Origin of the sequence: Streptomyces humidus, from assembly GCF_014649655.1 — a bacterium.
GTDB classification, from domain to species: Bacteria; Actinomycetota; Actinomycetes; order Streptomycetales; family Streptomycetaceae; genus Streptomyces; species Streptomyces humidus.
The window spans coordinates 57,672-170,537 of the sequence record NZ_BMTL01000023.1 but is presented as its reverse complement, the minus strand read 5'-3'; the positions used below and the strand labels follow the sequence as shown (position 1 = coordinate 170,537).

The window sequence follows — 112,866 nt, the reverse complement described above, 5'->3', positions numbered from 1 at the left end:
GGATCACCCGCTGCTGCGACGGACCGTTCGGCGCCGTCAGCCCGTTCGACGCCCCGTCGGAGTTCACCGCACTGCCCCGGATCACCGCCAGCACCGGGTGCCCGAGCCGCTGGGCGTCGGAGAGCCGCGCCAGCACGAGCATGCCCACGCCCTCGGACCAGCCGGTGCCGTCCGCCGCGGCGGCGAACGCCTTGCAGCGGCCGTCCGGAGCGAGTCCACGCTGCCGCGAGAACTCCACGAAGCCGTCCGGCACGGGGATCGCCATCGCGCCGCCGGCCAGGGCAAGCCCGCACTCGCCGCCCCGCAGCGCGGTCACCGCGTTGTGGATCGACACCAGCGAGGACGAGCAGGCCGTGTCGATGCTGACGGTGGGCCCCTCCAGCCCGAGGACGTAGGAGATCCGGCCGGAGGCGACACTGGTCAGCATCCCGGTCATGGCGTAGCCCTCGGTGCCCGTCGCCGTGGCGTCGACCATGGAGGCGTAGCCGGTGTAGGGCACGCCGACGAAGACCCCGGTGTCGCTGCCCTTCAGCGAGCGCGGGTCCATGCGGGCCCGTTCGACGGCCTCCCACGTGGTCTCCAGCAGCAGCCGCTGCTCCGGGGCCATCGCCAGCGCCTCGCGTGGCGAGATCCCGAAGAACGCCGGGTCGAAGCCCTTGACGTCGCTGAGGAACCCGCCTTCGCGGGCGGAGAACTTGCCCGCCGCGTCCGGGTCCGGGTCGTACATGCCCTCCACGTCCCAGCCGCGGTCGGTGGGGAAGGCGCCGATCGCGTCGACGCCGTCGGCCGCCAGCCGCCACAGGTCCTCGGGCGAGGAAACGTCGCCGGGGTAGCGGCAGCCCATGCCCAGGATCGCGATGGGCTCGGACCGGCTCGACTCCAGCTCGTCGACCCGGGCCCGCGCCTTCTGCAGGTCGGCCGTGACCCACTTGAGGTAGTCGAGGAGTTTCTCGTCCTTGTTCATTTGGCCACCGCTCACTTGGACACCGCCCGAATCGAGTTCTCCAGTCCTGCGGCGGGGTCCGGCTCGGCCAGCACCGCTGAGCCGAGCCGTCCCGCCAGGTACAGCGCGAGATGCAGGCGCAGGTGGTCCTCCCGCAGGGACCGCCCGAGCAGTTGCTCCGCCTTCTTCACCCGGTAGACCACGGTGTTCTTCGCGATGTGCAGGTGCTTGGCCGTCACGGCCACACCGCGCTCGTTGTCCAGCAGACACCGCACGGTCTCGCGCAGCGCGGCCATCGTCCGGGTGTCGGCGGCGAGCGGACCGAGCTCGCGGCGTACGAAGTCGGCGGTGGCCTCGGCGTCGTCGCCGAGCAGTATCACGAGCTCCAGGTCGCCGTAGTCGCACAGCCCGGACGGGCCGGACCGGGCGATGCGGCCGACGCGCTCCGCGGTGACCGCCTGCTCGTGGGAGCGTCGGAAGCCGTCCAGGCCGTCGCCCGGCAGCCCGGACGCCACGTGGATGTGCGCGGGCAGTTCCACGGGCTTGCCGGAGCGCCGCAGTTCCACCGGGCGGTCACTGGCGCGGCCGCCCCAGGCCCACAGCCGTCCCGGGCCCGCCGGGAGCAGGAGCATGGAGGAGCAGCCGGCCTGGTCCAGCAGGCGCAGCGCCGTGGTGTCCAGCTCGTGTCCGCCGTCCGGGGTGATCTCGTCCTGCCACAGGACCAGCGCGATGTGGTGCAGCGTCAGCTCGTAGCGCAGCTGGAGCATCGCCTTCCGCGGATCGACGGGCTTGCCCTTCAACATCGCCGACACCAGTTCGAAGCGTTCGCCCACCGGCCCGGCGAACCAGCGGTTGCGTTCCGCGGCGAACTTCTCGGTGACCGCGGCGGAGAGGGTCTCCATTCCTTCGAACAGGTCGGCCGAGATGGACCGCATCATGGCCGGCTGGTCCTCGGTCGGGACGGCCTCCTCGCAGAATTCGAATAACTCGCTGGTGAAACTCGCGTGGGTCGCCCGGACATACCGCAGAAGATGGTCCACGGTCGTGCTGTCCGCGATGCGCTCGCGAATGGCGTTGGTGAGCTCGGCGGAAAGGAGTCCGCTGATGGCCCGCACGCCGCTGAGCCGCAGGACGACCCACAGGGCTATCGACTCGACGAGCCGCGTCTCACTGCCGGATCTCGGGTCCAGGCGGGCGAAAGGCTCTCCCGCCAGTTCGGCGAGCAGCAGTCGGCTGTTCTCGATGGCCCAGCCCGTCGCGCCCGATCCGACCCTGCGGACGACCTCGTCGACCAACTGCGGATTCGTCGCCGGTAAATGCATTAACGAATCGTCGGCGGGGCGCAGTAGGTGCAGCAGAGAATAGGTGGAGGTGATGTGCGGTTGTGAGGGGACCATAGCCTGTGATATCGGGTAGCCTGACAACGAGAAGCCTCCCGGAAATCGAACGCGACCGGACGTCGGCAGCCTTACACGGAGCACCTCGCGGCGGGTAATCCTCCGGTAATTGAAACCTTGTTGCGTAATTACCGGGCAGTGGGCGGGGACTGTCGCGCGGCGCGCTACCTTGCGGTGCGCGGTCCACTGATCGACAGTGACTGAGGAGTTCTCGTGAGCAAGCCGGCCACACAAGACGTCCGGATCGACGCGGCAGCGGGCCCGGTGCCCTGGGTGCTGTCCGCGCGCAGCGCGGCAGGCCTGCGCGGCCAGGCGGCCCGGCTGCTGGGCAGGCTCGAGTCCGACCCGGCGTCCGACGCCGTCGGCCATGCCGTCGAGGTGGGCCGGTCGCTGGTGGCGGCCGGCGCCGCCTTCGAACACCGGGCCGTCGTGCTGGGACGCGACCGTGCGGAGCTGCTCGCGGGGGTGCGGGCGCTCGCCGAGGAGCGGAGCGCGCCGAACGTGGTCAGCGGGCGGGCCGCTCGACAGGCCGACGCCCGGCCGGTGTTCGTGTTCCCCGGCCAGGGCACCCAGTGGGCCGGCATGGCCGTGGAACTGCTGGACGCCTCGCCCGCCTTCGCCCGGGAGATCCGCGCCTGCGAGCAGGCGCTCTCGCCGTATCTGGAGTGGTCCCTCGAAGACGTGCTGCGTGCGGCGCCGGGAACCCCGCCGCTGGACCGGGTCGACGTCGTCCAGCCCGTGCTGTTCTCGATGATGCTGTCGCTGGCCCGCCTGTGGCGCGGCTTCGGCGTCGAACCCGGCGCGGCGGTCGGTCATTCGCAGGGCGAGATCGTGGCCGCGCACGTCGCCGGCGCGTTGTCCCTTGAGGACGCGGCACGGATCGTCGCGCTGCGCAGCCAGGCCCTGACGAAGATCCGCGGCCGGGGCGAGATGCTGACCGTGCTGGCCCCCAACGACCGGACGCGAGCGCTGCTCGCCGACTGGGAGGGCGTGCTGTCGGTGGCCGCGGTGAACGGTCCGGCCACCATGACGGTCTCGGGCGACGCCGGCGCGATGGCCGAGTTCGGCGCCGCGCTCTCCGCGGCCCGGATGATGCGCTGGCGGGTGCCGGGGGTGGACTTCGCCGCGCACTCGGCGCACGTCGAGGACCTGCGCCCGATCCTGCTCGACCTGGCGGCCGACGTCGTCCCCGTGCGCGGCGAGGTGCCGTTCTACTCGACGGTGACCGGCGGGCGCGTCGACACCGACGGGCTGGACGCCGAGTACTGGTACCGCAACCTGCGCCAGACGGTCAGGTTCGACGACGCCGTCCGCTCCCTGGTCGCCGACGGTCACACGCTCTTCGTCGAGTGCAGTGCCCAGCCGGTGCTCAGCGTCGGCATGCAGGACACCGTCGAGGAACTCGGCGGCTCCGCCGTGCTGCTGGCGACGCTGCGCAACGAGGACGGTGGCATGGGCCGCTTCCTGGCAGCGCTCGCGGAGGCGTACGTGCAGGGCGTCGCGGTGAACTGGACGGCCGCCTTCGCGTGAGGTCCCCTTCCCGCGGGCCGGCCGACGGGGGAGCGAAGTGACGGCAGTGGTCCTGCCACGCCGAAGCCGTCCGCGATCCGGTGCCCGGCCCCCGCGTGCCGCGCCCCCGGGCGCCGCGCCCGGGGTTTCGACGTCCCTTTGCCAGGCGCGAGTTCATCCGGCGCGGGGCGCGTGAGCCGGTCGCGGGTCGCGGGTCGCCGAGGGCCCTTGAGTCGGTCTTCGTCCGTCGGTCGCCGCGGGAGGCGTGAGCCGGCCGACGGTCGCGGGGCGCGTGGGTTCTCCGGTCACCTGCCGCTCGCCGCGCCCACGCCCGCCCCGGCGTACGCCGTCTGAATTCCTCCGGCCGGACAGGCGGTCGGCCCCGCCGTCGCCGTCCCCCGCCTGTACGCCGGTGCCTCCGGCGTGCCGGACCCCGCCGCCCGGTCCCCTGCTGTGCGGCAGGCGACCGGGCGGCGGGGCCGGGGTGATGTGCCCTACTCGGGCACCCGGCGTGGTCCGTCCGTGGTCAACGGCGCCGTGGCCGCGGTCGGCGGAGCGCTCGCCCGGCCCGCGTTCAGGCGATGCCGCCCGAAGCGGCGCACCAGGGGCCGCTCCACGCACAGGTACAGCACCGTGGAGCACGCCACGGCCGTCAGCAGCAGCAGGAGCGCCAACAGCGAGCCGGCCGTCAGGGAGAACGTGCGTGTGGGGCCGAGGAGTTCGGAGGCCGTCATGACGACGATCCAGTGGACCATGTAGAAGGCGAAGGAGATCTCGCCCAGGAACACCATCGTCGGCCTGCGGAACACCGAGGCGGCGCCCCGCAGGTCCGCGACGGCCGCGGCGGCGATGAGCGGCGCGGTCCAGACGGTCGCCACGCCCGCGGTGCCCGCCAGATACGGTTCGTACTGGGCGATCACGTATCCGGCGACGGCGAGGGCGAAAGCCGGTACGAGACCGATGCGCGGCCACCGTCCCGATGCCACGATCCTGGCCAGAAGAATGCCGAGGACGAATTCGAGGGCGCGGGCCGGCGGGAAGAAGTACACGAACCACACCTGGTCGAAGGAGACTTCACCCGACACCGAGAAGGCCATGAGCCGCGGCTGGTCGTTCACCACGTAGGTGGCGACGAGGAAGACCCCCACGATCAGCACGAGCACCGCGGCGAGCGCCGGCCACAGCCATTCCTCCCGAATGCGACGCAGAACGGGCAGCAGTGCCGGAAAAGCCAGATAGAAGAAGAATTCACAGGACAGCGACCAGGCCACCCCGTTGACGGCGGAACTGGTCCGGATGTCCGGGAACCAGGACTGCTGCATGGTGAGCGACGCGAGCCAGTCGACCGTGCGGGTGGGACGGTCCGTGCTGACCACGAGGACGGCGGCCAGGCCGAAGGTGACCAGATGCATGGGGCCGATCTTCACCAGGCGGCGGCGCCAGAATGACGTGGTCGTGTCGTCCGACCGTGCGGTCCAGGTCAGGACGAAGCCGCTCAGGATGAAGAAGAAGCCGACGCCGTAGGAGCCGGAGAGCGTGAACTTCTCTCTGAGGTCCGCGCCGGTGTCGCCCGTGAAGAGCTGTGGGGTGTACCAGAGCACGTGCGTGGCGAAGACCAGCAGGGCCGCCACGAACCGCAGTCCGGTCAGGGAGGGCAGCCGGGAGGCTCCGGCCTGCGCGGGCGCGAGCGTACGGGCCGTGCGGCTCGGGCCCGTTCCCCGGGTCACCATGTCATCGCCGAGGACCGGAGTCCACGGAGTGCGGACTCGCCGGCGGAATGCGACAGGGATGTACGGGGAGAACGGGGAGAGGTGATCTGCGTTCGGACGGAATGAGCGGACCGGGATATCGGGTAGCCTGACAACGAGTAGCCTCCGTACCGGAAAAGCGGACGCGACTGGGAGTCGGCAGGCTATATGCGCTGTCCTCCACGGTCGGTAATCAGCCGGTAATCGCCCCATTCTGTACGGGCCGGGACCGCCCACTTTCCGGTAATCGCGGATATCGGCGTGACAGACGCCCCCGCTCCCGCCCCGCCCCGCACCGTGGGGCCCCGGACGCTCACCGTGCCACGGCTCTACGGCTCTACGGTCCGCAGGGCCGGCCGCCCCCCCCGGTCGCCCGGCGCGCACCGGCCCTGCGCCCGCGGCCCTCCCTCCCGCGGACGCACGTCCCGATCCCGCGGCGCACACCCCGTTCCCGCGCTGTACCCCCCGCTCCCCGTTCCCCGCGCCGCACATCCCGCACAGAGCTTCGCTCCGGCAACTACCCACGCACGCGCCGCGGTTATATCCTGCGATCCCGTTCTGGGAGCGCTCCCACGCGATGCTGACCGGACCTCGCGCGGAGCGGCCCGCACCTCACCGAGGAGCCTGGACGTGAAACGACGCAGAACCGCCCTGCTCTCCCTCGCGACCCTGCTGGGCGCGGCGCTCACCACGCTGCCCGCGCAGAGCGCCGGCGCCGACGAGGTCGAACAGGTGAGGAACGGCGGCTTCGACACGACCGCCGACCCCTGGTGGACCAGCAACGTCACCGCCGGACTCACCGGGGGCCAGTTGTGCGCGGACGTGCCCGGGGGCACCGCGAACCGCTGGGACTCCTCCATCGGCCAGAACGACATCACCCTGGTGAAGGGCACGACGTACCGCTTCTCGTTCCGTGCGTCCGGGGTGCCCGAGGGGCACGCGGTGCGGGCGATCGTGGGGCTCGCCGTCTCCCCGTACGACACCTGGCAGGAAGCGACGCCGGTGCTGGACGCGGCGGGCGACTCGTACTCCTACACGTTCACCTCGCCGGTCGACAGCGCCCAGGCGCAGGTCGCCTTCCAGGTGGGCGGAAGCGCCGATCCGTGGCGGTTCTGCCTGGACGACGTCTCGCTGCTGGGCGGCGTGCCGCCGGTGGTGTACGAGCCCGACACCGGGCCACGGGTACGCGTCAACCAGGTCGCCTATCTGCCCGCCGGACCGAAGAACGCCACCCTCGTCACCGACGCCGCGGCGAAGCTGCCCTGGCAGCTGAAGAACAGCGCGGGGGACACGGTCGCGCACGGCTGGAGCGTGCCGCGCGGACTCGACGCCTCCTCCGGGCAGAACGTCCACACCATCGACTTCGGCGCCTACCGCAAGCGCGGCGCCGGATTCACGCTGGTCGCCGACGGCGAGACCAGCCGGCCCTTCGACATCGGTGCCGCCGCCTACGAGCAGTTGGGCCTGGACGCCGTGAAGTACTACTACACCCAGCGCAGCGGCATCGCGATCCGCGACGACCTGCGGCCCGGCTACGGCAGGGCGGCCGGCCATGCGGGCGTCGCCCCCAACCTGGGCGACACGAGCGTGCCCTGCCGGCCGGGCGAGTGCGACTACCGTCTCGACGTCTCCGGCGGCTGGTACGACGCCGGAGACCACGGCAAGTACGTCGTCAACGGCGGGATCGCCGCCTGGGAGGTCCTCAGCACCTACGAACGCTCCCTCGTCGCCCGCACCGGCCACCCGTCGCGACTGGGCGACGGCACGCTCGCCCTCCCCGAGAGCGGCAACCACGTGCCCGACGTCCTCGACGAGGCCCGCTGGGAGCTGGACTTCCTGCTGAAGATGCAGGTTCCGGACGGACAGCCGCTCGCCGGCATGGCCCACCACAAGATCCACGACGCGCAGTGGACCGGCTTGCCCCTGCTGCCCTCCGACGACCCGCAGCAGCGTGAACTGCATCTGCCGACCACCGCGGCCACCCTCAACCTGGCCGCGACGGCCGCGCAGGCGGCCCGTCTCTACCGGCCCTACGACAAGGCCTTCGCCGCGAAGGCGCTGTCGGCGGCGCGCAAGGCCTGGACGGCGGCTCTCGCTCATCCGGACGTGTACGCGGACGCGGCCGACGGCACCGGCGGCGGCGCCTACAACGACGACAACGTGACCGACGAGTTCTACTGGGCGGCGGCCGAGTTGTATCTCACCACGGGCGAGCAGCGGTTCGCCGACCACGTGCTCAACTCACCGTTGCACACCGCCGATGTATTCGGCTCCAACGGTTTCGACTGGTCCCGCACGGCCGCCGCCGGCCGCCTCGACCTCGCCCTCGTCCCGAGCAAGCTCCCCGGCCGGGACGACGTCCGCCGCTCGGTGGTGCGGGGCGCCGACAAGTACCTCGCCGCCCTGGCCTCGCAGCCGTACGGCATGCCCTACGCGCCGGAGGGCAACCGCTACGACTGGGGCTCCAGCCATCAGGTCCTCAACAACGCCGTCGTCCTGGCGACCGCCTACGACGTCACCGGCGCCTCGAAGTACCGCGACGCGGCCGTCCAGAGCATGGACTACATCCTCGGCCGCAACGCGCTGAACATCTCCTACGTCACCGGCTACGGTGAGGCCAACGCTCAGCACCAGCACAGCCGTTGGTACGCCCACCAGCTCGACCCGAAGCTGCCGTCCCCGCCGGCGGGAACACTGGCGGGCGGCGCGAACTCGAGCATCCAGGACCCCTATGCGCAGTCCAAACTCCAGGGCTGCGTCGGCCAGTTCTGCTACATCGACGACATCCAGTCCTGGTCGACCAACGAGACCGCGATCAACTGGAACGCGGCCCTGACCCGGATGGCGTCCTTCGTGGCGGATCAGGGATAGTCCCGTCCCGATCGGGAACGAGCCGGGACGGACAGCTTGCGGTACCGTGCGGTCATCATCGTGGCCCTAGGATGACCTGGGGATATTTACGAGTGAGTACCCGCGCGGTACCGTGAACGGCATGCCAGCCCTCAATGTGGAGTTCAGCGATCGCGAGCTGGAGGACCTGCGGCAGATCGCCAAGGAACGCGGCACGTCGATGAAGGCACTCGTGCGGGAGGCGGCCGCGGCCGACATCGCGCGGCATCGGGCGCTCAAGGAGGGCGCGGAGACCTTCCGCAGCTTCTTCGCCTCCCACGCCGAGGAATTCGCCGCCGCTTTCCCGGACGACGAACGCCCCGCCCGCGGTGAAGGGCGGGTCGCCTGACCGATGACGTCCGCAATCCACATCGACGTGCCCTGGCTGCTCCAGCGCCATGAAGAGGTGCTGCCCGGGCATCGCGCCGTCAGCGACTTCTCCGCGCTGGTCGCCGCCGTGGCCCGGCACCGCGTCGACCCGCCCGGGCCGGGCGCGGAATCCGACCCGGCCTGGCGGGCCGCCGCCCTGCTGCACACGCTCACCCTGCTCAGGCCGCTGCCCTCGGCCAACGCCCGCTTCGCCTGTGCGGCGGCGGTGGCGTACATGTGCACCAGCGGCGTCGGCATCGACCCGCCGTACGGCGCGCTCGTCGGCCTCGCCCGTGACCTGCTCGACGGCAAGACCGACGTCCAGGGAGCGGCCGACCGGTTGAGGTCCTGGCAGATAACGGAGCGGCCGACCGATTGAGGTCCTGGCAGATAACGGAGCGGCCGACCGATTGAGGTCCTGGCAGATATAGGGGAGCAAACGGTCTCCGGCCGCCGGAAGCGCGAAGTGCCTCGGGCCGCCGGCCGAGGGCGGGAGGAGCAAGGCCGGCGGCCGTTTCGCGCAGGAGAGCCGCCGTCCTGCGCGGGGCCTCCGAGGAAGTGGCCGGTTCCAGCCAACTACGCGGACCGGTGTGCCGGGAGCGTGCGCGATGCTTCGCTGGGTGTGCGCGTTTCACACGGGGCGCATGAGCGGAATTCGGCCGAGGCGGCAAGGCGCGCCCAAAGGCGCACGGCGCAGCGGGAGTAGGTTTCCGTTATCGACATTCCATCAATAAGCGCGGCTTCGGTCGCCGCCTTGTTGTGCCCGACTTAGTTGTGCAAAGGTGAACCACCCGTGCGGGGGGTCATGGCCGGGTCCCCTGCGTTCGTCGGCGGAGGCGAATTCCCGCTCCCTGCCGCACCGAACAGGTACGTACCAAAGGAATTCGCTCAGTGCCTTCCCCTCAGCCTCCTCTTCCGCCCTACCCCCCGCCCGGCGGGGGGCCCGGAGAATCCGACGAGTTGCTCGCCGCCGGGACCCGCGGCGGCGCGGACAGCGAGGTCGACCGGTCCACCGCCATGCTGATCGCCCGGCACTGGCGGCCGGTGCACGAGTACGCGGTCATCTGCCTCGCCTCCTCCGGAACCGCCGCGTCCATGCTGACCACGGCCGTCTTCCATCAGGTCTTCGACCGGCTCAAGCTGGGCGAACCGGGCACCGCGCTGCGCCCCCGGCTGCTGGTGACGGTGCGGGACACGGCCCGGCTGTGGTCGGCCGACGAGGGGCTGTCCGGGGTGCTGCCCGTGCTGCGCAAGCCGGCCGGCGCCCGGGGGATGCGCAGCGCCAAGTCCATGACCCCGGACAACCGGGTGCTCACGGAACGCTCGTTCCAGGGACTTCCCGCGGTGGCCCGCTGCGTCCTGTGGCATGTGGAGGTCGAGGCCGAACCGGTCACGGTCGCCGCCGGTCTGCTCGGCATGGACACCGAGACGGTGTCCGGCGTCCTCGAACAGGCGCGGGACAAGCTCCGCGAGGGCGTCGTGCGCGCCCATCGGGAACTCGCCCCGAGCAAGGGCTGCCGCTTCCACAACCGGCTCCTCGACGTCCCCATCCGCCGCGGCGGCGACCTGCTGCCGGACGTGCGGCAGCACCTGGACGAGTGCCGCTACTGCCGCTCCGCCGCCGAGCAGCTCGGCCACTTCGACAGCGGCCTGGGCGTGTTGCTCGCCGAGTCGGTGCTCGGCTGGGGCGCCCGCCGCTACCACGACACCCGTCCCGGCCGCGCCAAGCAGCAGACCGTCCGCCTCAAGGGTTCGGCGCGCCACCGCGGCGGCGGCACGCGCGGCCGGGGCGGCAACCTGCTCGCGCGTATTCCCTCGCCCCGCCGACGGGCGTCCGGGACGGCACGGTCGCCGCGTGCGCTGTTCACCGGCGTCGGCCTGGCCTCGGCCGGACTGCTGACGACCCTGCTCGCCACCGGCATGTGGTCGGACGACAGCGGCGCCGACCCGGCCGCCTCCACCAGCGGCAGCGCCCCCGGCGCCGACTCGCAGGCGGCCACTGCCTCGCCGACGGCCCCCGGCACCGCCCGACTGCCCAACCCGCCGGCGCGGACCAGGCTGCGCAACGCGGCCGCCGACCTGTGCCTGGACATCCGGGGCGAGGCGACGGCCGGTGCCGCCGTCCAGCTGGCGGCCTGCTCGTCCGAGGGGACGCAGGAGTGGTCGTACGGCGACGACGGGCAGCTGCGCAGCGCGGCCCGTCCCGACCTGTGCGTGGACTCGCACGCGGACGCCGGCGTGGTCATCCTCGGCGCGTGCGCCGACGCCGCCGACGCCCGCGGCGAGGACATCCGCTACGACCTCACCGTGCAGGGCGAGTTGCTGCCCCGCTGGGACGACGCGCTGGCGCTCGCGACGGCCGGCGAGGGCGTGGGCGCCGACGTCGTCGTCAAGGTTCGTGACCACTCCACCGGCCAGCGCTGGCTCACCGACGTCGCCTCGGCGACCCCCGGCTCCCTCGCGGTCACCGGCACGGACGCGCCGCCCCCGGCCCAGCCGGTCGGTCTCTCGGACGGCACGGCCTGACCCACGGCTCACGGCACGGCGGTGACGCCTCGTCGGCAGGGGTACGGCGTCGCACGGGGCGGGCCGACGTCGCACGGGGTGGGCCAGGGGTCAGGCGGGGTCCTCGACGAGGTCCGCGGGGCCGACCGTGGCCGGGCCGGCGTGGCCGGACAGGGCCAGGGTCAGGTCGAACTCGGCGAGCAGGCAGCGGATCACGTGCTCGACGCCTGCCTGTCCGTCCAGGCCGAGCCCGTAGGCGTACGGACGGCCCAGCAGCACCGCCCGCGCGCCGAGCGCGAGCGCCTTGAAAACGTCCGCGCCGGTGCGCACCCCGCTGTCGAACAGCACGGCCAGCCGGTCGCCGACCGCCCGCACGACCCCCGGCAGCGCGTCGGCGGCCGCGATCGAACCGGCCACCTGGCGGCCGCCGTGGTTGGAGACGACGACGCCGTCCATTCCGGCGTCGGCGGCCAGCCGGGCGTCGTCCGGATGCAGCACGCCCTTGAGGACGATCGGACCGTCCCAGTTCTCCCGCAGGAACGCCAGGTCCGGCCAGGTCTTGCCGGGGTCCGCGAACAACCCGACGAAGCGCATGACGGCCGCGTTCGGGTCCTCGTGCACGGGCTTGGCCAGGCCCGCCCGGAAGGCCGGGTCGGTGAAGTAGTTGGCCGTGCCCACGCCGTGCAGGAACGGCAGATACGCCTGGTCCAGGTCGCGCGGCCGCCAGGCCAGCAGCGGGGTGTCCAGGGTGACGACGAGCACGCTGAACCCGCCCGACTTCGCCCGGCCGAGGAAGCTCCGGGTCACCTCGAGGTCCTTGGACCAGTACAGCTGGAACCAGCGCTCGGCGTCACCCATGACCTCGGCCACCCGCTCGATCGGCGTGCTCGACGCCGACGACAGGATGAACGGCACCCCCTGAGCGGCGGCCGCGCGGGCCGCGGCGGACTCCGCCTCCGGATGCATGATCGACAGCACGCCGACCGGCGCGAGGGCCAGCGGCGCGGGCAGGGCACGGCCCAGCACCTCGACCGACAGGTCCCGCTCCTGGACGTCCCGGAGCATGCGCGGCACGATCCGGCGGCGCTCCAGGGCGGCGCGGTTCGCCCGCGCCGTGCTGCCGTCCCCGGCGCTGCCCGCCACATAACCGACCGGGCCCGGTCCGAGCCGCTGCTCGGTGAGCTCCTCCAACCGGGTCAGGTCGGTGGGCAGCCGGGGTACCGCGCCCGTCATCCCGTTCAGATAGATCTCGTACTGGAAGTCCGCCCAGTGCCTGGCCATCCGTCCGCCCCGCCTCTCGCCGTCCCGTGTCCGCCCTGCGTCGCACTCGCAGGGCGACGATACCGGCGGGTAGCCGTGCGACGGGCCGGGTCCCCGGCGGTCATGCCGGGTCAGAGGCGCCGCCGGACGGTTCCACGGCCTCCACGGGGCCCAAGGCCGCGTCCGGGCCCTGGGCCCGCACGCGCTGGACGTGCTCGAGCGACTCCCGCAGTTCGGTGAGCCAGCCGTCGGTGTGGCGCTGGACCAGTCGCACGCACCAGGCGAGCGCGTCACTGCGGCTGCGGGCCACGCCCGCGGCGATCAGGGTGTCGAGCACCTGGCGCTCGGGCTGCCGCAGCCGGGTCATGACCGGCGCGGCGACATGGGTGAACAAGGTCCGCTCCCCGTCGCACACCACACCCCAGGACACCTTGTGCCGGAACCGGTGCTCGGCGTCGCGGGCCACGGCCATCCGGGTCTCGCGGGTGCGTTCGCGGAACTCCTGGATCCGGGCCTCGACGGCCGCCTTCCGCTCGGCGGCCGGGGCGTCCTCGGCCAGCCGCGGAGCGGTGATGCGGCCGATCACGGTGATCTCCTCGCGATCGGCCGTGACGTCGGTCAGTTCCTCGAAGAGGCCGTCGGGCAGCCGGCCCGCGAACCAGCCTCTCAGCTTCTCGGTCTGTTCTGTCGTAATCATGTAATCACCATTACTCCGCTGGTCGGTGAACGCAAGGGGACGGGAAGGAGTCCGCCGGAAGCGGAAAGGGAGGGCGCGGCGCGGGCCGGAGAGCGACGAGCGGAATGTTTCAGGCCGATTAACGAAGCTATGAGAACCGGTCACGGAGAGGCCCGAAGGGATCATGAAGCGCTTGCTTCCGGCGTTGGAACGTTCGAATCCCGTGACTTCACGCCACTGATTCAATACGCAAGGTTACTGAAACCCATGGGGTCGATGTGAGATTCGGCGGCGGACTCGGCAGACTCGCGCTCGCCGCGTCCGGCACTGATCGGGCCGGGCCGGCACACCCCCGAATCGAGCGGAAGGATGCACACAATGCGGAACACCGCGCGCTGGGCAGCGACCCTCGGCCTGACGGCCGTCACCGTCTGCGGATCCCTCACCGGACCCGCGCTCGCCGCCCCGGCCGCAGCGCCCACCTCCCTCTACGCCCCGTCGGCATTCGTGCTGACCGTGGGCCACGGAGACAGCGCCGCCACCGTCGACGCGGCCCGGGCCGTGACCCTGAACTGCGCCCCCACCCCCTCCGGCACCCATCCCTCCCCGGCTCTGGCCTGCGCCGAGCTGCGTGCCGCCGGCGGCGACCTCGAGGCCTTGGCGGGCCCGAGCGGCGCGGTGTGCACCAGGCAGTACGACCCGGTGGTCGTCACCGTGGACGGCGTGTGGCGGGGCAAGCGCGTCGCCTTCGAGCGTGCCTTCGCCAACGAATGCGTGAGGAACGCTGCCGTGAGCAGCCTCTTCGCGTTCTGAGACCGGGATCACGCGGTCCCCGTGGATGCTGAGAGAGGCTCGTGAAGTGGGGAGTGCGAGCCCCTTGAGCGAGGGACCGTAGTGATCCCGCACCCGGAGGCCGGACGGGCGGAGTGGGGCCCCCGGCCGGCCTCCGGGAACAACGCTTCACCGGAAAGATCCTGAAGGCCGGACCCTGAAGACCGGATCCTGAGCGCGAGCCCCTGAAGGCGGGATCCTGACGAGGGGCTTCAGGACGGTTTGCGCTCCCGGTCGCGGTGGCTCGTGTCGCACCAGGGATAGCGGCGGCTGCGCCGGCAGGTGCACAGGGCCACCCGGAAGCGGTCGGAGGCGACCGTGGTGCCGTCCTCCAGTTCCACCTCGACCGGGCCCTCGACGAGCAGGGGGCCCCGGCGCTGGACGCGGATCCGGCAGGGCCTGTCGGCAGGGGAGTTCGGCACGGACGACCACTTCCTCGTTCTCGTCGGCTGTGGACAACAGGCCCGGCTGAGGCGGGCGGAGCGCTCGGCCCGCCGCAGTACGTCGGCCGGGGCGCCTCGCGAGCCGGGGCGGGCCGCCGGTCCGCCGGCGCCGGTCCCGGCGTCGAGGACGTCGGCGCTCGGCGTCAGCGGTACCCCGGCAGCACCCCTGAAGCAGGTCGGCTTCCTCGGCGGGGCGTGCACGCCAGGGAGCGCCGGGCGATCCGTGCCGCCGGCGTACCCGCGAGTTCACGAGGCATGTGCTTTCCCGCGCTCCTGACGCACGGCGGCCCCGCCGCCCTCGGACTCGTGCGGCGCGGGCCGCAGCGAGGACTCGCCCTTGCGCCAGGCGGCGAGCAGACGGCCGGCGAGGCGGTCCTCCAGGAACCCGGTGACGTCGAGACCGAAGACGACGTCGCCGGCCAGCTGCGGTTCGTCGGCGAGCAGGCCGCCGATCACCTCGTGGCGTACGACCTGCTCGTGCACCGCGTCGGCCTCCACGTGCTCGTCGTAGAAGTGCTCGGAGGCCGGACCCGCGTCCGTACGGCGCATCGCCTCGGCGAGCCGTCGGGAGCCGGGCGAGGAGGTGATCTCCACTGCCGCGAAGTGGCCCACGAGAGCGCCACGGAGGGAGCGGTGCAGCCCGAGGAGGGACATCAGGTTGACCGTGGCCAGCGTCTCGGCGCAGGCGGCGTCCACATAGCGGCCGTACGCGGTGTCCAGTCCCAGGTCCGTCATGAGGTTCGCGAACAGTTGAGCGTGGACGCGGTCGGGGCGGCCGCCGCCCCACTCGTCGAACTCCACCGCCGCCATCGCCGCCTTGGCCCGGCCCGACAGCCGCGGCAGCACCCAGGCGTGCGGGTCGGCCTCCTTGAGGTGGTACAGCGAGCGTTGCATCGCGTACTCGCGCACCTGCCACCGCTCGCCCTCGCCGGACAGGAAGTGGCTGACGCCCGTGCCGTCGACGGGCTCGACGAGCAGGTCCGCGAGGGCGTCGTCGACGCAGGCGTGCACGGGGGTGTCCTCGCGCAGGGCGGTCAGGAACAGATGCTCCAGCGCGGCGCGCACCCGCAGCAGGTCCGGATCCCACTCGCGGTCCGGGGACACGTCCGCGAAACCGCGGTAGTGGAGCTCGTAACAGAGGTACAGAGCCAGCTGGAGGTCGTCGCCGTACGGGGACGCGGCGGCGACGGTCCCGGCCGCCGGGAGCGGCCCCGTGCCCGGGAGATACGCGCGGACCGCTGCGGAGACCGGGCCGCGCGCGGCCGGCAGCCTCGGTCCTCGGGGGTCGTGTGCCATGCGGGCCGGGTACCCCGTGCCCGCACGGCCATCCCCGCGACGTGCGGCGCACCGCCGCCGCCGGCCGTACGGGGCGCCCCCGCCGGGCTCAGTCGCCCTCGGACTCCTCCTGGGCCTGGGCCCGCCGGTCGGTGGTGAGGGCGTCGGCCGCCTCGCCCCTGCGCCGGCGGCGCTCGCCCTCCGGGTCGTCGACGCGCCTCTCGGCGTCCTCTATCTCGCGCAGGACCTCCTCCAGTGAGGTTCGTCGACGGTCCTTGCCGGTGTCGGGCTGCTCTTCGTGGTCGGACACGGCGGGGGTTTCCTTTCGTCGGGGGTGTGGCCGGCCGCGCTGTGCGGCGGACGGACCGCGGGACGGTCAGGGGACGGATGTGCACGCGGGAGCGGCGGCCGGGGCGGCCGCCCCGCTCACCGGCCGCCGGCCGCCGTGCCGGGCGAGACGCAGGGGCACCGGCTCCGCGGGCGTGTCCGGCTCCTCGTCGGCGAGCCGGGCCACCTCGGTCCACCAGGCCGGCCCGTCCTCCATATGGCGCAGCATGACGCCCTCGCGGATCGCCCACGGGCAGACGGTGACCGATCTCAGCCCGGTCAGCTTCATCGCCGTGTGTCCGACCAACGCACCGGCCAGGCTCTGCGCCGCGCGGGGTGCGGAGATGCCGGGCAGCCGGGCGCGCTCGGCCGCGGGCAGGGCGGCCAGCGTGCCGATGGCCTCGCGCAGGTCGCGGCGGTGCAGGGTGCGGTCCACGAAGGGGCCGTGCCGGCCGGGCGCGGCCCCGCACAGCCGCCCGAGCTGCTGGAAGGTGCGTGAGGTGGCCACCGCCGTACGCGGCCCCTCCCAGCGGATCCGGGCGGCCACGTCTCTGAGCTGGTGGCGGATCCGGCGGCGGGCCGCACGCAGCAGTTCCGGGGTCGGCGGGTCGGTCCCGGCGAAGAAGTCGTGGGTGAGCCGGCCCGCCCCGAGCGGCAGCGATGCCACGAAGTCGGGCAGCCGACCCCGGCCGAACGCCACCTCGAACGAGCCGCCCCCGATGTCCAGCAGGGCGAGCGGACCGGAGCGCCAGCCCATCCACCGGCGGGCCCCGAGAAAGGTCAGTTCGGCCTCCACCTCGCCGGGCAGGGTGCACAGGGCGACTCCGGTCCGGGCGCGGACCGTGCGCAGCACCTCGCGCCGGTTGGGGGCCGCGCGCACCACGGCGGTCGCGAAGGCCGGCGGGCCGGTCGCGCCCCAGCGGTCCGCCGTGCGGGCGGCCGCGGCGACCGCGTCGACGAGCCGCTGCACGGCTTCGTCCGGAATCGGGTCACCCGGGGCGACCTGCTCGGACAGCCGCAGCCGCCATTTCGCCGTGTGCACCGGCAGCGGCACGCCGCCCGCCGCGTCCGCCACCACGAGCCGGACGGTGTTCGACCCGACATCCAGAACGCTGATTCTCATGGCCCGCGAGTACCCAGGCGTAAACCTCCGCACCCCGCGTGTGCGCCCTCGACGCGGACCAGCTCCGGCGGCCCCGTCCCTGCCGCCCTCTCAGCATCCGCCGGGAGACGACGCGGTGGGGCCGCCGTCGTGGACGGCGGCCCCTTTCCCGGTGCGGCTCCCGATCCGATGACCCGTCACATGTGGATCACCGGAGCCGCGTCGGCGTCCTGCTGGGGGACGCCGCGGCGGAAGAGCAGGAACGCGATGACCGCGCCCGCCGCGAAGAAGCCCGACGACCACAGGAAGGCGGTGGTGTAGCTCTCGATGGCGGCGTGCGCCTGGACCAGCTTGTTCGTCGGGTCCTTGCCGGCCAGGTAGTCGGTCGCGGCGCTCGCGGCGAGGGTGTTCAGCAGCGCCGTGCCGATCGAACCGCCCACCTGCTGCATGGCGTTGACGGCGGCGGACGCCACTCCCGCGTCCTCGGCGGCCACTCCGCCGGTCGCCATCTGCATGGCCGGCGGCATGATGAGGCCGAGGCCGAGGCCGGTGACGATCAGCTGCGGCAGCACCGCGCCCAGGTAGTGCGAGCCCACGCCGATCGCGGTCAGCCAGGCCATGCCGCCCCCGGCGATCGCGAAGCCCAGCGGGACGACTGTCCGCGGACCCAGGCGCGGCACCAGAACCGTCGTGCCGACCTGCGCCGCAACCATCAGCGCGCCGACCATCGGCAGAAACGCGACACCCGTCTTCGTCGGGCTGAAGCCGAGGTTGAGCTGCAGGTAGTAGGTGAGGAAGAGGAACACGCCGAACATGCCGGCGCCGGAGATCAGCACGGCCAGGAAGGAGGCGGCGCGGTTGCGGTCGGACAGGATGCGCAGCGGCAGCAGCGGGTGCGCCGCCCGCGTCTGCCACCAGGAGAAGGCCGCGAGCAGCAGTCCGCCGACGATCAGGAAGCCCCAGGTCTGCGGCGAACCCCAGTCGTGCGTCTCGGCGTTGGAGAAGCCGTAGACGAGGGCGAAGAGTCCGGAGGCGACCAGGACGGTGCCGGGCACGTCGAGCTTGGAGTTCGCGGCGTCACGGTGGTTGGAGAGCAGGATCCAGCCGCCCGCGAAGGCGACGACGGCGATGGCCACGTTCACGTAGAGCGTCCAGCGCCAGTCGAGCGCGTCGGTCAGGACGCCGCCGAGGAGCAGACCCACCGCGCCTCCGGCGCCGGCGATGGCGCCGTACACGCTGAACGCCCTGGCCCGCTCCCTGGCGTCGGTGAACGTGGTGTTGAGCAGGGAGAGGGCGGCCGGTGCGAGGAGCGCGCCGAAGGCGCCCTGGAGCGCGCGGGCGGTGACCAGCATCTCGAAGCCGTTGGCCGCGCCGCCGAGCGCGGAGACGGCCGCGAAGCCGACGACGCCGATCAGGAAGGCCGTCTTGCGGCCGAAGAGGTCGGCTATCCGGCCGCCGAGCAGCAGCAGGGAGGCGAACGCCAGCGCGTACGCGGTGACGATCCACTGCCGGTTGCCGTCGGAGAAGCCGAGGTCGGCCTGGGCGGAGGGCAGCGCGATGTTCACGATGGTGGCGTCCAGCACCACCATCAGCTGGGCGAGGGCGACGACCGCGAGGATCCACCACTTCCTGGCGGATGCCGCGGACGGCTCCTGTTCGGCGCCCGTGCGGGTGCCGTCCGTCAAGGTCTTCGAAGGCATGGGGAACCACTCCAGGAACGAAGGGCAAAGAACACGTAAACGAAACGGTTTCGTACACATAGAGGCTAGACCAGTTTCAGCGAAACGGCAAAGTTTCGTTAGCGCGCCCCGGCCGGACAGGTCCGGGACGGGGCGGCCGGCACGGCAGGGCACGGCACGGCAGGCGGAGGGGGCTGGCGGGCGGAGGGCACGGCGGGCGGAGGGGGCGGCCGGGGGCCGGAGCCGACTCGGGCGGCCCTCAGGCCAGCTGCCGCCGCACCAGCTCGTGCAGCCGCCCGCCGGTGTCGGCGAGGAGCTGGGCGGGCGGCCCCTGCTGGGCGACCTTGCCGTTCTCCATGACGATCACCCGGTCGGCGTCCAGCACCGTCGACAGCCGGTGCGCGATGACCACCCGCGTGGCGTTCAGCTTGCGGGTGCTCTCGATCACCGTGCGCTGCGTCTCGTTGTCCAGGGCGCTGGTCGCCTCGTCGAAGAACAGGATCCGCGGCCGGCGGATCAGCGCCTGGGCGATCATCAGGCGCTGGCGCTGACCGCCCGAGACCGACCCGCTGCCCGAGACGATCGTGTGCAGCCCCATCGGCATCCGCGCGATGTCCTCCGCGAGGCCCGCCATCTCGGCGGCCGCCATCGCCTCCTCGGGCGTATAGGCCTCCGTGCCGCAGATGACGTCCAGCAGGGAGCCCGTGAACGGCTGGGCGTGCTGGAGCACCACCCCGCACTGACGGCGCACCGCCGACCGGTCGAGCGCGGCCAGGTCCTGGCCGTCGAACAACACGCTGCCGGAGAGCGGCTCGTCGAAGCCGATGAGAAGCCGCAGCAGCGTCGACTTGCCGCAGCCGCTCGGGCCGACGACCGCCACGAACTCGCCCGGCCGCACCTCGAAGGAGACGTCGTCGAGGACCAGGGGACCGTCGTCGGAGTACCGGAACGACAGACGGCGTGCCTCGAGCGCACCGGTCAGCCGGCCCGGGCGGGTGTTCGCCGTGCGGACCTCGGGGGTCGCCTCCAGCACCGGCCGGATCTCCTCGAACAGCGGCAGCGCGGCCACCGCCGACACGAACGCCCCGGTCAGTGAGGTCACCGAGGTCAGCAGCATCGTCATCGACGTGTTGAAGGTGAGGAAGTCCGCCGCGGACAGCGCGCCGCGGGCCGGACCGGCCAGCAGCATGAACATCAGCAGCGAGCAGAGCGGCAGATAGACCGCGCCCAGCACCGTGTTGAGGTTCTTGATCCGGCCGAGCCGCTGCTGCAGCTCACGGCTGCGCGCGAACTGCGCCGCCCAGGCCGCGTAGGCGTAGTTCTCGGCCGCCGCCACCCGCAGCTTCGGCAGCCCGCGCAGCGTCTGGAACGCCTGGTTGTCGAGCTTGTTGGAGAGCACCACGAGCCGCCGCTGCCAGCGCACCTGCCACAGCCCGAGCCCCAGGAACACCGCGGCGACCACCGTGAGCATCCCGACCGCGGCCAGCGCCATCGGCACGCTGTACCAGAGCAGCAGCCCCAGGTTCATGGCGCCGACGGTGACGGACTGCGCCACCGACGGGCCGAGTCCCGCCAGCAGCCGCCGGATCGCGCTGATGCCCATGGCGGCGCTCGCCAGCTCGCCTGTGGAACGCTCGGTGAAGAACTTCGTCGGCAGCCTCAGCAGCCGGTCCCACACGGCGGGTTGGAGCGTCGCCTCGATCCGGCCCTCCATGCGCAGGATGGTCAGGTTCTGCAGCAGCATGAACGCCGCCGCCACCACGCTGCTGATCATCACCGCCAGGCACACCTGCACGATCGGCCCCTGCTGGGCCCTCGGCACGTACTGGCCCAGCACCTTGCCGGTGGCGATCGGCACCAGCGCCCCGATCGCCACCGTCACCAACCCGCTGAGCAGCAGGTTCGTCAGGTCCGGGCCGGTGCCCCGCATGCTGAACCGCAGCAGGCCGAGCGGGCCCGGGCTCCGCTCCGGCAGCGGCCGGTAGAACATGACGGCCCGCGGCTCGAACTCCTCCGCGTTGGCCTTCTCGACCGGAGTCTCCCGTCCGGTGGCGGGATGGACGGCGACATAGCCCCCGCGTCGCCACAGCAGCGCGACCGGAGCCCCGGACAGCGCCCGGCGCCCGACCAGCGGACCCACGTCGTCCCGCCACCAGCGGCCGTCGAGACGGACGGCCCGGGCGCGCACCCGGGACGCCAGGGCGACCCGCTCGACCGGGTCGAGCCGGTCGCTGTCGGCGGCGCCCGTCCGGGCCGGCTCGGTCAGGGTGATCCCGGCGGCCCGGGCGACCAGCCGGCAGGCGGCGAAGGTGGCGTCGGCGTCGGCGGACGTCGAGCGCCGGTCCGGCTTCCCGCCGATCGACGCCAGCAGCGTCCGGTCGGCCTGGGCGCGGACCGCCTCACCCGCCTTGATCCCGGCGGCCGTCCGCGTCTCGTGGCTGCGCTCCAGCTGCTCGATCCAGCGGTCCAGCGCCGTCAGCAGCCGGAACTGCTGGTCGACCACGGACTGCCACAGGGCAGGGTCCATCAGCAGGTCGGCGGCCGCCTCCGCCCCGTACAGCGAGCCGTACCGCACACTGCCCGGCGGCACCTGCATCCAGAACACGTCGTCGTCGTCCCCCGCGCCCGCCCGGCCGCGCACGGGGGAGCCCCCGTCCTCGGCGGCCCCCTCGGCGGCCATCGGCGCCTGGAACAGGATCGACAGGCCGCGGCCCACGCCGAGGGCGAGCGCGTACTCCAGAGGGCTCGAGGCCGGCGGCACGTACCGGGCGTTGCCGTACTCGTCGTAGGACCAGGTCCGGGTGTCCGCGGGCTGGTACAGCTCACGCAGCCCGACCCGGTTCACCACGCAGTCGCGCGACGGCCGGGCGACGAGCGTGTGCCGGGGCCCGGCCACCGGGCCCAGCAGCAGGGCCCCGGCCTCCAGACGGCCCAGATGATGCCAGTGGCCCTGCTGTCCGGCGTCCACCGCGAACAGGTCGAGCGCGCCCGACACGACCAGCCACAGCACCTGCGGACCCTCCAGGTCCAGGCGGCCGAGACCGGCGCAGTCGATCCGCGACCCCAGCTGTCCCAGCGCGGTGAGAACCACGTCGTCCCCGGCTACGGCCGTCATCTCATCGCTCCCTGACCAGGGCCGCGTACGCACCGCCGCGCGCCACCAGTTCCTCGTGCCGACCGCGTTCCACGACCGTGCCGTGCTGGAGCACGACGATCTCGTCGCTGTCGCGCACCGTGCTGAGCCGGTGGGCGATCACCACGCATGCACAGCCGCGTCGGCGCAGGTTGTCCATCACCGTCTGCTCGGTCTCCGCGTCCAGCGCGCTGGTCACCTCGTCCAGCACGAGGACGCTCGGGCGGCGCACCAGCGCCCGGGCGATCTCCAGACGCTGGCGCTGTCCGCCGGAGAAGTTGCGGCCGTCCTGCTCGACCCTGCTGTGGACGCCGCCGGGCCGGCGCAGGACGACGTCGAGGAGCGCGGCGTCCCGGAGCGCGTCGAGGACGGCGTCGTCGGGGATCGACGGGTCCCACAGCGCCACGTTGTCGCGGACCGAGCCCTCGAAGAGGAAGACCTCCTGGTCCACGAAGGAGACGGAGGAGGCCAGCGCCCCGCGCGCGATGTCCTCCAGGCGCCGCCCGTCGATGCGGATCACACCCTCCCAGGGCGTGTACAGGCCCGAGATCAGCCGGGACACCGTCGACTTGCCGCTGCCCGAGCCGCCGACCAGCGCCACCTGCTGCCCCGGCCCCACGGTCAGGTCGAAGCCGCTCAACAGGGGCTTGTCCAGCGGGCTGTAGCCGAAGGCGATGTTCTCCAGCTCGACGTGCCCCCGCAGCCGCCGGGTGGAGTCGGCGCCCGCGCGGCGGTCGTAGAGCGGATCGGAGCGGAAGTTCTCGACGTCCTTCAGCCGGGCCACGTCCGCCGCGAAGTCCTGGATCCGGCCCGCGACGCCGTTCAGCCGGGTCAGCGGGGCGGTGAAGCGGGTGACCAGGGCCTGGAAGGCGACCAGCAGGCCCACCGAGATGTGGCCCTCGATCGCCCGCATGCCGCCGATCCACAGGATCAGCGCGCTGTTCAGCGTGGCGAGGGTCGGCGCGACCACGCCCAGCCAGGCACTCGGCACCCCGAGGCGCTGCTGCTCCTCCAGCGTCGTGGCGTGCTGTCCGGCCCACTTGCGGAAGTAGCCGTCCTCGCCGCCGGTCGCCTTCATCGTCTCGATCAACTGCAGCCCGGTGTAAGCCGTGTTGGTCAGCCGTGCGTTGTCCGCGCGCAGCTTCGCCGTCCGTGTCGCCCGCATGCGGATGACGATCCGCATGGCGACGACGTTGAGCAGCGCCACCCCGATGCCCACGTACGTCAGCTGGGGGTCGTAGGTGTAGAGGAGGAGCGCGTAGAGGACGACCACCACCGCGTCCACCCCGGCCGAGGCGAGGTCGCGGGCCAGGGTCTCGGCGACCGCGTCGTTCGACTGCAGGCGCTGGACCAGGTCGGCCGGACTGCGCTGGGAGAAGAAGGTCACCGGCAGCCGCAGCAGATGGCGCAGGAAACGGGCGCTGGACAGGGTCGAGGAGATGATCCGGCCGTGGTGCAGATTGGCCTGCTGGAGCCAGGTGAGGGCGACCGTGAGCGCCACGCAGGCGCCCATCGACGCGAACAGCACCGTCAGCAGGGACGTTTGGCCGCCGATCAGGAACGTGTCGATGTAGGTCCGGCTGAGCGCCGGCACCGCCGCGCCCACCAGCACCAGCAGCAGGCTCGCCAGCACGGCCGCCGGCATCGTCCCCGCGGTCCCGCGCAGCCGGGCCGGCATCGCGCCCAGCACGCCGGGCCTGCGTCCGCCGCGCTCGAACCCCTCGCCCGGCTCCAGGACCAGCACGACCCCGGTGAAGCTGCCGTCGAAGTCCTCCATCGGCACGAACCGGCGTCCCTTGCCGGGGTCGTTGACGAACACGCCGCGGCGGCCGAAGCGCCGGCCGAGCCCCTCGTAGACGACGTAGTGGTTGAACTCCCAGAAGAGGATCGCAGGCGACTGCACCTGGGCGAGGGCAGCGAGGTCCATCTGCATGCCCTTGGCCGTCAGGCCGTAACCGCGGGCCGCCTTGAGCAGGTTGCTGGCGCGCGAGCCGTCGCGGGAGACGCCGCACGCGATCCGCAGCTCCTCCAGCGGGACGTGCCGGCCGTAGTGGCCGAGGACCATGGCGAGCGAGGCCGCCCCGCACTCCACGGCCTCCATCTGGAGCACGGTGGGCGTACGGACCGTCTTCGCCGAGGACTTGGGGACCGTGCGCCGGGGCGGGGCGGCCCGGCGCCGGCCGCGGGTCTGCTCGGCGGTGCTCACGGCAGCAGCCAGTCGACGGGGCGCTGGTCGGCCAGCCGGATCGAGCCCGTGGCCATGGTCATGGAGGTGAGGGCGTACGGCGGGCCCTGGGCCGAGGACCACTTGTAGCCGCTCTTCGTCGCGGCGGACCTGTCGAGGCGCACCAGCACCGCCACCGGGCGGCCGTCCTCGGTGAACTGCTCGCCCAGCTGGCTGTCGCCGAGGAACGCGGAGATCTGCCGCGCCGACCGGGCGGTGCGGTCCACCGACTTCACATGGCCGCGCAGCACGCCGTACTCCTGGGCGGGCACGGTCTGCACGGTGAGGTCGACGGGCGCGCCGACCGGGACGGAGGCCGCGTTCTGCGCGGGGACGTACACCGTCGCGTACAGCGGGTCGTCGGCCCCGGCCACCTTCTCCACGGCGGCGACGTTCGCGCCGGTGGAGATGATCTGCCCGACGGCGGCGGCGAGCGCGGTGACCCGTCCGGCGGCGACCGTCCGCACCACGGTGTCGCCGTCGGCCGTGCGTACCTTCAGCACGGGGGCGTCGGCGGGCAGTCGCCCGCCCTCCCGCGCGAGCACCGCGGTGACCTGTCCGGCCACCGGGCTCTGCAGGACGTAGCTGCCCTCGCCGTGGGTGAGGACGGCGGGCGCGCTCACCGTGGAGGCGACCGAGCCGGTCACGGCCCACACGGACGCGGCCACGACGACCACCACGGTCACGGTCAGCACCAGCCAGCCCTGAGGGCGCGCGAAACGCACCGGGAGGTCGAGATCCTCCGGTGACTGGAGCTTGGCGAGGGCCTGTTGGCGGAACTGCACGGGACTTCCCCCGGGAGGGTCGGGACGCCGACGAGCCCCGGAGCCGGGTGAGGGCTCCGGGACTCGCAGGGGTCACACGGGGTGCGATCAGAGACCGGCGACCAGGTTGGTGACCGGGGCCGTGCTGAGGCCGGTGACACCCTCGACGGTGCCGACGGCCGTGTTGACCAGGCCGGAGACCGGGGCGATGCCGTCCACCAGGCCGGTGACGGTGCCGACGGCGTTCAGGGACAGACCGCCGGAGACGTTGTCCAGCTCGGCGTCGGAGATCTCGACGGTCTCAACCTGGGGGGTGGAGTTCATGGGGGAACTTCCCTTCACATGGATATCTCATCAGGGGGGAGCGGCCCCCTCTGGGGACAGATGACGGCCGCGACCGCGGGGCCCGGGCTTCCCGTTTCCGGGAGGCCGCTGCGGCCCTGCGATGCGATGGATCAAAGCAGGTCCACGGCCGACGCATCCAATCAATCCCCTGTCCCACCTGGGCACTTGCGTCACAGGAGCGGGAAACCGTGCAGGTGCGCCCACGCCTTGTCGGTCACTTCTTCACACCTCGGGCCGAGATCGCTCGGATGAGCGCCGGGCGCTCTCGCGGCGAATCGGACACTCCTGCCCCTATGGCGCGGCGGCCGCGGCCGAGTTGTGCAGAACCCCCTCTCGCGGTGACCTGGTTGGGCATTCGCTGTGCAGATTCCCTGAAGCGGGGATTCCGGCCCCGATCGTCGACGCGCCGTGTCCGATCGAGTGCATAGGGTCAGTACGGGGAGTGGGTGCGGGGTGGGCGCGAGGGGTGGGGTGCGGGGGCGAGCGCGGGGAGCGGGTGCGGGCGAGGCTCCGGTTCGCGGCCGTCCCCGCCCGCGGAAGGGCGGCCACCGCTCGGATCAGGACATCGCCGTCGTCGTCGCGCGCCGCGGCGGGGCCGGCCGTTTCGTCGCCGTCGATCCGTCCGCACCCCTTTTCGGACCCTCCCGGCCCCGGACTCCCGGACGGCCCGGAGGGCGAGCGCGGCTCCGGCGCCCGCGGTCGCCGCCGTCCCCTCCCGTCGCCCTCGCCGGTCGTCGTCGCCGGTCGTCGTCGCCGGTCGTCGTCGGCCGGGAGGTGACCGCTCCCCGACGGCAGGTCGGCCGCATGCCGTGGCCGATTCAGCGTTGTGCAAAGGAAGTTGGCAAACGCGATTGAACGCCCCGCGCATCGGCTGCGTACTGATGGCCAACCAGGCGCCGCTGTACGGAGCTGCCGAACCCCCGGCAGCCAGACCCCGTCCCCCAGGAGGTCGAGTTTTTTGAGTCACAAGCGAGTTACGAAGCGCAAGGCCATCTTCGCCGCAGGCGGTGTGGCAGCGCTCGGAGCGGCGGCCATCCTGCTTCCCCAGGCCAACGCCTCTCAGGACGGCGGTTCCGGCGACACCGCCTCGGTGAAGACCCTGAAGGCGGGCAACGCCTCGGACCTCGCCTCGCAGTTGCAGAAGATGCTCGGTGACAGCTTCGCCGGCTCCTACTACGACACCGCCGGCAAGCAGCTGGTCGTCAACGTGGCGAACGTCTCCGGTGACCAGGGCAACGTCATCGCGCAGGCGGAGAGGGCGGGCGCCAAGGTCCGTGAAGTGGAGAACAGCGCGGCCGAACTCAAGGCGGCCGCACAGACGCTGAAGACCAGGGCGACCATCGCGGGCACCTCCTGGGCCGTCGACCCGAAGACCAACAAGATCCGCGTCACCGCCGACTCGACGGTCACCGGCGGCAAGTGGAACCGGATCGAGTCGACCGTGAAGAGCCTCGGCTCCGGCATGGCGACGATCCAGAAGTCGGCCGGCGTCCTCAAGCCCCTCGTCTCCGGCGGCGACGCGATATTCGGCGGCGGAGCGCGCTGCTCCCTCGGCTTCAACGTGACGGCGGGCGACGGCTCTCCGGCGTTCCTGACGGCCGGTCACTGCGGGGTCGCGGCCAAGCAGTGGTCCGACACCCAGAACGGCCAGCCCATCGCCACGGTCGACCAGGCGACCTTCCCCGGCGACGGCGACTTCGCGCTTGTGAAGTACGACGACGCGAACACCAAGGCGCCCAGCGACGTCAACACCGGCCAGCAGACCGTCGCGATCAGCCAGGCCGCCGACGCCACGGTCGGCACGCAGGTCTTCCGGATGGGCAGCACCACCGGTCTGCACGACGGCCAGGTCCTCGGCCTCGACGCCACGGTCAACTACCCCGAGGGCACCGTCACGGGCCTCATCCAGACGAACGTCTGCGCCGAGCCCGGTGACAGCGGCGGCTCGCTCTTCACCCAGGACGGCCAGGCCGTCGGCCTGACCTCGGGCGGCAGCGGCGACTGCACCGCGGGCGGCGAGACCTTCTTCCAGCCGGTGACCACCGCGCTGGCCGCGGTCGGCGCGACCCTCGGCGACGGCGGCGCCGGTAACGCCGGTGGTGCGGGCGCGGGTGCCGGTGCCGGTGGCGGTGCCGTGGACGCGAACGGTGACGGCATCGACGACCAGACGGGTGAGCCCGTCCAGGGCGCCGGCGGTGCGGGTGCCGGCGCGGGTGGCGGTGCTGTGGACGCGAACGGTGACGGCATCGACGACCAGACGGGTGAGCCCGTCCAGGGCGCCGGCGGGGCGGCGGGCAACGGCGCCGACGGCGGCCAGAACCAGTCGGGCAGTGGCAACAACCAGTCGGGCGACGGCAGCAACCAGTCCGGCGGCGGTCAGAACCAGTCCGGCAACGGTCAGGCGGACGGCTCGGGTGTGACGGAGTCGCGCTGACACGGAGTCATCCGAACGGTCCGGCCCTCCGACGGGGGCCGGACCGTTCGTGTGCGTGCCCGCCCGCGGCCCGTCATTCGTCCTCCCGCGGCCGCAGCAACAGCAGCGCCACGTCGTCGATCCGTTCCTCCGCCGTCGCGTAGTGCCCCACCAGCTCGTCGGCCAGCTCCTCCAGCGGCCGGTCCCCGGCCGCGCCGAGCCGCCCTCCCAGGTCCGCGACGGCGTCCTCGATGTCCACCCCCGGCCTCTCGATGAGCCCGTCCGTGTAGAGGGCGAGGACACAGCCGCCGCCCAGCTCGACCTCCGTCGTCGGATACGTCGCCGTCCCGTCGATGCCCAGCAGCGGGCCGCCCGCGAGGTCCAGCACGCGCACCCGGCCGTCCGGCCGGCGCAACAGCGGCGGGGGATGGCCGGCCCGGGCCATGACCGCCCGTCCGCGGGCCGGGTCCAGGCGCAGGTACAGACAGCTGGCGAGCAGCTCGGAACCGAGGTCGATCAGCAGCCGGTTGGTGCTGCGCATCACCTCTCCGGGTGCCTGCCCGACCGTCGTGTACGCGCGCACGGCGGTGCGGATCTGCCCCATCAGCCCGGCCGCGGTCACGTTGTGCCCCTGCACGTCCCCGATCACCGCCGCGGGAAGCGGCGCCGAGGGCACCAGGTCGTAGAAGTCGCCGCCTATCTCCATGCCCCGGGTGGCGGGCAGATAGCGGGCGGTCGCCTCCAGGCCGGCCAGGGACGGCAGCGAGGGCGGCAGCAGCGCCGCCTGCAGCCCGTGGGCGAGCTGGTGCTTGACGTCGTACAGCAGGGCCCGGTCCAGAGCCTGGGCGATCAGACCCGCCAGGCTGGCCAGCACCGCACGCTCGTGCGTGGAGAACCGGCGCGCTTCGGCGTAGGCCAGCACACAGGCGCCGACCGGGCGGCCGGAGGCGATCAACGGCAGATAGGCCCAGGCGGCGAAGCCGTCAGGGGAGACGTGCCGCGCCGGATACAGGCGTTCGAGCTGCTCCCGGGAGTCGAAGAACGCCGGGACCCCGTGGGCGACGGCATGCGTGCCCGGGGTCGGGGCGCTGAGCGGCAGTCCGTCGAACCGTTCCACGCTGTGCGGGTCGGGATACCCGTGGTGGCCGAGCACGCGCAGCCGTCCGGCCCGCGTGCCGAGCAGGGCCAGGGCCTGGCAGCCCACCGCGGGCGCGATCTCGTCCGCGATCAGCCCCAGCACGTCCCGCACGCTCACCGTCTCGGTGAGCGCCCCGGCCATGCTCAGCGCCTGCGACATCGACACGAGCCGGGTCGGAGCGTCCCCCGGCCGGGGAGCGGCGGGCCGCATCTCCGACACGGCCCGGGCCCGGCTGATGCGGACGCTGATCCCCGTGGTGCTGGGGTACAGCCGGAACGACAGCCACTCGGAGGGCGGTCGCAGTGCCACGAACGAGGTGGCGTCCTGACTGATCAGCGCGGCCCGGTAACGCTCCTCGTACATGGGGTCGTTGAGCCACGGCACGCTCGCCCACAGCTGCGAGCCGAGCAGTTCGCCCACCGGGACGCCCAGCAGCTCGGACGCGGCGGCGTTGGCGAAGCCCACCCGGCCGCTCAGATCCAGCGAGCACATCCCGTACGGCAGCCTGGCCACCATCCGGGCCGCCTCCAGCGAGCCCAGCGTGTCCGAGACGCCGCCCAGCGGCCCCGCCTCCAGCAGATCCGACTCGGCGAGCACCGCGTGGTTGCGCGCCGCCGCGCGCTCCAGCCGCAGGGCCAGCCGCTCGCAGGCCGACGTCAGCTCCCGGCGCTCGCGGTCGGACAGCTCCGAGGGGTGGGAGCCGGGCCAGGTGAGGAAGACGGCGCCGTACACCCGGGAGGCCGTCGCCACCGGCAGCGCGACCAGCGCGAACGGATACGGCAGCACGACGGCGATCCGCGGATAGCGCCGGGCCATGTCCTCCTGCCCGCCCACCCACACCAGGCGCCGCTCGCGCACCGCCTCGGCCACCGGGATCGGCGCGCTCAGTCCCACCCGCTCCCAGGGCGCGGCGAAGGACCGCGGCAGGCCCGCCATCACCGCCATCTCCAGCACCGGTGCGTCGCCCGGACGCAGGTACACCGCGCCGGAGTGCGCTCCGACGGCGTCCATCATCGACGTCAGCGCCAGTGACAGCAGCGGCCGGCCGACCGGGGCCCATGCGGCGGCCGGCGCCTGGCCGGACGTCTGCTCGGGCACGGCGACCACCTCCTCGCCCGGCGCCGTGCGGGGTCACGCTCAAATCTGCCCCCCGGCGACGCGACGCGCACGGCGAGCGCCGCGTCCGCCGGATGCCCTCTCGTACCCCGTCGGCCCGTTGTCATGCCCCCCGGGTCGAAGCGCGCGGCGATGTGCGCCCGCCCCGCGTGCGCCCCCGCGCACCCCGATGGCCGGATCTTCGCGCTCAGGAACGGTCCGGGAGGCCGAACAATGGGCACGCGCTGAACACCGAGAAACCGTGAGTACGGCTAGTCGAAGGGGCGGCAGTGATCCGGGTACTTCTGGTGCACGACGCATGTCTGGTCAGATCGGTCCTCGCACAGTGGCTCTCCAGGGAGCCGGACCTGCGGGTGGACGACGTCCCGTGGCGCAGCGCGGCCGGGCGTGTCAGGGCGGTGCGGCCGGACGTGTGCGCGGCGGACCTCGACTGCTCCGACACCTACGGCATCCCGCCCCTGGGCGATCTGCGTCCGCGGGGTGTCGGCCTGGCGCCTCCGCGGCTCCTCGTGCTTGCCGGCGCGAACAGGCCGGGCCTGCTGAAACGGGCGCTGGAGGCGGGGGCGCTCGGCTACGTCGACAAGGCCGGCACACCGGAACAACTGCTGCGAGGCATCCGGAGAGTCGCTCAGGGGGAACGTTTCGTCACCGACTCGCTGGGCTTCGGTTTCCTGAAGGCGGCGGAGATGCCGCTGACCCGCCGGGAACTGAGCGTGTTAACCCTCGCCGCCGAGGGCGCCTCCGTCGCGGAGATCGCGGGGAGCCTGCACCTGTCCCACGGGACCGTGCGCAACTACATGGCGGCGATCACCCGCAAGACCGGCGCCCGCAACCGTGTGGACGCCATCCGCATCTCCCAGGGGCAGGGCTGGCTGTGAGCCGGGCCCGGCCTCTCCGGGCTCCCCGGGCTCCCCGGCCTCCCTGGGCTCTCCGGCCTCTCCGGGCTCCCCGGGCTTTGCTGTCTTCCCGGGCTTCCCAGGCTTCCCGGACGTCCGGGACCCCTGAGACCCTCCCGGTTCCCCGGCCTCCCCGCTGCTCTCGGTGTTCCCGCTGCGCTCGGCGTTCTCAGGGGCGTCGGGGTCGTCGGTCTCCTCGGTCGTCCACGAGCCGACGAGGTCGCGGTAGAGGGCGGAGCGGCGCACCATCTCCTCGTGCGTCCCGCACATCGTGCGGGGCCCGTCCATGACCAGCACCCGCCCCGCGCGCCGGGCGGAGCTGACGCGGTGCGCCACGACGACCAGGGTGCCGCCCGGGCGGGCCGCGAACGCCCGCTCGGCGCGCGCCTCCGCCTCCGGGTCCAGGTGGCAGGTCGCCTCGTCCAGCAGGGCCAGCGGGGCGGACGACAGATACGCGCGCGTCAGGGCGATCAGCTGACGCTCGCCCGCCGACAGCGCCGCCGGGTCCACGGCCGCCTCCGGGCCGCCCAGCGCGTGGACCAGGGGAGCCGACCCGACGGCCTCGGCGGCGGCGAGCAGCTCCTTCTCGGGCACGGGGTCCGGCCGCAGGTGCGTGAGGTTCTCGCGGAGGGAACCGCTGAACACGTACGCCTCCTGCGGGATGAGCACGCGCCGGGCGGCGGCCTCGCCTCCCGGCACCGGCCGGCCGCAGATCCGGATCTCCCCGCGCACGGGCTCCAGCAGTCCGGCGACCAGCCCGGTCAGGGTGGACTTCCCGACCCCGCTCGGGCCCACCACGGCCAGGTGGCCCCCGGCGGGCAGCGTGAGCGTGAGGTCGTCGACGACGGGCGCGGACGCAGGGCCGTAGGCGAACGACAGCGCGGTCACGGAGAGGGCGGGGGGTTTGCGCGGCGTGGCCGGGCCCGGGGGGTGCGGGTCCCTGAGGCCCGCGCCGTCGCCCGGCCGGGACGCCGTCGTCCCGCGCGGTGCCAGCCGGCGCAGCACCACCGTCAGACGGGATCCGCTGGTGCCCAGGCCGTGGATGAGGCCGGTCAGGGCCGGGAGCAGGGCCTGGGTGACATAGGCGAGGGCGCCGACCAGCGCACCGGGGGTGACCCCGTGCGCCAGGAACCAGGGGGCGCCGGCCAGCAGCAGCACCAGCGGCAGGTGACCGCCCAGCGCGAGGCACGCCACCCGGGCCACGCCCCAGCGGGCCAGGGCACGCGCCGCCTGCAGCTCGGCGTCGACGAGGACCCCGGTGTCCGCGGCGATCCGGTCCTCCGCGCCGGCCGCCGTGACGTCCCGCAGTCCGGGGCAGACCGTGCCCAGGTCCTCCGCCAGCGCCTCGTCGGCGGCGAGGAACGCCTCCTGCCGCCCGGCCAGCGGACGCAGGGTCGCCGCGAACAGCGCCACCCCCGCGGCGAGCGGAGGCGCGACGGCGAGAAGCAGCGGCGGGGCGAGCGAGCACAGGCCTGCCAGCGCGCCGGCGGACGTGAACACGAACGAGCGCGAGACCATCACCAGCCCCGCGAAGGTGTCCCGGGCGATCTCCACCTGCTGGGTGAGCCCGGACAGCGACCCGCCGTCCGCCTCGCGCACCCCGCGCTCCACCACCCGCACGACCAGCCGGTCCCGCAGCGGTTCCACCAGCGCGGCCACCGCCCCGTAGACCCGCCCGGTCCCGTAGGCGCCCAGCAGCACCCCGAGCGCGGCCGGCACGAGCCATCCGAGTCCCGTCGCCGCCCGACCGGCCAGGAAGCCGTCGTCCAGGGCCCGCGCCAAGGCGTACCCGAGGAGAAAGGTCTGCCCGGACTCCAGCACCGACCAGCCCGCCAGCCGCGTCAGAGCCCGCCGGTGGGCCGTGAGGAACCTCAGCCCCCGCGTCCTGAGCCCCTCCGGACCGTCGCCGCGCCTCATCGCGGCCCCTCGCCCGCCGGGGCCGCGCCGAACACCGCCCGGTAGCCGGGCGTCCGCCACAGCTCCCGGTGCGTCCCCACCGCCCGCACGCGCCCTCCGTCCAGCCAGGCCACCGCGTCGGCGCGGGCGGCCGTGGCGGCGCGGTGGGCCACGACGAGGCGGGTGGCGGTCGTCGTGCTGCCGAACACCACGTCGGTGACCTGGCGCTCGGTGACCGTGTCGAGGCTGGAGAGGGCGTCGTCGAGGATGAGCAGCCGGCCGCCGTGGGCGAACGCGCGTGCCAGGCCCAGACGTTGGGCTTCGCCGCCGGAGTGGGGGGCGTGCGCGCACGGGGTGGCGTAGCCCTGCGGCAGACGGCGGACGAAGTCGTCGGCGCGTGCGGTGCGGGCGGCTTCCCGGACCCGCCTCGCGGACGGGGTTCGGCCCGGCGGTCCGAGGGCGATCGTGGCCTCGACGGTGCCGCCCAGCAGGGCGGGCCGGTCGAAGGCCTGGGCGACCGCCGCGCGCAGTTCGTCCCGGGGGAGCGCGGCCAGCGGCACGCCGTCCAGCAGCACCTCCCCGGCGTCCGGATCGGCGAGCCGGCCGGCCAGCGCGGCCAGCAGCGACTTCCCGGCGCCCGAGCGGCCCACCAGGGCCAGCGTCCGTCCGCCGGGCACGACCAGGTCGACGCCGTCCAGCACCGTGCGCCCGCCCCGCCGGGCGGTGACCCCGCGAAGCTCCAGCCGCCCCGTGCCGTCCGCCGGCAGCCGCCGTTCGCCGTGGGCGGGGACCGGCTGGTCCAGGACCTCGCCCAGGCGGGCGGCGGCGGTCCGGGAGCGGACCAGGCCCGAGAGCCGCCCGACCAGCACCCCGACGCCGGTCGCGAGCACCGCGTAACGCGACGCGGCGAGGACGTCGCCCGCCGACAGCCGGTGCCGGGTGAGCAGCACGCCCGCGACGGCGACGACCCCGAGGTGCAGCAGCGGCGCCACGGCGACCGCCTGCGCGGCGGCCCGGCCCTGGACCCGCCACATGCGCAGTCCCGCGCGGGACAGCTCGGGCAGCGGACGCAGGACGCGGGCGGTGTCCCGGTCGGCCGTGCCCGCGGCGCGGATCGTGCGGGCCCCGGCGACCGCCTCCGCGAGCGCGGCCGCGATCCGTCCCTGCGACCGCTGGTAGTCCGCCACGCAGGCCGAGGTGTCGCGGGCGAGGGTGCGCAGCAGGAGGGTGAGGACCGGCGCCCCGGCCAGGAAGACGGCCGCGAGCCACGGGTCCACGAGGGCCAGTGCCACCACGGCGCCGAGGGGCCCGGCGAGCGCGGCCAGCAGCGCGGCGCGGGCGCCGGGCGCCGTGCCGGCCTGGGCCGCGTTGCCGACGATGCGTGCCACCAGGTCCCCGGCGCCGAAGCGGTCGGCGGCGCGCGGGCCCACGGCCAGGACATGGCGGGTGACGCGGCGGCGCAGAAAGGCTGCGGTCCGGGCGTCCAGGGTGCCGGCGAGCACGGTCTCACAGGCGTCCAGCAGGGTGAGCAGCGCGACGAGGGCGGCGCAGTACAGCACCCAGCGGGCCGCCGGGGCGTGGGCGATCAGCAGGTCGAGGGTCCGGCCCAGGGCGGCGGGCAGCAGCAGGCCGGCGCCCGTCGCCGTCACGCTCACCAGACACAGGGCCACGCAGCGTCCGGCGCTGTGCCGGGTGGCCGCGCCCAGCAGTTCACCGGTCGTCCGGTCCATCGGCATCCTGCTCCCGCGCTTCCTTCGAGGTTCCGGGGGCGGCCGGACCCCGGGCGGCCCTCTCCCTGAGGAGCGGACCGCCCGGGGCCTTCAGCACGACGTGCGGGTCACAGGCAGAGAATGACGCTCGCCGCGCTGACACAGGACAGCAGGCTGACGGTGCTGTTGCCGCCGCCGCCGTTGTACTCGTCGGATTCCATCGTCTGCAGGTCGAGAAGGGCCATGGTGTGTCCTTTCGTCGGTTGGATGTCTCGTCCCGTGGGGACGGGTTGCGTCACGGCCGCGCCGGTGTGGCGCGACCGCGTATCAGGGCCGCCGGTGCGGCGGCGGAAGGAACGGCAGATGGGCGTCGGCGCCCGTGCCGTCGGGTGCGAGGGCGGCGGCCAGGGCGAGCAGACAGCCCGCGGTGCCGGTGCCGAGGTCCATGGACAGCCGCATCATCTGGTGTCCGGGGAAGGCGAGTTGGCCCTGGTAGGGCATCGAGAACCAGCCCAGCGCGTCGATCTGCTCGTCGAGCCGGGCGCGTGTCGCGCCTTCGGCGGTGGTCCGGGCCAGGTGCAGGATCATCCCGGCGCGGCCCTGGAAGAGGCCGGGCTGTGCGTAGAAACGGGACGTGGCGGCGGTCAGCACACCGGCCCTGGCCCGTTCGAACTGCCCGCCCGGGTCCGGGAGATGGACCAGCCCGTCGTCGAGCACCGCTCCGACGCCCACGCTGCCGTCCCCGAGGTAGGGCAGCGTGCGCCATCCCTCGTCGACCTCCAGCGAACCCCCCTCGCGCTGCACGCAGGCCGCCAGGTCCCGGCGCAGGGCGACGTCCGCCGCCGTCAGCAGCGCGCGGTCGCCGGTCGCCTCGTACTGGCGCAGCAGGAACAGCGCGGGCCCGCTGGCTCCCCGCAGCAGCCCCGCCCGCCGCCGGGGCGCGTCCGGCACGGGTTCGGCCAGTCGCCGTACGACGATGTCGGCGGCCTCGGCGGCCCGCGCGCGCAGCTCCGGCTCGCCCGTCCGGCGCGCCAGGTCGGCGAGGACGAGGCCCAGTCCGGCCAGCCCCCCGTGCAGGTCCGAGGACAGGTTCTGCCACCGCTCGCGCAGGATGCCGTCGACCAGGTCGAGCGCGCGCTGCCGGTGACCGAGCAGGTCCAGCACGTGGGCGACGCCGGCCAGGCCGTCGTAGAGCCCGAGCGGGGTGCCCGTCGGGGGCGGGGCGGTGCGGTCCAGAAGCCAGCGCTCGCCCTCGTCGTGGCGTTCGGCGCCGGTGGCCCTGAGCGCGTACAGCACCCCGGCCGCGCCGTGCGCCAGGCCCAGCCCGCCGCCGTCGGAGAACTGGGCGACGTCTCCGGGGTAGAGCCGGTCGTCGCGCTCCGGGGTGGCCGAGGCGAGGATCGCCTTGACCATCGAGTCACGGCTGTGCGGCCAGTCGGCGGGTTCCACCCGCAAGGCGGGCGCCGAGGCCACGCGCGCGGAGCGCGGCGACCTCACGGGCGCGCCCTCGTGCGGCTCCGGCGCCGCCTCGCCGACGTTTCGGGTGATCTCCGCGACCGCCTCGTCGAGGAACGCGCCCGGCACGTCGGGGAACTGCTCGGCGATCACCTCGGCCAGATGGGCCGCCTTGCCCCGGTCGACCACGAACAGCGTGGTGACGGGCAGGAACAGGGCGAGCCGTAAGCACGCCAGCGCGTACCGGTCGACGTCGGCGCCCCGGCGGTCGGGCGGGGCGAAGAAGCCCGGGTGCGCCACGACCTGGCGGCCGTTCTCCTCGGCCGGGGCGGCCGCCTCGAAGTCGATCAGATGCACCGACTCCTCGTCGGGCGCGACCATGATGTTGAAGACGTGCAGGTCGTTGAAGACGATCCCGCGCGCGTGCACCCGCTCCACCGCCTGCTCCACCGCCCGGTGGATGCGCACGGCCCACGCGGTGTACGCGGCGACGGCCGCCGGATCCGGGTCCGGGGACAGCAGCGGGTGCCGCTCGGCGAAGAACGAGTTCAGCGGTCGTCCCGGGACGAGGTCCATCACCAGGAAGCGGTGGTCGCCGAGCAGGAACCAGTCGCGCACCTCAGGCACCACCCCGGTGCCGGACACCGCCTCCAGCGCCCGCTTCTCGCGCTCCAGCCGGACGATCGCGTCCGCCCCGTCCGAGGCCAGCCCCGCGTGCGGTCTGCCCTCCTTCAGCACCACCTTGCGCCCGTCGCGGGTGTCGGTTCCCGCGTACACCCCGCCGCCGTTGGAGAAGTGCAGCGCCTTCTCGATGCGGTACGGCAGTTCGCCCACCGTGGTGGTGTTGCGGGCCGCCAGGTGCGGCTCCAGGAACGCCGGCAGCGTCACCCACGGCGGCACCTGGAAGGACGGCGCCCGCCGGTCCGGCACCAGGTTCCCGCCGCCGTCGCGGACCGCCGGCGCCAGCGAGCCCCGGTCGTCCACGACGAACATCCGCGCGAACGCGCCGTAGCGGACGTAGAGCGGGCCCTCGTGCCAGCGCAGGTCGGTGAGGATGTAAGGACCCTCGAAGCCCTCCAGCGAAGCGCCCAGTTCGCGCAGGACCGTGTGCAGCTGCTCCTCGTCCGCCGGGTAGACGGTGACGAACTTGCCGCTCGTGTCGCGGCCCGCGTACTTGGTGTTGCGCAGATGCAGCAGGTGCGGCCCCGGGACGAACTTGAAGGGGACACGGTGCGCGACGCAGTAGTCCCACACGATCGCGGCGATCCGCTCCGCGTTCGCCCGGGTGGCCGAGGCGTGGATCTTCCACCCCTGGGCCGGCCCCGGCGCCGGGGACCCGTCCGCGTCCAGCGGCGTCAGCGTCAGCCAGTCGCCGATCCGCGCCGACGTCCAGCCCTCGGGGACCGGCCGGCGCGCCGTGTCGTACAGCGGAGCGGGCCCGGCCCCGCCGGCGTTCAGCCGGTCGGGCGTCTCGTAGAAGTGCGTGTCCGCCAGCGCGTACACCTCGTACCGCTTGTCCATGCGTCCCCCTCCGTCGGCCCGCCAAGAGCCTCGCAAGCCGCGCGGGGACGCGGACAGTCACGCCTGTCACGAGCTCACCGTGCGAAACGCACGCGTCAACACCTGTTCGGGTTCGTTCGACGGAGGTCCCTGCGGAGCCCTCCCCGCGGGCCCCTCATCTCCCTCAACGACGCTTCCGCCGCGTTCGTCGGCCCGAAAACGGACGCAGGGGCTGCGCACGGACTCCGATGGCGCTGTAATGGCGATCGTGGTCAGTGAGGGTGCCGCGGAGCGCAGAACGGGACCTTCGCGCGCCGAAATCGCCCTCAAGACGATCACGGCCGATCTCACCGCACCGGAACGGGTCCGACGCATCCTCGAACAGGCGCTCGTCTTCGCGGGCGCGTCCGTCGCCGCCGTCTACACGTCCGGGGGCGGCGGCGACCTGCTCTGTCTGGCGGAGTCGGCAGGCGTCCCGCGGACCCTGTACGGGCTGCGCGAGAGCTATCCGCTGGACGGCCGCTCGCCGGCCGCGGACGCCCACCGCACCGGACGGCCGGTGTGGCTCGGCCCGGGGGAGCTCGCCGACTGCCCGGAGGCACGGCGGATGCCCGCCCGTGACGTCCATCTGGCCGCCCTGCCCCTGCGCGACGGCGCGGGCTGTCTTCTCGCCCTCAGCGAGCGTCCCGGCGGCTTCGACGCCGACGACCGGGTCTGCCTGGCGCTGGTCGCCGAGGTCGTCGCCTTCCCCGCCGCGGCCGTTCCCGTCGCGGGCGAGGAACTGCGTGCCGGCGACTTCAGCCTGGCCATGGACACCGGCCGGGTCGAGGTCGGCGACGAGATCCTGGAGCTGTTCCGGATGGACCGGGCCGCATTCGACGGCCGGGTGGAGACCCTCCTCGGGCGCGCGGTCCCGGAGGACCTGCCCTCGCTGATGTCCGTCGTCGAGGCCGACCACATGTCGATCGGCGACCGCGAACTGGAGTTCCGCGTGCTCCAGCCCCCCGGGCCGCCGAAGTGGCTGCGCCTGCGCGGCCGGCTGCTGCCCGGCGGCGACGGCCGGCCGGCGCGGCTGGTGGGCACCGTCGCCGACGCCTCGGCCCTGCGCGACGAGGTCACCGACGTGGCCCGGGTGCAGCGGCTGGCCGCCGCGCTCGCCACCGCCGGCACCGTCCGCGACGTGAGCCAGGCCGTGGTCGCCGCCCTGCGCAAACCGCTGCGCGCCGACCGGATCGCTCTCGCCGAGCTCGAGGGCGAGCGGCTCGTGGTCACCGTCCTGGACCCGCCCGAACCGCAGTCCTGGCCCGCGCTGTGGCGGCTGGAATGGCGCACCGAGTGGCCGGACGCGTCCCTGCGCGCCATGCCGACCCTCGCCGCCGCCCTGAAGGAGGGCCGCGCCCGGATCTGGCCCGCGGCCACCGACCTGGAACCGGCCCTGGCCGGGATCGGCCCCGGCGGTCTCGCCCTCCTGCCGCTGACCGCCGGCGGTCGCACGACCGGCGCCTGTCTCATCGGCTGGGACCGGCCGCACCACTTCGGGCCCGACGAACGCGCCCTGCTCACCGCCTCCGCCGGCCTCGCCGGGCAGGCCCTGATGCGGGCCCACGCCTTCGACGCCGAGCACGAACTCGTCGCCATGCTGCAGCGCCAGCTGCTGCCGCGCAGGCTGCCCGAGCTGCCCGGCGCCGTCGCCGTCGCCCGCTATCTCCCCGCCACCGCGGGCCTGGAGGTCGGCGGCGACTGGTACGACGTCATCCCGCTGCCCGACCACCATGTCGCCCTCGTCATCGGCGACGTCCAGGGCCACAGCGCGGCCGCCGCCACCCTCATGGGACAGATGCGCACGGCCCTGCGCGCCTACGCCGCCGAGGGCCATCCGCCGGACGTGGTCGTCTCCCACGCCAACCGGCTCCTGCTGGAACTGGAGACCGACCTCTTCGTCACCTGCTGCTACGTCGACGTCGGCATGGAGGACGGCACCGCCTGGTGCGTGCGGGCCGGGCATCCGCCGCCCGTCGTGCGCCACCCGGACGGCTCGACCGACATCGCCGAGACCGACGGCGGTCCGCCCCTGGGCGTCCTGCTGCGGGCCGAGTTCCCGATGACCCCGCTGCGGCTGTCGCCGGGCGCCGTCATCGCCCTGACCACGGACGGGCTCGTGGAGTCCGCCGAGCTGGACATCGACACCGGCCTGGCACGGCTCGCCCGCCGACTGTCCGCGTCCGACCCCGCTCACCTCGGGCTCGTCGCCGACGCCCTGCTCGGCGACGCCCACCGCGGCGACGACGTGGCCCTGCTCCTCATGCGCTACGACGGGATGGCCGTCAAACCCCTGCGCGAGGGCTGGACGGTGTGGCGGGTGCCCGAGGCGTCCCGGCACGCACGCCGGTTCACCCGGCGCACCCTGCGCGCCTGGGGCGTCACCGAGACCGCGATGGACGCAGCCCTGCTCGTCGTCTCCGAGCTGGTCACCAACGCCCTGGTGCACACCGGCGGCCCGGTCCGCCTGGACATCACCCTGATCGGCAGCCGGCTGCGCGTCGCCGTCACCGACGCCTCGGCCCGCACGCCCGTCAAACCGACCGACCCGGGCTGGGAGGCCACCGGCGGCCGCGGCATCCTTCTCGTCGAGGCGATGTCCGACGCCTGGGGGACCGTGCCGGTCAGCGGCGGCAAGCAGGTGTGGAGCGAGCTGGTGCTGCGCGACTGAGCCACCGGACAGCGCCGGACCGCGCGCCGGACCCTCAGGTGTCCGCGGGCCCGGGCCGGGTACCCGGCGGCCATGGACAACTTCGCCTCCGCCCTCCTCGCGGCATCCGGAAGGTCCGCCCTGGCCACCGTGGCCTTCATCGTCGTCGGGCTCGTGCTCGTGGGCGGACTGGTCTGGGCCTTCCGGCTCGGTCACAAGATCCGCCAGAGCGAGCCCGCACCGCCGGCGCCGCACGAACAGCCTCGGATGCCCGCGTCCGGCCGGACCCACGAGAGCCGTACCCGCGAGCCGAACGAGATGCCTCGGGCGACCGACGGGGGCGAACGTCTCACGCCCCACGAGCTGCGGACCACCGGCAGCAGGGAGAGCGCCGACCAGAGCCGCCCCCGCTGGCAGGAAGGCTCCGGCGGCTCGTTCCGCAGCGGCGGCCCGGGAGCGGGCTGAACCGCTGCACCGCTGCACCGGCCCTGTCGCCGACAGGGCCTCGAAGGAACAGAAGGGTGTTGACATGCCGTGACCGCTCAGACCGAGGAGAAACCCGCGACCCGCCGACCTGAGACGGGGTGGGCCACGGCCCGCCGGGTGCGCCGCGCACCCGCCGCGCCCCGCACCTGCCTGGCGGCGGTGGCGACGCCCGGCACGCCCGACGCGCAGCCCGGCCCGGAGGGCAACATCATCCGGGGCGAGGACTGAGGGACCGGCGACGCGCGTGTCGGTTTCGTATCCTGGCGCCGTGCACCTGCTGTTGACGTCCGACACCCACCTCCCCAAGCGCGCCCGCACGCTCCCCGCCGCGCTGCTGGAGGAGCTTGCGCGGGCGGACGCGGTGGTCCACGCCGGCGACTGGGTCGACACGGCCACCCTCGACCTGCTGGAGAGCCGCAGCCGCGCGGTGGTCGGCGTCTACGGCAACAACGACGGGCCGGACCTGCGCGCGCGGCTGCCCGAGGTGGCCCGTGCCGAACTGGGCGGGGTGCGCTTCGGGGTCGTCCACGACACGGGCCCGGCCCGGGGCCGCGAGGCCCGCTGCGCCGACCGCTTCCCGGACCTGGACGTCCTGGTCTTCGGTCACAGCCACATCCCCTGGGACACCACCGCCCCCGGCGGCCTGCGTCTGCTCAACCCGGGTTCGCCGACCGACCGGCGCCGTCAGCCGTACTGCACCTGGCTCACCGCGACCGCGGCGGACGGCCGCCTCACGGACGTCGTCCTGCACCGGCTGCCACCGCGCTGACACGTCCGTCCCTCGCCGACGGCCGGAAGGCGGGACGGGCCGCACTGTTCGGACGCGCCGGACGGTGCGTACGGGACCGCGGGATGTACGGGACGGACGGATCGGATTCACCGGACGGGTCGGATCGACCGGTCAGAGAGTCCGACCGGTCGGACCGGAGGTCGGGCCGCTCCCGGCCGGGAAGGTCGGGGGCGGCCCGGTACTTGCGGGTGTGCGTTCCTTCAACGGACCTCCTTCCTTCACCGGACGAGGGCAGAGCACGTGCATCCCTGTCCGTGCCGGTCGCGTACCCACCCGCGGCCGTTTCATAACGGACGAATCACCTTTTTCTCGCCGGACGTACGTGTGCACAAGCCCGAACGGACCGCCGCCGACCGCCGACCGCCGACCGCCGGGCGGACCGCGGCTCACGCCATGGCCGTCAGTGAGCCTCCGCCAACCTGAAAATAGCTGGTCAGTAGGGATGGTGTGACCGTGTTCCGGGGTGCCTGTGCTGGTCGTGGGAGGGAGTCTGCGCTGCAGATCGTCCGTCAGCGGGCGGCTTGCCGGTTCCTGCGCGCGGCGGGCGGACGGCCTTCTGTGATCCGGTGTATGGATCCCGAGCTGCTGGAACGGATCACCGCGCGGCGTGCGGAACTGGACGAACTCGAAGAACAGCTGGCCAAGCAGCTGGCGGAGGTCCGGGCCGAGCGCGACGAACTCGCCGTCGCCGAGAAGGTTCTTGAGAGGATGAGCGAGCAGCTTGCCGAGGAGCGGGCCTCGGCAGGGCCGGCGCCCGGGCAGGTGGGCGGCCGGGCGGTGATGACGATCCCGCACCGCGCGTCCGGCGTGGAGGAGACGATGCTCCCGCCGGACTACCAGCGCATCCCGGCCGTCGTGCGGGAGGCTGCCGGGCCGGTCATGGCTCGGCAGGTCGGCGAGGTGCTGGGGGTGGATGTCAGCGTGCGGGCCAGACTGGAGCCGTTGCGCGGGAAGCTGGTCAGGCTGGCCGACCGCAGCCGGCTTCGGAAACTGCCCGACGACCGGTTCACCACTCGCCTGTGACCAGGGACGGTGCCGCCCTGATAGCACTCATTGACTGATTCCCCACCCTTGTTCTGTTCCCAAGTCTGCTCATCCGGGACGTTTTCTCTGCCCGTGCAGCGATCCGTACGACCCCTCGACGGTGCGGGAGCGCGGGGCGAGCCCGCGGCAGCGGGGTTTGCATGTGCCGTAGCGGCACGTGGTCCAGTAGGCGGCAAGTACGACATCGAGAGGTTCCCTCGCATGCACCTTCCTGCGATTCCCCGCCAGGTCAAGATCGGCGATGCCGCCGCGTTCGCCGGGACCACACCCCGCGCCATCCGCCACTACCACGCCATCGGGCTCCTGGCCGAACCGGAACGCGGCAGTGACAACCGCCGCCGCTACGGATACGACGACATGGTCCGCCTGCTGTGGATCCGCAAGATGGCTGATGCGGGTATCTCCCTGGACGACATCCGGGCCGGCTTCGAGGGCACCACCGGCATCGAGCAGTCCCTGGCCCGACTGGAGGAATCCCTCGCCTCCAAGGCGGCCGCCATCGAAGCCCAGCAAGCCGCCGTGCACCGCCTCCGCGAGTCGGGCAGCCCCCTGGGCCTGCTCTCACCGCTGGTCAGTGGCCGCCTGCATGATCTGCCGCCCGGGTCCCTGCGCCCGGCCGATCTCGATACCCTCCTGGTCACGGAGCGTATCTTCGGCCCCCAGGGGGCCGCCGCCCAGGCCAGCCGGTTCACCGTCCTGGTGACCTACCCCGAGCTGCGGGCCGAGGAAGACCGCCTGGCCGAGGCCGAGGGGGCCCTGGACGACACCATGTCCCCCGACGACCCCAGCATCGAAGACCTGGCTGCCCAGCGGTGTGCTCATGAGACCGCTTTGGGAGCCACCATCGACAGATCCTGCCTGGACGAGGCCCTCGACGACCTCCTGGACCAGGACGACGAGCACGCTGGTGAGGAGGAAGGCGAGGCGAGGATGAGCGTGGTGGAGGCCATCGGCAAGATGCCGTACGACTTCTCCCCGGCCCGCGTCCGGTACGAGGAACGTGTCATCGAGCTGCTTTACTCGGCCGATCAGGACGGCGATACCCCACGGACCTGCTGACTGGCATCGGCGCTCGGGGCGAGCCCGACAAGAGCAGCCTGGAACGGTGCAGCACGAACGTAACCACGGTGCTCCTGGCGGCCGTTGGGCTCTGTGTGAAGAGAGCCGAAGAGCACGCCGAGGGCACCTGCCCGCTTGTCCACCAGTGCCGTCTGCCGCTGTCCACGCGCACCGTCAACCACCTCGCCGGTCTGCTGCGGCGACATCTGAAGGCTATCCGGTCCCGGTGGCGGATCCTGCCGCCCGGGAAGATCGCGGTGATCGTCCTGGCCGTACTGCGCCACGACCAGCGCCTGGCCGACATGGCCGGCGGCAACAACCTCTCCGAGTCCACCGTCCGACGCCGGCGCGACGAGGCGATCGGACTGCTCGCCGCACAGGCCCCGCGCCTGGACCGAGCGTGCAAGAAGATCGTCCGGCAGGGTGGGGAGGTGGTCCTGATTGACGGCACCCTCATCCCCACCCAGCGCCGCACTGGGAAGGCCGACCGCAAGAACTACTCCGGCAAACATCGCCACCACGGCCTGCACTTCCCCGCCCTCACCGACGAGAGGGGCCGCCTGATCTGGATATCCGCCGCCCGGCCCGGGCGCACGCACGACAACACCGCCGCCCGCCACGACCACATCCTGGCCCACCTGCGCGCCGTCGGCCTCGGGGCCCTCGCGGACCTCGGCTTCCGCGGCCTGGACACTCGAAGTCAACCGCTGACGGACGATCTTCTCCGCAGACTCCCGCCCACGACCAGCACGAGCACTCCGGAACACGGTCACACCAGCCCTGCTGACCAGCGATTTTCAGGTTGGCGGAGGCTCAGTGATGGATCGGCCCCCGTGCGAGCGTCAGCGGAGCGCCGCTGCCGCCCCAGCGCAGCGCGACGACCTCGGCGGCCACCGACACGGCCACCTCCTCGGGTGTCCGGGCCCCCAGGTCGAGCCCGATCGGTGAGCGCAGCCGGGACAGCTCGCGCTCGGTGAGCCCGGCCGCCACGAGACGGGCGCGGCGTTCCTCGTGCGTACGGCGACTGCCCATGGCCCCGATGTACGCGGCGGGCCGGCGCAGCGCCGTCTCGAGCAGCGGCACGTCGAACTTCGGGTCGTGGGTCAGGACGCAGATCACCGTGCGCGCGTCGGTGTCCGTGCCGCGCAGATACCGGTGCGGCCACTGCACGACCACCTCGACGCCCGGCGGGAGGCGCCGTGCGGTCGCGAAGGCCGCGCGGGCGTCGCACACCGTGACGCGGTAGCCGAGGAAGTCCCCGATGCGGGCCACGGCGGCTCCGTGGTCCACGGCGCCGAACACCAGCATGCGCGGCGGCGGAGCGAAGGAGTGCAGGAACACCGAGACGGCGTCCTCGCGCCGTCGGCCCCGCGGACCGTAGTGCCGCATCGTGGTGGCGCCCGGCGCGGACTCCCCGCGCGCGTCGGCCGTGACGGCCGCGTCCAGCCCGCCCGTGCCCAGGGAGCCGAGAACGCGGTCGGGCCAGACGGCGAGGACGGCCCCTCGGGGCGCGGGGCCGTCGACCACCGAGGCCACGGTCACCGGCTCGCCCCCGGCCACCGACTCCGCGACCCTGCCGAACGACGGGTCGAGGCGGGGCGAGACGGCCCGCACCAGTACCGAGATCTCTCCGCCGCAGGTCAGGCCGACGGCGAAGGCGTCCTCGTCGCTGTACCCGAAGACCTCCAGCCGGGCCGCCCCGTCGGCGACGACCTCCTTGGCCAGCTCGAACACCGCGCCCTCCACGCAGCCCCCGGACACGCTGCCCACGACCTCGTCGCCGGGCCCCACCGCCATCGCCGCGCCCGGTTCGCGCGGCGCGCTGCCGGCGACGGCGACCACCGTGGCGAGGCCGAACGGCGCACCGGCGGCGTACCACCCCTTCAGTACCGGAAGAATGTCGCGCATGTCCGCACGCTAGTCCGGCGCGGCCCCGCGCGCGATCGACCGGCGGTCAGTTGATCTGATGGGCCGTCAACTTACTTGAGGGTCAGAAGGTATTGACGGTGTCCTGAAACCACCGGACTGTAGTGGACATGCCGAAAATTCGGGCTCGTCTCCTCGCTGTTCTGGTGGTCCTCTGTGGACTCTGCGGTTTCCTGACGGCGGCGGGCTCCACGGCCGCCACCGCCGCTGCCGCGATCCCCGACTCCCTCCCCTTCGACGGCACGGCGCTCACCGTGTCGGGCGGCCGCTTCGTCGACGGCAACGGCCGCGAGGTCGTGCTGCGCGGCTACAACGTCTCCGGCGAGACCAAGCTCGCCGAGAACAAGGGCCTGCCCTTCGCCTCCGTCGCCGACGCCAGAAAGTCGGCGACGGCCCTGCGCGCCCTCGGCGGCGGCAACTCCGTGCGCTTCCTGCTCTCCTGGGCCTACGCCGAGCCGGTGCGCGGCCAGGTCGACGCCGGCTATCTGGCCGCCGCCACCGACCAGATGCGCGCCTTCCTCGACGCCGGCATCCGGGTCTACCCCGATTTCCACCAGGACCTCTACTCCCGCTGGCTGTTCAACCAGGGAAGCTGGTACACCGGCGACGGCGCGCCCGAATGGGCCGTGCAACTGGGCGGTTACCCGAGCGAGTCCTGCGGCATCTGCCTGCTCTGGGGGCAGAACATCACCCAGAACCGCGCGGTGAAGGCCGCGCAGCACGACTTCTGGCACAACGATCACGGCCTCCAGGACTCCTTTCTGGCCATGGCCGAGAAGACCATGGCGCACATCAGGACACACCTCACCGCCGAGCAGTTCGCCGGCGTCCTCGGCTTCGACCCGTACAACGAGCCCTACGCCGGCGCCTACGACTCCGGCCAGAACAGCCGCACCTGGGAACGCGACCTGCTGTGGCCCTTCTACGTGAAGTTCCGGGCCCGCATGGACGCGGCGGGCTGGACCGACAAGCCCGCCCTCGTCGAGCCGAACCTCTTCTGGAACGGCAACGTCAGCAAGGAGGAGGGCGGACTCCTGGACGCGGGCACGCTCGGCTCCCGCTACGTCTTCAACACCCATTTCTACGACCAGAAGGCCATCTCCGGCATCCTGATGTGGGGCAACGCGGCGGACGGCCAGTACGTGAGCGACCTGGGCACGGTCCGTGACCGCGCCCTCGCGGCCGGGACGACGGCGCTCGTCAGCGAGTTCGGCCACCCGCTGAACGGCAGCACCGCCGGCAAGGCGCCGACCGTCCTGAAAGCGATGTACCAGGGCCTCGACTCGCGGGTGAAGGGTGCCAACTGGTGGGCCAACCCGGCGACTTCGGGGCCGGTCCTGTCCGGCTCGCAGTGGCAGTGGGACATCTACCAGGGCCGGCACCACGAGCTGATGAACGACAACCCCGGCAAGGTGCTCACGACCGGCGACGCCTGGAACGACGAGGACCTCTCCGCCGTACGCCTCGACGACGCAGGGACGGTGACGCTGCGTCAGGACGCCCGGCTGCTGGACCGGATCTACCCGAGCGCCACCTCGGGCACGACCGTCGCCTTCACCTACGAGGACCGCTCCCGCGACGGCTCCACCACGCTGACCTGGAACCCGGTCCCCGCTTCCCTGCCCGCCACGAAGCAACTCGTCGGCTCCGGCCAGTACGGGCTGCTGGTATGGCGTTCGAACGGCGGTGCGGCGCCCACCGAACTGCATCTGCCGGCCTCCTTCCCGACTGCCACGACCACGGTCGTCTCCGATCTCGGCACGGTGTACGCCCCGCCCGCGTACACGGCGGACACGAAGATCGCCGTGGCCGCCGAACCGGGGGGCACGGGCAGTCGCCGCCTGCTGCTCGGCGCGCCGGACTCGGGCGTCCTGCACTACGCCCTGGTGACCAACGGGGCCGGCGCGCCGTCCGCGACGCAGCTGGCCGCCGCCCGTACGGAACTGTCCGCGTGGGCGGCCCAGAAGGCGGGGTGAGCGAGGCGGGCACGACGAAGGGGTGGGCGGCGGTCACCGTTGCCCACCCCTTCATCGTGCCGGAGGAGACCGTCAGCTGCCGGTTCCGGTCCAGTTCGCCGCCACATGGCCGAGCCGGACCCGCTGCGGGTGGTCGCCCACCGGCACCGAGACGACCTTCTGGCCGGTGGCGAAGTCGATCGCGGTGATCTGGTCGGCGCCGCTCTCGGAGATGACGCAGGCCTTGCCGTCGCCGCTGACCGTGGCCCAGTAGGGCTTGGAGGCGCTGACCAGCGGACCCTCCTGGAGAGTGGCGCGGTCGACGACCGTCGCGTAGTCGTCCATCGTGCCGGCCACGCACAGCTTGCCGCCGTCGGGACTCATCGAGAGGCCGTGATGGCGCGAGTCGTTGACGAACGTGGTGCGGTCGTCGCTGGTCGCCGGGTTCTTCGGCAGGGTCTTCGTCCGGGTGATCCGGTCCGAGGCGAGGTCGTACTCGAAGAAGCCGTTGAAGTACGAGACCTGGAAGTACAGCTTGGACTCGTCCGGCGAGAACACCGCCGGGCGCACGGCGTCGGAGTAGTCCTTGAGTCCGATCGCGTCCAGCCGCTGCCGCATGTCGATGACCTTGACCTGCTGGTACGTGGTCGCGTCGACGACGGTGATGCGGCGGTCACCCTTGGTGAAGTCCTGCCACGGCGCGTCGAGCGAGGTGTTCACGTCGCCGATCGACATGTTGTAGATGTACTTGCCGTCCTTGGTGAAGATGTTCTCGTGCGGCTTGTCGCCGGTCTTGAACGAACCGAGCTGCTTGCCGGTGACGATGTCCAGGACGTGCACGGTGTTCGAGATCGACGCGGACACCGCGACCCGCTTGCCGTCGGGTGAGACGGCCATGTGGTCCGAGCGGTAACCGGACACGGGGAAACGCCAGTTGATCTTCCCGGTGGCCAGGTCGATGGAGACGACGTCGGCGAAGCTCGGCCGGGAGGCGACCACGGACGCGCCGTCCGGGGTGGTGTACATGTCGTCGACGAACTGGTCGTGTCCCTCGCCGACGCCGTTGCGGATGGCCTGGAAGTAGATCCACTTGATCGGGTCGGCGTTGATCTCCGCCATCCGGGCGTCCTTGTCGGGGATCACGTTGATCCGGCCGATCCTGGCGAAGTCGCCGCTGGACTTGACGACGTCCGCGGTGCCCTCCCAGTTGTTGCCCACGAAGAGCACCTCGCGCAGGGCGGCGGCGGTCGAGGCGTCGGAAGCGGCGGTGGCGGTCGCGGTGGCGGCGGTCGCCGGGGCGGCGACGGTCAGGACGAGGGCGGCGGCTACGGAGCAAAGGTGCCTGGATCTGAAGGCAGGCATGCTGCTCTCTCCTCTGGGTGGCTGGCGGCGTGGGGGCAGGGCGGAAGGCCGCCCGAATCTGAACACAGATGCGTTCAGAGTTGACTTACTGGAAAGTAAGGAAGGGGGGGCCTTCGCCACAAGACTCCGTGCACGACAAAATTGGCGGCGGGGGAGCACGGAACGACGAGGGAGGGCCAGTGGCGGGCAGGCTCAGAGCGCCGACCGGCCGTTACGGCGGAAAATCCGCCGAGGAGCGGCAGGCCGAACGCCGGGGAAGATTTCTGGAGGCGGCACTGCGGCTGTTCGGCGGCAGCCCCGGCTACCGCGGCACCACGGTCGCGTCGCTCAGCGAGGCGGCCGGGCTGTCCACGCGCCAGTTCTACGAGGAGTTCCGCACCCTCGAGGACGTCCTGGCAGCGCTGCATCTGCAGGTCAACGACTGGGCCGAGGAAGCGGTCCTCGCCGCATTCGTCGACGCGCAGGGCCTGCCGCTCACCGAGCGCGTCACCGCGATCTTCCGAGCCTACGCGGCCGACGTCACCACGGACCCGCACCGGATCCGGATCACCTTCGTCGAGATCGTCGGCGTGAGCCCCCGCCTGGAGGAGCAGCGCCTGGCCCGGCGCGCCCGCTGGGTCGAGCTGATCTGCGCCGAGGCGACGGCAGCGGCCGAGCGCGGCGAAGCGGCCCCCCGCGACTACCGTCTCGCGGCCGCCGCCTTCATCGGCAGCGTCAACGGCCTCCTGCACGACTGGAGCGCGGGCTGGGTGGACGCGACGCTGGACGAGGTGGTCGACGAACTGGTGCGCCAACTGCTGGGAATACTGAGACCGCCGGGGTGGACCCCGACGCCCGCCTTGTAATCCAGCCGGCATTCGCTGTCTGACCTGGTCATTCGCCGGGTGGCGGGAGTGTGCCGGGGCTTCGGCCGCGCGGCGGCGGTCGCGACGAGGTTCTCTGGGGTGAACGTCAGGGGTTCTTCCGTGGGGGCGGGAAGAAGCCCGGCTGCCCTGTCAGAGCCGCGTGGTCCGACAGAGCCGGGGCATCATGAGCTTGGTCGATCATGGCTCTTCACCAGGCGGTCCAGCGATTCCGGGTCACGCAGCAGTCCGCCGAGGATGAACGCGGCTCCTGCCAAGGCCAGTTCGTCGGGGTCACCGCCGGTGTGCTCGGCGGCGTAGTCGATGTGGGAGAGGGTCACTCCGGCCACCATGGCCTGGCCGAGACCGGGGCTCATGGGGCGGAACTCCCCGCTGCGGACCCCCTGGTCGATCAGGCTGCGCAGGTTGGCGTAGAGCGCTTCGAGCTTGGTGCTCCAGGGGGCCAGGGCAGGATCCTGGAGCACGTCGTGGGCGTAGATCCCGGACAGCGCGAAGGGCAGCCGGTGCAGGGTGGCGAGGTCCCAGAGAACGTAGTCGTACAGCCGCCGCGCCACCGGGCCCGACGCGCTCGCCGCGCGCTGGGCCCGGGCGAGGGAGTCGTCGAGGCTGATCGCCAGCAACTCCTCCAGGATCGCCTGCTTGTTCGGGAAGTGGTGGAACAGGGAGGGCTGTTTGATGCCCACCGCCTCGGCGATCTGACGGGTGGAGGTACCACGGTAGCCGTGGCGGCGGAACAACAACGCGGCCTCCGCGAGGATGCGTTGGCGCGTGCTGTTGGTGATCTTGTCGGTACGGGACATTCGCTCAGCGTATCCGCGCGTCCTGGACCGACCACCGGAGCAGGTCGGGCCGGTCGTAGTGACCGGTGACATCGAGGTCGTGCTTGTAGGCGACGGTGTCCGTGAGGTCGATGTCCGCCACGACCATGGCCGGGCCGAGGACCGGCTCGGTACGCCATTCACCGTCGGGGCCCACCACGCCTGAACCGCCGGGGAAGAACGCCTCACTGTCGGCGTCCGCGCCGACCCCGAGGGCGTACGCTGCCCTGATCTCCTGCGGAACGTCGGTCACCGGCAGCCAGGTCGCTGCGCTGACCACGAAACAGCGGCCCTCGAAGGCGTACGAGCGGGATGCCAGCCGGTGGGCTTCGGGCATGTCGGGCCAGAGGGCCACATGGATCTGCTCGTCGCTGTGATGCAGCGCGTGCCGGGCAATGGGGTGCCAGTGCTCCCAGCAGACCAGACTGCCGACCCGGCCGGCCGAGGTGTCGTACGCGCGCAGGCCGTGGGCGTCGCCCGGGGTCCACACCAGGCGTTCGGTGTGGGTGGGGAGCAGCTTGCGGTGCACGCCCAGGAGTTCTCCGCCGGAGCTGATGGTGGCGGCGCTGTTGTACAGGGTGGCCGAGTGGGGTCCGCTGCGTTCGTTGAAGCCGATGACCACGTTGACGCCGTGGGTGGCTGCGGCCTGGCGCAGGGCCCGCATGTGGTCGCCGTCGGCGGTGGCACTGGCGGTGACCAGCCGCTGGAACCAGTGGCGGGCCTCGGCGTCGTTCCAGCCCGCGAGCCCGAACACCCAGGCCGGGTAGCCGCCGAGCCAGGTTTCCGGGAAGACGGCCAGGTCCGCGCCGAGCGCCGCCGCTTCGGCGATGTGCCCTACGGCTGCCTCGGTGCCGGCGTCGAGGTCGAGGAGGTGCGGGGGCTTCTGGACGACACAGATACGGGTCATGGGAAGTGGCTCCTTACCAGCCGGCGATGGCGCACACCGCTACCCAGGTCCAGGCGGCGGCGAAAGCGGTGAGGCAACTGACATCGAGGCGTGAGACCCAGCGGTTGCGCTGGGGGAAGTCCGGCCACCAGGCGAGTGCACCGGTGGAGATCGCCGTGTAGTAGCCGGACACCAGCAGCGCGGCGGAGGTGACGGGCCCGGCGGTGATCAGCGCGTCGGCGGATATGAGCACGGCGCCGATGATCAGAGCGTCGACATGGCCTTGCCGCAGCCGCTGCCACTCCTTGATACGGGCCCAGCCCTTCGGCTTGCCCAGCGAGACATAGAGGAGGAGCCCCGACCAGCCGCCGATGACGAGCAGGATCAGGCCGCCTGCCCCGAGGACGCCGATGTCCTTCACGATGCCCTTCCTGTCTCCGCGCCGAGGTGCGGGCGGACGACCGCCAGATAGAGGCCCGCGAGGCCGGCGAGAGCCGCGAAGACCCAGACGACCGCCCAGACCTGCCAGGCCGGTGCGCCGGGTGGGGCGAGGATCGTGCGAGGCCAGGCGATGTTGACGGTCTCGAACGCGAGCCAGCAGAACGCCAGCGCATTGACGACCACGCCTTTGCGGCCGAGTTGCAGGGTTCCCCCGGGGAGCCAGCGCCCGGTGAGCCGGGCGAACAGTGCCGCGGTGACGACGAGGAGGAAGGTGATGTACAGCCCGCCCGTACCGAAAGTGATCATGGTGCCGATCGCGCCGTCGTTCAGGCCGAGCAGCAGCCCGGCCGCGGCGGCGGCGCTGGTGGCCGCCATCGCTGCCAGCGGCACGCGGCCACGGCCGGTGACCGAGGCGAGCTTCTTCGACGCGGGCAGCATGCCGTCCCGGGCCAGGCCGAAGGAGACACGGCCCAGATAGGCCTGCATCGAGACCAGACACGCGAGGAACGTCACCACGATGACGGCGAGGAACGGCTTCTCCGACCAGGATCCGAACGAGCCGATGACCGTCGGTGTGACGGGGTCGGCCACCTCGCCGTGCACGACGGCCGCCAGATCCCGGGTGGCGAGCATGACCGCGACGGCGACCAGCACCACCGCGCCGCCCACGACCGCGGTGGCCCTGACGATCGCGCGCGGTACGTTTGCGTCGGCGCCCTTGGTCTCCTCGGCGACCGAGGCACTGGAGTCGAAGCCGACGAAGGCCCATCCGCAGACGGCGAGCGTGGCCAGGAGCGCCCCGCCGGTGGAGTTGCCCGAGGATGCCGGGGCCCCGAACGTCTCGAACAGCACGGAGAAGTCGTGCACCCGGAAGAAGAGCAGCAGGACCAGCCCGACGACGATGGAACCGACGATCTCCGCTCCGAGGCCCGCGATCACGACGACACGCATGATCTTCACGCCTGACCCGTTGAGGGCCAGAGCGAGGACCAGCAGGCCGGCCGAGATGAGGTAGCGGGTCATTCCGTGCGGCTCGCTGCCGGTGAACAGCAGACCCACCCAGGGCGCAGCGAGATATGCCACCGTGGTGAGCGCGGCGGTCACCGCCGAGATGTAGACGACGCCGGTGAACCAGGCCGCACGCGGCCCGATCAGTCGCCGCACCCACTGGTACGGCCCGCCGGCCACCGGAAACTCCGAAGCCAGTTCCGCGTACACGACGGCCACGAGCAACTGCGCGGCGAGGCTGGCGAGCAGCATCCACAGCCATGCGGGACCGCTCAGCAAAGAGCCGAGCGAAAAGATCGCGTAGAGCCCGACGACGGGCGCGACGGTCGTCACGCCGACGGAGAAGGTGGACCAGATGCCCAGTCCCCGGCGCAGCTGCTGGCGGTAACCGAGCTCCTCCAGCCGGGTGTCGTTCTGGCCCGCGTGTTCTGTCATTGACCCACTCCCTATCGATCGATAGGGAGACTATGAGGTGGACAGGCTTCCTTGTCAACGGTCCTGTGCGGGCGGTCCTCGAAGGAGTCGCCGGAGGTCCGGCCGAGGCCGGGAACCGGATCGTCACAGCGGTGGACGCGACCCGGGCCTGCGGCCGGATGGTCCGGCCGCAGACTCAAGCAGCCGGAACACACCGTCGCCGATCAGGCTGACGGTGGTCTCGTGGTGGCCTGTCCGGCCGACTGCACGACGGTCGCCCGGAACACGACTCGCGCGGGGACGGCGGTGTGGTCCGCCGGGCTGTCGCACGCGGCGGACCACACTCCGGGTCGGGGGCCGGCGTCAGGGGCGCAGGTCGCCGGCCAGGACAGACGAACCTGCCCCGCCCGGTCCACGGCGATGGTCCCGGGCACCAGAACGGGTCGGCCCGCCGCGCCCTTGAGCCGTTCGTCCAGGCAGGCCGGACAAGTCCTGGGCGGCACCCCGGTGCTTCCTTCGGTCAGGTCAGGTCAGGCCAGGTCAGGTCAGGCCGACCGGAGCGACGGAGCCCCGGGACCTCCGGCGGGATCCGGGAACGGGGTCCCGCGGGTCGTTCCGGCAGGTCTGTCGCAGCTGCTGACTTCACCCTCCGACGGCCCTGGCTTCGGCACGCACCGACCTGGCGCGGCGGCCCGTCTCCACCGGGGCAGGCCCGTCGCACCCGTCGCCGGCCCCGCCGTTCTCCGCCGCCCCGGCCCGGGCCGATACCGAGGTCCCCCGGGGGCCGGGGCGCCGCTCAACGGCGGCGGACGCGGCGCGATCGCACGGTGCCGGTGCTGCCGGTGCTGCCGGTGCTGCCGGTGCTGCCGGTGCTGCCGGTGCGGGCGCGTGAGGACGGGAGAGCGGGACGGGGGCGCGCCGCTCGCAGCGCGGTCCGCAGCAGGACCAGGCCGACGCGTCGGCCTGCCGACGAAGCCGGCGCGGGCAGCCGGGAGCGGGTCGCCGCGCGCGACCGTCCCAGCCGTGTCGTAGCCGAGAAGGTCCAGGTCAGCCGGGAGGTGACCTGGACCCTGGCGGTCCTCCTCCCTACTCGTCCCATGCCTGGATCATCGTCTGCTCGACGATCTTGCCGTCCCGCAGCGTGATCATCGACTCGGACAGCACGCGCACCCCGTCCGGGTACCGGCAGGACTCGCTGTAGGCGGCGCGGTCGCCCTGGATGACGCACTCCTCCAGCTTGTGGGTCATGTCCCTGCTGTAGACGTCGTCGAGCATCCGGGCGATCTCGTCCCGGCCGTGCAGCGTCCTGGGGTGGCTGGGTTGTGCCTGGTGGTCGACGACGCGCAGTTCCGCGTCGTCGGCGTAGAGCGACAGCAGTGCCGTCGGGGTCCGTCCTTCGATGCCCCTGCGCAGGGTCTCGGTGTCGAAGGCGGAGCCTGCCGCGGTGCCCATGGTGACCTCCTCCGAGGGCCGTGGCCCCGGGTGGAAGGGCGGGCCGCCGACCCCTCACCTTCGAGGCTCCTCCCGCCTGCCGGGCTCGGCAAGCCGGGCCGGGTCCCTCCACCCCTCGGCCGGGCGCGTGCTCCCGCGCGTCTCCTCGCGTTCCCGGGCGCACCCGCCCGGCAGGTTCAGTCGACCGTCGCGAGGAACTGGGTCGCCGCGAGTTCCGCGTAGAGCGGGTCGGCTGCCACGAGTTCGCGGTGCGTGCCCACCGCGCGGACCCGGCCCGCGTCCATGACGACGATCCGGTCGGCCATCGTGACGGTCGACAGGCGGTGGGCCACCACCAGAACGGTCGTCGTACGGGCGACGTCGGCGACCGTGTCGCGCAGCGCCGCCTCGTTCACCGCGTCCAGCTGGGAGGTCGCCTCGTCCAGCAACAGCAGCCGAGGGCGGCGCAGCAGAGCGCGGGCGATCGCCACCCGCTGCCGTTCACCGCCGGACAGCTTGGTCCCGCGGTGCCCCACCAGCGTCTCCAGCCCCTGGGGCAGCCCGGCGACGAGGTCGTCGAGCCGGGTCGTCTTCAGCACGCCCCGCACGGCGTCGTCGTCCGCCTCGGCGTTCCCCAGCAACAGGTTGTCGCGGAGCGAGCCCGACAGGACGGGCGCGTCCTGCTCCACATAGCCGATGGAGGAGCGCAGTTCCGACAGGTCCCAGTCGGCGAGTTCGCGGCCGTCCAGGGCGATGGTGCCGGACTCGGGATCGTAGAACCGCTCGATGAGCGAGAACACCGTGGTCTTGCCGGCGCCCGACGGCCCGACGAACGCGGTCATGCCCCGGGCCGGCACGGCGAACGTCACGCCGTGGTGGACGGGGGGCAGGTCGTCGGCGTACCGGAAACGGACGTCGGAGAAGGCCAGCGAGGCCGGTGCGGCGGCGGGCGCGGGGAGCGTCGCGGGCCGGGACACCGGCTCGGCGGGCAGCCCCAGCGCCTCCTGGATGCGGCTCAGGGCCGCGGAACCGGTCTGGTACTGGGTCACGGCCCCCACCACCTGCTGGATCGGCGACATCAGATAGAACACGTACAGCAGGAACGCCACCAGCGTGCCTATCTGGATCGCACCGGTCGCCACCCGCGCCCCGCCGACCGCGAGGACGGTGATGAACGCCGTCTGCATCGCCAGCCCCGCCGTGTTCCCGGCCGCGGCCGACCACTTGGCGGCCCGCACGCTCTGCCGCCAGGACTCCTCGGCGGCCGCGTGCAGCGTCGCCTCCTCACGCTCCTCGGCGCCCGACGCCTTCACCGTGCGCAACGCGCCCAGCACCCGCTCCAGCGAGGCCCCCATCACCCCCACGGCGTCCTGCGCACGCCGGCTCGCCCGGTTGATGCGCGGCACGATCACCCCGAGGACCGTTCCCGCGCACAGGATCACGGCCAGCGTGACCCCGAGCAGCACCGGATCGACCAGGCCCATCATCACGACCGTGGCGGCCAGCGTCAGCCCGCCGGTGCCGAGGCCCACCAGGGAGTCCGTGGTGACCTCGCGCAGCAGGGTAGTGTCGGAGGTGATGCGGGCCATCAGATCACCGGGCTCGCTGCGGTCGACCGCCGTGATCCGCAGCCGCAGCAGATACGACGACAGCGCCCGCCGCGCACCGAGCACCACCGACTCGGCCGTCCGCCGCAGCACGTACGAACCCAGGGCTCCCACCGCCGAGTTGGCGACGACCAGTGCCGTCAGGGCGAGCAACGCACCCGTGATCTCCCGGTCATGGCCCAGGTCGTCGATCAACTCCCTTGCCACGAGCGGCAGCAGCAGCCCGGTGGCGCCGGTCACGAGCGACAGGACGGCGCCGGTGAGCAGGGCCCCGCGGTGCGGTCGCACGTAGTCGAGCAGCAGCCGCCACGGGGGCCGGTCGCCGGCGGTCGGGGCGATGGTCACGAGGCTCCTCGGGGGTTCGGCGGAAGCACCAGGCTACGACGGCGGCCACCGCGCGTGGCCCCGGGTACGGGTTCGCGGCGCCGGTCGGCCCCGTCGCCCGTGCCCTTACCGATCAGTCACGCGTAGGGTCGGCCTCGGGACGGACGACCGACGAGGAAAGGGGCTGCAATGCCGCAGGAAGTGCGCGGAGTGATCGCGCCGGGCCGAGACGAGCCGGTGCGCGTGGAGACGATCGTGATCCCGGACCCCGGCCCGGGCGAAGCAGTGGTGAAGATCCAGGCCTGCGGGGTCTGCCACACCGACCTGCACTACAAGCAGGGCGGCATCAACGACGAGTTCCCGTTCCTGCTCGGCCACGAGGCGGCCGGCGTGGTGGAGTCGGTCGGGGAGGGCGTCGCGGACGTCGCGCCGGGTGACTTCGTCATCCTGAACTGGCGGGCCGTGTGCGGCCGGTGCCGTGCCTGTCTGCGCGGGCGCCCCTGGTATTGCTTCGACACCCACAACGCCGAGCAGCGGATGACCCTCACCGACGGCACCGAGCTCTCCCCGGCCCTGGGCATCGGCGCGTTCGCGGAGAAGACGCTGGTCGCGGCCGGACAGTGCACGAAGGTCGACGCGTCGGTGTCGCCGGCGGTGGCGGGTCTGCTGGGCTGCGGGGTCATGGCGGGCATCGGCGCCGCGATCAACACCGGCGCCGTCGGCCGCGGTGACTCGGTCGCGGTCATCGGCTGCGGCGGCGTCGGCGACGCGGCGATCGCGGGATCGAGGCTGGCCGGCGCGGCGAAGATCATCGCCGTCGACGTCGACGACCGCAAGCTGGACACGGCGCGCGGCATGGGCGCCACGCACACCGTGAACTCCAGGACGACGGACGCGGTCGAGGCGATCCGCGAACTCACCGGCGGGTTCGGCGCGGACGTGGTGATCGAGGCGGTCGGCCGGCCGGAGACGTACCGGCAGGCGTTCTACGCCCGCGACCTCGCCGGCACGGTCGTCCTCGTCGGCGTGCCCACGCCGGAGATGAAACTCGAACTCCCCCTGCTGGACGTGTTCGGACGCGGTGGCGCGCTGAAGTCCTCCTGGTACGGCGACTGTCTGCCCTCCCGCGACTTCCCGATGCTGATCGACCTGCATCTGCAAGGGCGGCTGGATCTCGGCGCGTTCGTGACCGAGACGATCCGGCTGGACGAGGTGGAGAAGGCGTTCGAGCGGATGCACCACGGGGACGTCCTGCGTTCGGTGGTGGTGCTGTGATGGCCGCGCGTATCGAACGACTCGTCACCTCGGGCCAGTTCAGCCTCGACGGCGGCACCTGGGACGTGGACAACAACGTGTGGATCGTCGGCGACGACCACGAGGCCGTCGTCATCGACGCCGCCCACGACGCCGCCGCCATCGCCGAGGCCGTCGGCGACCGGCGGCTGACCGCCATCGTCTGCACCCACGCCCACAACGACCACATCGGCGCCGCCCCCGCCCTCGCGGACCTCACGGGCGCGACCATCTGGCTGCACCCCGACGACCTCCCGCTGTGGAGGCTCACCCACCCCGACCGCGAACCGGACGCCCACCTCGTCGACGGCCAGGTCATCGAGGCCGCGGGCGCCGACCTGACCGTCCTGCACACTCCCGGGCACGCGCCCGGCGCGGTGTGCCTGTACGACGAGGGACTGGGAGTGCTGTTCACCGGCGACACCCTCTTCCAGGGCGGCCCCGGCGCGACCGGCCGCTCCTACTCCCACTTCCCGACGATCATCACCTCCATCAGGGACCGGCTGCTCGCCCTCCCGCCCGGGACGCGGGTGCTGACCGGACACGGGGACGAGACCACCATCGGGGACGAGGCGCCGCACCTGGAGGAGTGGATCGCCCGGGGGCACTGATCCATAGCGCAGGAGGCGGCTCGACACCCGGCCGGGTGAGAGCCGCCGAAAGGCGACAGAAGACGTCCGGTTTTCCCTGGACCATCGAGGCGAACACCACTGCCGCGAGGACACAGGAACAGGGAGGCCGGACATGTCTGGGCCGCTGGAAGGCAAGGTCGCACTGGTGGCGGGGGCCACCCGGGGTGCGGGACGGGGCATCGCCGTGGAGCTGGGGGCGGCCGGCGCCACCGTCTACGTGACCGGACGCAGCACCCGAGAGGGGCGCTCGGAGTACGACCGCCCCGAGACGATCGAGGACACCGCCGACCTGGTCACCGAGGCGGGGGGCCGCGGCATCGCCGTCCCCACCGACCACCTCGACCCCGCGCGGGTCCGCGCCCTCGTCGACCGCATCGCACGCGAACAGGACCGCCTCGACGTCCTCGTCAACGACGTCTGGGGCGGCGAGAAGCTCTTCGAGTGGGACACCCCGGTCTGGGAGCACGACCTCGACAACGGGCTGCGGCTGCTCCGGCTCGCCGTCGAGACCCACGCCGTCACCAGCCACCACGCCCTTCCGCTGCTGCTGCGCCGGCCGGGCGGCCTCGTCGTCGAGATGACCGACGGCACCGCCGAGTACAACCGCGACACCTACCGTGTGAACCTCTTCTACGACCTCGCCAAGACGTCCGTCCTGCGCATGGCGTTCGCCCTCGCCCACGAGATCGGGCCACGCGGGGCCACCGCCGTCGCGCTCACCCCGGGCTGGATGCGCTCGGAGCTGATGCTCGACCAGTTCGGCGTCCGCGAGGACAACTGGCGTGACGCCCTCGACCGCGTCCCGCACTTCGCGATCTCCGAGACGCCCCGCTTCGTCGGCCGGGCCGTCGCCGCCCTCGCCGCCGACCCCGGCGTCGCCCGGTTCAACGGGCAGTCCCTCTCCAGCGGCGGCCTCGCCCGGGAGTTCGGCTTCACCGACCTCGACGGGAGCCGGCCGGACGCCTGGCGCTATCTGGTCGAGGTCCAGGACGCGGGAAAGCCGGCGGACACCACCGGCTACCGCTGAGCCGCCGCCCTCCCGGCGTTCGCTCCCGCCCGGCGTCCGTCGGCCGTGGTCGGCCCGGCGGGCGCGGGCAGCGCCGGGCCGACCGGGCGGACGGCGAACTTCACTGTTTCGTCACAGCATGCGTCGTCGTACAACCGCCGCCCGCGCAGAGCGGTCTACCACTGCGAGAACGACACACCATGCCAGGGAGAGGGCAGCCATGGGGGACATACGCAGACGAGGGGTCGTCGCGCTGGGGGTCACGGGACTCGTGGCACCGCTGACGCTCGCGCTGGGCGCGGCGCCGGCGCAGGCCGCGAGCTGTACGACGCAGGCCGGGCCGTACCAGAAGCAGGTGGAGAAGTTCCTCGGCCGGCCTGTCGACGGAAAGCAGTCCGCCGCCGACTGCAGCGCCGTCCGCGCCTTCCAGAACAAGCACGGCATCACGCCCAGCATCGGCTACGCCGGGCCCGTCACCTGGGGCGTGATGGACCTGATGAACAAGCAGAAGGCGGTCGGCAACAAGCCCAACAAGGCCGGCAAGTGCCCGACCAACAAGGGCCGTATCGCCTGCGTGAACCTCACCCTGCAGATCAGCTGGATCCAGGACGGCAGCAGGCTCGTCTACGGGCCCGTCCCGGTCCGCACCGGGCGGGACGGGTACGAGACCCGCACCGGTCTGAAGAAGATCTACTGGCGTCACCTCAACCACGTCTCGACCATCTACAACGTGCCCATGCCGTACAGCCAGTTCTTCGACGGCGGGCAGGCCTTTCACTCGGTCGGCCTGAGCATGTGGAACCCGCCGGGCTCCCACGGCTGCGTCAACATGACGTCGACGACCGCCAAGAAGTACTGGTCCCTGCTGAAGACCGGCGACGACGTCTTCGTGTACGGCCGCAAGCCGGGCACCTGAGACCGCGCACGCTCCTGAGGCGGCCCGGGTCCCCGGCGACCCGGGCCGCCTCAGGAGCGTCCCCGAAGTCCGGTGTGTCCAGCCGTATGCCGCCTTGCCGCGCGGACTTCGCCCGAAGGCGCCCTCGGCGATCTGGTTGCGCGCGTGCACGGTCGCCGGGTTGTACCGGCTCGTCTCACCCGTCATGCACGTGAGCCCGGTCACCTCGACGGCGTCGATGTCGCCGCGATCTGCGCCGAAGGGGTTGACAGAGGACGTGATCAGCAACACGTCCGGTATGTCCGCTTTATTGGGTATGACTCACGCGGCCTTCACGCCGGACGCCCTAAGATTCACATCATGTCCACCACTGTTGAAACCCGCTCCGAGCGATCGGCGGCCGAGGTCAACGAGGAGATCCGGGCCCTGTGGTTCCGGTCCGGCGGGACACTGAGCGTCGAGCAGCGCGAGGAGTACCAGCGGCTCGTCCTGGAGTGGGCCGCCGCTCCACAGCCCGGCGAGGCGGCTTGAAGGTCGGCCCGGCGGGTCGGCCCGGCGTTCCACCGGCCCCGGGGCCGCGCCTCGGGGCCCTCGTCTGAAGAGCCCCCGGGCGCACGGGCTCCTCTTCCTCTCCCTTTGTACCGGCCTCGTCCGCCGCGCCTGCCCGCCGCCCGAGGCCCGTCCGCCCCCCGGTTCACCGCCCCGGGCGGCACTCGGGCGGGGTCACCCCCAGGTCGCCGAGTAGTAGCGCTGGTAGGCCTTACGGTCCTGTTCGGCGCGGAAGTACCGGGTCGCGACCAGGGCGACCATGCTGCCCGCGATGACCAGCAGCCCGGGGCCGATGTTCCTCGGGTCGGTGAGCCGCGCGGCCAGGGACACGTTGCCGCCGCCCGTCACCGGCGTCGTCGTGCCGGGGGAGGCGGAGCCCGGGGCGATCGCCGCCTGGGTGGGGGAGGAGGCCGGCGCGGGACCGGCCGAGGAGCCCTGCGTGGCGCCCTGGGCGCCGGCGGAGGGGGCGGCCACGATCAACTGGACGCCGCCGAGCTGGGCCAGTGCGTCGGTGACCGGCTGGAAGAACGTCGTGCCCCCGGTCTTGCAGTCGCCGCTGCCGCCGGAGGTGACGCCGAGGGCGATGCCGTCGGAGAACATCGGGCCGCCGCTGTCGCCCGGCTCGGCGCACACGTTCGTCTCGATGAGCCCGCTGACCGTGCCCTCGGGGTAGTTCACCGTCGCGTCCAGACCGGTGACCTGGCCGTCGTGCAGCCCGCTGGTGCTGCCGCTGCGGAACACCCGCTGGCCCACGGCCGCGTCACCGGCGCCCGTGATGCGCACCCCGTTGCCGTTGCCGATCGCCACCACGTCGGCGCCGTCGCCGGCCTTGCCGTTCGCGTACTGCACCAGCGAGAAGTCGCTGCCGGGGAAGTTGGAGTTCACCGTCTGGCCCACCTGCTGCTCGGCCTGGTTGTCGGAGAACCAGGCCGAACCGGTCGGGCCGCAGTGCCCGGCGGTGAGGATGAAGTCGCTCTTGCCGTTCGTCACGTTGAAGCCGGCCGAGCAGCGTCCGCCGGTCGACAGGATGGGCTGCGCGCCGTTGATCCGGGTGGTGAACGCGCCGGCGGTGCGCTCCATGCGCACGAAGCTGCCGATGCCGGCGGCCGTGTCCGTCAGCCGCGACCAGTCGGCGGCCGACACCGTCTTGTCGGCCTGCACGACGACCTGGTTGGTCCGGTAGTCCATCACCCAGGCCGTGCCGGGCACCTTGGGCGCCGACCGCAGGGTCGCCGTGGCCGACTTCAGCTCGTTCATGCTGTGCGAGACGACCTTCGCCTCGACGCCCGACGCCCGGACGGCGTCGGCCGTCTCCTCGTCGGTGACCGCGACCACCGGCCGTCCGTCGTCGTTGATCCAGGTGCCCGCGGTGCGCGCGGCGCCGAGCTTCTTGACGAGGGCCGCCCCCGGATTGCTGACGACGGGCGCGGCGGCGCTGCGCACCGTCGCCGTCGCGGCGGGCGGCTCGCTCGCCATCGCCGCCTGCGTGACCATGGCCCCTCCCAGGAGGAGTCCGCCGACCGCCGCCAGCCGGGTCATTCGCCGGACGGTCCGTCGTCGTACGTGCCTCATGCATGGCTCCCGAAACCCTGAACGCGCGGCCTGAACACCGCGGGGCTCTCCGGTCGTTGAGCGCCCTCACCCTGGATACGTGCATGGGTGCTCCGGCGTTCAGCCCGGAAGTGATCACCTCGCAGTCCGCGGCCCGCCCGGCCCCGGCCCCCTCCGCTGCCTACACTGCGGACATGGCAGAGAAGGCGATCGACCGGCTGGCCGCGGGCAAGTACCTGCTGATCACCAGCTACCGGAAGAACGGGACCGGGGTGGCCACCCCCGTGTGGGTGGTGCGCGACGGCGACGCGCTCGGGGCCTGGTCGGCCGCCGACGCCTGGAAGGTCAAGCGGATCCGGGCCCGCGGCGACGTCCTCGTCGGCCCGTGCGACGTCCGCGGGAAGCCCACCGGCGCACAGGTCCCGGCGACGGCGGAGATCTGCGACGCGCAGACCACCGCCCGCTATCGGACCCTGCTGGCCCGCAAGTACGGCCTCGTGGGGCGGCTCACGCTGCTCGGCAGCAGACTGCGCCGCGGCCCGGACGGGACCGTGGGGATCCGCATCACGCTGTGACGCACGCGGAGGGGGCACGGACCGCGCGGTCCGTGCCCCCTCCCCTCTCTCCGGCTCCCTCTGTCCCGGCGCGCCATGGCGCGCCCACGACCGGGGCGGCCGCCCTCGGGGCGTCCGGCAGCGGCAGGAAGGGCCGGCAGACCGGACCGGTGCCGTGGAACCTAGTGCCAGGCCCGGTACGGCTCGTCGAGGAGCCGGAAGACCGGCTCGCCCCGCACCGGGTCCTTGACGGTGGACAGGCGGACGCGGTCGCCGCTGTGGATGCCGATCAGCGGGCCCATGACCCGGCCGCGGACGACGAACCCCTCGGCCATCTCGACGAGCGACACGTTGCGCGCGGAAGGGGTGTTGCGGTGCACCACGGTGGCGTGGCGCACCGTCCCGGCGCCCTCGCTGCGCTCCGTGCGCAGGTCGCTGCCCTGGCAGACCGGACACAGCAGACGGTGGTACATGGCGGTGCCGCACCAGGTGCAGCGCTGGAAGAGGATCGCGTCGCCGTCGGCGCTCACGCGGTCGAGGAGGCCCGCCGCGGAGCCGGCGGCCTGCTGGACGACGTTTCCTGAGTGGTGGTACACGCGGGTCAACTCCCTGCACTCGGCCGGAATCCACGTGCGCGGTTCACCCGTGCACGGACGTGCCCGGTCGACCGTGCCGCCGTGCACGCCCACAGGGTATGGCACTCAGTGCCACTCGTAAAGGCACTGCGTACCCCTGAAATGGAGGGTTCTTCCGGTGGTCAGTCGCGCCCCAGGGCCGTCTCGATCTCCTGCACCACCCGCCACAGGGGGGTCCCGCGCCGGGAGACGATGACGACGACGTCCTCGGGACGTGCGACGGCGGCGCGCGGCGGTTCCCCGGCAGGCGTCGGCCGCTCGTCGGGGGACGGCTCCGGATGCGGGCCGAACGCGGACCGCACGTACTCCAGCGCGCGGTCCACGGTCGCGGTCGCCTCGCCCCGCCCGTCCGAACGCAGCCAGGAGCGCAGCGCGTTGTTGTGGGCGGCGACCACCGCGGCCGCGATCACGTCGGCCCGGAGGTGGCCGTCGCGCCGGCCGGTGAAGCGGCCCCGCAGATACTCGGCGAGGGCGCGCTCGTACCGCCACACCACCGACACCTCGTACGCGCGTAGTCCGGGCACCTGCTTGGTGAGCCGGTAGCGCTGTACGGAGAAGGAGGGGTTCTCCGCGTACATGAGCAGGACCAGCCGGGCGGCTTCGCAGACGCGGCGCACCGGCTCGTGCTCCGTCCCGCTCGCGGCGAGGAAGGCGGTCATGTCGGCCAGACACCGCTCGTGGTCGGGGAAGACCACGTCCTCCTTGGAGGGGAAGTAGCGGAAGAAGGACCGCCGGCCGACCCCCGCGAGCGTCACGATGTCGTCGACGGTGGTCTGTTCGTAGCCCCGCTCCAGGAACAGCCGGAAGGCCGCCGCGACCAGGGCGTCCCGCATGGGCGGCCTGGCCTCCGCCTTGTCAGTGGCGCTCATGCACGGAACGTAACACCTGTGCCGACGTGCGGCACTCGGTTCCCTCTCAAGGGGAACGGAGTGCCACACGTCGGCGTCCGGGGCGCCGTGCCCGGCCTCCTGCGTCCGGCGTCAGATCCGCTCCGCGGCCTCGACGATGTTGGTCAGCAGCATCGCCCGGGTCATCGGCCCGACGCCGCCGACCGGCGGCGCGAAGGACCCTGCGACGTCGCTCACGTCCGGGTGCACGTCGCCGAGGATGCCCTCGACGGTGCGGGTCAGGCCCACGGAGAGCACGGTCGCGCCCGGCTTGATCCAGTCGGGCCTGACCATGTGCGCGACCCCGGCGGCGGCGACCACCACGTCCGCCTCCCGGGCGTGCGCGGCCGTGTCCTGGGTGGCCTCGTGGCACAGCGTGACCGTGGCGTGCTCGGTGCTGCGGGTCAGCATCAGCCCCAGCGGCCGGCCCACGGTGACCCCGCAGCCGATGACGCAGAACTGCTGGCCCGTGATCGGCACGTGATTGCGGCGCAGCAGGTCGATGATGCCCCGCGGGGTGCAGGGCAGCGGGCCGGGGATGCCCAGCACCAGCCGGCCCAGGTTCGTCGGGTGGAGACCGTCGGCGTCCTTGACCGGGTCGATCAGCTCCAGCACGGCGTGCGTGTCGATCGGCGCGGGCAGCGGCAGTTGCACGATGAAGCCGGTGCACGCCGGGTCGGCGTTCAGCCGCAGCACGGCGGCTTCCACGTCGGCCTGGGAGGCGTCGGCGGGCAGCTCGATCCTGATCGAGGCGATGCCGACCTGCGCGCAGTCGCGGTGTTTGCCGCCGACGTAGGAACGGCTGCCCGCGTCGTCGCCGACGAGGATGGTGCCGAGCCCCGGGGTGACCCCGCGCTCCTTCAACGCCTGGACGCGCAGGGCGAGTTCGCTCTTGATGTCGGCCGCGGCGGCCTTGCCGTCGAGAAGTGTTGCGGTGGTCACGGGAGTCGGCGGGCCCTTCAGGAGAAGACGACGGTCCTTTCATCGTACGACCCGTTCGCCCACTGCCTGCCAGGAGTCCCGCCCGCCGCAGCCGTCCCGCCCGCCGCAGCCGTGCCGCCGTCCCGGCCGCCCCGCCCGGGTCGGCGTCGCCCTCTGACGTAACCTTTCCGCACCGTTTCGCAGCCCTCCGGGAGACCCGCATGCCCGCCGCTCGCCCCCGTCTCCTCTACGTCACCGACCTGGCCTATCCGGCGCGCGGTCGCCGCTACGGCGACGAGGACGTCTTCCTCGCCTCCCGCCTGCGTGCGGACTTCGACCTCGCCCTGTGCCATCCGCTGGACGCGGCCGCCCTGATGCACGCCTTCGACGGCGTGGTCGTCCGCAACAGCGGCCCGGTCCTCGGCTACCAGAAGGAGTACGAGGCGTTCCGGGAGCGCGCGCTGCGTGAGGGCGTACGCGTCTACAACCCGCTCACCGGCCGCGCCGACATGGTCGGCAAGCAGTACCTCGTCGACCTGAGCGCCGAGGGCTACCCCGTGATCCCGACCGTCGACCGCCCCGAGCACCTGCACCTGCTGCCCGCGGCCGACCGCTACGTCGTCAAGCCCAGGCTCGGCGCCGACTCCCTGGGCCTGCGGATCGTCGGCCCCGACGCCCTGCCCGAGTCGGCCGACGGCTCCACACTCGTCCAGCCGTGCGTCGACTTCCGCTACGAGGTCTCCTTCACCTACGTCGACCACGACTTCCAGTACGCCCTGTACGCCCCGCACCCGGACCGCCGCTGGCAGCTCGAACCGTACGAGCCGACCGTGCGCGACCTGGAGTTCGCCCGTCGCTTCGTCGACTGGAACGACCTCGCGCACGGCATCCAGCGCGTGGACGCCTGCCGCGCCCCGGACGGGGAACTGCTGCTGGTGGAACTGGAGGACCTCAACCCGTACCTGTCGCTGGACGCCCTCGACGACGCCGGGCGGGACGCCTTCGTCGCCGCGACGACCCGTTCGCTGCGCCGCTTCCTCGCGGGGTGAGGGCGCCGGGTCGGGGAGCGGGCCCGGACATGCACGGCGCCGGGTGAACCCCGCGGCCCGCACGCCCGTATCTCTCCCGGGGGACCCACGGGAGGGAGATGAGCGTGCCGACGCCGGAGGAACCCGGAAAGCCGCACGAGCGCCCGGTCCTGGAACCCATCCGGGTCCTGCGACCGCGCAACACCGACGCCCTCGCGGAGCTGATCCGCGAGATCCGCGAGATGACCGAGCCGACCCGGGACGCCGACGCCTATGAGGCGATCCAGCTGCCGCCGGAGCCGTCCCGCGGCGAGGCGGAGACGGAGGAGCTCCCGCCGGTGACCACGCGCACGGCGACCGCGACGGCGCCCCGCGGCGGCTCGGACTGGGCGAGTGAACGCGGCGGCTTCCGCCCGGCGCCCGGTCGCGACCGGACGGGGCCCGGCGTCCCGACCGGCCGCCCACCCGCGCCCGGCTCCCGGTCCGCGCCCGGCTCCCGGTCCGCGCCCGCGCCCGGCGGTCGGACCAGCGGCGCGACGGCGCGGGGGCGGGGCGGGCCGGGAGCCGCGCCTGCGGCGGGCGGCGGACGCGCGCGCTCCCGCGCCGACTCCGGAACGGGCCTGCGACGCGCCGCGATCACGGTGGGCGTGTGCGCGGCGGCCCTGATCGGTTTCGCGTGCGCGCTCCTGCTGCCGGGCCGGGGCGGCGAGGCCGCCGCGGAGACGCCCCCGCCGGTGGCGGCGGCCCTTCCGTCCACCGCCCCGTCCGCCGCCGCGACCGTGTCCGCCGACCCCGACGGCACCGGAACCCTGCGCGAGGGAGACAGCGGTCCGGAGGTGACCGACCTCCAACGGCGACTGCTGCGCATCCCGAACGTGTACGACCACGGCCCCACCGACGGGCGTTACGACAGCGTTCTCACCGACGCCGTGGCGCGTTTCCAGCTCTGGTACGGCATCCGCGGCGACGAGAGCGGCGTCTACGGGGACGACACGCGCCGCGATCTGGAGTCGCGCACCGCCTCGCACGCCGGATGACCGCCGACCGCCGCTGTCTGACGGGCTGACGGGCTGACGGCACGGCATACGCCGGACCGGGGCCGGGCGGACCAGGGGAAGCCCGACCGGGCCCGGCAGGGGAGGAGCGAGCGCCGGGGACCGGCCGGCTGGACCCCGGCGAGCCGGACCGGGCCCGGTGGGGGACGGGCGCCGGACCGGTCGGCGGTTCCTACCGCTCGCCGTCGAGGGGGACCTGGATGTCGCACACGCACACGTCGTCGCGGCTCTCCGGGTCCAGCAGCGCGCCCAGCAGCCGCTCCAGCGGGGCCGGGGCCCCCGCGCCGCTCGGTCCGGCAGCGTCGGCGAGCCGTTCAAGGCCCCGGTCGATGCTCTCCCCGGGCCGTTCGACCAGGCCGTCGGTGTAGAGCAGCAGCCGGTCGCCGGGCCGCAGGTCGACCGCGGCCTCCTCGTAGCGGGGCGCGTCCGTCGCGCCGAGCAGCATCCCGAAGGGCCGCTCGAGGTAACGTGCCTCGCCGTCGCGCACCAGCAGCGGTGGCGGGTGCCCGGCCTGCGCCCACACCAGCCGGTGCTCGCGCGGACTGTAGCGGGCCATGACCATGGTCGCCGAGCAGTGCGGGTCGCGGGAGTGCAGCAGCAGGGCGTTGAGCCGGGAGAGCGCCCCGGTCAGTGAGGACCCGGTGATGATCATGCCCTTGGCGGTGAAGCGCAGCAGGGCCATCGCGGCGACGGCGCCCATGCCGTGCCCGGCCACGTCGCCCACCACGAACAGGGCGTCGCCGTCGGGCAGTTCGATGGCGCTGAACCAGTCGCCGCCGACGTTGAGGCCCGCCTGCGCCGGCAGATAGGCGATGTCCACGCGCAGTCCGGCCAGCTCGACGGGCTGCTCCGGCAGGGGCAGCAGCGCGTCCTGCAGCCGGGCGGCCACGGTGCGTTCGGCCTGGAGCACCCCGTGCTGGGTGAGCATCGCCCGTTCGCTGGCCACCAGCGCGAGTTCGGCGTTGCGCTGCACGGTGAGGTCCTGTACGAACCCGTGCACCTCGACGGGCGCGCCCTGAGTGTCCGGCATCGCCTCGGCGACCATCCGCAGATGGCGGACGCCGTCCTGGGTGACGATGCGGAACGGCACGTCACAGGGCCGGCCCCGGCGCACCAGCTCGCCGACGGCGCGGGCCAGCACGGGCACGTCCTCGGCCAGGCCGAGGCCGGGGAGCGCGTGCAGCGGGACGACGCCCAGGGCGGGATCGCGATCGAAGATGGCGAAGACCTGGGAGGACCAGTTGCCCTCGCCGGTGACCAGGTTCCAGTTCGCCCAGCCCAGGTTGCCCAGCCGCTGCACGTCGGCCAGTCGTTGTTCCTGCCGGTCGGAGGGGTCGTGGCGCACCCAGCTGACGACCAGGCCGTCGCCCAGCCGCGCCGCCCGGGCCGTGTAGGTGGCCAGCTCGCTGGATCCGGCCACCAGCTGCTGCCGGGCGAACGGCTCGCTCTCGTAGGGCTCCTCGGTGCTCAGCGCCCGCAGGCAGCCCTCCCACAGCGGTTCGTCGGCGATCTCCGGCCAGCACTCGAGGAAGCGCAGGCCGACCAGGTCGCGCCCGCTGCGGCCCAGGGCGTCGAAGGCCCCGCCGGTCGCGGCGTCGACGCGGAAGTCCGCCACCCGCCCACCGTCGGAGGCCAGCGGGGCGAGCAGCACCGCGGCGACGGGGAGCCGGTCGAACACCGTCTGCACGGCGTCGGCGACGGCCCCCAGGTCCGGCGGCTTGCGGGCCACGAAGGTGCGCAGCGGGCCCGCGCAGAGCTGGGCGACGGCCAGCAGGTGTTCCCGCACCCGGGCGGTGAAGGGGCCCGGGGACCGGCGCAGGATGCCGAGCGCGACGTCGGCGGACCCGCCCGTCGTCACGGGCAGCCAGGCGCGCGACCGCCAGCGCCGCGGCTGGTCCCCGATCAGCAGGTACTGTTCGGCGTCCTTGGCCGGGTCCTCCAGCCAGCGCGGCTCGTCGGCGCGCAGGGCGTCCAGCGCGGCGATCCCGCTCACGGGCGGCACCCGGCTCCACTGGTCGGCAAGGGGGGCGTCGACGCCGGCGTGCGCGAGGAGCTCCAGCCCTCCGCCGGGCGTGCGGGCGTAGATCATCACGGCGTCTGCGCCCACGTCCGAGGCGAGGTGGTCCAGCAGGCGGTGGGCGAGATCCTGCGGGGTGCCGACCCGGACCAGGGCGCGGCTCAGAAGGCCCAGGGCGGTGGCGTCCACCTCGTCGGCGAAGGGCGGCGGCGCCGGGTCCGGCGTGACGGCCTGGACCGGATCGGGCGCAGGTTCGCCGCCGGGCGCAGGTTCGCCGCCGGGCGCAGGCTCGGACCCGGGCGCAGGTTCGGAGCCGGGCGTGCAGACGAGGGTTCCGAGGGTGATCCAGCACTCCTCCAGCAGCGACCGCAGGCCTGCCTTCGCCCGCCGCTGCAGTTCCGCCTGGGCGGCGTCCGGCGAGCAGCCGCGCTGCGCCATCAGCGCGCCCTTGGCCCGCTCCAGCACGGCCGAGGCGGCCGCCAGTTCCTGGAGGCGGTCCATCTCCGCGCGCTGGAGTGCCACCACCCGGGTCAGCGCGGCCATGTCGGGCACCCCGCCGGACTCCGCGGGCAGGGCGGGTTCGCTCGTCACGCCTCGAGCATGGCACACGGACGTGGATTCGATCGCGGTCTTGCGGCAACGCCCCCGCCAGGGGCGATACACCCCGGGCGGGGGAGCGGACCGTCCTGCTCAGCGGCCGTTCTGGTCCACCAGCGCCTGGGTGACGGCGCGGACGCTGCGGGCGATGTGCTGCAACTGCATCACCTCGGCGGCGTACATCTTGATGGTGTGCTCGATCACCGACTCGGGCATCCCCAGCCGGGGCAGGTCGGCGCGCGCCGTCTGGAGAGCGGTGCGGGCCACCCGGACCTCGTTCTGGACCTGGATCTGCGCATGGCGGGCGAGCAGCACCGGGTGGCGCAGCAGCGCGGGATAGCTCGCGTAGCGGGCGGGCACCAGCTCGCGCAGCCACTTGGCGGCCGACCGTTCCCAGTCGTAGCTGCCGGGGGTCTTCACCTGGCACGGCCAGTCCGAGCCGATGCGCGTCGTCGTCAGGGTCATGATCATCGCTTCCGGGTGTGTGGCGTCGTGACGGTGGTCCGACGGTTCGGGGCGGCCCCGGTCCAGGGGAAGACCGGGGCCGCCACGGGCGCTCGCGCAAGCGATGCCCCGAACACCCTGGGCGCCGACGCGGGTAGGGGACGGCGGCTTTCGGGTGCCCGTACAGGAGCCCTTGGCGGGCGGGTGCGGCCGTGAGCAGTATTTATATATGCCGTCTTCTTTGCAAGACGTATGAAAACATTCATGCGCGAAATGGCCGCAATGATCCCTTTGGTGCTTTTCGTCGGAGGGGGGTGGGTGGGGGAGGAGCAGGGGCGGTGCGGGGATGGAGCAGGGCGGTCCGGGACGACCGGTCATTCCCTCAGGAAGAACTGGTGCTGCTCGGCGATCTGCTCGTACTCCTCCAGCCGGGCCTGGGTGCGCTCGGGTCCCGCGTCCGTCATGGCCTGGAGCAGGGCCGCGGCCATCACGCCGGGCGCCGCGTAGGAGTCGAAGACCAGCCGGGACCCGGTCCCGGAGACGAACGTGGCGTCGGCCTCGTCGGCCAACGGCCCCAGCGCCAGGTCGGTGATCAGGGCGACCTTGAGACCGGCGCTGCGCGCGACCCGTACGGCGGTCAGCGTCTCCTGCGCGTGCCGGGGCATCGAGAACGCCAGCACCCAGGTCCCGCCCGCCTCCCGGGACTGCAGCAGCGCGTCGTAGGCGACGCTGCCCCCGCGGGTCACCAGCCGGACGTCCGGGTGGACCCGGCGGGCGGCGTAGGCGAAGTACTCGGCGAGCGAGGCCGAGATGCGCAGACCCAGGACCGTCAGCGGCGTCGACCGGGACAACTGCCGGCCCACGTCGATGACCCGGTCCGGGTCGGCGAAGTCGCGCCGCAGGTTCTCCAGGTTCTCGATCTCGGCTTCCACCGCCGCCTGGAGCTCGTTGCTGCGGTTCATCTCGGCCGCCGCCGGGCCGCCGGCCAGGGCGCCCAGCGCGATCGCCTGGAGCCGCTCCCGCAGCGCGGGGTATCCGCTGAAGCCGACCGCGGCGGCGAACCGGGTCACCGAGGGCTGGCTGACGCCGACCCGTTCCGCGAGGTCGGTGATCGACAGGAACGCCGCCTCGGTGATGTTCTCGATCAGGTACTGGGCGATCCGCCGTTGTCCCGGAGACAGCCGGGGACCGTCGAAGAGGGCCCTGAGCCGGGAGGTCGGGGACACCTCCGTCTCCGGACCGGTTCTGCCCGAGGTGATCGCTGATGCCTGTGCGCGTGCCTGCTGCGGCGATGGCACCGGTGCGCCTCCTTTGTCTTCCACGAGGCTCAACATAGCTCAGCGGCCGGTCCCGGAAGGGAGCACCGAGTCGGCCCTTCGCACCCCTGCTGATCGTGGTTTACCGCCGGTACGGCGGGCTCGGGCGGCCGACCTCGTCGAAGGACCGGCCGGAACGCGGCGGCTCCCCGGGCCGGTCCCCTCGCCGTGGTGCGGCGGCGGAGTCCGACCCGACCGGCGGCCCGTGCGCCCTCGCACACCGACGCACCGACGCACCGACGCATCGAGGAAGCGGGCAGCGGGAAGCGGGCACGTCCGGCGTCGACGGCGAGCCGCGGGCGACGACGCCGAGGGACAGGGTGTAGAGGGCGAGCGCCCTCAGGGCCGCGGCGGGGCCGACCGGGCCGCGGGCGAAGGCGGGCACCGCCACGCCGGACAGCGGGGTCGTCGCGAACACCGGCAGTCAGGCCCCCGGCGTCGGCCGCCGGGGATCGCCGCCGGACCCGCACGGAGGATGTCGGCCCGCGTCCTCCTGGGCGCCGGTGCGGGGGCTGCGCACGTGCGGGCGGGCGAAGGCGACGCCGGAGGCCACGACGCGCTTGCCGAGCGGGGCCGCTCCGGGGTGTGGCGCACCCGGTGCTCGTGCGGATGCTCGGCCGCGGCGGCGACGTGCGCGGGCTCGTCGCCGGCCGGCGCCTGCTCCGCCGAGACGGTGAACCTCGCGAAGGCCGTGCGGGCCGGCAGGACGACCGCCGGGAACGGCGACGAGCAGTTGCGGGCGGCCCCGGTGCGGGCGGTGCCGCCCCCGCGCCGGGGTGTTCGGTCCGCCCGCAACACGCGCCCGCCCTCGTCCGTCCCGCGGTCGCAGTGCGGGACGGACGAGGGACGGACGCGGGACGGACGAGGTGTGCGAGAGGGGAGCGAGACGCAGGGGCCGCAGGGGTCGCCCGGGCCCCCGCGTCGGCTCCCGACCCGCGGGGTGTTACCGCTTCAGAAGTCGTACCGACAGACCCGCTGCCGTGTACACGGGCACCGCACGCAGACGGTCGGAGTTCAGCTCGACCCGGTCGAACTGACCGCGCAACGCCGATGCGCCGATCACCGGGACGACCGTCCCCGCCGCGGGGGGCCGCTCCTCGTCCAGGCGCAGCGACAGCACCGAGCCCCGGTCGAGCCGCACCCGCCCGGACACCGTGAGGACGGGCCCGTGGTGTTCGCGCAGCGTCAGGTCCAGCACCGCGCCCGCCCCCTGGGCCCACGCGCCGCGCACCCGCACCGGCGCTCCCGCGCGCAGCGTGCCGCCGGTCAGCCGCACGTCGCCCTGGCCGAGCGCGTTCGGGTGTCCGGCGACGAGCACGCCCGCCTCCAGCACGGTGCCCCCGTGGTAGCGGTTGTGGCCGGTCAGGGTCAGCGTGCCGGAGCCGCGCTTGGTCAGACCGCCCTCGCCCTCGATGTCGTTGCGCCAGGCGTCGGCCGCGTGGAAGCCGCCCCTGGCCGCGTCCAGGGTGACCGTGACGTCGCAGTCGAAGGCTCCGTAGCCGTCTGCCGCCGCGAAGAGGTCGAGCCGGCCCCACTGCTCGAAGCCGTCCAGCAGGACGTAGCCGGAGGGCAGCGCCGTCGTGCGCAGCACGTCGCGGCGCTGGGCCGCGGTGAGGTAGGGCTGCCGCGTCTCCAGCAGCACCTCGGCGCCCTTGGGCACCGACAGGGGCTCCTTGCGGCCCTCCCGCGGCAGGACGTAGGTCAGCCGGGGCTCGACGGCGCGGGCGTTGGCCTCGCGGTCGGCGTACTCGTCCTCGGCGTCGGAGTGCGCGTAGCCGAACAGGGTGTCGGGGGTCGTGCCGGTCTTCCGGGTGAAGTAGTCCAGGGCCTGGGCGCGGGCGGCCGCCTTCAGTTCGGCGTTGGCCGGGTCGGCGAGCGTGGCGGCGGCCAGCGCGGTGGCCATGACACGGCCGCCGATGACGTCGACGGTGGAGTGCATGCCGGAGACGATCCGGGTGTGGCTGAGCTGCAGGGCGCGCGTCACCAGCTCCTGGAACCGCTCGGGGACGGCGTATGCGTACGCCAGCGCCGCCAGGTGGAAGGCGTTCGTGTGCCCGCTGGGGAAACCGCCGTCGTCGGTGGGGGAGCTGCTGCGCTGGCGCAGCAGCTGAGGGACCACGACCACCTGGGAGTCGTAGACCGGGAAGCCGAGCGCGTCGGTCTTTCCGGTGTCGACGACCTGGCTGTTCTCGTTCATCCGCCACGGCCGCGGGTACTGGTACGCGTACTTGCCCGGGTTGCCCGAGGCGTAGGGGCCGCGCACGGTGTCCACGAGCTTGGCGACGAGGCCGAGGTCGGAGGTGTACGAGCCCGCGCCGAGCGCGGAGCCGGCGGGCGCGTCGGCGGGCACGGCGTCGTCGATCTTCGTGGCGGGGGTGGTGTCCGGTGCGCGGGTGATCGAGGTGACTGCCTTGGCGCCGGTCCGGTACAGATCCGCCAGCGGGCCCAGGCCGCCGATCATCGCGTAGCTCTGGTGCTGACGGTCGTAGACGAAGGCCTCCTTGCCCTGCGCCTCGGTGCGCGCCCGGGTGACCGCGGCGCAGTAGCGCATGTTGGCGCGCAGGATCTCCGGGCGCAGCGGTGCGCCGGTGTTCCAGGCCGAGCCGGTCTTCCACACGCGGGCGAACCCGCCGAGGACGCGCACCACGGCGTTCGTCTCGGGCGTGAGGTTGGCCATGACGTTCGTCTTGTAGTCGTCGACGAACGGGAGCGCGGCGGTGGCGGCCTTGGCGTCGGCGGCCCCCAGCCATGAGACCAGCGTCGGGGCGGCGACGACGGCCGCCGACCCTCCGAGGGAGGTCTTCAGAAAGCGCCTGCGGTTCACAGCCGAGGGGGTGGGGAGCCCGGCGGATGACGGCATGGGTGTGCCTCTCTTGAGTTCTTCGGCCCGGGGGCCAGAGGGAAGAGGTGCGATCGTGTGCGGCTCGTGGGCTTTTTGACGGCTCCTGAGCCGGATGACGCGTCTGAGCGAAGATCTACGGCCGTGCTGTGTCCGGTCCGCGAGGGTCCGGCGACCGGCGCGTGTCGCGGAGGTGAACGTGAGCCCGGCGGCTCCGGCGGCTCACAGAAGCGAACGGGCCAGCGCCACCGCGCCCTCGACCGGCGCCGCGGTCAGCGGCCTGGGCCGCGCTCCCGGCAGGACGGCGGAGAGTGCGGCGGTGAACGCCTCGTACAGCGCGGGCCGGCCGAGGACGGTGCCGCCCGCCACGACCACGTCGTCGACGGGGACCCCGCGCGTGGCGAGCCGGACGACGAGCGCGGCGAGGGCCTGCGCGGCCTCGGCGATCACGGCGTCGGCGAGCGCCGAGCCCTCGGCGGCGGCCGTGAAGACGACGGGTGCGTGGCGGCCCCACTCGGCGGAGACGTCCGTGGCGCTCTCCAGCGCCGCGCCGAGCGCCGGGACCTCGGGCACGCCGAACGAGGCGAGCAGACCGCGCGCGAGGGCGTCGGGTTCCTCACCCCGGTCGTGCGCGGCCCACACGGCCCGGGCCGCCTCGCGGACCAGGCCGGCGCCGCCGCCCTCGTCGCCGAGGACCGCGCCCCAGCCGCCCACCTGGACGACGGCGCCGTCGGGCATCCTGCCCACCGCCACCGAGCCGGTGCCGGCCACCAGGCCGACGCCTTTGTCCAGGCCCGCGGCCGGAACGAGCAGCTCGGCGTCGCCCACGACGTGCGTGGGCACCCCGAGCAGTTCCTGCAGCGCGACCCTTATCCGCGCGCACTGCAGGGGCGTCTCACAGGCGTGCGCCCCCACGGCCAGGGCCGACGGGAGCGCGTCCGGGGGAAGGGTCTCGCGGACGAGACCGGCCAGCCGGCGTGCCGCGGCGGCCGGTTCGTGCGGCCGCCACCCGTGGGTGGCGCGTACGTGGTCGACCACGACGACATCGCCCGCGACAGCGCGCAGATGCGTCTTGGTGCCGCCCACGTCGACGCCGACCACGAGGGGGCCCGAAGGGGGAGAGTCCTGCACGGATCCTCTTTCGTCGATGCGCTGGAAAGCTGCGACGGCGGGCGAACCGTGACCACACGAGAGTGACTTGATGAACTAGGGAAGCCCCGGGACGGGCTTCTGGCGAAGCACGGCAGGCATATACCGTGAAGTTCGTTAGGAAGTTAACTAACGAAGTACAGTGCGTCAAGAGGAATCGCGCACTCGACCACCGGGCAGCCTTCTGCGGCCGCCGGAGCGGGAACGCGCGACGTCGGTCCATCCCATCGCCGGCACTCCGCCGAGACCGTCGGCCGGGTGCGCGGCCCTGTACCCGTGTGGGGGAATCTGTGGAACTCGACGTGGTGGAAGCCTCCCGCCTGACCGAGAGCGCGAGCGCCGTGTTCGCGGTACTGGCCCAGGCGGGCAGCGCCACCCGGCCGCAGCTCGCGAGTCTGGCGGGGCTGTCCAAGCCGACGGTGTCCTCCGCGGTGGCGGAGCTGGAGGGCGCCCGGCTGGCCGCGCACTCGGGCACCGCCTCCAGCGGCACCGGCCGCTCCGCAGCCGTCTACTGCCTGGGCCCGGCCGCCGGCGCCGTGCTCGCCGTCGATCTCGGCCCCGCCCTCACCCGGGTCAGGGGCTGCGCGCTGGACGGCGCCCTGCTCGCCGAGGCCGCGGCCTCCCGTGAGGACGCCGCCGACGCCGTGCGCGAGGCGCTCGCCGCGCTGCCCGCGGGCGTTCCGCTGCGCTCCATCGTCGTCGCCGTCGGCGACGTCCTCGCGCCCGACCGGCAGGGAAGCGGCATGCGCCCCGCCACCGCCAAGGCGGGGCCGGTCTTCGACGCCATGGCCGTCGCGCTGCCGCCCGGCGTCCCGGTCCATCTGGAGAACAACGTCAACTGCGCCGCGCTCGCGGAACTGCACGAGGGCGCCGCCCGGGGCCGCCACACCTTCGGCTACCTGCGGATCGGCGTCGGCATCGGTCTCGGCATCGTCGTCGGGGGACAGGTGCTGCGCGGCTCGAACGGAGCCGCCGGAGAGCTGGCGCGGCTGCCCTACCCCTGGGACGACGGCCGTGAGCCCCGCCAGGAGGCCCTGGAGGAGTACATCGGCGCGCGCTCCCTGCTGCGCCGGGCCGGCGCGGCCTGGCAGGCCTCCGACGGCCCGTGCCCGCGCACCACCGAACGGCTCTTCGCCCTCGCCGGGCAGGGCGCGGAGACGGCCCGTGCCGTGGTCGCCCGGCATGCCGTGGACGTCGGCCGCCTCGCCGCCGCCGTGACCGCCGTGCTGGACCCCGGACTGATCGTGCTGGGGGGCAGCACCGGCGCGGATCCCCAGCTCCTGCCCGGGGTGCGGGCCGAACTCGCGCGGCTGAGCTGGCCCACCGAGGTGGTCAGCAGCACGGTCGGGGACGCCGGCACCGTCGCCGGCGCGGCGCGGCTCGCGGTCGCCCGGGGAGTCCAAACCGTGACCCAGGCAGCGCGGGCTAAGGATTGACGGCCTCCGACTCGGTCTGCCAATGTCCGGACAAGCGCTTTCTAAGTCGGTCGGGACACCGGCTTGGGGTGAGCGTCCCGCCCGTACCCGACGAGGTACGGCAGCCGCACGAGGGCGTACTCGTACGGTGACGGCCCGCAGGCCGGGGAACGCACCCGCAGAGGCGACGCGGCCGGGCGAGGCCGCGCCCCCGAAAGCGAATCTCCTGCAAAATGCACCCGTGCCGCCTCGTTCGGCGCCGTGCTCCGTCCCCTAAGACGAAATGGGATCGAAGATGACCAGTGTGGGTGTGCGGCGCTCCCGCCGACTCGGCCGCGGCGTTATACGCCGGGTGGTTCCCCTTGCTGCCGTGGCCACGGCAGGTGCCCTTCTGCTCTCCGCCTGCGGGTCGGGTTCCGGCTCCTCCGGCGGTGACTCCAAGTCGCTGACGTTCTGGATCTCCACGGTTCCGGGCCAGGACGCGGGCTGGAAGAAGCTGGTGGCGCAGTACAAGAAGGATGCCGGCGTCGACGTCAAGCTCGTCAACATCCCCTACGACGGCTACACGACGAAGCTGAAGAACGCCGCGCAGGCGAACTCCCTGCCCGACGTGGCCGCCGTGCCGTCGCTGGACCCGATCTGGTCGGGCAAGCTGCTCGACCTCAAGTCCATCGCCGACAACAAGACCAACAAGATCAACGCGAACTTCCTCGCCAAGGACTCCTCCGGCAAGGTCCTGGCCATCCCCTCGGACGTCACCGCGTCCGGCCTGTTCGTCAACAAGACGCTGTTCAAGAAGGCCGGCGTCGCCCTCCCGGCCTCGCCCGACAAGACCTGGACCTGGACCGACTTCATCAAGGCGGCGAACACGGTCCGCGAGAAGACCGGCGTCAAGTACTCCCTCACCTTCGACCAGTCGCCGTCCCGGCTGCGCGCCATGGTGTACGAGATGGGCGGGAAGTACGTCCACGCGGACTCCTCCGGCAAGTTCTCGGTCGACGACGCGACCAAGAAGGCCGTGAACTACTTCGTCGGACTCAACGACGACAAGACCATGCCGAAGTCGGTGTGGACCAGCGGCGCCGACCCGTCGGCCATGTTCCAGAGCGGTGACGTGGTCGCCTACTGGTCCGGCGTGTGGCAGGTCGCCTCCTTCGCCGAGAGCATCAAGAAGTTCGAGTGGGCGAGCGTCCCGACTCCCGCCCAGCCGGTGCAGGCCTCCGACGTCAACGCCGGCGGCATGATGGTCGGCTTCAACAACAACGGCGAGGCGGCCACCGCCGCGACCAAGTTCATGTCCTGGCTGTACGAGCCGGACCACTACCGCGTGCTGTGCGAGACGTCCGGCTTCCTGCCGGTCGAGAGCGGCCTGAACCCGAAGTACCCCTTCACCTCCGAGGCGGCGCAGGCGGCGTTCAAGCTGTACAACGAGGAGATCCCGCTCTACGCCCCGATCTCCGGCTACTTCAACGGCGCTCAGACCGACTGGGTGCTGAAGGGCAAGAGCCTCACCGAGGACCCGACCAAGACGGAGCTCGGCAAGGCGATCAACGGCCAGCAGTCGGCCGACAAGGCCCTGGAGAACATCGTGGCCGGCTACAACCAGCAGGTCGGCGGCGGATCGTAGGCCACAGGGCCGGGCGGCGGCGAGACACCGCCGCCGCCCGGCCCTGGGCTCCCACGAGATGCCGGGCTCATGGCGTGAGCCCACACAGATCCCTCCCACCAGCACGGAGTCAGGAAGATGACCAAACGCGCCCCGGACGTGTCCGTGAGCCCGCCCAGGAGACGACGCAGCACCTACGTCTTCGCGCCGTTCGTCCTCATCGCGGCCAATGTCGTGCTCTTCTCGCTGTTCTTCGTCTGGCCGGCGGCGATCGGGCTCGTCTACTCCTTCACGAACTACACGGGCGTGGGAGTGTTCCAGTTCGTCGGGCTGGACAACTACCACCACCTGATCGGGGACTCCGCCTTCTACAGCGCGCTGACCCGGACGCTGCTGTACGCCGTGCTCTTCGTGCCGCTGAACTTCGCGGCCTCGCTGCTCATCGCCAACCTGCTGGTCAGCAAGCACGCCAAGGGCTCGTCGGTCGCCCGCGTCGTCTTCTTCGTCCCGTGGCTCCTGTCGCCCATCGTCGTCGGCGTCCTGTGGCGCTGGCTGTTCGGTGAGAACTTCGGACTGGTCAACTACGTCATCGAGAAGCTCGGCGGAAGTGCCGTTCCGTGGCAGTCGAACGCGGACCTGTCGTTGCTCGTGGTGGTGATGGCGGCGTCCTGGACCTGGACGGGCTTCTCGATGCTGCTGTTCATCGCGGCGATCAAGAACGTTCCGGTGTCGTACTACGAGGCGGCCTCGCTCGACGGCGCCGGTCCGTGGCGCCAGTTCTTCAGCATCACGCTGCCGAGCATCGCGCCCACCTCGTTCATCGTGATCCTGCTCAACACGATCAACGCGATGAAGGAGTATCCGGTGTTCGTCGCCCTCAACAACGGCGGACCCGGAACGTCGAACAACCTGCTCGTCCAGTACATCTACGAGACCGGCTTCAAACGGGGCCAGATCGGCTACGCGAGCGCCGCGTCGTTCGTGCTCATGCTCATCCTGATGGCCGTCGCGATCGTCCAGCTCTTCGTCAACCGGCGGGTGGAGAACCGATGACAACCACAGACATGCCCCGCCCGGTCGACGCCGGTCCCGGACGCGCCGCCTCCAAGAAGGGCACCCGCAAGGCGGGCTCCGGCGGGCTCCGGCGGGCGGTGCCCGCGACGACACTGCTGTGGATCCTGGCGTGCCTGTACGGGCTGCCGGTGCTGTGGTTCATCCTCAGCTCCCTCAAGCCGGCCAGCGAGCTGTTCTCCTATCCGCTGACCCTGGTCCCGCACAACCCCACCCTGTCGGGCTACGTCACGGCGTGGCGCAGCGCCAACTTCTCCCAGTACTTCCTCAACACGGCCCTCGTGTGCGTGATCACGACGGTCCTCACGGTGGGAGTCAGCTGCTGCACCGGGTACGCGCTGGCCAAGTACGACAACCGATGGCTCAAGGCGTTCTTCGTCTGCATCCTGGCCACCACGATGCTGCCGGGCGAGGTCATGCTCGCCCCGGAGTTCCTGGTGGTCCGCAACCTCGGCCTCTTCAACTCGTTCGCCGGCATCATCCTCCCGGCCGTGCTCACCGCGACCGGATGCTTCATGTTCCGCCAGTTCTTCCTGACGGTCCCCGACGAACTCGTCGAGGCCGCGCGCATCGACGGCGCCCGCGAACTGTCGATCTTCTTGCGGATCATGGTGCCGATCTCCCGGCCGATCATGCTGACCCTCGCCATCCTGTCCTTCCAGTGGCGGTGGAACGACTACATCTGGCCGCTTCTGATGCTCAACGACCCCGAGAAGTTCACCGTGCAGATCGGCATCCAGAGCATCGTCGGCGCGCAGAACATCAACTGGTCGGTACTGCTCGGCGCATCGGTCATCTCCATGATCCCCCTGATCGCCGTCTTCCTGGTCTTCCAGCGCTACGTCATGGGCGCCGACATCAACGCCGGCCTGAAGGACTGACCGTGTCCACCGCGCTCGACCACGCGGCCGGCGGCGCGGTGGCCCGCGCCGCCGGCCGGCCGTCCCGCCGCCGGCCGGCCCGGACGAGGAACCCGCCGGTGCGAACGGCCGCGCTCCGGCCCGCCGGGTGAGGACCCCGGTCGCGGCGTACCGTTCCCCGGACTCGGCCCCGCACGGCAGCAGTCGGGCCGTCGCCGCCACGACGGCCCACACCCGGCGCAGGACCACACCGCGGTGGGCGGTACCGACGCGAATACCGGGAAGGACCGCGTCCATCTCGGCGGACACGGCCCGCACACCCTGACCCCCGCACCGCGCGCCCGCCGGCCCGCACCCGCCGTGTGACCCCGACGACCACGCCAAGGCCATCTCACGCATGAAGGGCTGGATCTCCGTGCACCTCACGTCCCCTCCCGTGCACCTCACGCATCAGCGCGGCCCGCTGCACGACCTGCCCGACACCCCCGAGGCGTACGACGCCGTCCTCGCCGACGTCACCGAGCAGGCCCTGCGACGGCTGACGCCGGAGGGGAACCTCGAGCACCCCGACTGCGACGACGACATCGGCGACACCTCCCTCGGCGTCACCTCCCTGCTGGCCCTGGCGTGGCGGCGCACCGACGACCCGCGCCTGTCCGACGCGGTGCGCCGCAGCCTCGCCTTCCATCTGCGCGAACGGGTCTACCGGGAGGACAACCCCGGTTACCCCAACCTGAGGGTGCGCGGCTCGGGGCTCCCGTACGCCCGGTACGTCCTCGAGGCGGGCGCCCACCCCGTCGGTGACTGGCCGAGCACCGTGTGGGCGCTGCTGCATGCCGTCAACGTCCTGGACATGGCGGACGGCCTGGTCGACGACGCGCAGCGGGCCGAACTGCTGGAGACGGCCAGCGGCTACTGGCGCTGGCTGACCGAGGCGACCTTCTTCAACCCGCAGGAGGCCGGCAACCAGGCGATCGGCTGCGTGGTGGGCGGACTGATGCTGGCCCGTCATCTCCCGACGGAGGCGGCGGAGCCGGTCCGCGCGCGGGCCCTCGCGCTCTACGCCGACGAGATCCGCGCCCACCGGGTGCGCGACCGGGGCGCCCTGCTGCCGCCCGAGCACGGCGGCGCCTACGACAACAACTACGGCCCCATCTCCCTGTCCTTCCTCGCCCAGGCGCACCGGATCAGCGGCGAGGAGATGTTCGCCGAGGACGGCGACGCCCTCGCCCGCTACATCGACGCCCGCCTCACCGGCGGCGGCTTCGACAACGGCGGACCCCGCTACAGCGAGCAGCACTCGGCCTTCGAGTCGGTGCTGGGCCTGCGCTACTTCGGCGCCCGGATCGGCGCGGACCTGGGCCGCTACCGGGGCGACAGCCGCTGGGCCCGGCACGCCGTCCAGGCGGACGGCGGGGTCGACGGGCACTTCGCGTGGATGCTGGTGTGGCAGATCCAGGACACCGCGCGCTGGCACCGCGAGCCGTCCCCGCGCGCGGCACGCCACCAACTGCGCGCCGGCGCCGTCTCGGTGGCCTTCGACGACCGGATGACCCCGGCGGTCGTCGAGGCGGGCGGGACGTACTGCCTGGCCGCCGCCGTCAACCGGCAGCACGGCTTCGGCCCGGTCGCCGACGGCTTCCTGCTGTGCCGCCCGATGGGCGCGGTCCGCGTCCGCGACGTCCGCGCCGACGGCCTGACCGCCAAGCTCGTCACCAAGCCGGTCGTCGGCCGCGACCACGTCCTGCGGTCCGTGCGCTCCTTGTACGTCACCGACGGCACGACCCTGTGGACGACGGTCGCCGTGGAACGCCTCGAGGGCACTCCGTACCTGCTGGCCGGCCTGCCCTACGCCGAGGACGACGGCGACCGGGTCCGCCGCACGGCACGGGTCGCCGTCTCCTCGCCCGGCGCCCTGCGCCTGACGCACCCCGCGGCGACGGGCCCGGACCACTTCGACGCCCGCGCCGAACTCACCCAGGAGCAGGCCGCCTTCGCCCTCGCCGCCGACCCCCGTGGCTACGGCGACCCGGACGAGGGCTGGCGCCACCTGGTCAGCTCGACGGCGCTGGAGGCCGGCCCGATCGCGGACGCGCCGGACGACCTGCACGTGTTCGTGGTCGGCTACGGCGCCGAGGAGCCGTTCGCGGCGTCGGCGGAGTGGGGCGAGGAGGGGCTGACCGTGCGCACGGACGCCTTCACCGCCGTCCTCGGTCCGGCCGACGCGCACGGCGAGCCCGAGCTGACGCTGCGCGCCGTCAGCCGCTGAGCGCCATCCGCGGCGTGCCCCGCGCCGCGTACGCGGGCAGCCGGGCGTCCTGGAGGAAGGCGGGGGAGAGGGACGGACCGAACCGCCGCTCCAGCACGCCCAGGCCGCGTCGGTGGTCCGTCGGGCCGTGCTCGTCCTCCGGCGGCGGACACGCGCGGACGTCGCACAACAAGTTCCCCGCCGCGACCACGCCGGTCAGCGGCAGATCCGGCTCCTCGCCTCGGCGCGCGTCGTTGCCGGTCCCGAAGGCGGCACGCGGCACCGACGTCGGCGCGGCCGGGACTCACAGCGGCAGCGGCACCACCAGATCGGCCCGCTCCCGCGTCGCCGCCACCAGTTCGGCATTGCGCTGATCGCTCCTGCGCACCCAGGCCACCGCCTCCTCGTGCGCCTTGCCGAACTCCTCGTGCCGGGCGACCAGTCGGCGCACCCGCTCGTCCTCGTCGCCCTCGCAGAACCACACCTCGTCCAGCGCGGCCCGCACTCGGCGCCACGGGCCCGTGTCCAGCAGCAGATAGTTGCCCTCCGTGACGACCAGCCGGACTGCCGGCGGGACGGGCACGGCCCCCGCGAGCGGCTGCTCCAGCTCCCGCTCGAAGCCCGGCGCGTACACGATGTCGTCGCCGTCCGCCTCGTCCCGCAGCCGCCGCAGCAACGCCGCGTAGCCTGCCGCGTCGAACGTGTCCGGCGCGCCCTTGCGGTCCCGGCGGCCGAGCCGGTCGAGCTCGGCGTCGGCGAGGTGGAACCCGTCCATCGGCACCTGCGCGGCCCAGGGTTCGCCCGTGCCGTTCAGCTCCCGCACCAGACGCCGCGCCAGGGTCGTCTTGCCCGCGCCGGGACTGCCGGCGATCCCGAGCAGCGCGCGCCCGCCTCCCTGGGCGAGGGAACGGGCCCGGCACAGCAGATCATCGAAAGTCAGCACACAGCAGAGTGTCGCAGTCTCCCGGAAGGGAGACACGCGCGCAGAGGACGACGGCCGTTGCCCGACGACGAGACGCCGAGCGGCGCCCCGACCACCCGCCGCGCCGACGCCGTCCGCCGAAGGGCTCCCTCGACACCGTCCTCGTCGCCCGCGCCGACGACATCGTGCATGGGCACCACTCGTTCCCGCACGAGTGAACCCGCCAAGATGTGGCGCGCGCCACACCGTTGAGGGGGCCGATCGCGGGGAACCGTGCCTGTATGACGACGACGCTCGGCCTCCCCGAATCCATCCAGGCCTGCCTCTTCGACCTCGACGGGGTCGTCACCCGCACGGCCGTGGTCCACGCGGCCGCCTGGAAGGAGATGTTCGACGCCTTCCTGCGCGAACGCGACGGGGACGGATTCCGCCCGTTCGACGCGGGCGCCGACTACGACGAGTACGTCGACGGCCGTCCACGCGCGGACGGCGTCCGCGCCTTCCTCGTCTCCCGCGACGTCCGTCTGCCCGAGGGAGGCCCCGACGATCCGCCCGACGCGCAGACCGTCCACGGCCTCGGCAACCGCAAGAACGAACTGCTCCTGGAGAAGATCCGCACCCAGGGCGTCCAGGCCTACGACGGCACCCTGCGCTACCTGGAGGCGGCACGCGCGCGGGGGCTGCGCACGGCGATCGTCTCCTCCAGCGCCAACGCACGGGACGTGCTGCGGTCGATCGGCGCCGAGGACCTCTTCGACGTACGCGTCGACGGCGTCGTCGCGGCGGAGCGGGAACTGCCCGGCAAGCCGCACCCCGACACCTTCCTGGCCGCCGCCCGCGACCTGGGCGTCGAGCCGGCGGGCGCGGCCGTCTTCGAGGACGCGCTGGCGGGGATGGACGCGGGCCGCTCCGGGAACTTCGGGTATGTCGTCGGCGTCGACCGGGTCGGACAGAGCGACGCGTTGTACGCGCACGGCGCGGACGTCGTGGTGCGGGACCTCGAGGACCTCCTCGGGCAGGGAGGGCACGCGTGATCACCCAGCGGTCGTACGCGGTCGAGCCCTGGTGCATACGCGAAACCGAACTCAACCTCGACGTCCTCGCTCAGAGCGAGTCGGTCTTCGCGCTGTCCAACGGGCACGTGGGCTGGCGGGGCAACCTCGACGAGGGCGAGCCGCACGGTCTGCCCGGCGCCTATCTCAACGGCGTCCACGAACTGCACCCGCTGCCCTACGCCGAGGCGGGCTACGGCTATCCGGAGTCCGGGCAGACGGTCATCAACGTCACCAACGGCAAGATCCTGCGCCTGCTGGTCGACGACGAGCCGTTCGACCTGCGCTACGGGCGCCTCGTCACCCATGAGCGCGTGCTCGACCTGCGCCGGGGCGTCCTGGAACGCACCTGCGAGTGGACCTCCCCCGCCGGATCCACCGTGCGGGTGCGCTCGACCCGGCTGGTCTCGCTCGCCCAGCGCTCCGTCGCCGCCGTCGCCTACGAGGTGGAGGCCGTCGGCAGCCGCTCCCGGGTCGTGATCCAGTCCGAACTGGTCACCAACGAGAGCCTGCCCGACCCGAACGGCGACCCGCGCGCGGCGCGCGCCCTGAAGTCGCCGCTGGAGCCGGAGGAGGACGTGGCCGTCGGCCGCCGGCTGCGGCTCGTGCACCGCACGAAGCGCAGCGGACTGCGCGTGGCCGTGGCCGCCGACCACAACGTCACCGGCCCCGAACGGACCACGCTCAGCAGCGAGAGCAACGTCGACGTCGCCCGGCTCACCGTCACCTCCGTGCTGGAGCCCGGTGAAAGGCTGCGCGTGGAGAAGCTGGTCGCCCACGGCTGGTCCGGCGCCCGCTCGCGGCCCGCGATGAGCGACCAGGTGGAAGCGGCGCTCGCGGCGGCCGGACACAGCGGGTGGGACGGCCTGCTCGCCGAACAGCGGGCCTACCTCGACGACTTCTGGTCCCGCGCGGACGTCGAGGTCGACGGCGACGAGGAGATCCAGCAGGCCGTCCGCTTCGCCCTCTTCCACGTCCTGCAGGCCGGCGCCCGCGCCGAGCAACGGGCCATCCCCGCCAAGGGGCTGACCGGCTCCGGGTACGACGGCCACGCGTTCTGGGACACCGAGACCTTCGTCCTGCCCCTGCTCACCTACACCGCTCCCGACGCCGTCGCGGAGGCCCTGCGCTGGCGGCAGAACACCCTGCCCGCCGCCCGCGAACGGGCCGTCCAGCTCGGACTGCGGGGCGCCGCGTTCCCCTGGCGGACGATCGAGGGGTCGGAGGGCTCGGCGTACTGGCCGGCCGGGACCGCCGCCTTCCACGTCAACGCCGACATCGCCCACGCCGTCGTGTCCTACGTCGCGGCGACGGGGGACGCCGAGTTCGAGCGGGCGACGGGCGTCGAACTGCTGGTGGAGACCGCCCGGTTGTGGCGCTCGCTCGGCCACCACGACGCGCACGGCGCGTTCCACATCGACGGCGTCACCGGGCCCGACGAGTACAGCGCGGTCGCCGACGACAACACGTACACCAACCTCATGGCACGGGCGAACCTCCTCGCCGCCGCCGACGTCGTCGAACGCCACCCGCAGGAGGCGGCCCGGCTCGGAGTCGACGACGAGGAGAGCGCGGCCTGGCGGGACGCCGCGCGGGCGGTGTACGTGCCCTACAACCACGAGCTCGGCGTCCACGAACAGCACGCCGGATTCACCCGCTACCAGCAGTGGGACTTCTCCGCCACCCGCGCCGACCAGTACCCGCTGCTCCTGCACTTCCCCTACTTCGACCTGTACCGCAAACAGGTCGTCAAGCAGGCCGACCTGGTCCTGGCGATGTACACCTGCGCGAGTCACTTCGACGACGAGCAGGTCGCGCGCAACTTCGCCTACTACGAGCCGCTGACCGTCCGCGACTCCTCCCTCTCGGCGTGCTGCCAGGCCGTGATCGCCGCGCAGGCCGGCCATCTCGACCTGGCCTTCGACTACACGACCGAGGCCGCGCTGATGGACCTGGCCGACCTGGAGCACAACACCCGCGACGGGCTGCACATCGCCTCCCTGGCCGGCACCTGGACGGCCCTGGTCGCGGGTTTCGGCGGCCTGCGCCGCGACGCCGACGGCCTGCGTTTCGCGCCCCGGCTCCCGCAGCGGCTGAGCCGGCTGGCCTTCAGCGTCCAGATCCTCGGCCGGCGGCTGCGCGTGGAGATAGGCCCGGACAAGGCCGCCTACACCCTGCTGTCCGGCCCGCCGATGACGCTCCACCACCACGGCGAGCAGGTACGGGTGAACGGAGAGGGGCCGGTCGTGCGCGCCGTGCCGCCCGTGCCGGACCGTCCGGCGCCGCGACAGCCCCTGCACCGGGGACCGCACACCCGTTTCTAGCCCACGGCGGGAAGGGGCGGGGTGTGCCCGGCCGCCGGGCGCCGGCCACCGGGGCGTCTCGCCTCCCGGCCCGCGGGCGCGCTCAGTCGCGCACGCCCCACTCCTTGCGCCATCTGACGATCTGCTGCGCGGGATCGCCGGTGCACGACCAGGGAGTGCGGGTCGCCCGACGGCCGAGGGCCCTCAGGAGCGGCGCCGCCACGTCGGCGACGCCCGCCGCACACGCGGCGTGCGCAAGGTGGTTGACGTCGCGCAGCTCGCCCGGTGCGACGGCGTCGTCCTGGCGGCCCATGATCCAGCGGTCCCAGGTGCGGCGGACGTCGCTGACCGCGCCGTCGTTGTCCCAGTGCTGGCCGAGACCCACCGAGGCGGGGCGCCCCGGCGCGGAGTCCAGGGCGTGACGGAACTCCTCGACCCGCGCGTACTGCACCAGCACCGGCAGCGCGCAGCCCGGCGGAGCCACGCCGGCCGCGTCCCGGGCGAAGTCGTACATCAGCCCGTGCGAGCCGTGCCAGCGGGCGGAGTAGTAGTGCAGCACCTGGAGGTGGCCCTCCATGCTGTAGGGGTCCCGCCGGTGCAACTCGTCCCACCAGCGGGCCAGTTCCTGCCTGCGCACGCCCGACGGGTAGAGGCGGGCCACCGAGATCAGCGAGATCCACGGCGTCGGGTCGTCCGGGCAGGCCTCGGCCGCGGCCAGACAGGCCAGCACCGCACCGTCGACGCGGTGCTGGTCGATCGGCACGCCCCGGCCCGCGGCGATCGCCAGGGTGAACGCCCGGGCCGTCTCCGTGGCGGCCCGCTGCACCAGCGCGTCGCCGCTGTGCGGCTCGGCGGCCAGCCAGGTCTCCACGGTCGAACTGCCCGCGCAGGCCTGCGCCAGCATCCGCACCCGGTGGCCGCGGGCCAGCCGGTCGGGGCCGGTCGAGTGCAGCAGGTCCCGCAGTCCCTGCCAGCGGCCGATGACGATGTCGTGCCGGACGGAGGAGAGAGCGGTGTCTCCGCAGTCGGGGTCGAAGTCGGGGGCGAAACGGTCCCGCGCCATCACGGCCCCTCTCAGAAGTCGGTGGGCAGACCGTCGTGGGAGTACGCGGCGGGACCGCCGTCGGGCACGTAGTCGGTCCGGACGGTCCGTGAGGCGTCGAGCCGCGCGGGCCGGTAGTAGTCGCTGCCGCGCCGCCAGTACCAGAGCATCGGCACCAGGCCCACGGCGAGCCCGCCGATGCCGATGGCGACGGCCGCGGGCTCGAGTTCGCCCAGCGACTCGGCGAACACCCAGAACATGAACAGCGAACCGCCCAGCGGCCACAGTCCGCCGAGGACGAAGTCGGCCGGGGACGTCAGCAGCGTTCTGCGGTAGGCGACCACGGCCGCCAGGCCCGCCAGGCCGTAGTAGACCGCGATCTGCAGGCCGATCGCCGAGATCGCGTCGGCGAGGATGTCGCCCACCGAGCCCAGCAGGTTGGAGGCGACGAACAGCGCCAGCGCCACCCCGCCCACCACCGCGATCGCCACCCAGGGCGTGTTCCAGGTGCGATGCACCCGGCCCAGCGCGGAGGGCATCGTCCGGTCGCGGCCCATCGCGAACAGCGAGCGGGTGACCTGGATGAGCGTCGTCTCCAGGGTGGCGACGGTGGACAGCATCACGGCCACGATCAGCATCTTGCCGCCCCAGCCCGGCCACACCTCCTGGCCCAGCGCGGCCAGCACGTTCGAGCCGTTCTCCTCGATCTGCCGTGAGCTGAGGACGATGTTGACGGCGATGGTGAAGACCTCGAAGAGCAGGAAGACGACGCCGACGCCGATCAGTCCCGCCAGACCGGTCGTGCGGCGGCTGTCGCGCGTCTCCTCGCTGAGGTTGCTGGTCACGTCCCAGCCCCAGTAGTAGAACGCCGCGACCAGCGCGCCCGACGCGAAGCCGGACACCCCGTGGAAGTGGCTGAAGCCGAGCCAGGACCAGTCGAAGGCCAGCGAGTTGTCCGTGTGCAAGAGGGCGAGCACCGCGAACAGCGCCAGGATCACCAGTTCCACGCCGGACATGATCAGCTGGGCACGCACGGTGAGCCGGGCCCCGCCCAGCACCACCGCCAGCATGACCAGGAACCAGGCGGCGCCGACCACGGTGGACAGCGCGGTGTCGTCGGCGAGTCCCTCGTCGAAGAGGGCGAGCGTCATGGACCCGGCCGGCAACGACCCGGCCACCATGAAGATGGTCGCCGAGACGACCAGCGCCCAGCCGCTGATGAAGCCCAGGAAGGGATGGAGCGTGCGCCCCACCCACGAGTAGCTGGCCCCGGCGTTCACGTCGATCCGGCTGAGTCTGCTGAACGCCAGGGCGATGCCCAGCATCGGTATCGCGCAGTACAGCAGCGCCGCCGGTCCCGCCAGGCCCACGGCGCCCGCCAGGACCGCCGTGGTGGCCGCGATGGAGTACGCCGGGGCGCTGCCCGCGACCGCCATCACCACCGTGTCGAAGGTGCCCAGCACGTTCGCCTGGAGCCCTCTGCCGACGCTGTTGCTCATCGTTGCGCTGCTTTCCTTCGGGCACGTCGCTCGGACCGGGGCGGCCCGACGGCGTATGGGGGGGGGTGAGAGGTGGAGCGCCGTCGCGTCCCGGGAAGGGTGGCCCCGAAGGACGTCGGCGGAGAAAAGCGCTGAGGGCGCCGTCCGAGCACTGCGTCCACGGACGGTCACACCGAGTGTGCGAGTGACTATAGCCCCAAGGATTTGGCTTGCAAGATCGAACGGGTGGGGAATGTGCGACCGCGCGTGCGCAGGTGACATGTGTCGCGATTGGAGCGGGCCGGACGGGAAACGCGGACGGGGAAGACAGCGGCCCGACGGCGAGGAGGCACCATGGGCACGGAGTCCGAGGCGATGGGCGACGACGTCTACCAGCCCACCGGATCCAACGAGGAGCAGGAGGACGGCGCACCGCTCGACCTCCAGGACGCCCTCGACGAACGCACCTACGACGACACCCTGGACGAGGGCTACTCCCCGCCGGAGAAGCCGCTCGGCGTGACCAAGTACGGCACCACCGCGGCCGAGCAGCACGAGGGCGAGAGCCTGGACCAGCGGCTCGCCCAGGAGGTCCCGGACACGGCCGGGCCGGCCGGCGACGGCGTCGGGGACCTGCCCGGCGGCGAGGGCGAGCCCCTCGACCCCGAGGCGGGCGACCGGCGCGCGGGCCGGCTCGTCGCCCCCGACGAGGGCGCGCATCCCGACGCCGTCAAGGAGGAGATCGCCCGGGACGTGGGCGTGGACGGCGGGGCCGCGGGCGCCGAGGAGGCCGCCGTCCACATCGTCGAGGAGTGAGCGTCCCGCGTCGGGCCGCTCGCGTCGGTCAGTCCCCGATCCGGTCCAACTGCCGCAGCCGGTTGGTGGCGTCGAGGGCGGCGACCTTGTACGACTCGGCGAGCGTCGGGTAGTTGAAGACCGCGTCGACCAGGTAGTCCACGGTGCCGCCGCAGCCCATCACGGACTGCCCGATGTGGATCAGCTCGGTCGCCCCGCTGCCGAAGCAGTGCACGCCCAGCAGGGTGCGGTCCTCGGGGGAGACCAGCAGCTTGAGCACGCCGTGCGCGTCGCCGATGATCTGCCCGCGGGCCAGTTCGCGGTAGCGGGCCACCCCCACCTCGAACGGCACCCGTTCCTCGGTGAGCTGGTCCTCCGTGCGGCCCACGAAGCTGATCTCCGGGATGGTGTAGATCCCGATCGGCTGGAGGTGGTGCATCTGCCCGACGGGCTCACCGCAGGCATGGTAGGCGGCCGCGCGGCCCTGCTCCATCGCCGTCGCCGCGAGTGCCGGGAAACCGATGACGTCACCGACGGCGTAGATGTGCCCGACCGGCGTGCGGTAGTGGTCGTCGACCTCGATCCGCCCGCGCCGGTCGGCCGTCAGCCCCGCCTTCTCGAGGTCGAGTTCGTCGGTCAGGCCCTGGCGGCCCGCCGAGTACATGACCGCGTCCGCCGGGATCTTCTTGCCGCTCTCCAGCACGGTCAGCGTGCCGCGCGGATGCCGCTCCACGGCGGCCACGGTCTCCCCGAAGCGGAACGCCACCGCCAGGTCGCGCAGGTGGTACTTGAGGGACTCGACGACCTCGACGTCGCACATGTCGAGCATTCCGGCCCGCTTCTCCACCACCGTCACCCTGCTGCCGAGCGCGGCGAACATGCTGGCGTACTCCATCCCGATCACGCCGGCGCCCACGATCACCATCGACTGCGGCACCCGCTCGATGGTCAGGACGTTGTCGGAGTCGAGGATCGTCCGCTCGTCGAACTCCACGCTGTCCGGCCGGGCCGGCCGGGTCCCGGTGGCGATGACGATGTGCTCGGCGCTGATCAGCCGCTCCTGCCCGCTGGCCTCGCGCAGGGCGATCGTGTGGTCGTCGACGAACCGGCCGGTGCCGGCGAACAGCGCGACGTGGTTGCGGGTCAACTGGCTGCGGATGACGTCGATCTCGCGCCCGACCACGTGCTGGGTGCGGGCGGTCAGGTCGGCGACGGTGATGTTCTCCTTGAGGCGGTAACTCTGTCCGTACAGGTCGCGCTGGGTGAGGCCGGTGAGATAGAGCACCGCTTCGCGCAACGTCTTGGAGGGAATGGTTCCGGTGTGGAGGGAGACCCCGCCGACCATGTCGGGGCGGTCGACGACGGCCACCCGGCGGCCCAGTTTGGCCGCGGCTATGGCGGCCTTCTGGCCGCCGGGACCTGATCCGAGGACGAGCATGTCGAAGTCGGGCACCCTCCGCAGTCTGGCAGGACGAGGGCGGGTGCGGATAGGGCCCGCCCTCCACGAGGGCGTCGAGTACCTTCCCGCGCCGCTCGCCCAGCGATCAGGCGCGGATCCTCCCGACCTGCCCCTGCCGGACGAAACGGGCCCGTTGAAGTGCCGGGCTGTCCATCACCGTCGGCACGGTGAAGACCCGTTTCGGCCGCTCAGCGGCCGGGGACGACGAGGACCGCGCCTTCTGGCCGCCCGGACCTGGTCCGAGGACGAGCATGCCGAGGTCGGGCACCTTCCGCGGCCCGGCTGGGCGGGGGCGCCCGGGGAAGGACCGCGGCGACTACGGCAGCAGCTTCTCGATCGCGCCGGGCCCCTCCTCGGCGAGCTTGCGCCGCGCCCACGCGAGAGTGCGCGGAGTCACGTCGCGTCCCGTGGCGAGGACCATGTCCTCCGCGGACACCTCGGTGCCGGTACGGGTGTGGAGCAGGTCGTCCGGGGTGGCGCGGTCGTCCGGGGAGGGTCGGGCGGCGCCGGGCTGTGACGTCGGCATGATGTCGGCTCCTCGCGTCCGAAGGGTGTACTAACACCATTCATCCTGGAGCCGCGCCCCGCAATCGCGATCACCGCGGGCCGGGATGCCGCGGTGATCGGCCAGGGTTCTAATGGGCCGTGTCCGGGCGCCCCGACCACTGTGCGGCATCCCCGTACGGCAGGAAGGCCCAGCTCATGGAACCCACCGCTGCCGGGAGACCCCGACCGGGGACACTGCGCAGACTCGGCGCCTGGTGCGCCCGTCACTTCCTGTTCGTCATCATCGCCTGGCTGGTGGCGCTCGTCGCCCTCCAGGCGCTCAGCCGCACGTTCGGCGGCGGGTACGAGGACAACTTCCAGCTGCCCGGCGTGCAGTCCACCGACGGCCTGGACGTGCTGAAGCAGCACGACCCGCAGGCCGGCGGCTACAGCAGCCAGATCGTCCTGCACGACGACCAGGCCGTGAGCACGCTGAGCCCGCAGATGTCGACCGCGGTCGGCGACCTGCAGAAGCTGCCCCACGTCCTGTCGGTGCAGAACCCGCTGACCCAGACCCCGACGAAGGCCGGACCCGTCTCCGGCGACGGGAAGACCGCCTACGTCACCGTCCGGTTCGACGTGCAGCCCTCCACCCTCGGCGACGGCTACCTCAGCGGCGTCGACCAGGCCGTGCAGCCGCTGCGCGCGGCCGGCGCCGACGTCGAGTACGGCGGATCGCTCGGTGAACTCGCCCGCCCGGCGCCGAACGACCGGATCAGCGAGCTGATCGGCTTCGCGGTCGCGATCGTCGTCCTGCTCGTCGGCTTCGGCAGTGTCATCGCCGCCGGACTCCCCCTGATCACCGCGCTGATCAGCGTCGTCGGCGGGCTCGCCTGCCTCGGACTGCTGGCCGCCGCCTTCACCTTCGCGACCGTGTCGCCCACGCTGGCCACCATGATCGGACTGGGCGTCGGCATCGACTACGCCCTCTTCCTGATCACCCGGCACCGGCAGAACCTGATGTACGGCGCCGACCCGGCCGAGGCAGCCGGACATGCCACCGCCACCAGCGGCCGCGCCGTGCTCGTCTCCGGCACGACCGTGATCATCGCGCTCACCGGCCTGTACGCCTCCGGGGTGTCCTTCATCGGCAAACTCGGACTCGCCGCGGCCGTCACGGTCGTCTCCGCCGTCGCCGGCGCACTCACCCTCGTGCCCGCCCTCCTGGGGCTCATCGGGCGGCACATCGACCGCTACCACGTCCGCAGACCGGTCGCCGAGACCGACGCCGAGCCGGGCGCCGTCCCGCACGGCACCTGGCACCGCTACGCCAGGCGCGTCGAACGCAACCCCTGGCGGTTCCTCGGGGCCGGAGTCGCCGTCATCGCCGTCCTCGCCATCCCCGTCTTCTCCATCCAGCTCGGCCACATCGGCGACGGCGCCGACCCGACCTCCTTCACCGACCGGCGGGCCTACGACCTGATGACCGACGCCTTCGGCCCCGGCTCCAACGGGCCCCTCACCGTCGTCATCGACCAGACCTCCGTCCCGTCCGACAAACGCCCCGCCCTGTCCGCGCAGGCGACGAAGACCCTGGGCGCGGTGCCCGGCGCGGCCACGGTCACCCCGCTGACCGCCACCGGCGACGGCGACGTGCTGCTCGCCACCGTCTACTCCGAGCAGTCCCCGCAGAGCGCGACCACCACCGACCTGACGAACCGCCTCGTCGGCCACACCCTCCCCGACGCGGTCTCCGGATACGACGCCAAGGGCTACGTCACCGGCACCACGGCCGCCCAGGTCGACTTCCGCGACATCGTCGCCCGCCGGCTGCCCCTGATCATCGCGGTCGTCGTCGGCCTCGCCTTCCTGATCATCCTCGCCGTCTTCCGCGGACCTCTCGTCGCGGTCAAGGCGGCCGTCCTCAACGTCCTGTCCATCACCGCCTCCTACGGCGTGGTCGTCGCCGTCTTCCAGTGGGGCTGGGGCGGGCCCGCGCTGGGCGTCAACGGCAAGGTGCCCATCGAGAGCTATGTGCCGATGATGATGTTCGCGATCGTCTTCGGCCTCAGCATGGACTACGAGATCTTCCTGCTCTCCCGCGTCCACGAGGCCTGGCTGCGCCTGGGCGAGGCCAAGGACGCCGTCGCCCACGCCCTGGAGATCACCGCACGGGTCATCACCTGCGCGGCCCTGATCATGGTGAGCGTGTTCTCGGCGTTCCTCGTCAGCGACAACATCGTCGTCAAGATGCTGGGCCTGGGCCTCGCCGTCAGCGTGCTGATCGACGCCTCCGTGGTCCGGCTGCTGATGGTGCCCGCCGTCATGACCCTGCTGGGCCCGCGCGCCTGGTGGACGCCGCGGTGGCTGGACCGGATCCTGCCGCACATCGACGCCGAGGGCGACGCCGAGACGCTCACCGCACCGTCGCCGCACCGGCCGGACCCGCCGGACCCGCCGGTGCGAGGACGAGCATCGTGACGTCGTCGCGGACCGTGGGGGAGTGACGCAGGACGTCCGTCCACACCCGGTCGGCGGTGGTCGCCGGATCGGCGTCGGCGGCGAGCGCGGGCAGCCTCTCCAGCAGGGGGTAGAACACGCCGGCCGCGTCCCTGGCCTCGAAGACGCCGTCGGAGGCGAGGAAGAGACGGTCCCCCGGCCGCAGCGGCAGGACCGCCGCGACGAGCCGGGCGCCGGGCAGACCGAGCCCGAGCGGCGTCCACGGCGCCACGTCCACCTCGGTGGCGCCGCCGTCGCGCAGCAGCACGGGCGGCGGATGCCCGCAGGCGAGGACGCGCACGGCGTCGGCGTCCGGCGTGAACTCCACCAGGACGGCCGTCGCGAACAGCTCGGCGTGTACGACCCGCGCCGAGTCCACCATCAGCCTGCGATCCAGGCGGGCCGCCACCGACTCCAGGTCCGGCTGGTCGAGCACCGCCTCCCGGAATGCCCCGAGCAGGGAGGACACCGTCGCCACCGCCGCCAACCCGTGCCCCTGCACGTCCCCCAGCACCGCCCGCACCCCGTGGGCGCTCTCGCGCACGTCGAAGAAGTCGCCGCCCACCAGCGTCCCGAACTGCGCCGCCCGGTACAGACCCGCGCACCGCACCGGACCGACCCGCTCGGGCACCGGCGGCGCCACGGCGCGCTGCGCCGCCTCCGCGATGGTGCGCTCGGTGTCCAGCTGGACGTCCCGGCGGCGGCGCACGAACGCGACGAACACGCTCAGGACGGCGACGAAGCACACCGTCAGCACATCGGTCTGCCCCGGCCGGTCCAGCTGGAACGCGGGCACGCTGAGCATCACCACCACGGCCGCGCCGAGCGCCGCCGTCACCGCGGGACCGTACGACAGCACGGCCAGCGGCGGGATCGCGCCGAGCAGGAAGCCCAGGTCCAGCGGTTCGGGACTGGCCAGCGTGGTGACGCAGACGCCCGCCGTCAGCGCGAGCGGCAGCGCCCGCACCCAGCGCGGCGCAGGCGCACCCCGCAGCCAGCCCCGCCGGTCCCGGTCCTGTCGTCCCACACCCCCACGCTCCACCCCGGCGCGGGCGGGCGCACGCCGAACCGTCAGCGCGCGTATGCCGAGGTCGTGAGCGGGTCCCTGGCCGGACCTGTGTGCGCCGGGCGGGCCGAGGCGGTCAGCTGCGGCTCCCGGCAGGGTCTCGACGTCGGCCGGCATCTGCGTGACGCGGGCCGGAGGTGTCTCGCACACCGGCGACGGCCGGCCGGTACGTCCCTGCCGGCGCTCAGGCCGCCCGGCCCTCGTCCGCCTGTGTCGCCGCGTCCGTCACCGCACCCGACGCCCCGTCCGAGGCCGCGCCCGGCTTGGCGCCGGTGGCGCCGCCCGGTATCAGACGGAGGTGCCGTCGGCGGCCGGCATGGCGGCGCCTGGCCGAGACCGGGGCGAGCAGGCGTTCCTCCACCCGGTCCATGAAGGCCAGCAGAACGGACAGCAGCGGCAGCAGCAGTACGGCGACCCAGAGCACGGCGTTCTCTCCTCGTGAGGCGACGCCATGCCGAGTGCTCCGAATCGGGCCGCTGATGCATGCTCGGTCGAAGCAGCGGCCTCGTGGCGGCCCGCCCGACGTCCACCGTGCGCGGAGCGGGCCGCGTCACGGCGCCGAGGGGACGGGCGCGTCCTGGAGACCGGCACGCCGACGAACCCGCACAGGGTCCCACCCCGGCGCGTTCACGGATCCGCACGGGCGGGCGCTTCGCGTGCGCGGTCCTGGCCGGATCGAGACCCCCGCGAGTGACATGAGCGACCGACACGCATGAATCGCCCAGGTCCGGGCACACGCAGCGCAAACAGGAGAGAGGGGTGCTCGTGATCGTTCCGGACCCGAAGGTCGCCAGGACTTTGCTGACCCGCTACGCGACGCTGAGGATCGCTCAGGCGGAGAGGGAGACGCGGCAGGCGGCTCGTGAGCTTCAGGACGTGACGTACACCTTGTGCGTGCTGATGGGCACGCCCGACGTCCAAGAGGCGGTCGCCGCGGCGGACGCCCTGCTGGAGTCGGCGGCGACGCCCGCGACGCACGCGGGGGCCGCCGAGACCGAGAACGGACTGTCCCTGGCGGTGTGAGAGCGGTGTGAGGGCGGCGAGGCGCCGCTCCCCGGGCGCGGCGGTGCTCCTTCTCGAGCCACCGCCGCGCCCGGACGCGTCACGAGGCGGCCGAGCCGCACCGGTCCGCGTGCCGGATGCCGGGCTTCTCCAGGGGCGGCCCGGCCAGCCATTCCGCGATGGTGCGGGCGATGGGCTGGCCGGTGTCCACCTCCACGAAGCCGAACTGTCCCGACTGGTTGCACTCCAGGAACCACCATGTGCCGTCGGCGTCCTCCGCGAAGTCGAAGGCCCCGTAAGCCAGTTCCGCCTCGCGCAGATACCTGCGCACGGCCTCGGCGAGCCGCGGCGGAACCTCGACGGGACGCCAGGGCGTGGTCGACGCCGAGAAACGCACGTCCACCACGTCGGGGTCGTCGCCGGTGACCGCCTCCTTGCGAGCGGCCAGCAGACGGTCCCCGACCGCGGTCAGCCGGATGTCGGCCCGCTTGGCCACCCGGCGCTGAAGCAGCGTCGGGCCGTAGGCCACGGCGGCGAAGTCCGCACCCGGCGGCACCCGGGTGGTGGGCACCGCGCGGGGCGGATCCTGAGGGTGCGCCCCGGAGACCGGCTTGACCACCAGATCCGGATAGCGGTCCGCGAACTCGCGCGCCGCCTGCGGGAAGGTGGTGACGATCGTGGCCGGCACGGGCAGCCCGCTGCGCTGCGCGAGCCTGAGCTGCCAGGGCTTGTGCCGGGCGCGCTGGGACGCGTCCGGGTGGTTCATCCAGCGTGCTCCGGTACCGCGGAGCATGCCGTAGAGCGCCTGTGAGGACTCCTCCGTGAGCCATGCCGACGGCTCGGGCGCCCGAGCCGCGGGGGCGCCGGGACGGCGGACCCACACCGACCTGAGGCCCTCGAGGCTCAGCAGCCGGCCGGCGGACGACAGGTGGCCCCGGAAGGCCCCGTGCACGAACTCGCCGGACAGCGCGACGGAATGGGTCAGATCGGCGGGGTCGAACCGGACGACGGGGACGCCGGCGGCGTTCAGGTGCACGACCACCATGTCCGCCGTGACGTCCTCTTCACAGGTGAGAATGAGCACGGTCATGTCGCTTCGGCCCGTGTTCAGTCGTCGAAGTGGGTCTTGGAGCCCGCAGTCGAGGTCGTCGTCCCGAGCTCTCTCAGGAGGGCGTGGTCGCGCGCGGCGACCCGGCCGTCGAAGAGTACGTTCAACTGCAGTCCGTGATCGTAGGCGTACGGAGTGGCGAACTCCAACTCCGCCGCAGGGCGTGCGTAGTTGAGCGTGAACGGTTTCATCGTCTCTCCCTCGTCGGTACTGCTTCGATCAAGCGGTGCCGCTGTGCGACGTCACTCGGGCCCGCTGCGTGGTGCTGGATGGGTGCGACCTTCAGTCACTTATACGAGTCGAACGCATGGTTGGTTTCCTTACTCTCCGTGATCATCGGGGAGTTGGGCGCCGAGCAGGGCGCGGAGCAGGGGAGATCGGGTCGAGCCGGGGTGAAAACGTCTTCGCCGACGGTCAGTCGGGGAGCCGCTCGGGGTCGTTCTCGGGCGCGCGGCGCATGGTGCGCAGGGCGAGCAGGAGGACGCCGATGTCGTCGAGGTAGACGGGGTCCGGCAGGATGTCGGCCGGCAGGACGAAGTACAGGACCGCCCCCCAGAAGACCCAGCGCGGGCCGGTGGGCAGTCCTGCTCGCCTCAGGCCGCGGCGGGCGCGGACCAGGCGCACCAGCACCGTGGCGGCCACGCCGAACAGGGCGGCGGCGGCCACCGCCGCCACGACGACGAGCGTGGTTGGCGCATCCACGGGCCCTCCCGATGGTCCGTCGCGCGGCGCGTGATGTTTTTGTCCTGATCTGTCCGGACCTTGGTATGTGGTCCCTGACAGTCGATTTCCCCGTTCTCGCGTTCCGGATTCCCGCTTCCCGCCGGATTACCGCATCGGACGACAGGAAGGCGATGCCGGAGGCGACGGTGACGAAGGCGCCGGCGCCCCGTCGCACCAGGTGCGGGGTGATGACGTCGAGGACCCGGACGGCGCCCGCGACGGGCCGGCGGACATCCCGCACCCGAGGACGCCCGACCCGCACGCGCCGCTCCGCCGTCGCGGCCACCGCTCCGACTCCGTACGGGACGGCGCCCCGTGGAACGGCCGGTGCCGGGCGGCCTGTTGATCCGACCGGCGATTCGCCCGGGACGCCCGCGGCTTCTACCGGGTGCTCGTCTCCGGGCCGCCGTCCTCGCCGTCGGGGGCGGCGCCGCCCGGCTCGGCCGGCTTCACGGGAGCGGCTGCGGACGCCGTCGGCACCGGGCGCATGCCCTTGGTCGACTCCTTGAGGCGTTCCAGGGTGCGGCCCAGCTGCTGGAAGGGCGAGCCCGCGCGCCGGGCGGGCGCCGGACGAGGTTCCCCGGCCTCGGCGGCCATCTCGCGGTACGCGGCCAGCGCCTCGTGGGCGTGCTCGGCCGCCTCCCGGTACAGGTCCCGGGACTGCGTCATCGCCTCCAGCGCATCCTTGTACATCGCCACCAGCCCGCGTTCACGAGCGAGCTCCTCCTCCAGGGTCAGCAGCTGCCACTGCTCCCGCAGCGTCGTGAGCGCCGCGTCGGCGCCCTCCGGCAGCGGCCGGGGCAGCGCGGCGAAGCGCTGGACGGCGTCCAGCAGTTCGGTGGGGTGCGTGCCGTCCAGGAACACGGTGCGCACCGAGAAGTCGGCGGCGTCGTAGCCGGCCGGGGCCGGCGCGCCGGGCAGCACCAGAGCTCCGCCGCGCGGCACCTCCACCCCGGACTCCTTGAGGGCCCAGTTCAGGGTACGCAGTTGGTGCGGGGCCGCCCTGTGCTCCACGACCCGGTGCTGCAGACCGGGCGGGAGCAGGGGGACCAGCGAGCGCCGGCCCCGTTCGTCGGGTGTCATGGCCTCGTGGACGACGAGATGCACCGTCCAGGTGTCCCGCAGGGCGTTGCGCAGCGTGCGCCGCAGCTCCTTGTCGTCCGCGGGCAGCGGGTTGACGTCGAGGAAGCGCTCGCCGGTGACGGTCTCGTGCCCCCACAGGACGTCCGCCTCCCACGGCCAGAACATGGCGGCGGGCGACGGCCAGCGCAGGTCCCACGGGCGCTCCGCCTCCGCCGTCAGCGTCCACTCCTGGCCACGGCCCGACCACTCGGCGAGGGCGAGGCGCGCGCGGACGGTCACGTCCTCGTCCACCAGCCACCGGGCTTCGAAGGCCAGCTCACCCTCGGGGGTGCCGACGTCGGTCAACTCCCCGAAGTCCTGAAGGACCCCGGCGTCCTTGCGTGCCCGGAGGTTCTTGCGCAGGACGTCGGGCGCGGTCGGGCCGGTGTGGCGGCCACGGGACTGCCACACCGTGGACGGAGCGGTGGGCGGAACGGTCGCGGAGATGTGCGTGACTCCATTCATGAGGGCGATCGACGACATGGCGGCGAGGTGCGAAGGCCAGTATCGCTCGCCGCGGGGGGTGCGCGATCAAGCGGTCGGGGGCCGGCGGCGCGGGCGTCCGCGCCGCCCCGGTCGGGGGAGCGCCTTCCCCTGCGCGAGACGCGTCACGCATGCGGATCCCGGCGACCGCGTGCCGGGTGCGGGGCGCTCGCACGGGGTGTGCGCCGCGCACCACGGCCGACGGCCCCGCACCCATGGGCCCGTCGGCTCCCGGGACCGCAGAATCGGGTCCCGTGGACAGGGCCCGCCCACCATCCGCGTAGGGGCGAGCCCTGTCCGCGCGCCCGTCGGAGCAGGTCGCGCGCGGGCGCGCACGACGGCAGGCGCGGGCGCGCGCGAGCCTGAAGCGCTCGCCGCCCGGGCGGCGCATCCGCCACCGGCCCGGAACGAAGCCCGTAGGCCCGGGAACAGCCCTGTCGGGCAGCCGACGGCCGGGTGGCGCCCCGCCGCCTCACACCCCGCCGCCCTCCGTCTCCCTGCGCCCGCGCCGGCCGCCCGGCCCACCCCTCCGGCCGCCGGCCCGTTCCGGTCCCGTGCCCGACGAGGGCGCACTGAACCCGCCGGGCACCATACGCGGCGAACCCACGGTCGGGGCCGACGGTCCGGACGACGCCGGACCGTCGTCGGCGGCCTCCCGGTTCGCACCCGTCCCGTCGTACGGGCCCGCGGCCTGGCCAGGACCCCTGACCGGACGGGCCTCCGGCTCCCTCCCGGAGACGCGCGGCGGCGGCGGGGCCGCCCGGCTGAGCACCCGCGCGTGCGGCAGCAACGAGGCGCACGCGGAGCAGACCTCCGTGAGGGTCCACACCTGGCCGACCGCCGGATCGTGCCGCAGGACGAGGACGACCGTGCCCGCGCAGGCGACCCGGGTGCCCTCGTGCAGCGCGCACTGCTGACGGCGGCACCAGCAGGCGGCGTCGTGGTGCACCGCCGCCGCTCTGGCGTGCGCGGCCGCGTGGGCCTCCGCGAAGCGGCGCAGGGCCGCGAGATCCCGGGAACGCGGCGGCATCGCGCACGGCGAGGAGCAGGTGACCGATGCCGTACGGTCCCGGTGCCCGACCACGCGGATCGTCCAGCAGCGGCCCGGGCGGCGGGACGACGGGGCGTCAGGGTGCAGGAGAGTCAAAGCACATGTCCTTCGTGGGGAGGGCGAGGAGCGAGGAGCGAGGGTGAAGGGAATGCGGGCCCGGGACGGTTCCGGTGCGGTTCGGAACGACTCGCCGGAAGTGACCTCGTTCACAGCATGCCCGTCGCCCCGCGGACCATTCGCGCGTCGCCCCCACGGGCGGGCGCACCGACTGTCGGCCGTTGCCCCTAAGCTCCCCCCATGAGCACAGGGGAACCCCACAGACGCGTCGTCGACGGACGCTTCGAGCTGGTCGAGCGGCTCGGGGGCGGCGGCATGGGCGTGGTGTGGCGCGCGCACGATCTGGCCCTGCACCGGGACGTGGCCGTGAAGGAGGTCCGACCGTCCGATCCGGACCTGGCCGAGTACGACCCCGAGGGCGCGCGCACGCTGCGCGAGCGCGTCCTGCGCGAGGCCCGCGCGCTGGCGCGCGTCCACCACCCCAATGTGGTCACCATCCACCACATCGTCGACGGCGGTGAGCACGCCTACCCGTGGATCGTGATGGAGCTGGTCGAGGGGGGCTCCCTCCAGGACCGGCTCCGGCAGGGACCGATGCCCCCGGCCGAGGCCGCCCGCCTGGGGCGCGAGGTGCTGGCCGCGCTGCGCGCCGCGCACGCCGTCGGCATCGAGCACCGGGACGTGAAGCCCGCCAACGTCCTGCTGCGGCCCGACGGGCGGCCCGTGCTCACCGACTTCGGCATCGCCGCCGTCCGGGAGTCCGCGGGCCTCACCGCGACCGGCGCGGTCATCGGCTCTCCCGACTTCATGGCGCCGGAACGGGTCGGCGGCAAGGCGGGCGGGCCGGCCGCCGACCTCTGGTCGCTGGCCATGATGCTCTACGTCGCCGTGGAGGGCGACCATCCGCTGCGCAGAGGCAGCACCCTGGCCACCCTGGCGGCCGTGCTCGGCGAGGACGTGCCCGCGCCCCGCAGGGCCGGGCCGCTGACCCCCGTCCTCGGCGCGCTGCTCGTCCGGGATCCGCAGGCCCGCCCCGACGCGGCGGAGGTCGACCGGATGCTCGCGATCGCGGCCGGACAGACGCCCTCGCCGTCGTCGCCGCTGCGGCCCGCCGCCCCGACGTCCTACCCCCTCGGCCCGCCGGCCGCCCCGACGTCGTACCCGCTCGCCCCGCCCGTCGGGGGCGCCACGCCCGCGGTGGCGCACACCGCTCCCACGCGGCGGGCGCACCGGGCGCGCGTCTCGGTTCTCGCCGGGGCCTTCGGCGCCGCCGCCCTGGCGGGTGTCCTGGGGTGGACGCTGCTCCCGCACCTCCTCAGGGACACGGGCGACGGCGGCGGCGCCTCGTCCGCGCCGGGCGTCGCCGTGTCCTCGAGCGCCTCCACCGCGCCCGATGCCCGGCAGACGGGCCGTCCCTCCACCGGCGGGGCCACCGCCCGGAAGGCCGACCTGCTCGACGGGGACGGCGTCGCACGCACCGTCGCGAAACTGACCGCGGCCATGGGCGGGTCGAAGGTCACCAGCCTCGCGGTGTACGAGGAGTACGCCATCGCCGAAGCCCCGGTCCACGGCCGTCCCAAGCTCTACGACCGTTACATGTACCGGGGCGGCGACGTGGCCGCGAAGGACGGGCCGGGCGGCGTCGTCATGACCGGCACGGTCCCCGTCGACCTGCGCCTCTACGACTGGGACGCCGTGCCCGCGCTGCTCGCCCGGGCCGGCCGCACCCTCGGCGTGCCGAAGCCGACGAGCCGCTATCTGCTGGTCAACCCGGCCTCCGAGGTCTTCGGGACCGACCCGTCGATGAGCGTCTACCTGTCGGACGACTACGGCAGCGCGTACCTGCGGGCCGACGTCCACGGCCGGGTGATCGAGACCCACCCGCGCGACGACGGCTGAGGACGGCCGGGGGCAGGCTCGGCGAACGTCCGCTCCGAGCCCCCCGGGCGACGCTTACGCGCCGCTCTCCCGCAGCATGTCCTCACGCTCGACGATCTTCACGCGCTCACGGCCCTGCGGCTCGCCCAGCGCCTTCTCGGCGGCGTCCAGCCGGTACCAGCCCTCCCAGGTGGTGAAGCGGACCTCGCGCTCGGCGAGGAACGCGTCCACGGCCTCGGGCTCGGGCGAGACGGGCGTGTGCAGACGGCCGCCCGCGTGGTCGGCCAGCAGGTTCGACACCGTCTCGTTGGCGTCGCCCTTGGTGTGGCCGATCAGACCGATCGGACCGCGCCGGATCCAGCCCGTGACGTACGTGGACTGCAGGTGCGCGCCGGACTCCTCGATGACGCGGCCGCCCTCGTCCGGGACGGTGCCCGAGTCGAGGTCCCAGGGCAGCTTCGGGAGCCTGTCGGAGAGGTAGCCGACCGCCCGGTAGACCGCGGTGACGTTCCACTCCTTGAACTCGCCGGTGCCCTTGACGTTGCCGGTGCCGTCGAGGGCGGTGCGCTCGGTGCGCAGTCCGACGACCTTGCCGTCCGCGCCGAGGATCTCGGCCGGCGACTCGAAGAAGTGCAGGAACAGCTTGTGCGGGCGCTCGCCCACGTCGCGGATCGCCCAGTTCTCCAGCGTCTTGGCGACCATGTCGGCCTGCTTGTTGCCGCGCCGGGTCGCGATCGAGCCCTCGTCGTAGTCGATGTCCTCGGGGTCGACGATGACCTCGATGGTGGGGGAGTGGTCCAGCTCCCGCAGCTCCATCGGGGAGAACTTCGCCTGCGCGGGGCCGCGCCGGCCGAAGACGTGGATCTCCCGCGCCCTGTTGGCCTTCAGGCCCTCGTGGACGTTCCCCGGGATCTCCGTCGGCAGCAGCTCGTCCGCCGTCTTGGCCAGGATCCGGGCGACGTCGAGGGCGACGTTGCCGACGCCCAGGACCGCCACCTTCTCGGCCTCCAGCGGCCAGGTGCGCGGCACGTCGGGGTGACCGTCGTACCAGGAGACGAAGTCCGCGGCGCCGTAGGAGCCGTCGAGGTCGATGCCGGGGACCGACATCTCGCGGTCGGCGGTCGCGCCGGTCGAGAAGATCACCGCGTCGTAGAAGGCGCGCAGGTCGTCCAGGCTGATGTCGGTCGGGTACTCGACGTTGCCGAAGAGGCGGATCTGCGGCTTGTCGAGGACCTGGTGCAGGGCCGTGATGATGCCCTTGATGCGCGGGTGGTCCGGGGCGACGCCGTAGCGGATCAGGCCGAACGGGGCCGGCATGCGCTCGAAGAGGTCGACGGAGACACCCGGGTCGGCGGCCACATCGGACTTGAGCAGCGCGTCGGCGGCGTAGATCCCGGCGGGGCCGGCTCCGACAATGGCTACCCGCAGGGGGCGGGGCATGATCAGGTTCCCTTCGAGTGACGATGGATCGACTCGGGGGAAGCCTAAATTAAGGCATGCCTAACTCGGTACGCGGGTCCGGTCTATGGACTCATAACCATCATTTATGAGCGGCGGCGCCGGCCGGCGGCCCTCACGGCAGGGGCTGTTCGGCCCAGATCACCTTGCCCATGGGCGTGTAGCGGGTGCCCCAGCGGTCGGTGAGCTGCGCCACGAGGAACAGCCCGCGCCCGCCCTCGTCGGTCATCGCCGCGTACCGCAGGTGCGGCGAGGTGCTGCTGCCGTCGGAGACCTCGCAGATCAGGGTGCGGTCGCGCAGCAGCCGCACGCCCACCGGCGCGCTGCCGTACCGGATCGCGTTGGTCACCAGCTCGCTCAGGATCAGCTCCGTCGTGAACGACAGTTCCTCCAGGTCCCAGCGCGCCAGCTGCCGGACCACCGCGGCCCGCACCTCCCCGACGGCCGCCGGGTCCATCGGCACCTCCCACTCGGCGACCTGGCCCGCGCCCAGCGCCCGGGTGTGCGCGACGATCAGCGCGATGTCGTCGTTCGGGCGGGGCGGCAGCAGGCCGTCCAGGACGCCCTGGCAGATCTGTTCCGGCGAACCTCCGGCGCCCCGCTCCAGGGCGGTGCGCAACAGCTCCAGACCGGTGTCGATGTCCCGTTCCCGGTCCTCGACCAGCCCGTCGGTGTACAGCACCAGCCGGCTGCCCTCGGCCAGTTCCAGCTCCACCGTCTCGAACGGCAGCCCGCCCAGCCCCAGCGGGAGCCCGGCGGGCACCTCGAGGTACTCGACCCGCCCGTCGGGACGGACCAGCGCCGGCGGCGGATGGCCGGCCCGGGCGATCGCGCAGCGCCGGGACACCGGGTCGTAGACGGCGTACAGACAGGTCGCCCCGGACACCGGCGCGCCGGCGCTGTCGTCCGTCTCGTCCTGGTCGATGCGCGCCACCAACTCGTCCAGCAGTCCGAGGAGTTCCTCCGGTGGCAGATCCAGGGCGGAGAAGTTGTGGACCGCGGTGCGCAGCCGGCCCATGGTCGCCGCCGCGTGCAGCCCGTGGCCCACGACGTCGCCCACCACCAGCGCGACCCGGGCCCCCGACAGGGGCAGCACGTCGAACCAGTCGCCGCCCACGCCCGCCTGCGCAGGCAGGTACCGGTAGGCGATGTCCAGGGCGTTCTGCTCCGGCAGGGTGCGCGGCAGCAGACTGCGTTGCAGGGTGACGGCCATGCCGTGCTCACGGGTGAAGCGGCGCGCGTTGTCGATGGAGATCGCGGCCCGCGCCACCAGCTCCTCCGCGAGGACCACCTCGTCCGGGTCGAACGGGTCGGGCCGCTCCGAGCGCCAGAAACAGACCACGCCCAGGATCAGGGACCCGGTCCGCACGGGCACGGTGATCAGCGAGTGGATGCCGAACTCCACGACCTGCTCGGTGCGTTCGAGGTCCTGCGCCCGCCAGCCCGGCGACCCGGCGAGACGGGCCTCCAGGACGGCCCGCGCCTCGCGCAGACAGCGGGCCTGCGGCGAGCTCTCCACGAACCGGATCCGCTCGCCCACCGCGTACAACGGCGCGCCCTTGCGGATCGCGCTGACCGCCGTGCGCCGCAGCGCGCCCCGCGCCTCCGGCTCCTCGCCGTCCAGCACGGCGTCGAAGAGGTCGACGGTCGCGAAGTCCGCGAACCTCGGGACGGCCAGCTCCGTCAGCTCCTCGGCGGTACGGGTCACGTCCAGGCTCGTCCCGATGCCCACCCCGGCCGCGTACAGCATGTCGAGGCGCTCGCGAGCAGCCTCCGCCCTGCCCGACAGGGTGCGCAGCTCGGTGGAGTCACGCAGGGTGGCGACGCTGCCCGCCGGCCCGCCCGCCAGATCGGTGGGCCGCTGGTTGATCGCCAGCAGCCGGTCACCGACCAGGTGCACCTCGTCGGTGACCATCCGCCCCGAGGCCAGCAGCTCCGCGGTGCCCCGGTCCAGCCCCAGATCGAGGACCTGCCGGCGTTCGGCGTCCGGGGGCAGGTCGAGCAGACGCTGTGCCTCGTCGTTGGCGAGCAGCAGGTCGCCCTCGCCGCCGACGATGATCACGCCCTCGCGCACGGCGTGCAGCACCGCGTCGTGGTGTTCGTACATCCGGGTCATCTCGCGCGGCCCGAGGCCGTGGGTCTGGCGCAGCAGCCGGCGGCTGACCAGGGCGGTGCTCGCCGTGGCCAGGGCGAGGGCGGCGGCTCCGCTGACCAGCAGGAGGGGCAGCTGACGGTCCGCGGTGCCGCCCACGTGCGCCGTGGTGATGCCGGACGAGACCAGTCCGACCACCTTCCCGCCGGCCCCCCGCACGGGCACCACGGCCTGGACCAGCCGGCCGATCGTCCCGTCGACCTCCTCGACCACGACTCCGCCGTCCAGCGCCGGCTGGATGGTCCCGACGAACTTCTTCCCGATGCGGTCCGGCCTGGGATGCGTGTAGCGGATGCCGTCGGTGTTCATGACGACGATGAAGTCCATGTCCGAGGCCTTGCGGGCCGCCTCGGCCCGGGGCTGCAGGATCGCCGTCGGATCAGGGCTGTTCAACGCTGCCACCATGCCCGGCGAGTTGGCGAACGTCTGCGCGACGGCGAGGGACCGGTTGCGGGCCTCCTGGCCGGTGTCGTGCCGCACCTGGAGCAGCAGCGCCACCACGGCGGCCACCACCAGCAACAGCACGACGACAACCTGCAGGACGAACACCTGCGCGGCGAGACTGCGCCCGCCGAGCGTGGACTCCGGCGTGCGCCGGGACCCCGGTTCCCGGGGACGACGGGCCGGCCGCGCATCCGAGCGCCCCAGGAGTCGGACCATGTGCCATGTCTACACTGCCCGGCCGGATGAGGCGAGAGGCGTCACACAGGGTCACAGGACGCGTCCCTCACGCTCGCCATGGGTGATCTTTACGGCCGTCGCGCCGGGTGGCCAGGAGCAGGGCGATGTCGTCCGGCCGGTCGGCGGTCTGCCGGGCCAGCGCGGTGAGCCGGTCGGCGACGGCCCCGAGCGCCCGGCCGGGCGTGCCGTCGCCCCCGGCGGCGGCAGCGCCCGCGCCGGCGGCCGGGGCCTGCGCGGGGCCGTCGGCCCGCGTCCGGGCACGCTCCGCCTGTCCGCCCGCCTCGGCGAACGCCCTGCGCAGCGCCGTGATGCCCTCGTCGATGTCGTGGCCGGGCCGCTCGACCAGCCCGTCCGTGTACAGGGCGAGGATCGCGCCCGGCTCCAACCGCAGCTCCGTGACCGGGTAATGGGCCCGCGGATCCACTCCGAGGACCACTCCGCCGGGCAGCTCCACGACGTCGGTCCGGCCGTCGGGGTGGCGCAGCAGCGGCGGCAGGTGCCCGGCGCGGGCTGCTCGGGCCAGACCCGTGGCCGGGTCCAGGCGGACGTAGCAGCAGCTGGCGAACTGGCCCGGGTCGAGGTCGATGAGCAGACGGTTCGTGCCGCCCAGGACCTCCTCCGGGGGGCGGTCGGAGAGCGCGAATGCCCGCACCGCGCTGCGCAACTGCCCCATGGTGGCCGCCGCCTGCACCCCGTGCCCCTGCACGTCGCCGATGACCAGAGCGAGGCCGTCCCCGGCCTCCACGACGTCGTACCAGTCCCCGCCCACGTCCATGCCCTCGGTGCCCGGCAGATAGCGGCCGGCCGTCTCCACCCCCGTGTGCTGCGACAGCCGGCGGGGGAGCAGCGCCTGCTGGAGGCCGCGGGCGAGGGCGGCCTCGGTGTCGTAGCGCTGGGCCTTCTCCATCGCGTGGGCGATCAGCCCGGCGAGCGCGGTGAGCACCGTGCGCTCCTCGGAGCCGAAGCTGCGCGAGCGGTCGAACCCGAGGATGCACGAGCCGACCGGCCGGCCCGAGGCGATCAGCGGCAGGAAGGCCCGGGCGCCCTCGTCCGCGTCGAGTTCCATGCCCGGATAGGCGGCCCCCAGCTGCTGCATCGAGTCGAAGAAGAGCGGCCGGCCCGTGGTGAGCGTCTCCACCCCGGGCAGCCGGGCGTCCAGGCCCACCCCTTCGAACGGCGCGAGGAAGCCCTCGGGGAAGCCGGACTCCCACGCCAGGTACAGATGCCGCTCCTGGAGCAGGTAGATGGCCAGTCGGCGGCCGCCGAACGCGGGCAGCAGCTCCTGCATCACGACCGCCGACACCTGCCGGGCGGTGACCGCTTCCGTCAGCGCGATGGCGAGCACGATGGGCCGGTAGGAGGGGCCGGTCGACGCGGCCACGACGGGCACGGGAGCGCCGGTGTCCGCGGGCTCGGGAGCCGTGTCGTCGGGTACCCGGTGGGCCGGGACCGCACTGCAGGTGACGAGGTCGGCGCCGGGGTACAGCGAGACGCGCAGCCAGTCGCCCTCGTACGGACGCGCCTGCGCGGGCCGGTCGGCGGTGGCGGGGCGCCGCACGTCGAAGTACGCCGGCGCGGGCGCCAGCATGACTCCCCGCAGATGCTCCTCGCAGGTGGGCTGGCTCAGCCACGGCACGGAGTCCCAGAGCGACCGGCCGACCAGCAGGTCGCGCGGCACGCCCAGGAGCTGCCCGGCCCGGGGGTTCGCGTAGACCACGAAGCCCATCCGGTCGAGGCAGAACACGCCCTCCGGAAGCAGGTCGGCGGCCCCGTCGGCGAGGGCGCCCGGACCGGGGTCGAGGAGGACGCCGGCGACGGGGCGCGGCGCGTCGTGGGCGTCGGCCGGGCGCTCCGCGCCCGTCGCGTCCCAGAGCTCCAGCAGCCGCAGACCGCCCTCGACGGTGCGCAACCGGACCGGCAGCGGTGGCGGGCGCCCCCGGGCCGTCTGGTGGAACAGGCCGGGCAGCCGCAGGGCGTCCGTCGCGTCGACGGCCCGGACCAGCGCGTCCAGCGTGCCGGGGAACTCGCCCCCGGGCAGACCGAGCAGGACGTGCGCGTGCTCGTCCACGCTGACGGCGTCGGTCTCCGGGTCCCAGGAGAACCGCCCCACGCGGCCGGGGGGCGGTCCCGCGGCAGGCGGTCGCACGCACAGCGGCTCGTCGTCCCAGGTGACCGCCCCGCCGTCCGCTCCCAGCCGCAACAGGGCCGCGCCCAGGGCGTCGGCCACGGCTGCCAGCCTCTCCTGGCCGGCCAGCACCTCCGCCGCGTCGGCGACGGCCGGGCGCAGGACGGTCAGCACTCCGAAGGAGCGGCCGCCCGCCGTGACGGGCACGTACAGGGAGCCGAACTGGAAAGGCAGGCCGGCGGCGAACTGCGGATAGCGCCGCATCACCTCCGTGGCGTTCGCCAGCACCACCGGGGCGCACGTCCGGTGCGCCTCGGCCACCGGGTAGGGCCTGTCGACGTGCACCCGCCACCAGGGACGGAACAGGGGACCCGGCAGCCCCGACAGGACGGCCAGCCGCAGCAGCCCGGGCGTGCCGGAGCACAGGTACACGCCCCCGGCGCTGCCGTCCGCTGCCCGCAGCGCCTCCGCCACGGTTCCGGTCAGCAGCGCGGGCGGCGGTCCGGACGGCTTCCGCTCGTCCCCGGCGCTCCCAGTCATCGGCCCTACCTCGTCCGTGCCGCGCGTGGGCGACACAGCAAGAATGCGCCACATCCGACCACATGTGCATCCTCGCGCCGTCCGGGAGAACCGCTCCGGGCGGGGTATCCGCCCCGCCATGGGTGAGATTCTGGTGGGAGCGTGTTCGTGGACGGACCGTGCGCTGGTCTCCAGCGGCTGGTACCCCCCGGGCCGGCGTGACGCGGAGGGCCGGCTGCGCCACTATGCCGAACGCTTCCCGGTCGTCGAGGTCGACGCGACCTACTACGCGCTGCCCACGGAGCGCACGACCAGGCTGTGGGCACAGCGGACCCCGGACGGCTTCGTGTTCGACGTGAAGGCCTTCTCCCTGCTGACCGGGCACCCCACCCGGTCCGCGGTGCTGCCGCCCGGGCTGCCCGACGACGTGCGCGGCCCGAAGGCACTGGACGAGGTGTGGCGCAGGTTCGCGGACGGCATCGAGCCGTTGCGGGAGACGGGCCGGCTGGGCGCCGTCCTCTTCCAGTTCCCGCCCTGGTTCCGCCCCGGCGTGCGCGCCCGCGCGTTCCTCGAGCAGTGCGCCGGACGCACCGTCGGCCGGCCGGTCTGCGTGGAGTTCCGGCATCCGCAGTGGTGGCGGGGCGCCGAGCAGCGCAGGACCACCGTCGACCTGCTGCGGTCGTGCGGGTTCGCCGCCGTCGCCGTCGACATGGAGCAGTCCCTGGCGTCGGCGATACCGCCCGTCACACCGGTCACCACCGGGCGGCATGCCGTCGTCCGGCTGCACGGACGCAGCCTGGCCTGGGGCGTCGGCGGCAAGGAGGACCGTTTCCGGCACGAGTACGCCGACGCCGAGCTGGAGGAGTGGACGCCGCGGGTGCGTGAGCTCGCACGGCAGGCCGAGCAGGTGCATGTGCTGTTCAACAACTGCTGCGGCGACGCCGCCGTACGCGCCGCCGCGAGGATGCGCGCCCTGCTGGACGGCTGACCGGGCCGGGCCCGGCCGGGAGCCCGAAGGGGCCGGGCGGAGCCCGCGCCCGTCAGGAGCCGGTGACGCGCAAGGTGCTCTTGGCGAGCTCGTAGGCCGGGAGCATCGCCTCGTGCTCCTCGGTGTCCAGTCCGCCGAGGTGCAGCACCACGGGACCGCCGGGTGTGGTGACGGCGAGCGCGTGCTCCGTCTTGCTCTCCTCCAGGAGTTCGCTCGTGGTGACGTACGCGACCTCGGCGCCCGTGACGCCGCCCGAGGTGAACGTGCGGTACACGGCTTTGCTCGCCCCCTTCTCGGCGGCCACGAAGCCCTTCAGGACCGTGCGCGCGTCGGCGTCGCCCGGCTCACCGGTCCACACGCGCAGGAAACCGATCTTCCCCGCGGGCTTGGCGTCGATCTCGCACGCCATCGTGACGGGGCCCTGGCGCAGCAGCGCGTCGGCGAGCTCGGCCAGGTCGCCGGCGGCCGCGGAGGCCTCGTCCGCGCGGACCGCCTTGGCTTTCCAGGACTCCGCGACGTCGAACGCGACCGGGAGCTCGCAGGCGGACCCGGAGGCCCCGACGGACCCTCCGCGCGCGGCCGCCTTCGCGGTCGCCCCGGCCGAGGCCCCTGTCGTGCCCGCCGCCGTGTCCGCGCCGCCCTCCGCGGCCGTGCAGCCCGTCAGCAGTCCCGTCAGCAGTCCCGTCAACAAGACCGCGGACGTCAGCCCTTGCCGCACGTTACGCACGTGCCCCACCCCGAAGCGCACCGCTGAGTCTCCTCTCGACGCCGGCGAGATACCGGCGGAGCACTTTAACGGAGGGGGCGGTGGCCTCCGCCACCGGGATTTCCCGCTCCGACCGCGGGCGCGCAGGCCGGGGAATGCGACGGGCACCCCCCGTGTTGAACCGCGTGACTGGCATGCACCGCTCAAATGGTGCGCCGGTGAGAGGAGGCCCCCATGGCCCGCAGCACAGCGCGCCCCGTCGTCACCCTCAGGTCCACCGCGGGAACCGGTGTCGCCTACGTGACGCGGAAGAACCGGCGCAACGACGCCGATCGACTGGTCCTGCGCAAGTACGACCCCGTCGTCGGCCGGCACGTCTCCTTCCGTGAGGAGAGGTGAGGCCCTGACGGCCCGACCAGGGCATGCGGCCGGGATCCGGAACGGGACCCCGGCCGCTCGCTGCAGCGGACGAGTGACGTGCCGTCATATTCACGTCCG

Annotated in this window: 90 protein-coding genes and 2 pseudogenes; 38 read left to right on the top strand and 54 right to left on the bottom strand. The window is 73.1% G+C overall.

All coding sequences use genetic code 11. From position 1 onward, the window contains the following. Positions 1–964, bottom strand: a 964-nt coding sequence (locus IE239_RS26085) for a beta-ketoacyl synthase N-terminal-like domain-containing protein (protein ID WP_190151827.1), incomplete at its 3' end; no start/stop codon positions are given. An 11-nt stretch (positions 965–975) separates the two neighbouring features. Next, the gene (locus IE239_RS26080) at positions 976–2,265 is read right to left on the bottom strand and encodes a PucR family transcriptional regulator (protein ID WP_190151826.1); all 1,290 of its coding nucleotides are present in this window, start codon (positions 2,263–2,265) and stop codon (positions 976–978) included. Between the two features lie 288 nt (positions 2,266–2,553). Between IE239_RS26080 and IE239_RS26075 the strand changes: the two genes are divergently transcribed. Beyond that, the gene (locus IE239_RS26075) at positions 2,554–3,870 is read left to right on the top strand and encodes an acyltransferase domain-containing protein (RefSeq protein WP_190151825.1); all 1,317 of its coding nucleotides are present in this window, start codon (positions 2,554–2,556) and stop codon (positions 3,868–3,870) included. A gap of 473 nt (positions 3,871–4,343) precedes the next feature. Here IE239_RS26075 and IE239_RS26070 read toward each other — a convergent pair whose 3' ends face one another. Further along, a complete protein-coding gene (locus IE239_RS26070; RefSeq protein ID WP_190151824.1) occupies positions 4,344–5,579 on the bottom strand; it encodes an acyltransferase family protein in 1,236 nt (411 codons plus the stop codon). Positions 5,580–6,227: 648 nt separating this feature from the next. On the opposite strand from IE239_RS26070, the gene IE239_RS26065 reads away from it, so the two are divergent. The 4 genes from IE239_RS26065 to IE239_RS26050 all read left to right on the top strand — a co-directional run bounded on the left by IE239_RS26065 (position 6,228) and on the right by IE239_RS26050 (position 11,381). After that, positions 6,228–8,468: a glycoside hydrolase family 9 protein gene (locus tag IE239_RS26065; protein ID WP_190151823.1), complete on the top strand. Its 2,241-nt coding sequence runs from the start codon at positions 6,228–6,230 to the stop codon at positions 8,466–8,468. A gap of 121 nt (positions 8,469–8,589) precedes the next feature. Continuing rightward, positions 8,590–8,835: a hypothetical protein gene (locus IE239_RS26060; RefSeq protein WP_190151822.1), complete on the top strand. Its 246-nt coding sequence runs from the start codon at positions 8,590–8,592 to the stop codon at positions 8,833–8,835. Between the two features lie 3 nt (positions 8,836–8,838). Next, positions 8,839–9,234 carry a toxin Doc gene (locus IE239_RS26055; RefSeq protein ID WP_190151821.1) on the top strand — a complete coding sequence of 132 codons (396 nt, stop codon included), beginning with the start codon at positions 8,839–8,841 and terminating at the stop codon, positions 9,232–9,234. 512 nt (positions 9,235–9,746) lie between these two features. Next, complete coding sequence (locus IE239_RS26050; RefSeq protein WP_190151820.1) at positions 9,747–11,381, top strand: ricin-type beta-trefoil lectin domain protein; 1,635 nt, start codon at positions 9,747–9,749, stop codon at positions 11,379–11,381. A 90-nt stretch (positions 11,382–11,471) separates the two neighbouring features. Here the strand turns inward: IE239_RS26050 and IE239_RS26045 are convergent, their stop codons facing one another. Both IE239_RS26045 and abmR read right to left on the bottom strand, forming a co-directional pair. Next, positions 11,472–12,641: a lactate 2-monooxygenase gene (locus IE239_RS26045; protein WP_190151819.1), complete on the bottom strand. Its 1,170-nt coding sequence runs from the start codon at positions 12,639–12,641 to the stop codon at positions 11,472–11,474. A gap of 100 nt (positions 12,642–12,741) precedes the next feature. Then, on the bottom strand, positions 12,742–13,317 hold the full coding sequence (gene abmR / locus IE239_RS26040; RefSeq protein ID WP_190151818.1) for an ATP-binding transcription factor AbmR: 576 nt from the start codon (positions 13,315–13,317) through the stop codon (positions 12,742–12,744). A gap of 357 nt (positions 13,318–13,674) precedes the next feature. Between abmR and IE239_RS26035 the strand changes: the two genes are divergently transcribed. Further along, on the top strand, positions 13,675–14,109 hold the full coding sequence (locus tag IE239_RS26035) for a subtilase-type protease inhibitor (protein ID WP_190151817.1): 435 nt from the start codon (positions 13,675–13,677) through the stop codon (positions 14,107–14,109). 230 nt (positions 14,110–14,339) lie between these two features. Here the strand turns inward: IE239_RS26035 and IE239_RS26030 are convergent, their stop codons facing one another. The 9 genes from IE239_RS26030 to IE239_RS25990 all read right to left on the bottom strand — a co-directional run bounded on the left by IE239_RS26030 (position 14,340) and on the right by IE239_RS25990 (position 25,398). Beyond that, on the bottom strand, positions 14,340–14,549 hold the full coding sequence (locus IE239_RS26030; RefSeq protein ID WP_190151816.1) for a CDGSH iron-sulfur domain-containing protein: 210 nt from the start codon (positions 14,547–14,549) through the stop codon (positions 14,340–14,342). 267 nt (positions 14,550–14,816) lie between these two features. Further along, positions 14,817–15,866: an iron-containing redox enzyme family protein gene (locus IE239_RS26025; RefSeq protein ID WP_190151815.1), complete on the bottom strand. Its 1,050-nt coding sequence runs from the start codon at positions 15,864–15,866 to the stop codon at positions 14,817–14,819. A gap of 88 nt (positions 15,867–15,954) precedes the next feature. Further along, positions 15,955–16,155, bottom strand: a complete 201-nt coding sequence (locus IE239_RS26020) for a hypothetical protein (protein WP_190151814.1) — start codon at positions 16,153–16,155, stop codon at positions 15,955–15,957. Positions 16,156–16,221: 66 nt separating this feature from the next. Further along, positions 16,222–17,295: a Ppx/GppA family phosphatase gene (locus IE239_RS26015; protein WP_190151813.1), complete on the bottom strand. Its 1,074-nt coding sequence runs from the start codon at positions 17,293–17,295 to the stop codon at positions 16,222–16,224. A 176-nt stretch (positions 17,296–17,471) separates the two neighbouring features. Next, positions 17,472–18,974, bottom strand: coding sequence for an MFS transporter (locus tag IE239_RS26010; protein WP_190151812.1), 1,503 nt, complete (start codon positions 18,972–18,974; stop codon positions 17,472–17,474). Between the two features lie 238 nt (positions 18,975–19,212). Then, positions 19,213–22,068, bottom strand: a complete 2,856-nt coding sequence (locus tag IE239_RS26005; protein ID WP_190151811.1) for an NHLP bacteriocin export ABC transporter permease/ATPase subunit — start codon at positions 22,066–22,068, stop codon at positions 19,213–19,215. Position 22,069: 1 nt separating this feature from the next. Then, on the bottom strand, positions 22,070–24,292 hold the full coding sequence (locus tag IE239_RS26000) for an NHLP family bacteriocin export ABC transporter peptidase/permease/ATPase subunit (protein WP_190151810.1): 2,223 nt from the start codon (positions 24,290–24,292) through the stop codon (positions 22,070–22,072). After that, positions 24,289–25,095 carry an HlyD family efflux transporter periplasmic adaptor subunit gene (locus IE239_RS25995; RefSeq protein ID WP_190151809.1) on the bottom strand — a complete coding sequence of 269 codons (807 nt, stop codon included), beginning with the start codon at positions 25,093–25,095 and terminating at the stop codon, positions 24,289–24,291. Before IE239_RS25995 ends, IE239_RS26000 begins: the two co-directional genes overlap by 4 nt. Before the next feature lie 87 nt (positions 25,096–25,182). Continuing rightward, positions 25,183–25,398, bottom strand: coding sequence for a type A2 lantipeptide (locus tag IE239_RS25990; RefSeq protein ID WP_190151808.1), 216 nt, complete (start codon positions 25,396–25,398; stop codon positions 25,183–25,185). A gap of 979 nt (positions 25,399–26,377) precedes the next feature. Between IE239_RS25990 and IE239_RS25985 the strand changes: the two genes are divergently transcribed. Further along, a complete protein-coding gene (locus IE239_RS25985) occupies positions 26,378–27,853 on the top strand; it encodes a S1 family peptidase (protein WP_190151807.1) in 1,476 nt (491 codons plus the stop codon). Positions 27,854–27,926: 73 nt separating this feature from the next. On the opposite strand, the gene IE239_RS25980 is transcribed toward IE239_RS25985, so the two are convergent. Beyond that, complete coding sequence (locus IE239_RS25980) at positions 27,927–30,077, bottom strand: SpoIIE family protein phosphatase (protein ID WP_190151806.1); 2,151 nt, start codon at positions 30,075–30,077, stop codon at positions 27,927–27,929. A gap of 278 nt (positions 30,078–30,355) precedes the next feature. On the opposite strand from IE239_RS25980, the gene IE239_RS25975 reads away from it, so the two are divergent. After that, positions 30,356–30,964, top strand: a complete 609-nt coding sequence (locus IE239_RS25975) for a response regulator transcription factor (protein WP_190151805.1) — start codon at positions 30,356–30,358, stop codon at positions 30,962–30,964. A 489-nt stretch (positions 30,965–31,453) separates the two neighbouring features. Here IE239_RS25975 and IE239_RS43320 read toward each other — a convergent pair. The 4 genes and pseudogenes from IE239_RS43320 to lanKC form a co-directional block, all read right to left on the bottom strand. Continuing rightward, positions 31,454–32,500, bottom strand: a pseudogene (locus tag IE239_RS43320) (ATP-binding cassette domain-containing protein); the annotation flags it as partial. Between the two features lie 395 nt (positions 32,501–32,895). Continuing rightward, the gene (locus IE239_RS25965) at positions 32,896–34,614 is read right to left on the bottom strand and encodes an ATP-binding cassette domain-containing protein (protein ID WP_190151804.1); all 1,719 of its coding nucleotides are present in this window, start codon (positions 34,612–34,614) and stop codon (positions 32,896–32,898) included. 101 nt (positions 34,615–34,715) lie between these two features. Continuing rightward, on the bottom strand, positions 34,716–34,832 hold the full coding sequence (locus IE239_RS25960; RefSeq protein ID WP_190151803.1) for a SapB/AmfS family lanthipeptide: 117 nt from the start codon (positions 34,830–34,832) through the stop codon (positions 34,716–34,718). Between the two features lie 82 nt (positions 34,833–34,914). Then, positions 34,915–37,563: a class III lanthionine synthetase LanKC gene (gene lanKC, locus IE239_RS25955; RefSeq protein ID WP_190151802.1), complete on the bottom strand. Its 2,649-nt coding sequence runs from the start codon at positions 37,561–37,563 to the stop codon at positions 34,915–34,917. 238 nt (positions 37,564–37,801) lie between these two features. On the opposite strand from lanKC, the gene IE239_RS25950 reads away from it, so the two are divergent. From IE239_RS25950 to IE239_RS42355, 7 genes and pseudogenes are all read left to right on the top strand, one after another. Continuing rightward, positions 37,802–40,252, top strand: a complete 2,451-nt coding sequence (locus tag IE239_RS25950) for a SpoIIE family protein phosphatase (RefSeq protein ID WP_190151801.1) — start codon at positions 37,802–37,804, stop codon at positions 40,250–40,252. A 72-nt stretch (positions 40,253–40,324) separates the two neighbouring features. Next, entirely contained in the window at positions 40,325–40,696 is a 372-nt protein-coding gene (locus IE239_RS25945) for a DUF6479 family protein (RefSeq protein ID WP_190151800.1), read from the top strand. A gap of 69 nt (positions 40,697–40,765) precedes the next feature. Continuing rightward, complete coding sequence (locus IE239_RS25940; RefSeq protein ID WP_190151799.1) at positions 40,766–40,945, top strand: hypothetical protein; 180 nt, start codon at positions 40,766–40,768, stop codon at positions 40,943–40,945. Positions 40,946–40,985: 40 nt separating this feature from the next. Then, a complete protein-coding gene (locus IE239_RS25935) occupies positions 40,986–41,486 on the top strand; it encodes a metallophosphoesterase family protein (RefSeq protein WP_190151798.1) in 501 nt (166 codons plus the stop codon). A 591-nt stretch (positions 41,487–42,077) separates the two neighbouring features. After that, positions 42,078–42,530, top strand: coding sequence for a hypothetical protein (locus tag IE239_RS25930; protein WP_190151797.1), 453 nt, complete (start codon positions 42,078–42,080; stop codon positions 42,528–42,530). 222 nt (positions 42,531–42,752) lie between these two features. Beyond that, positions 42,753–43,610, top strand: coding sequence for a MerR family transcriptional regulator (locus tag IE239_RS25925; RefSeq protein WP_190151796.1), 858 nt, complete (start codon positions 42,753–42,755; stop codon positions 43,608–43,610). 302 nt (positions 43,611–43,912) lie between these two features. Continuing rightward, positions 43,913–44,248 (top strand): annotated as a pseudogene (locus tag IE239_RS42355) (transposase family protein); the annotation flags it as partial. A 175-nt stretch (positions 44,249–44,423) separates the two neighbouring features. On the opposite strand, the gene IE239_RS25915 reads toward IE239_RS42355, so the two are convergent. Next, positions 44,424–45,518, bottom strand: a complete 1,095-nt coding sequence (locus tag IE239_RS25915) for an XdhC family protein (protein ID WP_190151795.1) — start codon at positions 45,516–45,518, stop codon at positions 44,424–44,426. A gap of 128 nt (positions 45,519–45,646) precedes the next feature. Between IE239_RS25915 and IE239_RS25910 the strand changes: the two genes are divergently transcribed. Continuing rightward, positions 45,647–47,512 carry a cellulase family glycosylhydrolase gene (locus IE239_RS25910; protein ID WP_190151794.1) on the top strand — a complete coding sequence of 622 codons (1,866 nt, stop codon included), beginning with the start codon at positions 45,647–45,649 and terminating at the stop codon, positions 47,510–47,512. Positions 47,513–47,584: 72 nt separating this feature from the next. Here IE239_RS25910 and IE239_RS25905 read toward each other — a convergent pair whose 3' ends face one another. Beyond that, a complete protein-coding gene (locus IE239_RS25905; protein WP_190151793.1) occupies positions 47,585–48,853 on the bottom strand; it encodes a YncE family protein in 1,269 nt (422 codons plus the stop codon). 179 nt (positions 48,854–49,032) lie between these two features. Here IE239_RS25905 and IE239_RS25900 point away from each other — a divergent pair, with 179 nt between their 5' ends. Further along, complete coding sequence (locus tag IE239_RS25900; RefSeq protein ID WP_190151792.1) at positions 49,033–49,698, top strand: TetR/AcrR family transcriptional regulator; 666 nt, start codon at positions 49,033–49,035, stop codon at positions 49,696–49,698. A gap of 182 nt (positions 49,699–49,880) precedes the next feature. Here the strand turns inward: IE239_RS25900 and IE239_RS25895 are convergent, their stop codons facing one another. The 7 genes from IE239_RS25895 to IE239_RS25865 all read right to left on the bottom strand — a co-directional run bounded on the left by IE239_RS25895 (position 49,881) and on the right by IE239_RS25865 (position 56,666). After that, a complete protein-coding gene (locus tag IE239_RS25895; RefSeq protein WP_190151791.1) occupies positions 49,881–50,516 on the bottom strand; it encodes a TetR/AcrR family transcriptional regulator in 636 nt (211 codons plus the stop codon). A gap of 4 nt (positions 50,517–50,520) precedes the next feature. Beyond that, positions 50,521–51,441: a carbon-nitrogen hydrolase family protein gene (locus IE239_RS25890; protein ID WP_190151790.1), complete on the bottom strand. Its 921-nt coding sequence runs from the start codon at positions 51,439–51,441 to the stop codon at positions 50,521–50,523. Positions 51,442–51,454: 13 nt separating this feature from the next. Next, the gene (locus IE239_RS25885) at positions 51,455–51,841 is read right to left on the bottom strand and encodes a hypothetical protein (protein ID WP_190151789.1); all 387 of its coding nucleotides are present in this window, start codon (positions 51,839–51,841) and stop codon (positions 51,455–51,457) included. Continuing rightward, positions 51,838–53,304: an APC family permease gene (locus IE239_RS25880; RefSeq protein ID WP_190151788.1), complete on the bottom strand. Its 1,467-nt coding sequence runs from the start codon at positions 53,302–53,304 to the stop codon at positions 51,838–51,840. The genes IE239_RS25885 and IE239_RS25880 overlap by 4 nt, the downstream gene beginning before the upstream one ends. 775 nt (positions 53,305–54,079) lie before the next feature. Beyond that, a complete protein-coding gene (locus IE239_RS25875; protein WP_190151787.1) occupies positions 54,080–54,382 on the bottom strand; it encodes a hypothetical protein in 303 nt (100 codons plus the stop codon). Further along, the gene (locus IE239_RS25870) at positions 54,370–54,735 is read right to left on the bottom strand and encodes a nuclear transport factor 2 family protein (RefSeq protein ID WP_190151786.1); all 366 of its coding nucleotides are present in this window, start codon (positions 54,733–54,735) and stop codon (positions 54,370–54,372) included. The genes IE239_RS25875 and IE239_RS25870 overlap by 13 nt, the downstream gene beginning before the upstream one ends. A 176-nt stretch (positions 54,736–54,911) precedes the next feature. After that, positions 54,912–56,666, bottom strand: coding sequence for an ABC transporter ATP-binding protein (locus IE239_RS25865; RefSeq protein WP_190151785.1), 1,755 nt, complete (start codon positions 56,664–56,666; stop codon positions 54,912–54,914). A gap of 168 nt (positions 56,667–56,834) precedes the next feature. Between IE239_RS25865 and IE239_RS25860 the strand changes: the two genes are divergently transcribed. From IE239_RS25860 to IE239_RS25840, 5 genes are all read left to right on the top strand, one after another. Continuing rightward, positions 56,835–57,920 (top strand): S-(hydroxymethyl)mycothiol dehydrogenase, encoded by a 1,086-nt coding sequence (locus IE239_RS25860; RefSeq protein WP_190151784.1) that lies wholly within the window; start codon positions 56,835–56,837, stop codon positions 57,918–57,920. After that, positions 57,920–58,549 (top strand): MBL fold metallo-hydrolase, encoded by a 630-nt coding sequence (locus tag IE239_RS25855; protein WP_190151783.1) that lies wholly within the window; start codon positions 57,920–57,922, stop codon positions 58,547–58,549. The genes IE239_RS25860 and IE239_RS25855 overlap by 1 nt, the downstream gene beginning before the upstream one ends. A 133-nt stretch (positions 58,550–58,682) precedes the next feature. Then, positions 58,683–59,597, top strand: coding sequence for an SDR family oxidoreductase (locus tag IE239_RS25850; protein WP_190151782.1), 915 nt, complete (start codon positions 58,683–58,685; stop codon positions 59,595–59,597). Between the two features lie 199 nt (positions 59,598–59,796). Beyond that, the gene (locus tag IE239_RS25845; protein WP_190151781.1) at positions 59,797–60,492 is read left to right on the top strand and encodes a L,D-transpeptidase family protein; all 696 of its coding nucleotides are present in this window, start codon (positions 59,797–59,799) and stop codon (positions 60,490–60,492) included. Positions 60,493–60,831: 339 nt separating this feature from the next. After that, on the top strand, positions 60,832–61,002 hold the full coding sequence (locus tag IE239_RS25840; RefSeq protein WP_190151780.1) for a hypothetical protein: 171 nt from the start codon (positions 60,832–60,834) through the stop codon (positions 61,000–61,002). 192 nt (positions 61,003–61,194) lie between these two features. Here IE239_RS25840 and IE239_RS25835 read toward each other — a convergent pair whose 3' ends face one another. Further along, entirely contained in the window at positions 61,195–62,559 is a 1,365-nt protein-coding gene (locus IE239_RS25835) for a S1 family peptidase (RefSeq protein ID WP_229878313.1), read from the bottom strand. A gap of 206 nt (positions 62,560–62,765) precedes the next feature. On the opposite strand from IE239_RS25835, the gene IE239_RS25830 reads away from it, so the two are divergent. Then, positions 62,766–63,146: a PPOX class F420-dependent oxidoreductase gene (locus tag IE239_RS25830; RefSeq protein ID WP_190151778.1), complete on the top strand. Its 381-nt coding sequence runs from the start codon at positions 62,766–62,768 to the stop codon at positions 63,144–63,146. Positions 63,147–63,307: 161 nt separating this feature from the next. On the opposite strand, the gene IE239_RS25825 is transcribed toward IE239_RS25830, so the two are convergent. The 3 genes from IE239_RS25825 to IE239_RS25815 form a co-directional block, all read right to left on the bottom strand. After that, positions 63,308–63,721, bottom strand: a complete 414-nt coding sequence (locus tag IE239_RS25825) for a Zn-ribbon domain-containing OB-fold protein (protein ID WP_190151777.1) — start codon at positions 63,719–63,721, stop codon at positions 63,308–63,310. A gap of 161 nt (positions 63,722–63,882) precedes the next feature. Continuing rightward, entirely contained in the window at positions 63,883–64,593 is a 711-nt protein-coding gene (locus IE239_RS25820; RefSeq protein WP_190151842.1) for a TetR family transcriptional regulator, read from the bottom strand. Between the two features lie 147 nt (positions 64,594–64,740). After that, a complete protein-coding gene (locus IE239_RS25815) occupies positions 64,741–65,589 on the bottom strand; it encodes a bifunctional methylenetetrahydrofolate dehydrogenase/methenyltetrahydrofolate cyclohydrolase (protein ID WP_190151776.1) in 849 nt (282 codons plus the stop codon). Between the two features lie 200 nt (positions 65,590–65,789). Between IE239_RS25815 and IE239_RS25810 the strand changes: the two genes are divergently transcribed. Both IE239_RS25810 and IE239_RS25805 read left to right on the top strand, forming a co-directional pair. Further along, the gene (locus tag IE239_RS25810; protein WP_190151775.1) at positions 65,790–66,617 is read left to right on the top strand and encodes an ATP-grasp domain-containing protein; all 828 of its coding nucleotides are present in this window, start codon (positions 65,790–65,792) and stop codon (positions 66,615–66,617) included. A 104-nt stretch (positions 66,618–66,721) separates the two neighbouring features. Continuing rightward, on the top strand, positions 66,722–67,633 hold the full coding sequence (locus IE239_RS25805; protein ID WP_229878311.1) for a peptidoglycan-binding domain-containing protein: 912 nt from the start codon (positions 66,722–66,724) through the stop codon (positions 67,631–67,633). Positions 67,634–67,823: 190 nt separating this feature from the next. Here IE239_RS25805 and IE239_RS25800 read toward each other — a convergent pair whose 3' ends face one another. From IE239_RS25800 to IE239_RS25780, 5 genes are all read right to left on the bottom strand, one after another. Continuing rightward, the gene (locus tag IE239_RS25800; RefSeq protein WP_190151841.1) at positions 67,824–70,211 is read right to left on the bottom strand and encodes a SpoIIE family protein phosphatase; all 2,388 of its coding nucleotides are present in this window, start codon (positions 70,209–70,211) and stop codon (positions 67,824–67,826) included. Positions 70,212–70,358: 147 nt separating this feature from the next. Next, positions 70,359–70,736: a hypothetical protein gene (locus IE239_RS25795; protein WP_174855709.1), complete on the bottom strand. Its 378-nt coding sequence runs from the start codon at positions 70,734–70,736 to the stop codon at positions 70,359–70,361. A gap of 347 nt (positions 70,737–71,083) precedes the next feature. Further along, entirely contained in the window at positions 71,084–72,007 is a 924-nt protein-coding gene (locus tag IE239_RS25790) for a MurR/RpiR family transcriptional regulator (RefSeq protein WP_190151773.1), read from the bottom strand. 961 nt (positions 72,008–72,968) lie between these two features. After that, complete coding sequence (locus tag IE239_RS25785) at positions 72,969–74,885, bottom strand: phosphatase PAP2 family protein (RefSeq protein WP_190151772.1); 1,917 nt, start codon at positions 74,883–74,885, stop codon at positions 72,969–72,971. A gap of 201 nt (positions 74,886–75,086) precedes the next feature. Then, positions 75,087–75,995 (bottom strand): N-acetylglucosamine kinase, encoded by a 909-nt coding sequence (locus IE239_RS25780; RefSeq protein ID WP_190151771.1) that lies wholly within the window; start codon positions 75,993–75,995, stop codon positions 75,087–75,089. Positions 75,996–76,315: 320 nt separating this feature from the next. Between IE239_RS25780 and IE239_RS25775 the strand changes: the two genes are divergently transcribed. The 5 genes from IE239_RS25775 (at position 76,316) to IE239_RS25755 (ending at position 83,234) form a co-directional block, all read left to right on the top strand. Then, positions 76,316–77,449: an ROK family transcriptional regulator gene (locus IE239_RS25775; RefSeq protein ID WP_373308145.1), complete on the top strand. Its 1,134-nt coding sequence runs from the start codon at positions 76,316–76,318 to the stop codon at positions 77,447–77,449. 274 nt (positions 77,450–77,723) lie between these two features. Beyond that, complete coding sequence (locus IE239_RS25770) at positions 77,724–79,055, top strand: ABC transporter substrate-binding protein (protein ID WP_190151839.1); 1,332 nt, start codon at positions 77,724–77,726, stop codon at positions 79,053–79,055. Positions 79,056–79,172: 117 nt separating this feature from the next. After that, a complete protein-coding gene (locus IE239_RS25765) occupies positions 79,173–80,087 on the top strand; it encodes a carbohydrate ABC transporter permease (RefSeq protein WP_190151770.1) in 915 nt (304 codons plus the stop codon). Beyond that, positions 80,084–80,986, top strand: a complete 903-nt coding sequence (locus IE239_RS25760) for a carbohydrate ABC transporter permease (RefSeq protein ID WP_190151769.1) — start codon at positions 80,084–80,086, stop codon at positions 80,984–80,986. Before IE239_RS25765 ends, IE239_RS25760 begins: the two co-directional genes overlap by 4 nt. Before the next feature lie 415 nt (positions 80,987–81,401). Next, positions 81,402–83,234: a hypothetical protein gene (locus IE239_RS25755; protein ID WP_190151838.1), complete on the top strand. Its 1,833-nt coding sequence runs from the start codon at positions 81,402–81,404 to the stop codon at positions 83,232–83,234. Here IE239_RS25755 and IE239_RS25750 read toward each other — a convergent pair. Both IE239_RS25750 and IE239_RS25745 read right to left on the bottom strand, forming a co-directional pair. After that, positions 83,224–83,496 carry a hypothetical protein gene (locus tag IE239_RS25750; RefSeq protein ID WP_190151768.1) on the bottom strand — a complete coding sequence of 91 codons (273 nt, stop codon included), beginning with the start codon at positions 83,494–83,496 and terminating at the stop codon, positions 83,224–83,226. The genes IE239_RS25755 and IE239_RS25750 overlap by 11 nt on opposite strands. Positions 83,497–83,517: 21 nt before the next feature. Further along, complete coding sequence (locus tag IE239_RS25745; protein WP_190151767.1) at positions 83,518–84,156, bottom strand: nucleoside/nucleotide kinase family protein; 639 nt, start codon at positions 84,154–84,156, stop codon at positions 83,518–83,520. Positions 84,157–84,416: 260 nt separating this feature from the next. Between IE239_RS25745 and IE239_RS25740 the strand changes: the two genes are divergently transcribed. Together IE239_RS25740 and IE239_RS25735 are read left to right on the top strand one after the other, a co-directional pair. Then, positions 84,417–85,169, top strand: a complete 753-nt coding sequence (locus IE239_RS25740) for a beta-phosphoglucomutase family hydrolase (RefSeq protein WP_190151766.1) — start codon at positions 84,417–84,419, stop codon at positions 85,167–85,169. Then, positions 85,166–87,511, top strand: a complete 2,346-nt coding sequence (locus IE239_RS25735) for a glycoside hydrolase family 65 protein (protein WP_190151765.1) — start codon at positions 85,166–85,168, stop codon at positions 87,509–87,511. Before IE239_RS25740 ends, IE239_RS25735 begins: the two co-directional genes overlap by 4 nt. A gap of 82 nt (positions 87,512–87,593) precedes the next feature. On the opposite strand, the gene IE239_RS25730 is transcribed toward IE239_RS25735, so the two are convergent. After that, positions 87,594–88,553, bottom strand: coding sequence for a hypothetical protein (locus IE239_RS25730; protein WP_190151764.1), 960 nt, complete (start codon positions 88,551–88,553; stop codon positions 87,594–87,596). 11 nt (positions 88,554–88,564) lie between these two features. After that, a complete protein-coding gene (locus IE239_RS25725) occupies positions 88,565–90,031 on the bottom strand; it encodes an APC family permease (protein ID WP_190151763.1) in 1,467 nt (488 codons plus the stop codon). Between the two features lie 333 nt (positions 90,032–90,364). Here IE239_RS25725 and IE239_RS25720 point away from each other — a divergent pair, with 333 nt between their 5' ends. Next, positions 90,365–90,826 (top strand): DUF5709 domain-containing protein, encoded by a 462-nt coding sequence (locus tag IE239_RS25720; RefSeq protein ID WP_190151762.1) that lies wholly within the window; start codon positions 90,365–90,367, stop codon positions 90,824–90,826. A gap of 28 nt (positions 90,827–90,854) precedes the next feature. On the opposite strand, the gene sthA is transcribed toward IE239_RS25720, so the two are convergent. After that, positions 90,855–92,258, bottom strand: coding sequence for a Si-specific NAD(P)(+) transhydrogenase (sthA, locus tag IE239_RS25715; RefSeq protein WP_190151761.1), 1,404 nt, complete (start codon positions 92,256–92,258; stop codon positions 90,855–90,857). Positions 92,259–92,580: 322 nt separating this feature from the next. Beyond that, positions 92,581–92,790 carry a hypothetical protein gene (locus IE239_RS25710; RefSeq protein WP_190151760.1) on the bottom strand — a complete coding sequence of 70 codons (210 nt, stop codon included), beginning with the start codon at positions 92,788–92,790 and terminating at the stop codon, positions 92,581–92,583. A gap of 176 nt (positions 92,791–92,966) precedes the next feature. Here IE239_RS25710 and IE239_RS25705 point away from each other — a divergent pair, with 176 nt between their 5' ends. Continuing rightward, complete coding sequence (locus IE239_RS25705; protein ID WP_190151759.1) at positions 92,967–95,231, top strand: MMPL family transporter; 2,265 nt, start codon at positions 92,967–92,969, stop codon at positions 95,229–95,231. Here the strand turns inward: IE239_RS25705 and IE239_RS25700 are convergent. Beyond that, positions 95,167–96,276, bottom strand: coding sequence for a PP2C family protein-serine/threonine phosphatase (locus IE239_RS25700; RefSeq protein ID WP_229878310.1), 1,110 nt, complete (start codon positions 96,274–96,276; stop codon positions 95,167–95,169). The genes IE239_RS25705 and IE239_RS25700 overlap by 65 nt on opposite strands. 223 nt (positions 96,277–96,499) lie before the next feature. Then, complete coding sequence (locus IE239_RS25695) at positions 96,500–96,739, bottom strand: hypothetical protein (protein WP_190151843.1); 240 nt, start codon at positions 96,737–96,739, stop codon at positions 96,500–96,502. A gap of 341 nt (positions 96,740–97,080) precedes the next feature. On the opposite strand from IE239_RS25695, the gene IE239_RS25690 reads away from it, so the two are divergent. Continuing rightward, the gene (locus IE239_RS25690; RefSeq protein ID WP_190151837.1) at positions 97,081–97,338 is read left to right on the top strand and encodes a DUF5133 domain-containing protein; all 258 of its coding nucleotides are present in this window, start codon (positions 97,081–97,083) and stop codon (positions 97,336–97,338) included. Positions 97,339–97,417: 79 nt separating this feature from the next. On the opposite strand, the gene tgmB is transcribed toward IE239_RS25690, so the two are convergent. From tgmB to IE239_RS25665, 5 genes are all read right to left on the bottom strand, one after another. After that, positions 97,418–98,407 carry an ATP-grasp ribosomal peptide maturase gene (tgmB, locus tag IE239_RS25685; RefSeq protein WP_190151757.1) on the bottom strand — a complete coding sequence of 330 codons (990 nt, stop codon included), beginning with the start codon at positions 98,405–98,407 and terminating at the stop codon, positions 97,418–97,420. Positions 98,408–98,424: 17 nt separating this feature from the next. Further along, entirely contained in the window at positions 98,425–98,616 is a 192-nt protein-coding gene (tgmA, locus tag IE239_RS25680; RefSeq protein WP_190151756.1) for a putative ATP-grasp-modified RiPP, read from the bottom strand. Positions 98,617–98,839: 223 nt separating this feature from the next. Then, positions 98,840–99,127 carry a DUF1232 domain-containing protein gene (locus tag IE239_RS25675; RefSeq protein WP_190151755.1) on the bottom strand — a complete coding sequence of 96 codons (288 nt, stop codon included), beginning with the start codon at positions 99,125–99,127 and terminating at the stop codon, positions 98,840–98,842. A 402-nt stretch (positions 99,128–99,529) separates the two neighbouring features. Continuing rightward, complete coding sequence (locus IE239_RS25670) at positions 99,530–100,735, bottom strand: hypothetical protein (protein ID WP_229878309.1); 1,206 nt, start codon at positions 100,733–100,735, stop codon at positions 99,530–99,532. A gap of 490 nt (positions 100,736–101,225) precedes the next feature. Then, positions 101,226–101,900 carry a hypothetical protein gene (locus tag IE239_RS25665; RefSeq protein ID WP_190151754.1) on the bottom strand — a complete coding sequence of 225 codons (675 nt, stop codon included), beginning with the start codon at positions 101,898–101,900 and terminating at the stop codon, positions 101,226–101,228. A 201-nt stretch (positions 101,901–102,101) separates the two neighbouring features. Between IE239_RS25665 and IE239_RS25660 the strand changes: the two genes are divergently transcribed. Beyond that, entirely contained in the window at positions 102,102–103,760 is a 1,659-nt protein-coding gene (locus tag IE239_RS25660; protein WP_190151753.1) for a serine/threonine-protein kinase, read from the top strand. A gap of 54 nt (positions 103,761–103,814) precedes the next feature. On the opposite strand, the gene IE239_RS25655 is transcribed toward IE239_RS25660, so the two are convergent. From IE239_RS25655 to IE239_RS25645, 3 genes are all read right to left on the bottom strand, one after another. Then, positions 103,815–105,179 carry an FAD-dependent oxidoreductase gene (locus IE239_RS25655; RefSeq protein ID WP_190151752.1) on the bottom strand — a complete coding sequence of 455 codons (1,365 nt, stop codon included), beginning with the start codon at positions 105,177–105,179 and terminating at the stop codon, positions 103,815–103,817. A gap of 133 nt (positions 105,180–105,312) precedes the next feature. Then, on the bottom strand, positions 105,313–108,009 hold the full coding sequence (locus IE239_RS25650; RefSeq protein ID WP_190151751.1) for a SpoIIE family protein phosphatase: 2,697 nt from the start codon (positions 108,007–108,009) through the stop codon (positions 105,313–105,315). A 67-nt stretch (positions 108,010–108,076) separates the two neighbouring features. After that, positions 108,077–110,695, bottom strand: a complete 2,619-nt coding sequence (locus IE239_RS25645; protein WP_190151750.1) for a SpoIIE family protein phosphatase — start codon at positions 110,693–110,695, stop codon at positions 108,077–108,079. Between the two features lie 118 nt (positions 110,696–110,813). Between IE239_RS25645 and IE239_RS25640 the strand changes: the two genes are divergently transcribed. After that, positions 110,814–111,662 (top strand): DUF72 domain-containing protein, encoded by an 849-nt coding sequence (locus IE239_RS25640; protein WP_190151749.1) that lies wholly within the window; start codon positions 110,814–110,816, stop codon positions 111,660–111,662. Between the two features lie 52 nt (positions 111,663–111,714). Here the strand turns inward: IE239_RS25640 and IE239_RS25635 are convergent, their stop codons facing one another. Continuing rightward, positions 111,715–112,389 carry a lipoprotein gene (locus tag IE239_RS25635; RefSeq protein WP_190151748.1) on the bottom strand — a complete coding sequence of 225 codons (675 nt, stop codon included), beginning with the start codon at positions 112,387–112,389 and terminating at the stop codon, positions 111,715–111,717. A 213-nt stretch (positions 112,390–112,602) separates the two neighbouring features. Between IE239_RS25635 and rpmG the strand changes: the two genes are divergently transcribed. Continuing rightward, the gene (gene rpmG / locus IE239_RS25630) at positions 112,603–112,767 is read left to right on the top strand and encodes a 50S ribosomal protein L33 (protein ID WP_190151747.1); all 165 of its coding nucleotides are present in this window, start codon (positions 112,603–112,605) and stop codon (positions 112,765–112,767) included. Positions 112,768–112,866 lie beyond the last annotated feature (99 nt).

Bases quoted from the DNA above. Each gene is read 5' to 3' on its own strand.
- IE239_RS25840 (WP_190151780.1), top strand. From the start codon at position 60,832: ATGTCCACCACTGTTGAAACCCGCTCCGAGCGATCGGCGGCCGAGGTC.
- IE239_RS26055 (WP_190151821.1), top strand. From the start codon at position 8,839: ATGACGTCCGCAATCCACATCGACGTGCCCTGGCTGCTCCAGCGCCAT.
- IE239_RS25730 (WP_190151764.1), bottom strand. From the start codon at position 88,553: ATGGCGCGGGACCGTTTCGCCCCCGACTTCGACCCCGACTGCGGAGAC.
- IE239_RS25915 (WP_190151795.1), bottom strand. From the start codon at position 45,518: ATGCGCGACATTCTTCCGGTACTGAAGGGGTGGTACGCCGCCGGTGCG.
- IE239_RS25650 (WP_190151751.1), bottom strand. From the start codon at position 108,009: ATGGTCCGACTCCTGGGGCGCTCGGATGCGCGGCCGGCCCGTCGTCCC.
- lanKC (WP_190151802.1), bottom strand. From the start codon at position 37,563: ATGGACAAGCGGTACGAGGTGTACGCGCTGGCGGACACGCACTTCTAC.
- IE239_RS25655 (WP_190151752.1), bottom strand. From the start codon at position 105,179: ATGCCCCGCCCCCTGCGGGTAGCCATTGTCGGAGCCGGCCCCGCCGGG.
- IE239_RS25910 (WP_190151794.1), top strand. From the start codon at position 45,647: ATGCCGAAAATTCGGGCTCGTCTCCTCGCTGTTCTGGTGGTCCTCTGT.
- IE239_RS25850 (WP_190151782.1), top strand. From the start codon at position 58,683: ATGTCTGGGCCGCTGGAAGGCAAGGTCGCACTGGTGGCGGGGGCCACC.
- IE239_RS25810 (WP_190151775.1), top strand. From the start codon at position 65,790: ATGCCCGCCGCTCGCCCCCGTCTCCTCTACGTCACCGACCTGGCCTAT.
- IE239_RS26060 (WP_190151822.1), top strand. From the start codon at position 8,590: ATGCCAGCCCTCAATGTGGAGTTCAGCGATCGCGAGCTGGAGGACCTG.
- IE239_RS25965 (WP_190151804.1), bottom strand. From the start codon at position 34,614: ATGCCGATGGACCGGACGACCGGTGAACTGCTGGGCGCGGCCACCCGG.
- IE239_RS25820 (WP_190151842.1), bottom strand. From the start codon at position 64,593: ATGCGGGACGCCCTGGTCGCGGCGGCCTTCCGGCTGTTCCTGGAGCGG.
- IE239_RS25760 (WP_190151769.1), top strand. From the start codon at position 80,084: ATGACAACCACAGACATGCCCCGCCCGGTCGACGCCGGTCCCGGACGC.
- IE239_RS26070 (WP_190151824.1), bottom strand. From the start codon at position 5,579: ATGGTGACCCGGGGAACGGGCCCGAGCCGCACGGCCCGTACGCTCGCG.
- IE239_RS25875 (WP_190151787.1), bottom strand. From the start codon at position 54,382: ATGGGACGAGTAGGGAGGAGGACCGCCAGGGTCCAGGTCACCTCCCGG.
- rpmG (WP_190151747.1), top strand. From the start codon at position 112,603: ATGGCCCGCAGCACAGCGCGCCCCGTCGTCACCCTCAGGTCCACCGCG.
- IE239_RS25960 (WP_190151803.1), bottom strand. From the start codon at position 34,832: ATGGCCCTTCTCGACCTGCAGACGATGGAATCCGACGAGTACAACGGC.
- IE239_RS25870 (WP_190151786.1), bottom strand. From the start codon at position 54,735: ATGGGCACCGCGGCAGGCTCCGCCTTCGACACCGAGACCCTGCGCAGG.
- IE239_RS25835 (WP_229878313.1), bottom strand. From the start codon at position 62,559: ATGACCCGGCTGGCGGCGGTCGGCGGACTCCTCCTGGGAGGGGCCATG.
- IE239_RS25785 (WP_190151772.1), bottom strand. From the start codon at position 74,885: ATGCCGTCATCCGCCGGGCTCCCCACCCCCTCGGCTGTGAACCGCAGG.
- tgmA (WP_190151756.1), bottom strand. From the start codon at position 98,616: ATGAAACCGTTCACGCTCAACTACGCACGCCCTGCGGCGGAGTTGGAG.
- IE239_RS25705 (WP_190151759.1), top strand. From the start codon at position 92,967: ATGGAACCCACCGCTGCCGGGAGACCCCGACCGGGGACACTGCGCAGA.
- IE239_RS25895 (WP_190151791.1), bottom strand. From the start codon at position 50,516: ATGTCCCGTACCGACAAGATCACCAACAGCACGCGCCAACGCATCCTC.
- IE239_RS25855 (WP_190151783.1), top strand. From the start codon at position 57,920: ATGGCCGCGCGTATCGAACGACTCGTCACCTCGGGCCAGTTCAGCCTC.
- IE239_RS25930 (WP_190151797.1), top strand. From the start codon at position 42,078: ATGGATCCCGAGCTGCTGGAACGGATCACCGCGCGGCGTGCGGAACTG.
- IE239_RS26015 (WP_190151813.1), bottom strand. From the start codon at position 17,295: ATGAGAATCAGCGTTCTGGATGTCGGGTCGAACACCGTCCGGCTCGTG.
- IE239_RS26005 (WP_190151811.1), bottom strand. From the start codon at position 22,068: ATGACGGCCGTAGCCGGGGACGACGTGGTTCTCACCGCGCTGGGACAG.
- IE239_RS25770 (WP_190151839.1), top strand. From the start codon at position 77,724: ATGACCAGTGTGGGTGTGCGGCGCTCCCGCCGACTCGGCCGCGGCGTT.
- IE239_RS25645 (WP_190151750.1), bottom strand. From the start codon at position 110,695: ATGACTGGGAGCGCCGGGGACGAGCGGAAGCCGTCCGGACCGCCGCCC.
- IE239_RS25880 (WP_190151788.1), bottom strand. From the start codon at position 53,304: ATGACAGAACACGCGGGCCAGAACGACACCCGGCTGGAGGAGCTCGGT.
- IE239_RS26045 (WP_190151819.1), bottom strand. From the start codon at position 12,641: ATGGCCAGGCACTGGGCGGACTTCCAGTACGAGATCTATCTGAACGGG.
- IE239_RS25890 (WP_190151790.1), bottom strand. From the start codon at position 51,441: ATGACCCGTATCTGTGTCGTCCAGAAGCCCCCGCACCTCCTCGACCTC.
- IE239_RS25720 (WP_190151762.1), top strand. From the start codon at position 90,365: ATGGGCACGGAGTCCGAGGCGATGGGCGACGACGTCTACCAGCCCACC.
- IE239_RS26080 (WP_190151826.1), bottom strand. From the start codon at position 2,265: ATGCATTTACCGGCGACGAATCCGCAGTTGGTCGACGAGGTCGTCCGC.
- tgmB (WP_190151757.1), bottom strand. From the start codon at position 98,407: ATGACCGTGCTCATTCTCACCTGTGAAGAGGACGTCACGGCGGACATG.
- IE239_RS25710 (WP_190151760.1), bottom strand. From the start codon at position 92,790: ATGCCGACGTCACAGCCCGGCGCCGCCCGACCCTCCCCGGACGACCGC.
- IE239_RS25925 (WP_190151796.1), top strand. From the start codon at position 42,753: ATGCACCTTCCTGCGATTCCCCGCCAGGTCAAGATCGGCGATGCCGCC.
- IE239_RS25640 (WP_190151749.1), top strand. From the start codon at position 110,814: ATGGGTGAGATTCTGGTGGGAGCGTGTTCGTGGACGGACCGTGCGCTG.
- IE239_RS25860 (WP_190151784.1), top strand. From the start codon at position 56,835: ATGCCGCAGGAAGTGCGCGGAGTGATCGCGCCGGGCCGAGACGAGCCG.
- IE239_RS26010 (WP_190151812.1), bottom strand. From the start codon at position 18,974: ATGCCTTCGAAGACCTTGACGGACGGCACCCGCACGGGCGCCGAACAG.
- IE239_RS25740 (WP_190151766.1), top strand. From the start codon at position 84,417: ATGACGACGACGCTCGGCCTCCCCGAATCCATCCAGGCCTGCCTCTTC.
- IE239_RS25670 (WP_229878309.1), bottom strand. From the start codon at position 100,735: ATGAATGGAGTCACGCACATCTCCGCGACCGTTCCGCCCACCGCTCCG.
- IE239_RS25660 (WP_190151753.1), top strand. From the start codon at position 102,102: ATGAGCACAGGGGAACCCCACAGACGCGTCGTCGACGGACGCTTCGAG.
- IE239_RS25725 (WP_190151763.1), bottom strand. From the start codon at position 90,031: ATGAGCAACAGCGTCGGCAGAGGGCTCCAGGCGAACGTGCTGGGCACC.
- IE239_RS25845 (WP_190151781.1), top strand. From the start codon at position 59,797: ATGGGGGACATACGCAGACGAGGGGTCGTCGCGCTGGGGGTCACGGGA.
- IE239_RS25800 (WP_190151841.1), bottom strand. From the start codon at position 70,211: ATGGCCGCGCTGACCCGGGTGGTGGCACTCCAGCGCGCGGAGATGGAC.
- IE239_RS26025 (WP_190151815.1), bottom strand. From the start codon at position 15,866: ATGGCACACGACCCCCGAGGACCGAGGCTGCCGGCCGCGCGCGGCCCG.
- IE239_RS25765 (WP_190151770.1), top strand. From the start codon at position 79,173: ATGACCAAACGCGCCCCGGACGTGTCCGTGAGCCCGCCCAGGAGACGA.
- IE239_RS26035 (WP_190151817.1), top strand. From the start codon at position 13,675: ATGCGGAACACCGCGCGCTGGGCAGCGACCCTCGGCCTGACGGCCGTC.
- abmR (WP_190151818.1), bottom strand. From the start codon at position 13,317: ATGATTACGACAGAACAGACCGAGAAGCTGAGAGGCTGGTTCGCGGGC.
- IE239_RS25950 (WP_190151801.1), top strand. From the start codon at position 37,802: ATGGCGATCGTGGTCAGTGAGGGTGCCGCGGAGCGCAGAACGGGACCT.
- IE239_RS25990 (WP_190151808.1), bottom strand. From the start codon at position 25,398: ATGAACTCCACCCCCCAGGTTGAGACCGTCGAGATCTCCGACGCCGAG.
- IE239_RS25905 (WP_190151793.1), bottom strand. From the start codon at position 48,853: ATGCCTGCCTTCAGATCCAGGCACCTTTGCTCCGTAGCCGCCGCCCTC.
- IE239_RS25795 (WP_174855709.1), bottom strand. From the start codon at position 70,736: ATGATCATGACCCTGACGACGACGCGCATCGGCTCGGACTGGCCGTGC.
- IE239_RS25945 (WP_190151800.1), top strand. From the start codon at position 40,325: ATGGACAACTTCGCCTCCGCCCTCCTCGCGGCATCCGGAAGGTCCGCC.
- IE239_RS25830 (WP_190151778.1), top strand. From the start codon at position 62,766: ATGGCAGAGAAGGCGATCGACCGGCTGGCCGCGGGCAAGTACCTGCTG.